The sequence below is a fragment of the Pseudomonas sp. BP01 genome (assembly GCF_022760795.1).
GTDB classification, from domain to species: domain Bacteria; phylum Pseudomonadota; class Gammaproteobacteria; order Pseudomonadales; family Pseudomonadaceae; genus Aquipseudomonas; species Aquipseudomonas putida_Q.
In genome coordinates, this window is record NZ_JAFBKA010000017.1 from 1 (window position 1) to 115,343 (window position 115,343).

The window sequence follows — 115,343 nt, forward strand, 5'->3', positions numbered from 1 at the left end:
TGGACTGCCCCCGAAAAGTTGGACAGCTTCAGCTAGCAGCCTCAGCAGCATGGGCCCTGTATTTCACAGGGCTCATGCCATTGAGCTTTAGCTTGATACGGTCATGGTTGTAGTAGTGGATGTACTCGTCCAGACCGGCTTTCAGTTCTTCAACGCTCTCGAAACGGTTCAGGTAGAAAAACTCGGACTTAAGCGTACCAAAAAAGCTCTCCATTGCCGCATTGTCCAGGCAGTTTCCTTTGCGTGACATGCTCTGGTTCAGTCCTCGCTCTGCCAGCTTGTGGCGGTACTGGGAGTGCTGGTAGTGCCAGCCTTGATCCGAGTGAAGCACCAGCTTCGGCTTGTTTCCCAGGCGATCGAAGGCCTTGTCCAGCATGTTGGTAACCAGCCCGAGGCAGGGCCTGCTGGCCACTTCGTATGCCACGATTTCGGCGTTGTACAAGTCCATCACGGGAGAGAGATAGACCTTTTTCTGAGCCACTTTAAACTCGGTCACATCGGTCACCCACTTCTGATTCGGGCGCTGCGCCAGGAAGTTTCGCTCCAGCAGGTTAGGCGCGATGGTGCCGACGACGCCCTTGTACGACCGGTACTTTTTGGGCCGTACGAGCGAGCGAAGATCAAGCGCGACCATCAAGCGTTCTACGACTTTCTTGTTAACCAAGGTGCCGGCGTTGCGGATCACCGCCGTCACACGCCGGTAACCGTAAAGCCCCTTTTCCTCGTGATAGACACGCTGAATCAGCTGTTTCAGGACAGCATGCTTGTCAGGTTTGGCCTGCGCCTGAAGTTGGTAATAGAACGTGCTGCGAGGCAAGTCAGCCAGTTGCAGAACGGCGGCCAAGGGAAACCTGTCCTTGAGCGCCGACACGATCAGGGCTTTTTGGGCTGACTTCGCTCCTGCTTCTTCAGTTCTTCCAGCTTTTTTAGGTAAGCGTTCTCCATACGCAGCCACTCAAGCTCAGCCAGCAACTGGTCGCGGCTTTTATCGGTGTCATCGGACGTCGTAGGTTTTATGGGGTAAGGTTTTTTCGACATGGCAGCGGGTTTTCTTCTCTTGGAAGCAGACAAATCCAGACTCCCACTGTAGTGCTGCCGCGCCCAAATGCCTATCTGCGAGGACTGACCAAGACCGAAATGGGCAGCGGTCTGGCGCAAGGAAAGCTGATGCTTGTGCATGTACTCAAGGACTGAGCGCTTATAGGCCGTACTGTACCGCTGGCCGGTTTTGCGCAGGCTGAACTGACCATGCTTCTGGAAAGCGGAGAACCAGCGCCGCAGCAGGCTGAAGTCCACTGCAAATCGCCGAGCTACTGTTCTAAATCCTTCACCACCCTCCAGATAAGCCTGGACGGCGGTGAGCTTGAATTGATCTGAATACTTGCTCATGTGAACACCCCAAGAAATTGGATTGGTGTCCAACTTCATGGGGGCAGTCCAGTGATCGCGCCAGCTTTCAGGTGTTGTGCAAGACAGTTGCCCCCACAGGTACTGCATATGCCTGAAGCCTGCTCGGTAACTGTGGGAGCGGGCGTGCCCGCGAAGAATCCAACACGGTGAATGGCACCGGCTGCGCCGGTGTTCGCGGCTAAAGCCGCTCCCACAGTGATCGCGCCAGCTTTCAGGTGTTGTGCAAGAAAGTTGCCCCCACAGGTACTGCATAAGCCTGATGCCTGCGCAGCCCCTGTGGGAGCGGGTTTACCCGCGAAGAATCCAGCGCGGTGGATGGCACCGGCTTTGCCGGTGTTCGCGGGCGGGCCCGCTCCCACAATGATCGCGCTAGCTTTTAGATGCTGTGCAAGACAGTTGCCCCCACAGGTACTGCATATGCCTGAAGCCTGCCCGACTACCCGTGGGAGCGGGCATGCCCGCGAAGAATCCAGCGCGGAGGATGGCACCGGCTTCGCCGGTGTTTGCGGGCATCAGGACCTGATCTTCACAAAAACAAGCTCCGGGTCACCTTCATCCAGGTTTTCAACCTGGCCACTCCCAATAAAGCCGCACCTCGCAAGCAGCGCCTGCATCGGCAGGTTCGACGCGTTGGTCGAGGTGAACAGCTTGCCCCCCTGGGCCCGGAATTCCAGCCCACGAAGAATGGCTACGCCTACGCCACGGCGCCGTGCCGAATCCCGCACCACGATGAGCGGGATGAAATCCTGCCCGAAAAATGAGGTGTCCAGTACGCCATAGCCCAACAGCAGCGCAGGATCGTCAGCATCCGTTGCCACCCAGCACTGGCCGCAAGCTACCGCGTGGGCAATGCATTCCCGCCGGTGCTCTTCGCGCTGCGCGATGACATCAAGATCAAAGAGCGCATTGAGGTCGGCTTGCCGGGCGAGCCGCATGTGTGATTCCAGAGCCATTTCTTCCTCGTATCAAAAGCAACTCAGTGGGTTTGCTATCAGAACGTATCACGCATGCCTGCCGGCCTTCACACAAGCGATGACACAATGCTTGCAAATGACACAAAGTGTCACTAAGATCGCCATGTGTCCTGGCAACGCCACTACGACGACCAGCCAGCGCCAGCCCTTTCCCATGCAGGTACCGCCCATGACGACCACCATGCACATCCCCAAGGACCAGCTCGTCAAACTCGCCCAGCAGCAGATGCTGACGGCCCTGGCCGACAACACCTACACCGCCCGGCAAAAGCTTGCCCTCACCTGCCGCATCCTGTTCGACGGCGGCCACGACTCTGGCCTGGCCGGGCAGATCACCGCACGTGCGCAGGAGCCTGGCACCTACTACACCCAGCAACTGGGCTTGGGCTTCGACGAAATCGCCGCCTCCAACCTGTTGGTGGTAGACGAAGACCTCACCGTGCTGCAAGGCCGCGGCATGGCCAACCCGGCCAACCGCTTCCACAGCTGGCTGTACCGCGCCCGCCCCGACGTCAACTGCATCATCCACACCCACCCGCTGCACAGCGCCGCCCTGTCGATGCTGGAAGTGCCGTTGGCCATTTCGCACATGGACCTGTGCCCGCTGTTCGATGACTGCGCATTCCTCAAGGAATGGCCAGGCGTGCCGGTGGGCAACGAGGAAGGTGAAATCATCGCAAAGGCGATTGGCGACAAGCGTGCAATCCTGCTTTCCCACCACGGCCTGCTGATTGCCGGTGGCTCGATCGAGGAAGCCTGTGTGCTCGCCCTGCTGTTCGAGCGCGCAGCGAAGATGCAGCTGCTGGCCATGGGGGCCGGTGATATCCGCCCCATCCCCGAAGCACTGGGCAAAGAAGCCCACGACTGGATCTCCACCCCCAAACGTCACGGCGCCGCGTTCAGCTACTACGCACGCCGGGCCTTGCGCGCCCACGGCGACTGCCTGGGCTGATCGAAGCTGTACTCTTTCCTCAACAACGGCAGAGGTGCCTGGTCATGTCTACACCTGTAATTCGCGGCGTTATCGGTTACACCATCACTCCCTTCACGGCTGACGGCACGCTCGACCTGGATGCCCTGGGTACATCCATCGACAGCCTGATCGCAGACGGCGTGCACGCCATCGCACCGCTGGGCAGCACCGGCGAAGGGGCCTACCTGTCCGACAGCGAATGGGAAACCGTGGTGCGCTTCAGCCAGGCACGCATTGCCGGCCGCGTGCCCAGCGTGGTCAGCGTTTCCGACCTGACCACCGCCCGTACCGTGCAGCGCGCCCGCCTGGCGCAGGCCTGCGGCGCGACGGCTGTGATGGTGCTGCCCATTTCCTACTGGAAGCTCACCGAAGCCGAAGTGATCGCCCACTACAAGGCCGTCGGCGCGGCCATCGACATCCCGATCATGCTCTACAACAACCCGGGCACCAGCGGCACCGACCTGTCAGTGGAGCTGATCCTGCGCATCCTCGGCGAAGTGCCCAATGTGACCATGGTCAAGGAAAGCACCGGCGACATTCAGCGCATGCACCGCCTGTTCAAGGCCACCGATGGCCAAGTGGCTTTCTATAACGGTTGCAACCCGCTGACCCTGGAAGCCCTGGTGGCCGGTGCCACCGGCTGGTGCACCGCCGCACCCAACCTGATCCCGGCACTTAACCTGGCGCTGTGGGACGCCGTGCAGCAAGGCGACCTGGCCGCAGCCCGCGCACTGTTCTACCGCCAGTACGAGCTGCTGGAATACATCACCCGCCGCGGCCTGCCCACCACCATCAAGGCCGGCCTGAAAATGCTCGGCCAGGATGTCGGCGCACCGCGCCTTCCCCTGCAGCCGCTGGATGCGCAAGGCAGCAACTACCTGAAAAGCCTGCTGACCGAACTGGCCAACTGACCTTGAAACCTGCCCGGCGGCATCTCGCCGCCGGGCCTTGCTGCACCCGACCTTTACCAGAGGCAACCATGGACGCGCCTGCACAAAGCTCTTCAACCCCGTTTCGGCTTACAGACATCCTTCACCCCGTGATAGCCGGGCTGGTTTCGGTCATCGTCAACTACGGCGGCACCTTCATCCTGGTGTTCCAGGCCGCCAAGGTTGCCGGGTTGAGCCCGGAGCTGACTTCATCCTGGGTCTGGGCCGTGTCGATCGGTGTCGGCCTCAGCGGCCTGTTGCTGTCCTGGTACAGCCGCGAGCCGGTCATCACGGCCTGGTCCACGCCAGCCGCAGCGTTCCTGGTCACCGCCTTGGCCAGCGTGCCCTACAGCGAAGCCATCGGTGCCTACCTGCTGTCGGCCGCCGGCTTCGTGGTGCTGGGGCTGAGCGGGTACTTCGAGCGCCTGGTGCGGGTTGTCCCTGGCGGCATTGCCGCCGGGCTGCTGGCGGGCATCCTCCTGCAGTTCGGTATCGGTGCCTTTGCCAGCCTGTCGCTCGACCCTGTTCTGGCCGGGCTGCTGATTGCAGCCTATGTGGCATTCAAACGTTTCACCGCCCGTTACGCGGTAGTCGGCATTCTGCTACTGGGCCTTGGCTACCTGCTGCTGCAGGGGCAAGTAGGCCTGACGGCATTGCAGCTGGAATTCGCCTCACCGGTGTTCACCGCGCCCACCTTCACCCTCAACGCCGCTCTCAGCGTGGCCCTGCCCTTGTTCCTGATCACACTCACCGGCCAGTACATGCCCGGCATGCTGGTGCTGCGCAACGACGGCTTCAAGACCAGCGCCAACCCGATTGTCGCGGTCACCGGCCTGGGTTCGTTGCTGATGGCGCCATTCGGTTCACACGCCTTCAACATCGCCGCCATCACCGCGGCCATCTGCACCGGCAAGGAAGCCCATGAAGACCCGGGCAAGCGCTGGGTGGCGGGGATTGCTGCCGGTGTCTGCTACATCCTTGTCGGGGTGTTCGGGGTCACCCTGGCGAGTGTATTCATGGCCCTGCCGGGTACCTTCATCACTACCCTGGCCGGCCTTGCCCTGCTGGGCACCATCGGAGGCAGCCTGGCCAGCGCAATGGCCGATGCCCGCTCGCGTGAAGCAGCGCTGATCACCTTCCTGGCGGCGGCGGCCAACATCAGCTTGTTCGGCATTGGCGGGGCGTTCTGGGGGCTGGTCATTGGCCTGCTGGCCTATACCGTGCTGAACGGCCGCCTGCCTCGCGTCAAACGCTCCCGCCGGTAAAAGGCTTGCCTCCCCCCCGACCCTGCGCCATGTGCCCACCCGTTCGACAGGTACCGACATGCCCCACGCTGGCCCCAAGCTGCTTACCCAAATTGCTGCCGTGCACTTCGTCAGCCATGTGCACATCATGCTGATCCCGGCATTGCTGCCCGTCCTCCCCGGCCTGCTGGGCGTGGGGTTCGTCGAGCTTGGCGTGGCCTTGGCGGTGTTCAACATCGTCTCTGCGTTGGTGCAGGCACCGCTGGGCTATGCCGTCGACCACTACGGTGCGCGCAGGGTGCTCAAGGCCGGCTTGCTGTTGGGCAGCCTCAGTTTCCTGCTGCTGGCGGCCAGCCCCGGCTATGCGATGTTGCTGGTGGCGATGGCCATGGCCGGGCTGGCCAATGGCGTTTACCACCCTGCCGATTACGCGTTACTGGCCAAGGGCATCGAGCGAGGCCGCCTGGGGCGTTCGTTCTCGATCCATACGTTTGCCGGTTTCCTCGGTTCGGCAGTAACGCCAGCGGTGTTTCTCGGCATTGCCGCCGTGTTTGGTACACGGGCAGCCCTGGCAGCGGGTGCGGTGGTGGGTGTAGCCGCGCTGCTGCTGATCTCGGTGCCAGGCAGCGGTATCTATCAGATTTGCGGGCATGGCAACAAAAGTGACACCGGCCTTGGTGCAGCGCCGGGCCGGGTGCGTTTGTTCACGCCGATGATCGGTGTGTTGACGGTGTTGTTCATCCTGCTGAACCTGAGCACCAGTGCCATCGAGAAATTCTCCGTCGCCGCCCTGGTCCAGGGCCAAGGCCTGACCCTGGCCTGGGCCAACACGGCGCTCACGGCGTTTTTGCTCAGCAGTGCGGTGGGCGTTTTGTGCGGCGGGGCCCTGGCTGACCGCACCCGGCGCCATGGCCTGGTGGCAGCCCTGGCCTTTGCCCTCGCGGCGGCGCTGACCACGCTGGTGGCGCTGGGGCTGGTGCGGGACTGGGCCTTGGTGGTGGTGCTGGGGGCCATCGGCTTGCTGACCGGGGTCATCGCGCCATCGCGGGACATGCTGGTCAAGGCGGCGGCGCCCCGTGGCGCCGAGGGCAAAACCTTCGGGCTGGTCTCGACCGGCTTCAACATCGGCGGCGCCATCGGGCCCGTTGCGTTCGGCTGGATGCTCGACCAGCGCCTGCCTGAAGGCATCTTCATCGCTTCGGTGGTGTTCATGCTGCTGACCGTGCTGCTGACCCTGGCGCAGGAGGCATATTTATCCAGAAAGCCTCGCCAGCTGGCTTAGACCCTAGGGCTGCTTTGCAGCCCTTTCGCCGGCAAGCCAGCTCCCCCAGGACTCCACTCTTCTTGAGTGCGGCGCGATCCGTGTGGGAGCCGGCTTGCCGGCGATGAGGCCGGTTCAGGTTGATAAAGCTACCGGGTTCGCATGCACCACTCGCCCGCCTGCCGCTGGCCGATTGATGAACAACATATCCAGCACACTGTTGCGTAACCCCTTCAGCGCATTCCAGTTCGCCGAGGCATGCACATACCTGTCACGCAACAGCCGCTGCTCATCCTCGGTCAGCCCAGGCTGTTCACATTCACCCAAGGCAAACGCATGCAACTTGCGGCTGATCTCCAGCAATTCAGCCGGCAACACATGCTCCGCCTGCCCGCCCAACGGCGCAAACGGCACCGCCGCCTGCACCGCCAGCTCACGCATGACACTCAGGTATACACGGGAAAGCTGCCCCGCCACCTCCCGCTCCCGGTACACCGCCGCATACACCTGCTTTTGCGCCTCGGCTGGCCGCCCGCCGGCAATCGGTTCCTCCCAGGTAATCACCCTTGCACCCAGGTCACCAACCGCTGCGCCCAACAGGTCACTCACCTTGGCATGCACACACGTCCGGTCGGTGCGCATAGCCGATGGCACACGTTGTGACTGAGGTTTGCACAACAGCACCTGTTCCTGCGTGAAGTCCGGATAACCACCGCCGATGTTCGAATGCACACCCGGCAACACGATGTCGTGACCGCTGCTCACCAACGGGAAGTTGTGCCGCTGCTCATCCCCGGCCACCAATTGCACCACGTGCCGGGCAATACCCTCACCCAGGCCCAGGCGCAAGCCGCCATGACGGTCGTCGGCAGGGTCGAAATCGCCCTGCAACGGCGCAACGATCGCCGCCACGGTGTCGAACAGGCCTATGAAATTGATCGTGATGTCGCAAGTGACGGCCAGCACCCCGCCCCCGTCAGCGTGCAGCAGATTTGCCAAGTGACGCACCGCCGCGGCACCGCGGCTGAAGCCGAACAGGTCGAACTCGGCCCCCTCGAGTCTTGCGAGAGGATGGGCGTGCGCCCAATCCCGCAGCTGCCCGGCGATACCCTCCAATGCCTCGGTGACTCGTGACTCGACGCCGGTGCGCCCGCGTCCGGTGGCCGAGGCATACGCATGATCCTCAGCGCCCTCCAGGGTGCCCACCCCCTGGACATAACGGCTTAGAAACGCCATTGCGCCGTCGCCGCTCGCCCCGTCTGCCGGATAAAGCGCGTGCAACAGGGCCACATTGCTCAAGGCGTTGGTATAACTGGCGCCCTTGCCGCCGTTCGACTCTGTGGGCATCACATTGTGCTGGTTATTACCGGTGCCATCGAAAAACACGCCAAATCTCAAGATCATCGTTGTGCGCCTGCTTGCGTCAAAAACACAAGCAGGCGCCAGGGCGCCGCCGCTGAACATCAGCCTATGGCCAGCCATTTGCAGGACATTTCTGTACGTGCATGGCCCAGGGCCGGATAAATTTCCAAGCCGCCATTGGTCGCCACCCCCCCGGATGGATTAAAGTATCACCCCTCGCCAGGGCAGCTGCCTCCAGCCCGCCTGCGGCCCCATACCAGGAACCGTCACCGATGGAACACCGTGAAGCGCTGACCGCGCTGCGCACCTTTCTTTCTTCGCAGATCCTAGGCCAGGAAAAACTGGTCGAACGGCTGTTGATCGTGCTGCTGGCCGACGGCCACATGCTGGTCGAAGGTGCCCCGGGCCTGGCCAAGACCAAGGCCATCAAAGAACTCGCCGAAGGCATCGAGGCGCAGTTCCATCGCATCCAGTTCACCCCCGACCTGCTCCCGGCCGACATCACCGGTACCGAAATCTACCGCCCGGAAACCGGCAGCTTCGTGTTCCAGCAGGGGCCGATCTTCCACAACCTGGTGCTGGCCGACGAAATCAACCGGGCCCCGGCCAAGGTGCAGTCTGCACTGCTCGAAGCCATGGCCGAGCGCCAGGTCAGCGTGGGCCGCAGCACCTACGACCTGTCGCCGCTGTTCCTGGTCATGGCCACGCAGAACCCGATCGAGCAGGAAGGTACCTACCCGCTGCCCGAAGCCCAGCTCGACCGCTTCCTGATGCACGTAAAAATCGGCTTCCCCGACGCTGCGGTGGAGCGGCGCATCCTGGCGCAAGCCCGTGGCGAAGCGCTGGGCGGCGAAACCAAGCCCGAGCGCCGGGTCAGCCAGCAGGCCATCTTTGCCGCGCGCAAGGAAATCCTCGGCCTGTACATGGCCGACGCGGTGGAGGAATACCTGGTGCAGCTGGTAATGGCCACCCGCACCCCGGCCAAGTTCGACACCGAGCTGGCCGACTGGATCGCCTACGGCGCCAGCCCACGCGGCTCCATCTCGCTGGACCGCTGTGCGCGTGCCCACGCCTGGCTGGCCGGGCGCGACTTCGTCAGCCCCGAAGACATCCAGGCCGTGCTGTTCGACGTGCTGCGCCACCGCATCATCCTCTCGTTCGAGGCCGAGGCGGCGGGGATCGACCAGGACCGAGTGGTCCAGCGCATCCTCGACGTCGTCGCCGTTGCCTGAGCCCATGCCCACCGCGCAGCAGGCCGAACCCGGCATCCGCATCGGCCTTGCCGAGCTGATCGACATGCGCCACCGCGTGCGCGAAATCCAGCTGTTTTCCAAGCCCGGCCAGCGCAGCCCGCTGGTGGGCCTGCACCATTCCAAGCTGCGCGGGCGCGGGGTGGACTTCGATCAGGTGCGCGTGTACCAGGCCGGCGACGATGTGCGCAACATCGACTGGCGGGTCACCGCACGCACCCAGGAACCGCACACCAAGCTGTTCCACGAAGAGCGCGAGCGGCCGATCTTCATCCTCGTCGAGCAAAGCCAGCGGCTGTTCTTCGGTTCGGGCCTGCTGTTCAAGTCAGTGTTGGCGGCCCAGGCCGCAGCCCTGTTCGGCTGGGCCGCACTGGGGCACAACGACCGCATCGGCGGGCTGGTGTTCGGCGACAACGACCCACACGAAATCAAGCCCCGGCGCAGCAAGCAGAGCCTGCTGCAATTGCTAAACCGCCTGGCCAAGGTCAACCAGTCGCTGCACACCGAAGCCGTGCCACAAGCCGACAGCCTTGGCCTGGCCTTGCGCCGGGCCCGCGAAGTACTGCGCCCAGGCAGCCTGGCCATTGTCATCTGTGACGAGCGTTCGCTGACCGCTCAGTGCGAACAGCACCTGGCCATGCTCTCGCGCCACTGCGACCTGCTGCTCTTGCCAGTATCCGACCCGCTCGACCACGCCCTGCCCGCCGCCGGCCTGTTACGCTTTGCCCAGCGCAGCGCGCAGCTGGAGCTCGACACCCTGGACGCCAACCTGCGCCAGGCCTATCGCAAGCAGGCCGAAGCACGCATCGAGCGCTGGGAACTGATGGCCCAGAAGCTGCGCGTCGTGCTGATGCCACTTAGCACCCAAAGCGACATGATCGAGCAGTTGCGCGAATACCTGAACGCCCAGCGGCCAAGGAGCGCGTCATGAACCCGCTCGACCAGTTGCACCCGCTGATCGACCCGACGCCTGTCGGCCTGTGGCCGCCGGCACCCGGCTGGTGGCTGCTGCTGGCTGTGCTGCCATTGCTGTGTTGGGGGCTGTGGCGGCTGCGCCGCTGGCGCCCGGCCAAACGCCGCATCGTGCGCGCCGAACAGCCCTTGGACCCGGTGCGTGTGGAAGCCCTGGCCGAGCTGGCACGCCTGCCGCGCCCGTACGACGGCGCCCCGGCCGGCGCCTGGCTGCAACAGATCAATGCCCTGCTCAAGCGCCTGTGCCGCAGCCATTATCCGGGCGCCAACAGCCACACCCTCAACGGCCGCCAGTGGCTGGCATTTCTCGACAACCGCTGCCCAGCCGCCGGCCTGACCCGCTGGATGGTGCTGGTCGAAGGCGCCTACAAGCCCGAGTGCAAGCTCGACGACAAGGCCATTGTCGGGCTCAGCCAGGCCGTCGAAACCTGGATCCGCAAGCATGTTTGAACTGGCCTGGCCGTGGGTCTTCGCCCTGTTGCCGCTGCCGTGGCTGATGCGCCTGCTGCTGCCGGCCGCCGACAGCGGTGAGCCGGTACTCAAGGTAGGCTTCCTCAGCGAACTGGAAGGCCTGGCCGGGCGCCGCGCACGGCTCAACCTGCCCACCTGGCGCCAGCAGGCGCCGTTCGTGGTCATCTGGCTGTTGCTGCTGTGCGCCGCCGCCCGCCCGCAGTGGTTGGGTGAACCGGTACCGGTGGCCGCCAGCGGCCGCGACCTGCTGGTGGCGGTAGACGTGTCCGGGTCGATGGATTTTCCCGACATGCAGTGGCAAAACGAAGACATCAGCCGCCTCGACCTGGTCAAGGCGCTGATGGGCGACTTCCTGCAAGACCGTGAAGGCGACCGCGTGGGCCTGATCCTGTTCGGCAGCCAGGCGTACTTGCAGGCGCCGCTCACCTTCGACCGGCGCACCGTGCGCACATTCCTGATCGAGGCGCAGATCGGCATCGCCGGTAAAAACACCGCCATCGGTGACGCCATTGGCCTGGCGGTCAAGCGCCTGCGCCAACGGCCGGCACAAAGCCGGGTGCTGGTGCTGATCACCGACGGCGCCAACAACGGTGGGCAAATCCACCCGCTGACCGCTGCTCGCCTGGCTGCCCAGGAAGGGGTGCGCATCTACACCATCGGCATCGGCGCCAACCCCGAAGCCAGTGGCACCCCTGGCCTGCTTGGCCTTAACCCGAGCCTGGACCTGGATGAAGCCTCACTCAAGGAAATCGCCGACATCACCCACGGTGCCTATTTCCGTGCCCATGACGGTGCCGAACTGGACGCCATCGGCGACGCCCTCGACCAGTTGGAGCCGGTAGCCCAGCAACCGACCCAGGCCCGCACGGCCCAGGCCCTGTACGCCTGGCCCCTGGCCCTGGCGCTGCTGCTCAGCGCGCTGCTGGTGGTGGCCGTGCAATGGCCCGACAACCTGCTGCAACGCCTGCTGCGCAAGCCGCGTTTCCTGCAGCCGCACCCGGAATGGCGCCAGCGTCTGAAGCGCCTGCGCCTGCGGAGGCGGCGATGATCGAACTGTGGCCCCAATGGCTTCGCCCGCTGTGGCTGCTGGCCGTGCCCCTGCTCGGCTGGCTGCTGTACAAGCTGTGGCACCGGCGCAAGCGCGCCGGGCGCTGGCAGATGATTTTGCCGCCCGCCTTCCATGGTGTGCTGTTGGGCGGTGGCAGCGGCAGCACCAGCAAGCTGCCGTGGATAGCACTGGGCCTGGCCTGGGCGCTGGTGATCCTGGCCCTGCTTGGGCCCAGCTGGCAGCGCGTGGAAGAAAGCCGCCAACGCCCGGCCGACCCGCTGGTAATCCTGTTGGAGCTGACCCCGCAGATGCTCGCCGAAGACAGCCCGCCCAATCGCCTGGAACAGGCCCGGCGCAAGGTTCTCGACCTGCTCGAACACCGCCGCGACAGCCAGACCGCGCTGGTGGTATATGCCGGTTCGGCGCATACCTTGGTGCCGCTGTCCGATGACCTGGCCACCACCCGCAACCTGCTGGAGGCCATCGACCCGTCGATCATGCCAAAACCTGGCCAACGGGCCGACCTGGCCGTACAAAAGGGCCTGGCCTTGCTGGCCCAGAGTGGCCTGGGCCAAGGCCGTTTGCTGCTGATCGGCTCGTCGCTGAGCGCCCCGGAACGCCAAGGCATCAGCCAGGCCCTCGGCCGTCAGGGCCCGAGCCTGCTGATGCTGGGCATCGGCAGCCGCGAAGGCGCCCCGGTGCGCCAGGCCAGCGGCGAATACCTCAAGGACGACCAGGGCGGTATCCTGCTGCCACGGCTGGACAGCGCCAGCCTCAAGGGCTTTATCAGCGGCACGGGCGGACGCTACCGGCATGCCCGCATCGACGACCTCGACCTGCGCGGCCTGGGCCTGTTCGACAACCCGCGCACCGCGCGCAATGACGGCCAAACCCTGCAGCTGGACAGCTGGGCCGACCAAGGGTACTGGCTGCTGATCCCGTTGCTGTTGCTGGCCGCTTGCGCCGGCCGTCGTGGCTGGCTGTTCTGCCTACCTCTGCTGCTGGCCCTGCCACAGCCCAGCCAGGCCTTCGAGTTCAACGACCTGTGGCTGCGCCCCGACCAGCAAGGCCAGCGCCTGCTGGAGCAAAACCGCCCGGCCAGCGCCGCACGCCACTTCCAGAACCCGCAGTGGCGCGGCATGGCGCTGTACCAGGCCGGCGACTATGCGGGTGCCGCCGAGGCGTTTGCCCAAGGCGATACGGCCGCCGCCCACTACAATCGAGGCAATGCCCTGGCCCGCAGCGGCGAACTGGAGGCCGCCCTGGACGCCTACGAGCAAGCCCTGGAGCGCCAGCCAGACCTGCAACCCGCGCTGGACAACCAGGCGCTGGTGCAACAACTGCTGCAACAGCGCGAGGCCAAGGCCGAGGAGCAGCCGGCCAGCAGCGAAGCCCAAGGTACACCCGGCAGCGAAACCGACGGCAACAGCAGCTCGGCCAGCAGCCCGGCCCAGGGCACGCCCGGCAGCGACGAACAAGCCAACGCCGAACAGCCCGGTGAAAGCAGCAATAACAGCCAGGCCGCGCCCGGCAACCAGGCGGGTGCTGACGACAATGTCATCCAGCCGCCACAGCGCCCGGTATCGACCAACCTCGACACCGAACAGCGCCAGGCCCTGGAACAATGGCTGCGGGAGATCCCCGATAACCCGGCGGAGCTGCTGCGGCGCAAATTCTGGTATGAACAGCAATTGCATCAGGAAACCCCACGATGAGTCGCTTCGGCGTCTTTCTGCTCACCCTGCTATGGGCCGTGCTGGCCCAGGCCGAGCCGCTGCTGCAAGCCAGCGTTGACCGCACACGCCTGGAAGCCGGCGAGAGCCTGGAGCTGACCCTGGAAAGCCAGGACGTCACCCAGTTCGGCAAGCCCGACCTGCGCGCCCTGGAAGGTGACTTCGACGTGCGCGGCACGCGCCAGCTGAACAGCCTGCACACCCTCGACGGCGAAACCCGCGCCAGTACCCGCTGGATCATCACCCTGCTACCAAGGCGCAGCGGCAGCCTGCGCATTCCCGAACTGCAACTGGGCCAGTCGCATAGCCAGGCCATCGAACTGCAAGTGCTGCAGGCCGATGCCAGTCGCCAGGACAGCGTCTCCCAGGTCTTCATCGAGGCAACGCTCGACAGCACCGACGTCTATGTTCAGGCCCAGGCCGTGCTGACCCTGCGCATCTATCACTCGGTAGCGCTGTACGACGACAGCAGCCTGAGCCCGCTGCAACTGGAAAACGCCAAGGTCGAGCCACTGGGCGAATCGCGCACGTATGAAAAGGAAATCAACGGCGTGCGTCATGGCGTGATCGAAACCCGCTATGCGGTGTACGCCCAGCAAAGTGGCAGCCTCGACATTCCATCATTGACCTTTACCGCCACTGCCGCCGCCAGCAACGACGAAGCGTCACAAGCCAATGGCACGGCCCGCGCCGGCCGCCAGGTGCAGGTCAGCTCGCTGCCCTTGCACCTCAACGTGCGGCCTATTCCCGCGGCCTGGCCCGCTGGCGTGCCGTGGTTGCCAGCCCGCAACCTGACCCTGGAAGAGCACTGGAACCCCGACCCGGGCAGCCAGCAGGTGCAGATTGGCGACTCGCTGACGCGCAACATCACCTTGCGTGCCGAGGGCTTGTCCAGCCCCCAACTGCCGCCGCTGCCCGCCACAGAGATCATCGGCCTGCGCCGCTACCCCGACCAGCCGCTGCTGCGCAACGAAATCAGCGAGCGCGGCATGACCGCCAACCGCGAAGAGCGCGAAGCCCTGGTGCCGACCCACGCAGGTGCGCTGACCTTGCCGGCGCTGGAAGTGGCCTGGTGGAACACCCGCGAAGACCATCTGGAACACAGCAGCCTGCCAGCGCGCACATTGAACGTGCAAGACAACCCGGCGTTGAGCGCCGACACCCCGGTGGGCGACAACAGCAGCGCCAGCACCCTGCTGTGGCCTTGGCAACTGGCCACACTGGTGTTCGCCCTGACCACCCTGCTGGGCTTCGCCCTGTGGTGGCGCGCCCGCTCGCGGCCGGCGGTGCTGCGCGCGGCGCAGACCGGGCCAAGCCCGCGCACCCTGCTGGACGACCTCAAGCGTGCGTGCCAGGCCAACGACCCCCAGGCCACGCGCCAGGCGCTGGATGCGTGGGCCCGGCAACAACCGGAAACCCTGGCCGAGATGGCTGCGCGCTTCGTGCCGTTGTCGGATGCGCTGGATGGGTTGAACGGGGCGCTGTACAGCGAAACCGGGCAGTATTGGCAGGGTGAGGACTTGTGGCGGGCGATTGGTACCATTCCGACGGCTGAGCAGGTGTTACTGCCCGCTGGGGAGAACGGCAGCTTGCCGCCGCTGTATCCCAAGTAGGCCACTGCCTGCACGTCCCCACAGATACAGCACATGTATTGAGCCTTGAGCAGTACCTGTGGGAGCTGGCTTGCCGGCGAAAGGGCCGCAAAGCGGCCCCTGCGGTTTTGCGGCGATGCGAAGATTCTGGGGGCGCTACGCACCCCTTTCGCGACACAAGGCCGCTCCTACAGTTACCATACCGCCCTTTCCCCGCTTGTCCGACTCGACACCAACAGGTCATCCATGCGTCTGTTTCATACCTCCGACTGGCACCTGGGCCAAAGCCTGCACGGCCAGGAACGCGACTTCGAACACGCCTGCTTCCTCGACTGGCTGCTCGGCCAGCTGCGCCTGCGCCAGCCCGATGCGCTGCTGATTGCCGGCGACATCTTCGACACGGTCAACCCGCCGGTCAAAGCCCAGGAGCGCCTCTACGACTTCATCGTCCAGGCCCATGAGCAACAGCCCAAGCTGGACATCGTGATGATCGCCGGCAACCACGACTCCGGCTCGCGCATCGAGCTGCCCGCCGCATTGATGCGGCGCCTGCGCACCCATGCCCTGGGCCGGGTGCACTGGCTGGACGAAGGCCAGCTGGATGCCGAGCGCCTGTTGATCCCACTGACCAACGGCCGCGGCAAGGTCGCCGCCTGGTGCCTGGCCCTGCCCTTCCTGCGCCCGGCCGAGGTCACAGGCCCGAACCTGGGCGACGACTACCTGCAAGGCATCACCCAGGTGCACCAGCAACTGATCGCCGCCGCGCAGAAAAAGCGCAAGAAAGACCAGGCGCTGATCGCCATCAGCCATGCGCACATGGCCGGTGGCTCGGTGTCGGAGGACTCGGAGCGCAGCCTGATCATCGGCAACGCCGAGGCACTGCCGGCCAAGCTGTTCGACAAGGCCATCAGCTACGTCGCCCTGGGCCACCTGCACAAACCGCAGAAGGTCAACCGCGAAGAACGCATCCGCTACAGCGGCTCGCCGATCCCGCTGTCGTTCGCCGAAATCAACTACCCGCACCAGGTGCTGGAAGTGGAGCTGGACGGCACCGACCTGGTCAGCGTAGAACCGCGCCCGGTGCCGCGCGCGGTGGCTCTGCAACGGGTCGGCCCGGCGCCGCTGGGCGAACTGCTGCAGCAACTGGCCGACCTGCCCGTGATCGACCTGCTCGAAGACCCCAACCGCCAGCCCTGGCTGGAAGTGCGGGTGATACTGGACGAGCCGCAACCCGACCTGCGCCAGCAGATTGAAACTGCACTGGAAGGCAAGGCCGTGCGGCTGATCCGCATCAGCGCCGAATACGCCGGCCGCAATAACGCCGAAGACGATGACCTGGCCTTTGTCGAGCTCTCCCAGATGACCCCGCAAGACTTGTTCAGCCGCGCCTGGGAACAGGCTTACGGCAACCCCGCAGATGAGCAGGCGCTGGCCGACTTTGCCCTGCTGTTGCAGGACGTGCAGCAGGAAGAGGAGCAGCCATGAAGATTCTCGCCATTCGCCTGAAGAACCTGGCATCGCTGGCCGGCCCGGTCGAAATCGACTTCACCGCGGAGCCCTTGGCCAGCGCTGGCCTGTTCGCCATCACCGGGCCTACCGGGGCCGGCAAGAGCACCCTGCTCGACGCCCTGTGCCTGGCGTTGTTTGGCACGGTGCCACGCCTGAACGACATCGGCCGCGAGGCCAAGGTGCCCGACGCCGACGGCGAAATCCCCACCTACGACCCGCGCAACCTGCTGCGCCGGGGCACCGGCAGTGGCTTTGCCGAAGTCGACTTCATCGGCATCGACGGCCGCCGCTACCGCGCCCGCTGGGAAGCCAACCGCGCCCGCGACAAGGCCAATGGCAAGCTGCAGCACAGCCGCCAGAGCTTCTACGACCTGGACAGCGAACAGGTGCTGGGCAGCGGCAAGAACGAATACAAGCAACTGGTCGAAGCCCGCCTTGGCCTGAACTTCGAGCAGTTCACCCGTGCGGTGATGCTGGCCCAGAGCGAGTTCGGCGCTTTCCTCAAGGCGGACGACAAAGAGCGCAGCGAGCTGCTGGAAAAGCTCACCAACACCGCCATCTACACCCGTCTGGGCCAGCGCGCTTTCAGCAAGGCCCGTGAAGCCGGCGAGGCGCACAACGCCCTGAAGGACCGCGCCAGCCACCTGCTGCCGATGGCCGCCGAAGCCCGCACCGACCTTGACCAGCGCCTGGAGCAGGCGCAGCAGCAGTTCAAGGCCGATCAGGCCGGCGAGCGCCAACTGGAACAACAACGCAACTGGCTGAATGAGCAACGCCAGTTGCAGGCCCAACATGCCGAAGCCGGCACCGCGCTACAGGCCGCCGAACACAGCTGGCAGCAACTGGCCGAACCCCGCCTGGACCTCGTTCGCCTGGAGCGTCTGGCCCCGCAGCGCCACCAGTTCCACCGCCAGCAGGCGCTGACTGCGCAACTGGCACCCGTGGCCGCGAAAATCGCAGAACAACAGCAGCAGCAAACCGAGCTGCAGGTGCGCACGCTCGAGCTCGAACAGGTGCTGAGCGCCGCACGCCAGGCGCTTGCCGACAGCCAGGCCCGGCACAGCGAAAACGCACCGCGCCTGCGTCAGGCCTTTGCCGCCCAAGACAACCTGGCCCGCCTGGACCAGGAGCTGGCCGCGCAGCGCAGCAACAGCCAACAGGTTGAACAGCAAGTCGCCGACGGCCAGCAGCAATTGCAGCAGCTGGAAGACAACCAGCAGCGCAGCCTGCAGCAGCTGGCCCAGATCGACACCGCGCTGGCCGACAGCCAGCACCTGGCAGGCCTGGCCAATGCCTGGCACGCCTACCTGCCGCAGCTCAAGCAGGTGATGCTGATTGGCGGCCGCCTGGCCAAAGGCCGTGAAGAACTGCCCGGCCTGCAGGCCCAGGCCAGCCAGGCCAATGCACACTTGCAGGCCGAGCGCGACGCCTACGACCTGCTGTTCCGCGAGGCCAAGGCCGAACCCCAGGCGCTTGCCGAACAAATCGACCTGCTCGGTGGCATGCTGCAGGACAACCGCAAGCAGCAACGCGCCGTCGAGGAGCTGTCGCGCCTGCATGGCCGTGAACAAGAGCTGCGCCAGCAGCTGGATGCCGTGCGTGAACGGCAGCAGCAGGCGATGCAGCAACGCCAGCAACTGATTACCGAAGGCACCGCCGCCAAAACCGAGCTGGAGGCCGCCGAACAAGCGCTGACCCTCACCCGCCAGCTGCTGCAGCGCCAGCGCCTGGCGCGTAATACCAGCGTCGAAGAACTGCGCGGCCAACTGCGCGACGGCGAACCCTGCCCCGTGTGCGGCAGCGCCGAGCACCCGTTCCATCAGCCCGAAGCCCTGCTGCAAAGCCTGGGTCGCCATGACCAGGCCGAAGAAGACGCCGCGCAGAAGCAGGTCGAAAGCCTCAACACCAAGCTGGTGGAACTGCGTACCCAGCTGGGTGTGGTCAACGCACAGCTCAAGGACTACCAACAGCAACTGCAACAACTGGGTGAACAGCTGCAACCGCTGGTGGCCCAGCTACAGGCTCACAGCCTGTGGCCGGCCCTCGCTCCGCAGGACGACAAGGCCCGTAGCACCTGGCTCGACGGCCAGTTGCGGCGCCTGGACGAAGAAATCGGCCAGGACGAGAAGCGCCAGAGCGCCCTGCTCGCCCTGCAAAAAGACGCCGCCCGCCTCAACCAGCAACTGCAGGCTGCCCACGACGCCCAGCAGCAGGCCCAGCGTCACCTGGAGCAACAGCACCAAGCCCTGGCCAACGATGAGCAGCAGTTGCAGCAGGGGCTGAGCGACCTCGCAGGCGTATTGCCCGAGGAAGCGCTCAAGGCCCTCAACGAAGACCCGGCGAATGCCTTCCTCGCCCTCGACCAGCAGATTGCCCAGCGCCTGCAGCAACTCGAGCAGCGCAAGGACGAACTGGAAGAACAACAAGCCCGACAGGCACAGCTGGACAAGTTGCGCGACCAGCAACAGGCGCGCGTGCAAGGCCAGCAGCAGTTGCAGCAGCAACTGACCGCCCTCGACGAACAACGCCTGCAAGCCCAGGCTTCGCTCGGCGAACTGCTGGGTGAACACTCCAGTGCAGAAGCCTGGCAGCAGCACATGGACACCTCGCTGGAGCAAGCCCGCGCCCTGGACGCCGACACCGCCCAGCGCCTGCAAGACCTGCGCACCCAGGGGGTGCAACTGGCCAGTGAGCTCAAGGCCAACGTCCAGCAGCAACAGGCGCTGGACGCCGAGTGCAAGCAGTTGCAGGGCCAGATCGCCCAATGGCGCAGCGAGCACCCGGAACTGGATGACGCAGGCCTGGATCGCTTGCTGGCCATGGACGATGCGCAAGTCAGTGAACTGCGCCAGCACCTGCAAAACGCCGAGAAAGCCATCGAACAAGGCCGCGTATTGCTGCAGGAACGTGAACAACGCCTGCAACAACACGCCGCACAAATGACCGTGGACACCTCGGCCGAAGCCCTGGAGCAAGCCCTGAGCGGGCTGCGCGAGCGCCTGGCCGGCCACGAGCAGCAGTGCGCCGAACTGCGTGCACAGCAGGCCGACGACCAGCGTCGCCAGCAGGCACACCAGGCGTTGGCGGCAGAAATCGAACAGGCCCATCAGCAATGGCAACGATGGGCCCGCTTGAACGCCCTGATCGGTTCGGCCTCGGGGGATGTGTTCCGCAAGATCGCCCAGGGCTACAACCTCGACCTGCTGCTGCACCACGCCAACACCCAGCTGCGCCAGCTGGCCCGCCGCTACCGCCTCAAGCGCGGCGGTAGTGCGCTGGGCCTGCTGGTGCTGGACACCGAAATGGGCGACGAACTGCGCTCGGTGCACTCGCTGTCGGGCGGGGAAACCTTCCTGGTCTCGCTGGCCCTGGCCCTGGGCCTGGCCTCGATGGCCTCCAGCACCCTGCGCATCGAATCGCTGTTCATCGACGAAGGCTTCGGCAGCCTCGACCCCGAGTCGCTGCAACTGGCCATGGACGCCCTCGACGGCTTGCAGGCTCAGGGCCGAAAAGTGGCGGTGATTTCCCACGTGCAGGAAATGCACGAGCGCATCCCGGTGCAGATCCAGGTGCGTCGCCAAGGCAATGGCCTGAGTGACGTGGAGGTGTGCGGGTGATCCTCTACTCGTTCCGCCGCTGCCCCTGGGCCATGCGCGCGCGCCTGGCCTTGCGTTATGCAGGGTGCGAGGTGGAAATCTGTGAGGTGGCGATGAAGAACAAGCCGGCAGCACTGCTGGCCTTGTCGCCCAAGGGCACGGTGCCGGTGCTGGATACCGGTGCCGGGGTACTGGAAGAAAGCCTGGACATCATGCGCTGGGCGCTGACGCAAAACGACCCGCAGGACTGGCGACTACAGGCCGACCCTGCGGCGGCGCAGCAGGCTGAAGCGCTGATTGCGCGCAACGACGGCACGTTCAAGGCCCAAGTGAACCTGTACAAGTATGCCGAGCGTTACCCGCAGCATTCCCGCGAGCATTACCGCCAGCAGGCTGAAACCTGGCTGGCGGAGCTCGAAGGCCTGCTGGCAGGACGACCCTACCTGCTGGCCGACCACCCGAGCATTGCCGATGCCGCGTTGCTACCCCTGATGCGCCAGTTTGCCGGGGTCGAACCGCAGTGGTTCGCCGAGGCAGCTTATCCGCGAGTGCGGAGCTGGCTGGAGGGGTGGTTGGCGTCGGAGCTGTTCAGGTCAGTCATGGCCAAATGAGTTCACACGATCCCTCGTAGGAGACCGCACAAGGCTCAGTGCTGCTGTTTGCCACTCAGGGCGGCATGGAAGTGGGCGCTCTGGCGCAGGTATTGCTCGGTGTAGCTGTGGGTGGCAGAAGCCTTGCTGCTGTCGGCATGGGCATGCGCAGGCAGTACGACCGATGCGGAAATGGCGGATGCGGCAATAACCGGGAAGAGATTGAAGTTCATCTGGGCTGACCTCGACGGCGGTGGTTTGACGGTGGCCCGTTTGGGCCTTGGGTCAAACTTACGCCGCCAAGGCCGCACGCAAAAATTCATTGCGGCAGTACCGATTATCACGCTGATCGATATCACTCGATGAACTTGAGGTCCGAGGGTGCATCCTGCTTCAGCGTCTGCACCGTCTCCAGCAGCTTGCCACTGCGTGGGTCGCGGCGTATCACCACGATCTGGTTGCTCTTCTGGTTGGCCACCAGCAGGAAGTTGTCACTCGGGGCCAGGGCGAATTCCCGGGGATGATCGCCTTCCACCGAACGACGCTGCAGGAACGTCAACTGACCGTTTTCCTTCCCCACGCCAAACACGACAATCTCGTTGGCCGTGCCGCGGTTGCTCACGTACAGGAAACGCCCGTCCGCCGACAGGTGCAAGCCACCTGCCGCCCTCGCTGCTACCTCCTGGCGCTCGGTCAGGGGTAAGCGCTGGCGTTCCACCAGGTTGCCGTCCTGCACATCGAACACCACCACCTCGGCGTTCATCTCCAGGGTGAGGTAGGCGTGCCGGCCCTTGGCGTCGAACAGCAGGTGTCGCGGCCCGCTGCCCGGCGGCAAGGCCACGGACGCAGGTATCGCCGCTGTCAGCGGGTGGTCCGCACTGGCACCGTCGTAGCGGTAGATGAACACCTTGTCGGCACCCAGGTCGCTGGCGTACAGGTGCTGGCCGTCCGGTGACAGCACCAGCGAATGCACGTGGGCACCGGCCTGGCGCTCAGCGTTGACCCCGCTCGCCTTGTGCCGGGCCTGTTGCACCGGGGGCTTGAGCTTGCCGTCCTTGGCCACCGGGATCACCACCAGGCTGCCACCGGGGGCGGGGTTGACCGCGTAGTTGGCCACGAACAGGAAGCGCTGGTCACGGCTGAGGCTGGCGTGGGTGGGCTCGTCGCCCTGGGTGGCCACCTGGTTGAGCGGCTTGATTTCGCCTTTGCTGCTGATGCTGAAACTGCTGGCGTGGCCCTGCGGGGTCTCATTCACCGCGAACAGCTGACGCTGGTCGGCGGACAACACCAGCCACGAAGGGCTGACGCTCTTCACCACCTGCAAGGGCGTGGGGTCGATATGGCCGGCCTTGTCGTCGAACTGATAGCGGTAGATGCCCTGGCTGGCACCATCGGTGTAGCTGCCCACCAGCAAGGTAGCGGCGTAGGAATTGATTGTGAGGCTCATCAGGCTAGCGGTCAGCAGGCTCGTCCAGATCCGGTTCATCTTGGTCATCATCCGGGGCGCGAAAGGCACTCATACAGACTAGCCGATGCTCGCCGTTGGCATCGTTGAGTTGCCACTCATCACCAGTGGCGACAGCGGCGGTGACTTGTTCGGGGGTGAAGGACCAGCGGCGCAGCTGGCGACCGTCCATGCATTCGACGGTGAGGCCGGATGCGTCGGCGGTGAAATCGAAGGCGTGCAGGCCGTCGATCAGGAGCATGTCGCAGGACTGCAGGGCGGTGGCGAGGGGGGACATGGGGGTACCAATCTGAAATAAGTTGGCATTATAACCCTGGGGCTGCTTCGCAGCCCAATCGCGACACAAGGCCGCTCCTACAATGGAACGCGAACCTCCTGTAGGAGCGGCCTTGTGTCGCGATGGGCCGCAAAGCGGCCCCCTTGCGATTCAATGGGCGAAAATGGACCCACCTTCCTTGCCCACCATCTTCTCCGGCTTTATCAGGAACCGTGCCAGCGCCGGCAGCAGCCACAGCGCGCCAAACATGTTCCACAGCAGCATGAAGGTCAGCATCAGCCCCATATCAGCCTGGAACTTGATCGCCGAGAAGATCCAGGTGCACACGCCGATGGCCAGGCACAAGCCAGTAAACAACACGGCTTTACCCGTGGAGCGCAGGGTCTGGTAATAGGCCTCCTGCAACGGCAACCCGGCACGCAGGAAGCTTTCCAGCCGGCTGTAGATGTAGATGCCGTAATCCACGCCAATCCCCACGCCCAGCGCCACCACCGGCAAGGTCGCCACCTTCACCCCAATGCCCATGTAGGCCATCAGCGCATTGCCCAGCACCGAGGTCAGTACCAGCGGCAGGACGATGCACAGGGTGGCGGCGAACGAGCGGAAGGTGATCAGGCACATCACCGCCACGCAGATGTACACCAGTATCAGGATGGTCAGCTCGGCCGACTTGATCACTTCGTTGGTCGCCGCCTCGATCCCGGCGTTGCCCGCTGCCAGCAGGAACTGCAGGCCTTCCTTGTTGTGGCTGTCGGCAAACGCCTTGGCCACGGCGGTAACCCGCTCCAGGGTCTCGGCCTTGTGGTCGTTGAGGAACACCAGCACCGGCGCCAGCGAGCAGTCACCGTTGTACAGGCCGTCGGCACGGGCGATGGAGTTGTTGAGGATGTCCGGGTTACGCGACAGGGTTTCCCATTTCAGGCTGCCCTCGTTCATGCCCTTGATCACCTGCTTGGACACGGTCACCAGGGAAATCGCCGACTGCACACCCGGGGTGTTCTGCATGGTCCACATCAGCTCGTCGATCGGCGCCATGGTCGAGTGGACCGAGCACTGCTCCGGCGGGGTCTTGACCATGATCACCAGCACGTCGGAACTGGTCGAGTAGTTGCTGATGATGAAGCTGTTGTCCTGGTTGTAGCGCGAGTCGGGGCGCAGCTCCGGCGCGCCCTGGTCGAGGTCGCCGATCTTCAGGTTCTGGCTGTACCAAAGGCCACCTGCGAAGGCGACCAGCGCCAGGGTGACAGACACCGGCGCCACTTTGGCACTGGCAAAGTTCGACAGCAGGCGCCAGAACGGGTGCTCGCGGGTGGCGTCCTTCTTGCTGCGCTCGATGGCCTTCTTGCTGATGCCGACATAGGAAATGGCCACCGGCAGCAGGATCAGGTTGGTGAACACGATCACCGCTACGCCGATGGAGGCGCCGATGGCCAGTTCGCGAATCACCCCGATGTCGATGATCAGCAGGGTAATGAAGCCCACCGCGTCGGCGAGGATGGCGATCATGCCCGGCAGGAACAGCTGGCGGAAGGTGCGCCTGGCCGCCGTGAGGGCGTTGTCGGCATCACTCGACTGCAAGGCGATGCCGTTGATCTTCTGCACCCCGTGGGAAATGCCGATGGCGAAGATCAGGAACGGCACCAGCATCGAGTAAGGGTCCAGGCCAAAGCCCACCGCATGCATCAGCCCCAGCTGCCAGACCACCGCCACCAGGGTGGTGATGAGCACGGCGATGGTGCTGCGGATGCACCAGGTGAACCAGTACAACAGCACCCAGGTAATGGCCAGGGCGACGCCGAAGAACATCGCCACCATCACCAGGCCGTCGATCAGGTCACCGACCTTCTTGGCGAACCCGACAATGTGGATTTTCACATTGGGGTTCTGCGCCTGGAACTTGTCGCGGATCTTCTCTTCCAGCAGGTGCGAGAACTGCTGGTAGTCCAGCTTCACCTGCTTGCCTGGGTCCTGCGGGTCGGGGTAGCTCTCCAGCAGCGGCACGTCGACGATGCTGGACTTGAAATTGTTACCCACCAGGCGCCCCACCTGCCCGGACTTGAGCACATTGTCGCGCAGGGTGTCGAGGCTATCCTGTGAGCCGTTGTAAGTGTTAGGGATCACCTCGCCACCGGAAAAGCCCTCTTCGGTCACCTCGCTCCAGCGCACGCTGGGGCTCCACAGCGACTTCAGCCCGGCACGGTCGACGCCGGGGATGTAGAACACCTCGTCATGAACCTGGCGCAGGGTCTCCATGTAGTCCTTGTCGAAGATGTCGCCATTCACCGCTTCCACCGAAATGCGCACGGTGTTGCCCAGGTTGGCCAGGTCGTTGCGGTGTTCCATCATCTGCTCGATGAACGGGTGCTGCAGCGGGATCATTTTTTCAAAGCTGGTAGACGGGCGAATCTGCGTGGCCTGCCAGAACAGGAAAATGCTCACCAGCACGCACAGCGCGATGACCACGGGGCGGTTGTTGAAGATCAGGCGCTCGAGCAGCGTGGGCTTGTCCTGGTGGTGCGGGTGCATGGTAATGCTCTCCCTGCTGGTCATCGGCTCGCCCCCTCGGCACCCTGGGCATCCGCCAGGTGTACACCGCCCTGCCCTACCAGCAGCAGGCCGCCATTGGCCAGGCCGCTGACGCCAGCCAGAGCGATGCGGTCGGCGCGGTTGTACACGGTGAAGGTCTGGCCGCCATCGGCACTGCGCAGCACGCTGCCGCCGTTGCCGACCAGCACCAGGGTGCCATCATCCAGAAGCGTAGCGCTTGCCAGGCCGAATTCGAGGTTGCCGCGCGCGACCTTGAGTTCGATCGGCTGCCAGCTGTCGCCAAAATCGGTGGAACGGAACAGGTTGCCGCGCAGGCCGTAGGCCAGCAAGGCGTGTGACTGGGCGGTGCCGATCACGCCGAACAGCGAGCCCTCGTACGGGCCCTGGACCTTGGCCCAGGTCTGGCCGTTGTCGGCGGAGCGGAACATGCCACCCTGCTCGCCTACGATGAACAGGCCGGCGTCACGCACCCGCGCGATACCGTTCAGGTGCAACTGGTCAGGGTTGTCCAGGCGTTCGGCCACGTCTTGCCAGTGCTGCCCGCCGTCTGTGGTTTCCAGCAAGGCGCCGTAGGCACCCACGGCAAAGCCGTGCTGGGCGTCGAGGAAGGCGACATCGAGCAATGGGGCTTCACGGGCAAGGTCTTCGTACTGCTTGGTCCAGGTGGCCCCGCCGTCGCTGCTGACGAGGATCTGCGCATCATGGCCCACCGCCCAGCCGCGCTTGTCGTCGAGGAAGAACACGGCGGTGAGCAGCTGCCGGGTGGGTACCCGGGCCTGGGTCCAGGTACTGCCCTGGTCGTCGGAGAACAGGATGTGGCCGCGATCACCCACCACCACCAGGCGCTTGCCAGCATGGGTGGCACCGATCAGCAGGCTTTGGCTGGCCTTGGCCGATTCGGTGGAGTATTCGTCGGCGGCGGCGGCCTGGGCGCTGTCGGCCCACACCCCCAATGCCAGTGCCAGCACTGCGCTGGCCGCCCATGGCCAGGCACCACGCCTGGCTGGCGCCCGTAGCTGTTCCCTCATGACTGCCCCCTTGTTGTGTTCTTGTTGGTGGGTCAATGCATTGCAGGTACTGCGAAAAGCCTGATCTAGAGGCCTGCAATAGCTTGAGGGGATCGTAGGGGGATGTTGGCGGGGATACAACGGGCGGGGTGTTATGTTTTGTTGTCGGCCCAAAAAGCTTCGCGGGTAAACCCGCTCCCACAGGTGCTACACCATCCATGAAAGCGGTGAAGTACCTGTGGGAGCGGGTTTACCCGCGAAGAGGCCGGCACTGACTACAGAAAACTCAAGCCAGGCTCTTGCTCACCACTTCATACACATCACTGGACAGCTCACCCGAAGCCAGAATCCGCTCCAGCTCTCCCTTCATCAGTGCCTGACGCGCATCGTCATACTTGCGCCAGCGGGTCAGCGGCGCCAGTTGCCGCGAGGCAATCTGCGGGTTCAGCGCATTCAGCTCGATGACCAAGTCCGCCAGGAAACGGTAGCCCGAACCATCCGCCGCATGGAAGTTGACCAGGTTCTGCCCGGCAAAGGCACCAATCAGCGCACGTACCTTGTTCGGGTTCTTCAGGGTGAATGCCGGGTGCTGCATCAACGCCTTGACCCGCGCCAGCCCGCCCGGCAGCGCGCTGGCCGCCTGCACGCTGAACCACTGGTCCATGACCAGCGGGTTGTCCTTGAAGTGCTCGGCAAAAGCTTCCAGGGCCTTGGCCCTCTCGGCTTCGAACTGCGAATTCACCAGCACCGCCAGGGCCGTGAGGCGTTCGGTCATGTTGTCGCACTGATCGAACTGCTCCAGGGTCGCTTCCAGCACCTGCGGCTTGCCGCTCTGCATCAGGTAGGACAGCGCGATGTTCTGCAGGCTACGGCGGGCGAAGTGCTCGGCAGAGGCCACATAAGCGGTGCTGCGCGACACGTCACGGTTGGCCTGGTAGCGCGCCCACAGGGCGTCGAACAGCTGTGCGGCGATCTGCTGGCGGGCGAACTCACGGGCAGCGTGGATGGCGTCGACGTCGGCCACCTGGCTGATTTCGGTGAGGTAGGCCTCTCCCGGCAGCGAAAGCATTTCGGCAACCATGGCGGCGTCCAGCGACTCGTTGCCCAGCACGGTGCCCAGGGCCGTGATCAGGCGCTGGTCGAGTTTAAGGGCTTCGCCGCGTTGATGCTGGCCGATCAGTTCTTGCAGTACCTGCACCGACAGCTGCTGGCCCGCTTCCCAGCGGTTGAAGCCGTCGCTGTCGTGCTGCATCAGGAACATCAGCTGGTCGCGGTCGTAAGGGAAGCTGAGCTTCACCGGCGCACTGAAGCCACGCAGCAGCGAGGGCAACGGCTTGGCCTGGATACCTTCGAAGGTGAAGGTCTGCTCGGCCTCGGTCACCGACAGCACGCGGCTGGTGCCGCCAGCAGCGGCTTCACCGGCCAGGCGCAGCGGCAGGTCATTGCCTTCGGCGTCCAGCAGGCCCAGCTCGACCGGGATCACGAACGGCAGCTTCTCGGCCTTGTCCGGGGTTTGCGGGCAGCTCTGGCGGAAGGTCAGGCTGTAGGTCTGCGCTGCAGCGTCATAAGCCTCGCCCACTTCCAGGCGCGGAGTGCCGGCCTGGTTGTACCAGCGCTTGAACTGGGTGAAGTCGACACCGTTGGCGTCTTCCATGGCCTTGATGAAGTCGTCGGTGGTCACCGCCTGGCCATCATGGCGTTCAAAGTACAGGTCGCTGCCTTTGCGGAAGCCTTCGTTACCCAGCAGGGTACGGACCATGCGCACCACTTCGGCGCCCTTCTCGTACACGGTCAGGGTGTAGAAGTTGGAGATTTCGATGAAGCTGTCCGGGCGCACGGGGTGGGCCATGGGGCCGGCGTCTTCGGCGAACTGGTGGGTGCGCAGGTAGGCGACGTCTTCGATGCGCTTGACCGTGCGCGAGTTCATGTCGGCGCTGAACTCGGCATCGCGGAACACCGTGAAGCCTTCCTTGAGCGACAGCTGGAACCAGTCACGGCAGGTGACACGGTTACCCGACCAGTTGTGGAAGTACTCGTGGGCGACCACGCCTTCGACGCGCTGGTGCGCAGCATCGGTGGCGGTTTCGGCACGGGCCAGCACACAGCTGGAGTTGAAGATGTTCAGGCCCTTGTTTTCCATGGCGCCCATGTTGAAGTCGTTGACCGCAACGATCATGAAGATGTCCAGGTCGTACTCGCGGCCATAGACTTCTTCGTCCCAGCGCATGGACTTCTTCAGGCTGACCATGGCGTGGTCGCACTTGTCGAGGTTCTCGGGCTCGACATAGATGCGCAGCATCACATCACGGCCAGACTGGCGCGTGAAGGTGTCCTCGACGCACCACAGGTCACCGGCCACCAGCGCGAACAGGTAGGCCGGCTTCTTGAACGGGTCTTCCCAGGTGGCCCAGTGGCGGCCATCCTCGGCCGGCCCGCTGCCCGTCGGGTTGCCGTTCGACAACAACACCGGGTAGCGATGCTGCTCGGCGATCACCGTGGTGGTGAAGGCGCTCATCACGTCCGGGCGGTCGAGGTAGTAGGTGATCTTGCGGAAGCCCTCGGCCTCGCACTGGGTGCAGAACATCTTGCCCGACTTGTACAGGCCTTCCAGCGCGGTGTTGCTCTCGGGGTGGATTTTCACGCTGGTGTCGAGGGTGAACTGCTCGGCCTTGGGGTGCAGCGTCAGGCTGTCGGCTTCGAGCTGGTAATCGCCCGCCTGCAATTGCTGGTCGTCCAGCGCAGCGCGCAGCAGTTCCAGCTGCTGGCCGTCGAGCACCAAAGGCGGCAAGCCGGCACCGCGTGCCGGGTTGCGGCGCATCACCAGTTGCGCGTGAACCAGGGTGTGGTCCTCGAACAGCTCGAAGGTCAGGTGCGTCTCGTCGATCAGGTACTCGGGCGCCTGGTAATCCTTCAGGTAGATCACTTGCGGTTGTTCGGTACGCATGTGCAGGTCCTTTTTACTGGAGCACGGCCAACTGGTAGGCCGTGTACTTGCGAATATTGATCACACCGGTGTCGAAGATCAGGTACTGGCCCTTGATGCCCAGCAGCGTGCCTTCGGCCACCGGGTCCTTGTCGAGGTTGAAGCTGACGATCTTTTTCGGGTAGGCCTCGACCGGGTACTTCATCTGCACCACTTCAGCGTCGGGCAGCGGCTGGATCGCCTGCAGGCCAAAGCGCCCGTGCAGCTCGCGCAAGCCGTCGGCGCAGGCGTCGAAGATCTGCTCACGAATGGCGGGCAGGTCGAGCACCTCGGCATCGCCTTTTAGCAGCGCGCGCCAGTTGGTGCGGTCTGGCACCTGGCTGCGCAGCACATCTTCGACCAGGCCTGATTGCTGGCGGGTAGACACGCGCATGATCGGCAGGGCCTGGCTGGCGCCCTGGTCGAGCCAGCGGGTGGGCAGCTGGGTGGCGCGGGTGATGCCGACCTTGATCCCCGACGAGTTGGCGAGGTAGACCACGTGGTCGGTCATGCAGAACTGTTCACCCCACGACGGCTCGCGGCAGGTGCCGGCGTCGTAGTGGCATTTTTCCGGGGCCATGATGCACACATCGCACTGGGCCAGCTTGGTCATGCACGGGTAGCAGTACCCCTGGCTGAAGCTGGTCTTGGTGCGCTTGCCGCAGTGGTTGCAGTGAATGGCGCCGAGGTATTCCAGGCGCAGGCGCTGGCCGATCAGCGGGTTGACCGGCACCTGCGTGTCATCCAGGCGGAAGCTGTATTGCACCACCGGTGCCTGCAGGCTTACCGCCATTTTGCTCAACGAGCCACGAGCGAGTTCGATCAATGTACCGAGTCCGATTTGAACAGAATGTTGGCGATCGGCGCAGACTTCGATGCGCATTCCTGCGGGCCCATGTAGCCGGTGCGCTGGTCTTCGGGCAGGTTCTGGATCTCCCAGGCGATCACGGCTTGGAGCGACAGCTCTTTTTGCTCGGCGGTGAGCTTGCGGCCATCGGACCATTTGCCGATTTCCACGGCCAGTTTCAGGCTCTCGTAGATTTCCGGTGTGATGTTTTCAATCATTTGCGCGAAAGTGGACATAGTGTCTCCTGATTCAAGCCGACAGTTTACGCCGGGCCAGCGCCCCACCCAAGAGCCCGGTCAGGCATCCGATGAGCAACCCGCCAACATGGGCGGCGTTGGCGATCTGGCCGAGGCCCAGCGTGCCGACCACACCGGTCAGGCATACCACCAGCCAGATCAGCATCATCACCAGCACGCCCTTGGGCAGGTTGAAGTAACGGTTGGGCGCCAGCCACTGATACAGCCAGATATGCCCGAGCAAGCCGTACAGCACGCCGGACAGGCCGCCGAACAGGCTCGGCCCGCTGGTGTAGTGCTGGGCCAGGTTGGACACCAGGCTGAATAGCAGGGTCAGGCCCAGCAGCATCCAGGGGCCCTGGCGCAGTTCGATACGCTTGCCCAGCTCCCAGTACCACAGGCTGTTCATGGCCAGGTGCAGCACACCGAAGTGCAGCAGCATGGGCGATACCAGGCGCCACCACTGGCCTTCGTTCAGAACTTGCGCCAGCGAACTGAAGTACAGGTAGTCGCCCTGGACGCGGAAGTCGAGGAAGGTGAACCAGCTGATGGTGGTGAAGTTGTCGCCCAGGCTGGTGAGGCCGGCGACGATGAAACACAGCAGCAGGGTGAGGGTGGTGATTTTGCAGGCTTTGGCCTGTTCTACCAGGGAGGGTTGTGTGGGGCTATTCGCGGGCCCCGCTCCCTCAGGTTGCTCTACCGCCTGGGTATCGGCATTGCCGTCCGGGTAGCGCTGGTAGAGTTGCAGTACGTCCTCGACCAGCGTGTCGGGGGCCCAAAGTACCTGGACATCGCCCTCCTCGCTTACCCGGTGCGGCACCTGCAGGCGCTGCAGCAAGTGGACGAAGCCGCTGAGGTCGACCGACAGCGGCAGGCGCATCACTTCGATAATGTTCATTGGTTGGCCTGTGGGCGGTCGACGTCGACCCAGACGAACTTGTGCGGGTCGATACGGGTTTCATCATCCAGCCGGTAAGCCGCCAGCTTGCCGTAGAGCACGGCACTGTAGTCCAGGCAGGCCAGGTTGGCGCGGATCGGCGCAGGCCGGCCGCTGCGCCAGTAGTGGCCAACGAACAGCAGGGGCTCGTCTTCGGCATAGCGCAGCAATGCGTTTTTCTGGCTGTGGCTGAGCGGTGTGCTGGCCACCTCCTCGGGCAGGGCATCGGGCTGGAACACGATGTCGCCGTAGGTTTGCGGGTCTTCTTCCCAGAACTTGGTGCGGAAAAACGCGCGGGTCAGGCCGTCGCCGCCGGTCAACGTCAGGCCGTCCGGCAGGCGCATGTCGGTGCCGCGCAACAGGCGGTTGCACACCGTGTCGGCAAAACTGCCACTTACCGCCGAGGCCTGGATGAAGTGTTCATCGATGCGCCCGTCGGGGTATTGCTGGCGCAACGGCTCGATCAACCGCGGGTCCCAGCAGGCGTGCACCAGGCGAAAGCGCCCGGCGTCGATGAACAGCGGCAGTTGGTAGAACCAGTTGACGAAGTCGTGCCAGTCGCCGGGGTGGTGGGCGAACTGCGTCAGGGTTTCGTCGATCAGCCGGGCATGGCGCGGCGTGTGCTCGCGCACAAAGGCCTTGCCGCTGCCGGGCAGCGCCGGGGTGACCCAGCCCAGGGCGTTGTACTCGTGGTTGCCCATGATGCAGAACGCCTGGCCGGCCTCGACCATGTCATGGACGATATGCAGCGCTTCGCGAATGCGTGGCCCGCGGTCGACGATATCGCCCAGGAACAGCGCCAGGCGCCGCGGGTGGCGCCACACGCCGGCCACACGCTTGTAACCGAGGGCGTCGAGCAGGCGTTCAAGGGTCAGTGCACAGCCGTGCACGTCGCCGATGATGTCGAAACTTCGCGCCGGATCGAGCATCAGTCGTCCCTGCTCCCCAAACGGCTGCCCCAACCCAGTTTGGTGCGGCAGACCTCGTAGTAATTGTGGTCCAGCGGGTGGATCAGGCGCAGCTTCTGCGGCTTCTTGCTCACCGTGATGGTGTCGCCGGGGGCGCAGGTGAAGTGGTTCTGGCCGTCACAGGACACTTGCGGGTAGATCTGCAGGTCCTTGGACACCACGATCTTCAGTTCGCTGTTGCCGTCGACCACGATCGGCCGGCCCGACAAGGTGTGCGGGTACATCGGCACGATAACGATGGCATCGAGCTTGGGGTGCATGATCGGGCCACCGGCCGACAGCGCGTAGGCGGTGGAACCGGTGGGGGTGGCGACGATCAGGCCGTCAGCCTTCTGGCTGCAGACGAACTGGCCGTCGATGTAGATCTCGAACTCGATCATGCGCGTGGACTTGCCTGGGTGCAGCACCACGTCGTTCAACGCATCCCCCTGGCCGATGGCTTCGTGGTGGCGACGCACCTCAGCCTGCAGCAGGAAGCGGTTTTCCACCAGATAATGGCCGTCGAGCACTTCGGCAACTTTCTCTTCCAGCTCGTCGGGGCGGATGTCGGTGAGGAAACCCAGGTTGCCACGGTTGATGCCCAACACCGGAATGTTGTGCCGGGCCAGGGCGCGTGCAGCGCCCAGCAGGCTGCCGTCGCCGCCGACCACGATGACCAGGTCACAGACCTCGCCCAGCAGCTTGCGGGTGGAGGTTTGCAGGCCATGGCCGGGTAGCACTTCGGCAATGGTGTCCTCGAGAATCACATGCAAGTGGCGATCGAGGAGGAATTTTTTCAGTCGGCGAATGGTGTCGAGCACCTGCGAGCTGCCAAGGCGGCCGATGATACCGATATTGCGAAATTGCTCCATGGGGCTCCTGCGGGGCTCTGCGACGGGTGACGATGAACCGATTATGGGCGAAACCACCGGGCAGCGGCAAACCGGCTATGCTCGCTGGATGATGCCATTCGCCCTGCTCAACGATCTGCCCCGGCAGCTACGCCGCCCCGCCGTGCGCGACCTGGCCTGGGCCTTGCTGTCGCCGCCCCTGCTCAGCACCCCGCCCTGCCCCCAGCGCCACCCGCTGACGGGCAGCCTCTGGGCGCAGCAGCCGCAGCGTCTCGAAGGCTGGTTGCGAGCGCTGGATGCCGACGATGGCCCGTTGCGCGAGTGGCTGGCAAAGCTCGGCAGCCGGCGGCTGGGGCTTTACTACGAACGGCTGTGGCAATTTGCCCTGGGCCAGGCACCCGGCATCGAGCTGCTGGCGGCCAACCTGGCAATCCGTGACGGTGGCCACACCCTGGGCGAACTGGACGTAGTGCTGCGCGACCGCGACGGTGTGCACCACCTGGAACTGGCGATCAAGTTGTACCTGGGGCCGCAAGACGCCGGGCACGACCCGCATGCCTGGCTGGGGCCTGGGTGCCATGACCGCCTGGGGAGCAAACTTGCGCACCTGAAGGGGCACCAGTTGCCGATGTCTGACGGGGCGCACAGCCGCGAGGTGCTGGCCCGGTTGGGGGTTGAGCAGGTGCAGGCACACGTGTGGCTGGGTGGCTATCTGTTCTATCCCTGGCCTGGGCATGCCGAGCCACCCGCAGCCGCCAACCCGCAGCACTTGCGTGGGCGCTGGGTGCGGCGGCGGGAATGGGTCATGGCAGAGGGTGAGCATTGGCAGCCCTTGCAGCGTCATGCCTGGCTGGCACCTGCGCGGATCGAGGCAGGCGAAGGCTGGACCGTGGAGCAGTTTGCGGCCTGGTTGCATGTGCTGGAGCGGCAGGCGCCGGCGCAGCTGCTGGTGAGGTTGGAGCCTGATGCTGAGGGTGCCTGGCAGGAGGCAGAGCGGGTGTTCCTCGTGGCTGATGACTGGCCGCACGTACCCGGTGCCTGATGTTACCTGTACCGGCCCTATCGCCGGCAAGCCAGATCCCACAGGTACTGCACAGGCCCCAGGCTCATCGTCGTACCTGTGGGAGCTGGCTTGCCGGCGATAGGGCCGGTGCTGGCAACACAATTTTCACAGACCCAGCGCAAAGATTTGTTTCTGGTAACCATTACAGTGGTACCTGAGCGCCAGCAAGAGCGCCTTTCCGACCTGATGACGAGGACCGATCATGGCTTCATCCAACCCCGCGACCCATTACGCGCGCCTGTCTATCGCCCTGCATTGGCTGATGCTGGTGCTACTGGCCGCTGTCTATGCGCTGATCGAACTGCGTGGCCTGTTTCCCAAGGACAGTGCCGAACGCAACCTGATGAAAGACCTGCACTTCATGCTCGGGCTCAGCGTGTTCGTGCTGGTCTGGCTGCGCCTGGCCATGCGCCTGAGCCGCCCTACCCCGCCCATCGTGCCCAAACCGCCGGCCTGGCAGACCGGGCTTGCGCACCTGATGCACCTGGCGCTGTACCTGCTGATGATCGGCATGCCACTGGCCGGCTGGCTGATCCTCAGCGCCGCCGACAAACCCGTGCCGTTCTTCGGCCTGGAGCTGCCGCACCTGATCGGCCCGGACCCGGACCAGGCCAAGTTCATCAAAGGCTGGCATGAACGCGTGGGCAGCTGGGGCTACTGGTTAATCGGCCTGCACGCGGTGGCCGGTCTGTATCACCACTATGTGCAGCGCGACAACACGCTGCTGCGCATGCTGCCCTTCAAGTAACCGCGCCGGCCCTGCAGGCCACCGGTATGCACAACGATCAGGCGGGTGCCGGGCGCAAACAGCCCGGCCTCGACCTGACCACGCAGGGCGAGCAGGGCCTTGCCGGTGTAAAGGGCCTCGAGCGGTACACCGCTGTGCTGCTCGCACTCGGCGATGAAAGCCAGCAGATCATCGTCAAACTTGCCAAACCCACCACGGCATGCGTCGTGTAGCTGGTAGCCGTGCGCACCGGCCAATGCTGCCACCGTCTCCGGCACACCATGATCCCTGGGCACAGCCAGTGCGCCATGTACGGCATGTGCACCCGCCTCTGCCAGCACCAGGCCAGCCAAGGTAGTCCCCGTTCCAGCAGCCAGCCACCAGGCATCGTAGCCCGACCAGCCCAGTGCCGAGATCTGCGACCGCGCCTGCTGCATGATAAGGGCACAGCCCTGTGCACCGGCCGGCCCGCCGCCGCCTTCGGGGATGCAATGCCAGCCGGGGTAGCGTGCCTGCCAAGGCTCCCAGAACCCTGGTTGGTTGCGCTCGCGGTAGCCGCCATAGCCCAGCCAATGCAATTGCATGCCCAGCGCCTGCAGGTCACGCACGGTTGGCGTGTCCTGGGGGTGGCCGCGCAGCAGGCCTGCCGTGGCAAAGCCGAAGCGTCTGCCAGCGGCGGCCAGGGCGTGGAGGTGGTTGGAATGGTTGCCGCCGAGGCTGATCAGGCCCGGGGCGTGACTGGCGCTGGCATGCTGCAGGTGATAGCGAAGCTTGAACCACTTGTTGCCGCTGATCAGCGGGTCGATCAGGTCCAGCCGCAGGATAGCGGCCTCGACATTGGCAGTTGCCAGCCAAGGCAGGTTCAGGGGTTGCAGGGGCGCTTGAGGGAAGTCGAAAAGCATCGTGCGAGTTTACCAGCGAAATCCTGGGGCCGCTGTGCGGCCGTTCGCTGGCTTCAGGCGTGCGCTATCCCTGTGGGAGCGGGCAAGCCCGCGAAGGGCTGCAAAGCAGCCCCAGCAATCTCAGAGCTCAGCCGCCAACCTTGACCCTTGGTTGATCGCCCGCTTGGCATCCAGCTCGGCCGCCACATCGGCCCCGCCAATCAGGTGCACCGACTGCCCCGCCGCCACCAGGCCGTCTTGCAGCTCACGCAGCGGGTCCTGCCCGGCGCAGATCACCACGTTGTCCACCGGCAGCACCTGCGGCTCGCCATCCGCCACACGAATGTGCAAACCGGCATCGTCGATACCCAGGTACTCGACGCTGTTCAGCATCTGCACCCGCTTGTTCTTCAACCCGGTGCGGTGAATCCAGCCGGTTGTCTTGCCCAGGCCATCACCCACCTTGGACTGCTTGCGCTGCAACAGGTACACCTGGCGCGCCGGGGCATGCGGCTCGGCCTTGACCCCGGCCACGCCACCACGCGCCTCAAGACGGGTATCGATGCCCCACTCCTTCCAGAACGCCTCACGGTCCTGGCTGGTGGCCACGCCCTCGTGCACCAGGTACTCGGACACATCGAAACCGATGCCACCCGCACCAATCACCGCAACCGCCTTGCCCACCGGCTTGCGCTCAAGCAGCACGTCCAGGTAGCTGAGCACCTTGGCATGCTCGACACCTGGGATGGCCGGGGTACGCGGTGCGATGCCGGTGGCCAGGATGATTTCGTCGTAGCCGCCGCTCACCAGCGCCTGTACGTCGACACGGGTATTCAGGCGCAGGTCCACGCCCGTGCTTTTCACCTTGTTGCGGAAGTAGCGCAGGGTTTCAAAGAACTCTTCCTTGCCCGGCACCCGCTTGGCCACGTTGAACTGGCCACCGATTTCGCTGGCGGCATCAAACAGGGTCACCGCGTGGCCCCGCTCGGCCGCCACGGTGGCCGCAGCCAGGCCAGCCGGGCCGGCGCCGACCACGGCAATGCGCTTTACTGCCCGCACGGGCAGGTAGTTGAGCTCGGTTTCGTGGCAGGCTCGCGGGTTGACCAGGCAACTGGTCAGTTTGCCGCCGAAGGTGTGGTCCAGGCAGGCCTGGTTGCAGCCAATGCAGGTGTTGATCTCGTCGGCACGGCCAGCCGCTGCCTTGTTGACGAAGTCCGGGTCGGCCAGGAACGGCCGGGCCATCGACACCATGTCGGCATCACCTTCGGCCAGTACCGCTTCGGCCACTTCCGGCGTATTGATACGGTTGGTGGTGATCAACGGAATGCTCACCACGCCACGCAGCTTGGCGGTGACTTTGGTAAACGCCGCACGCGGCACCTTGGTGGCGATGGTCGGGATACGCGCTTCGTGCCAGCCGATGCCGGTGTTGATCAAGGTCGCGCCGGCCTGCTCGATGGCCTTGGCCAGCAGCTCGATCTCGTCCCAGGTGCTGCCACCCTCGACCAGGTCGAGCATCGACAGGCGGAAGATGATGATGAAGTTCGGCCCTACCGCGCCGCGCACCCGGCTGACGATTTCCACCGCCAGGCGCATGCGGTTTTCATAACTGCCGCCCCACCGGTCGGTACGGTGATTGGTGTGGGCGGCAAGGAACTGGTTGATGAAGTAACCTTCCGAACCCATGATCTCGACGCCGTCGTAGCCGGCGCGCTGGGCCAGTGCCGCGCAATTGACGAAGTCGGCGATCTGTTTCTCGATGCCCTCCTCGTCCAGCTCTTTGGGCTTGAACGGGTTGATCGGCGCCTGGATTGCGCTAGGTGCCACCTGCCGTGGGCTGTAGGCGTAGCGCCCGGCATGCAGGATCTGCAGGCACACCTTGCCACCGGCGGCGTGCACCGCTTCGGTGACGATGCGGTGCTTGTCGGCTTCTTCCTCGGTGCTGAGCTTGGCCGCGCCGGAATACACCCCGCCTTCATCGTTGGGCGCAATGCCGCCAGTGACCATCAGGCCGACGCCGCCCCGGGCGCGCTCGGCAAAGTACGCAGCCATGCGCTCGAACCCGCCGGGGCGCTCTTCGAGGCCGGTGTGCATCGAGCCCATCAGGGTGCGGTTGCGCAAGGTGGTAAAGCCCAGGTCCAGCGGGGCAAGCAGGTGCGGGTAGCGGTCGGCGGCCATTGAAAGGTCCCCTGGTGGCGTGGTCACGGTATGCGGGCACCTCATTGGTCGGCGGGGCCCGTCGTTTGTCTGTCAGCGAGATTAAACAGCCGTTTGAATTGGCTCAATGATCGAAACTGACAAGTTATTGATCCTGCCGTACAGCGGGACTACCCTAGGGAACCCCGTTTCTCAAGGCGTCGTGCTGTTTCATGCGAAAACTCCTGGCAAGCGCCCTGGCGCTGGTGATGATCGCCTCCCTGTGCGGCTACGGCTTCTGGACCCAACAGCGCCCGGAAGGCCACTACCTGTCCGACCTGCGCATCCAGCTGGCACTCAACCATGGCGTGCCGGGCGAGCACGGCAACCTGCTGGGCGTCGAGCCGCTGCTGTACCCGAGTGACTACCAGAACCTGAAACGCCTGCACCGCAAGCTTGCAGCCTACCTGGAGCAGGCCCGTGCCCAGGGGCTGGTGAGCCCGCGCACAGTGGTCATACTGCCGGAGCACATCGGTACCTGGCTGTGGGCCCGCGGCGAAAAGAACGAGTTTTATCAGGTCACGCAAAGCCGCGAGGCCTTGCAATGGCTCGAGCTGAGCAACCCGCTGCGCTACGGTCTGGCCATGCTTGGCGCCGACGGCGACGACCGGCGCGCTGACGCGCACCTGCGCATGAAGGCCGAGCAAATGGCTGCGGACTACCAGCAGCTGTTCGGCGGCTTGGCCAAGGAATTCGGCGTCACCCTGGTGGCCGGCTCCATCGTGCTGCCCGCACCCTACGTAAAACAGGGCGTGCTGCATGCCGGCAGTGGCCCGCTGTTCAACGCCAGCATGGTGTTTGCCGGCGATGGCTCACTGCTCGGCCAGCCACAGCGCCAACAGTTTCCCGACAGTGAAATCCGCCGCTACGTGCACAATGGCCACCAACAACCCCTGCAAGTGGTGCAAACCCCTGCCGGGCGCCTGGGTGTGCTGGTGGGCAGTGACAGCTGGTACCCGGAGAACCACCAGCAACTGGCACAACAAGCGGTACAGCTGATCGCCAACCCGGTGTTCCTCAGCGGCAAGGGCAGTTGGGAAGCGCCATGGCGCGGCAATCGCCACCAGCAGGCCAGCGCCGGGCTGCCCCTGCAACGTGGTGAAGTCAGCGAACAGAGCGCCTGGCAACGCCTGACCGAGGCCGCAGGGGCCAGCGTCAGCAGCATGAGCGTGTTCATGCGCGGGCAGTTTTGGGAACAGGCCAGCGACGGCCAGGGCTTTGCTCGCCAGTCAGGTGAATTGCTGGCGGGTACCCCCAGCCATGGCGCCCGCCTGCTGAACCTGTGGCTGTAGGCCCATGGCCCGCCCCCGCATACGCCTGGGCGAGCTTTCGGTAGGCTTTGTCCAGCCGCTGACAGAGGCCCTGCGCGAACTGGGGCACGACCCCCAACCGCTGCTGCGCCGCTATGGCCTGGATACGCCCCGCCTTGCCGAGGCTGGCGCGCGCTTGTCGATCCCGCGCTACATGCACCTGGGCCACGCAGCCATCGAGCTGAGTGGCGAGGCCGCATTGGGCCTGCACATGGGGCGCCTGAGCCGCCTGGCGCATGCCGGCCTGGCCGGGGTCACCGCCGCCCAGGCGCCGACCCTGGGCGAGGCGGCACGCACCCTGTTGCGCTTCGAGCCACTGTACGCAGCCAACTACCGTGGCCACTCCAGCTTTGAGGAAGATGCCCAGGGTGCCTGGTTGCGCTTCTACTCCATCAGCCCCTACAACACCTACAACCGCTTCGTGGTCGATTCACTGCTTGCCGGCTGGCTGGCGCAGCTTGCCGATCTGGCTGGCACAGCGGTGCAGGCCGAGCGCCTGGACATCGAATTTTCCGCGCCCCCCTATGCGGCGCGCTATCAGGCGCTGTGCAGCGCACCCGTGCAGTTCGAGGCCGAGGGCAACCAGTTGCGGCTAAGCCGCGCAACCCTGCAACTGGCCAACCCCAGGCATTGCCCGAGCACCTGGCAGCACCTGCTGCAACTGTGCGAGGCAGAACTGCTGCAACTCACACGGGTGCGCAGCCTGGGTGAGCGCATCACCCACTTGCTGGGCCCGCTGCTCAACGGCGGCCGTGAACCGGACCTGGAAGAAGTGGCGCTGCGCCTGCAACTGCCCACCTGGACGTTGCGCCGCAAACTCGCCGAGGAAGGCACGCGCTTTCGCGACCTGCTCAACGAAACACGGCGCGACCTGGCCGAGACCTACATCCGGGATACGGAGCTGGCCTTCGGCGAGATTGCCTATCTGTTGGGGTTTGCTTCGGCCGAGGCCTTCCAGCGCGCGTTCAAGCGCTGGACAGGCCTTACACCGGGGGAGTTCCGCCGCAGCCAGCGACGGGCGGGCTAAAGCTCGGTAGCGTCTTCAGCCGGTTCCGGGGTGTCCAGTTCATAAGCCTGGGTTTCGAGTAGTTCTTCCTGGTATTCGTCCATTGCCCTGCGTCCTCTTTGCTCATTTTGTCTTCGTAGGTATCACCTTCAGCCTAAGCAGGTGGGATGAAGAGATGATGACAAGCTTATGAGTGGTAAACGTAGCAGGTGTTCAGGAAGTTATCGCGGGGTGTCTGTAACAGGGAATGTTTACAGCCTGCACCGGCCTCTTCGCGGGTAAACCCGCTCCCACAGGTACTGCACAGATCTCAAATTCTGTGCAGTACCTGTGGGAGCGGGTTTACCCGCGAAGAGGCCGGTGCAGGCAAACAGTCAAAGGGAAGGCGACGCGGCCTCGGCAGGCTGGGCTTCCTGCTGCACCTGAATCGGCGCTGCCTCGGCCGGCGGCGCGACAGGCTGCGAACCCTGGCTGTCATTCACCACCGGTGCCGCTGCTGCTTCACTGGCCGGGGCAACGGCCGCAGCCGCGGGTGCAACTTGCGCCACAGGTACGGCTTCCGGAGCCGGGGCAGGTGCCACCGGGTTCGCAGCTGCCTGCTCCGGCAGCCCCAGTTCCACCGCGGGTTTCTGCACCTTGGGCGCCTCGACCTTGGCCTCTTCGACCTTCTTCGGTTTCGGCTTGGGCAGGTAGCTCTCTACCAGGGCGAAATACCGGTCATAGAACTGCGCCGCCGTCACCGTTTCGCTGGCCACCTTGACCATCGAGTCGTCGCTGGAGCCGATCGGCATCGACACCGACCCCAGCACGCCCACACCCAGGCTGGCGGAGGTGTTGGACTTTTTCAGCGCATAACGGTCCTGCAGGGCGTTGGCGAACATGGTCGAACGCTGTTCGTCGCTCACATCCGGCGCACAGGTTACGTTGAAGCTGATCTGCAGGTGGTTCTCGCTGTTCTGCTGGAAGCTCTTGTTGCCCACCACCTGGTTGGCGCCGCTGTTGGTAATGATGTAGCCCTGGCTGAGCAAGGCACGCCGGGCGGCCTCGCAAGAGCCGGCATCGCTCACCGGAAAGCTGCGCGAGAAGGTACCCGAGTCATCGAAGTTCTCGTGCTCGTACACGGCGGTTTTTTTCGAGGAACAACCGGCCACCCCCGCCAGCACCAGGGCCAGCCCGAGCGCACCAAAGACGGAAGATCTGGTCATTGCGAATTCCGGGTAAGTCGACAAGGTGCCTATTGTGCAACACAGCAGGCAGGCACAGGAACCATTGGTCGGTGAAGAGTCTGTCAGGTTGGTGTAAATCTGGGTAAAGGCGGGGGTTTCAGCCCTAGAAACAAAAAAAGCGACCCGAAGGTCGCTTTTTTTGTGCTTCAAGGCGTTCAAAGGGGCCTTGAGACGAAGATGGCGCAGCGGACGGGACTCGAACCCGCGACCCCCGGCGTGACAGGCCGGTATTCTAACCGACTGAACTACCGCTGCGTATCATTCAGGCTTTCGCCCGATTGAAACCTGGGTCTACCCTCCCGGCGCAATGGCCTCAGGGCAGGCACAAAAAAAGCGATAACAAGATCGCTTCTTTTGTGTTTGCCTCAAGGTGTTCTAGGGACCTTGAAGCGAAGATGGCGCAGCGGACGGGACTCGAACCCGCGACCCCCGGCGTGACAGGCCGGTATTCTAACCGACTGAACTACCGCTGCGTATCGTTCAGGCTTGCGCCCGATTGAAACTGGGATCAGCCAAAGGCAATTTGCCTTGTGGCTTCAGACCGGTGCAAAGCACCCATCTGTTACTGAAAAATGGCGCAGCGGACGGGACTCGAACCCGCGACCCCCGGCGTGACAGGCCGGTATTCTAACCGACTGAACTACCGCTGCGCAGTGCGTTCCTCTCTGGCGTTCGGCTTCTTGCGAAACCTTGTGCACCAGGAACTTCTCAGGAAGTGGTGGGTGATGACGGGATCGAACCGCCGACCCTCTGCTTGTAAGGCAGATGCTCTCCCGGCTGAGCTAATCACCCTCGCGATGTTGCTTGTTGCGTTTGCTTCGCTGAGGCCGCGAAATTTACGCAGGTGGCGAAGCTAAGTCAATAGCCCCATTGAATTTTTTTCAAAAAAGGCAAAAACAGAAAAGGGACCTTTTCGGTCCCCTTCCCTTACAGCGTCAAACTCAGGTGTAGATCATCTTGCGGGTCATGCCGCCATCGACCACAAACTCCTGGCCGGTGACAAACGCCGCCTGGCGAGACAGCAGCCAGGCAACCATCGCCGCCACATCCTCTACGGTGCCTACCCTGCCCGTCGGGTGCTGAGCATGGTCGGCCTCGGTCAACGGCTCGGCGCGGCGCTGCGACGGGTCACGGGCATCGATCCAGCCCGGGCTCACCGCATTGACACGAATCTCCGGGCCCAGGCTCATGGCCAGGGCATGGGTCAAGGCCACCAGGCCGCCCTTGCTCGCCGCGTAGGCCTCGGTATCTGGCTCGGACTGCCGCGCCCGGGTAGAGGTGAGGTTGACGATCGCCCCGTTGTGCGCGCGCAGGTACGGTGCACAATGCTTGGCCAGCAGCATCGGGCCGTTGAGGTTGACCGCCAGCACCCGGTTCCATTGCGCCAGGCTCAGGCTTTCCAGGGTCTGGTTATGCGGGTTGGCGATAGCCGCATTGCACACCAACGCATCCAGCCGACCGAACTGACCGAGCACTTCGGACACCCCGGCACTGACCTGGGCCTCGTCGGCAACGTCCATAGTGATGAACCAGGCGTTGTCACCCAAGGCCTTGGCCACTTTGCTGCCACGCTGCCGGTCCAGGTCGCTCAGCACCACCTGCCAGCCTTCACAGATCAGCCATGCGGCAATACCCAGGCCGATGCCGCGCGCGGCACCGGTGACCAAGGCTACCCGGCCATTGTGGCCCGGGGTACTGCCGCGGATTTCGATCACAGCGCGGCCAGCCCGCGTGCAAGGTCGGCCTGCAGGTCAGCCACGTCTTCCAGGCCCACGGCAACGCGGATCAGGCTGTCGCGGATACCGGCGGCTTCACGCTCCTGCGCCGACAGGCGGCCGTGGGAGGTGGTGGCCGGGTGGGCGATGGTGGTCTTGCTGTCACCCAGGTTGGTGGTGATGGAAATCACCCGGGTGGCGTCGATGAAGCGCCAGGCGCCCTCTTTGCCGCCCTTGACCTCAAAGCTGACCACCGCACCAAAGCCACTCATCTGGCGCTTGGCCAGCGCGTGCTGCGGGTGGCTAGGCAGGCCGGCGTAGTGCACCTTCTCCACACCGTCCTGCTGCTCCAGCCATTCGGCCAGGGCCTGGGCGCTTTCGCAGTGCGCACGCATGCGCAGGCGCAGGGTTTCCAGGCCCTTGGTGAAGATCCAGGCATTGAACGGGCTGAGCGTCGGGCCTGCGGTACGCAGGAAGCCCACCACTTCTTTCATCTGTTCGGCACGGCCGGCAACCACACCACCCATGCAACGGCCCTGGCCGTCGATGAACTTGGTGGCCGAGTGGAACACGATATCGGCACCCAGCTTCAGTGGCTGCTGCAGCGCCGGGGTGCTGAAGCAGTTGTCCACCACCAGCATGGCACCGCGGGCATGGGCAATTTCACTGAGCGCGGTGATATCGACCAGCTCGGCCAGCGGGTTGGACGGCGACTCGACGATCAGCAGTTTGGTATTGGCCTTGATGGCCTTTTCCCAGCCGCCGAGGTCGACCAGTGGCACGTAGTCCACCTGCACGCCAAAGCGCTTGAAGTACTTCTCGAACAGGCTGATGGTCGAGCCGAACACGCTCTGCGACACCAGCACGTGGTCACCGGCACTGCACAGCGACATCACCACGGCCAGGATCGCCGCCATGCCGGTGGATGTACCCACGGCCTGCTCGGCGCCTTCCATGGCCGCCAGGCGCTCCTCGAAGGCACGCACCGACGGGTTGGTGTAACGCGAATAGACGTTGCCCGGCGTTTCACCGGCAAAGCGCGCGGCCGCGTCGGCGGCCGTGCGGAACACGTAGCTGGAGGTCAGGAACAGCGCTTCGCTGTGCTCGCCCTCGGGTGTACGGTGTTGACCGGCACGCACCGCCAGGGTGTCGAAACCGACACCCTCGAGGTCGCTGTCCAGTCGCCCGGCATCCCATTGATCCGTCATGCCGTCGCTCCCTGAATCAGTTGTTGTAGAGGTCGATGATCGCGCTGACGGCCTGGTTCTTGACCTTGGCCAGGTCATTACGGGCCTGCTCGATACGCTCGAGGTAGGCATCGTCGATATCGCCGGTGACGTACTCACCGTTGAACACCGCGCAATCGAAGTGGTCGATCTTGATCTTGCCGCCACCGACCGAGTCGATCAGGTCTGGCAGGTCCTGATAGATCAGCCAATCGGCGCCAATCAACTCGGCCACCTGTTCGGTGGTACGGTTGTGGGCGATCAGTTCGTGAACACTCGGCATGTCGATGCCGTAGACGTTGGGGTAGCGCACCGCAGGGGCTGCGGAGCAGAAGTAGACATTCTTGGCACCGGCTTCGCGGGCCATCTGGATGATCTGCTTGCAGGTGGTGCCGCGCACGATCGAGTCGTCCACCAGCATCACGTTCTTGCCGCGGAATTCCAGTTCGATGGCGTTGAGCTTCTGGCGTACCGATTTCTTGCGCGCGGCCTGGCCGGGCATGATGAAGGTACGGCCGATGTAGCGGTTCTTGACGAAGCCTTCGCGGAACTTGACGCCCAGGCGGTTGGCCAGCTCCAGCGCGGCAGTACGGCTGGTGTCCGGGATCGGGATGACCACGTCGATATCGTGCTCTGGGCGCTCGCGCATGATCTTGTCGGCCAGCTTCTCACCCATGCGCAGACGGGCCTTGTACACCGAAATACCGTCGATGATCGAGTCCGGGCGGGCCAGGTAGACGTGCTCGAAGATGCACGGCTGCAGTTTTGGCGCTTCGGCGCACTGCTTGGTGAACAGTTGGCCTTCCTCGGTGATGTACACCGCTTCGCCCGGCGCCAGATCGCGGATCAGGGTGAAGCCGAGCACGTCCAGGGCCACGCTTTCCGAGGCGATCATGTATTCCACGCCTTCGTCGGTGTGACGCTGGCCGAACACCACCGGGCGAATGCCGTGGGGGTCGCGGAAGCCGACGATGCCGTAACCGGTGACCATCGCCACCACAGCGTAACCGCCGACGCAGCGGCTGTGCACGTGGGAAACAGCGGCGAACACGTCTTCTTCGGTCGGCTGCAGCTTGCCACGCACCGCCAGCTCATGGGCGAACACGTTCAGCAGCACTTCCGAGTCGGAGTTGGTGTTGACGTGACGCAGGTCCGACTCGTAGATCTCCTTGGCCAACTGCTCGACGTTGGTCAGGTTGCCGTTGTGGGCCAGGGTGATGCCATACGGCGAGTTGACGTAGAACGGCTGGGCCTCGGCCGAGGTCGAGCTGCCCGCCGTCGGGTAGCGCACGTGGCCAATGCCCATGCTGCCCACCAGGCGCTGCATGTGGCGCTGCTGGAAGACGTCGCGCACCAGGCCATTATCCTTGCGCAGGAACAACCGGCCGTCATGGCTGGTCACGATACCGGCAGCGTCCTGGCCGCGGTGCTGGAGGACCGTAAGCGCGTCATACAGCGCCTGATTGACGTTCGACTTACCGACGATACCGACGATGCCACACATGCGACGCAACCCCTACTTTGACGAAACTTGAGTGAATAGCGCTCAGGGCCGGGACGGCCCGAGCAACTGTTCCTTGAACGGAAGATCAGCCGGAGCGCTGATCAACCCACTGGGCGACCACTGGCCGGTGAAACCCAAAATCAGGTTTTTCGACCAGTCGGCGACCAAGAGAAATTGTGGTATCAGGCGCGATTCCTGCCACCAGGTGTCTTGTTGAACCGGCCCCAGGCTGATCAGGCCTATGGCCACCACTACCAGCAAGGCCCCGCGCGCAGCGCCAAAGGCCATGCCCAGGAAACGATCGGTGCCGGACAGCCCGGTTACACGGATCAGCTCGCCGACCAGGAAGTTGACCATGGCCCCCACCAGCAAGGTGGCGACGAAAAGAATGGCGCAGCCGGCGATGACGCGCATCGATGGCGCCTGGATATAGCTCTCAAGATACACCGAGAGTGAACCGCCGAACATCCACGCAACCGCACCGGCAATGATCCAGATGAGCAACGACAAGGCTTCCTTGACGAAGCCGCGCTTGAGACTGATCAGTGTGGAGACGGCGATGATCGCGATGATCGCCCAATCAACCAAGGTAAATGCCACGGTGCTGCCTGCAGACGTTTGAGGCGGCGCATTTTACCAGAGCGACGGGCTAGGAGTAAGCGGAATGTCGGGTGGATTGGTGTTGGCTTTATCGCCGGCAAACCAGCTCCCGTAGAGAGAGCACAGCCCTTGAGGTCAATGCGATCGCGGTGGGGACTGGCTTGCCGGCGATGGCCGGCAAAGCCGCCCTGGTGATTTCAGCTGCGTTCTGGCTGGAAACGCACCACAAAGCCCTTGAGGCTGTTCTGGCGGTTGATGGCGTCGCGCGTGCGCTCGGCCTCGGCCCGCTCGATCAGCGGCCCGACATACACCCGGTTCATCCCGCCCGCCGAGCGGATATAGGCGTTGTAGCCCTGACTGCGCAGCGTTTGCTGCAGCTTCTCGGCACCGGCACGGTTGGACAGGCTGGCCAACTGGATGGACCAGCTGACAGGCAAACCATTGACGTCGATCTTCGAGGGGGCAGCTGGCTTGGCCACTGCCGTGGCAGGTGCCGGGGTGGCCGCCGGTTTGGGCTCGACCTTGGCTGCCGGGGCCTGCGGCTTGGCCGGCTGAACCTGCGCCTGGGTCTGCGGCGATGGCGTGATTGGCTGGCTGGGCGTAGCGGCCGGCGCAGTGGACTCGTCGACCACCACCGGTGGCTGCTGCGGCTCTTCAGGAATGACCTGCGGCTCCGGCACGGCGACCGGGTCCACTTTCACTTCCGGCAGGCTTGGCATGGCCGGTGCCTGCGGGGCTTCGACGTGCACCTGGCGCATCTCGTCCTCGCGGGTGAACAGCATCGGCAGGAAAATCACCGCCAGCGCCACCAGCACCAGCGCACCCACCATGCGCTGTTTCATCCCTTTATCCAGCACTGCCATCTACTCCACCCTCCTGGGCGTGCCGCTCCAGCCACTCCAGCGCTTGGGCAACACAGAAAAACGAACCGAACAGCAGGACCTGATCATCTGCCGTCGCCTGAGCGCACTGCCCGTCAAGGGCGGCGTCGACGCTGGCATAAGACTTCACCGCAGCACCGAGGTTCGTCAAGGCCGTGGCCAGTTCTGCAGCCGGGCGGCTGCGGGGAGTATCCAGCGGCGCCACGGCCCAGTCGTCGACCAGGCCCTGCAGCGGCGCGACAACGCCATCCAGGTCCTTGTCGGCGAGCAGGCCGAACACCACCAGGCGACGCCCCTTGAGCGGCCGGGCCGCCAGGCGCCGGGCCAGGTACTCCGCTGCATGGGGATTGTGCCCCACGTCCAGCAGCAGCTCCACCGGCTTGCCCTGCCAGTTCACCATGCGGCGATCGAGGCGGCCGGTGATGCGGGTAGCCAGCAGCGCCTCGCGCACCTGCGCGGCATCCCACGGCAGACCCATCAGCAGGTAAGCCTGCAGGGCCAGCGTGGCGTTTTCCATGGGCAGGTCAAGCAAAGGCAGCTCGCGCAGCGCTACCTGCGTACCGTCAGCCGCCGTACCGCGCCAGTGCCAGCTGCCAGCGGCAATGGCCAGGTCGAAGTCACGGCCGCGCAGGAACAGCGGGACTGCCAGTTCGGCGGCCTTGTCCAGCAACGGCTGCGGCGGGTCCGGGTCCCCGCACAGGGCCGGTTTGCCCGGGCGGAAGATGCCGGCCTTCTCGAAGGCCACAAGCTCGCGAGTATCGCCCAGGTAATCGACATGGTCGACGCCGATACTGGTCACCAGGGCCAGGTCGGCGTCCACCACGTTCACGGTGTCCAGGCGGCCACCAAGCCCCACTTCCAGCACCACGGCATCCAGCTGCGACTGGTAGAACAACCAGAACGCGGCCAGCGTGCCCATCTCGAAGTAGGTCAGGGAAATTTCGCCCCGCGCCGCCTCGACGGCAGCGAAGGCTTCGCACAGGCGCTCATCGCTGGCTTCTTGGCCATCGATCACTACCCGCTCGTTGTAACGCAACAGGTGCGGCGAGCTGTACACGCCGACCTTGAGCCCCTGGGCGCGCAGCAGCGAGGCCACGAACGCGCAGGTCGAACCCTTGCCGTTGGTGCCGGTTACCGTCACCACGCGTGGTGCCAGCTTGCCCAGGGCCAGCCGGGCAAGCACCTTCTGCGACCGCTCCAGGCCCATGTCGATGGCCGAGGGGTGCAACTGCTCGAGGTAGGCGAGCCATTCGCCCAGGGATCGTTGTGTCATCACGCGACAGCAGCCGCCTCACGCGCTTGCTCCGGTGTTTCCTGGCCAGTCATCTGCGCCAGCAGGCGGGCCAGACGCGGGCGCAGTTCGCCACGGGAGATGATCAGGTCGATAGCACCGTGCTCCAGCAGGAACTCGCTGCGCTGGAAGCCTTCTGGCAGCTTCTCGCGGACGGTCTGCTCGATCACACGCGGGCCGGCAAAGCCGATCAGGGCCTTTGGCTCACCGACGATCACGTCGCCGAGCATCGCCAGGCTGGCAGAAACGCCGCCATACACCGGGTCGGTCAGCACCGAGATGAACGGGATGCCTTCTTCGCGCAGGCGCGCCAGCACGGCCGAAGTCTTGGCCATCTGCATCAGCGAGATCAGCGCTTCCTGCATGCGCGCACCGCCCGAGGCGGAGAAACAGACCATCGGGCAGCGGTGTTCCAGGGCGTAGTTGGCCGCGCGCACGAAGCGCTCGCCGACGATGGCCCCCATGGAGCCGCCCATGAACGAGAACTCGAAGGCGCTGACCACGATCGGCATGCCCATGAGGGTGCCGCTCATGGAGATCAGCGCGTCTTTTTCGCCGGTCTGCTTCTGGGCGCCGGTCAGGCGGTCCTTGTACTTCTTGCCGTCACGGAACTTCAGGCGGTCGACCGGCTCCAGGTCGGCACCCAGTTCGGCACGGCCTTCGGCATCCAGGAAGATATCGATGCGTGCACGTGCGCCGATGCGCATGTGGTGGTTGCACTTGGGGCAGACATCCAGGGTTTTTTCCAGCTCCGGACGATACAGCACGGCCTCGCAGGACGGGCACTTGTGCCACAGGCCCTCAGGCACCGAGCTCTTCTTCACCTCGGAACGCATGATCGAAGGGATCAGTTTGTCGACTAACCAGTTGCTCATGCTTTCTTTCTCCAGTATCGGCAGGCGGGGGTCGGCGTCACCGGCCCTGCCCTGCCCTTGAGCTCAAAATCTTGTATGAAACGATGATGGACCGGCCACCGGGGCTTCCAGCGTGCCACTCCACCGCTAATGTGTTGTTGTGCCGCCACCGGCGGCTGCCCCGCAGGGCTGCGAAAGCTATGGACGATGGCGCGCAGCCAGCCGTCACATCTGCCATCACGCCTGTTTCACCGCCTGCATGAAGGCCTCGATTTTCACCGCGTCCTTGATGCCCTTGGCCTGTTCGACGCCACCGCTGACATCCACCGCATAAGGCCGCACCTGGGCAATGGCCTGGCCGACGTTATCGGCCGACAGCCCGCCCGCCAGGATGATGGGCTTGCTCAGGTGTGCCGGCACCAGTGACCAGTCGAACGCCTCACCGGTTCCCCCGGGTACGCCTGCCACGTAGGTGTCGAGCAATATGCCGCGGGCCCCTGCGTAAAGCTGGCAGGCTGCCTCCAGGTCATCGCCCGGGCGCACGCGCAGGGCCTTGATCCAGGGCCGGTGATAGCCTTCGCAGTCTTGCGGGGTTTCGTCGCCGTGGAACTGTAGCAGGTCCAGTGGAACCACTTCGAGGATCTCGTTCAGCTCGCAACGCGAGGCATTGACGAACAGCCCGACCGTGGTCACGAACGGTGGCAACTCGGCAATGATCGCCCGCGCCTGGCGCACGTCAACGGCTCGCGGGCTCTTGGCATAGAAGACAAAGCCGATGGCATCGGCACCCGCTTCGGCAGCGGCCAGTGCGTCTTCGATACGGGTAATCCCGCAGATCTTGCTGCGAACATTGCTCATGGACAGCGAACCCTGATTGTTACGGTGAAAGGCCGGATGTTAGCAAATGGCTTTTCGTCCGTCAGTCTGCCAACGCCTCGTAGCCCGTCAAAAAGTGTGGGCCGATGTAACGCTGGGGCAGCGCATATTCCTCGGGGTACTCCACCTGGACCAGGTAAAGCCCGTACGGATGGGCCGTGACCCCACCTTCCCGGCGGTTGCGCCCTTCCAGCACTTCACGCGCCCAGGTGACCGGGCGCTCGCCGGCACCGATGGCCGTCAGCACACCGACAATGTTGCGCACCATGTGGTGCAGGAAGGCAGTGGCGCGTACGTCCAGCACGATCATCTGGCCATGGCGGGTAACGCGCAGGTGGTAGATGTGCTTGATCGGCGACTTGGCCTGGCACTGGCTGGCGCGGAAGGCGCTGAAGTCGTGGGTGCCGAGCAGGAACTGCGCCGCTTGGGCCATGCGTTCGACATCCAGCGGGCGGTGGTTCCAGGTCACTTCCTCGGCCAGGTGTGCCGGGCGGATAGGGTCGTTGTAGATGACATAGCGGTAGCGCCGCGCACACGCCTTGAAGCGGGCATGGAAGTCGGCCGGCATCGGCCGCGACCAGACCACGCTGATGTCGTGCGGCAGGTTGAAATTGGTGCCCAGGGTCCAGGCGCGTTCGTCGCGCACGGCGCGAGTATCGAAGTGCACGACCTGGCCGCAGCCATGCACGCCGGCATCGGTGCGCCCGGCACAGATAACCGAAATCGGTTCGTTGGCGACCTTGGACAACGCTTGTTCCAGCGCTTGCTGGACACTGGGTACACCGCTGGCCTGGCGCTGCCAGCCGCGGTAGCGGGCGCCCTTGTATTCCACGCCCAGGGCGATTCGGGAGTAGCCTTCGGCCGCGGATTCGGCAGTAGCGGTGTCGATGATGTCCAAGCGCATGAAACCTGTGGGGTGTACGGAATGGCGGGGATTATAACGACAACGGCAGCCTTGTAGGGCTGCCGTTGGAGGTGTGTCGCGCTTGCGGGCCTCTTCGCGGGCTTGCCCGCTCCCACAGGTTACTCACAAGGTCGAAGACTTGTGGAGACCCTGTGGGAGCGGGCAAGCCCGCGAAGAGGCCTGCCCTGCTTGCATCAGACCAGGCGAGAGAGCATGTCCTCGGCTTCCTGGCGCTGGCTGTCGTCGCCGTCCTTGACCACTTCATCAAGGATGTCGCGCGCGCCCTGGTTGTCGCCCATGTCGATGTAGGCGCGGGCCAGGTCGAGCTTGGTGGCCACTTCGTCGCTGCCGGAGAAGAAGTCGAAGTCCAGGTCGTCCAAAGGCTCGGGCTCAGGCTGCGCAGCCGCATCCTCGCTGGTGAAGTGTGGCTCCAGCGATGGCGATTCGAGGCTTTGCGACAGCTTGTCCAGTTCGGCGTTGACGTCGTCCAGCTCCGAGGCAAAGCTCTTGGCGGCAGGCGAATCGTCCTCCAGAGACAGCGACAAGTCGAAGTCCGATGGCATGTCGAAATCGGAGACTGGGTCAAACTCCGGCACGCTGTCGAAGGCAGCCAGTTCGGCGGCGACGTCCACCGGGGCCTCTTGCGCTGCAGCCGGGGCGGCCGGGGCAACCGCTTCACTGACATCGAGGTCGAAATCGGACAGGTCCACGGCAGGCTGCGGCTCGGCCTGGGCCAGCATGGCTTCGAAATCGGCATCGGCGTCGGCTTGCAGATCGGCATCCACGGCAAACGGCTGCTCTTCTGGCTGAACCTCTTCAAGCACAGGCTCATCCAGCACAGGCTCGGCAATCACCAGCTCGTCGGGTACAGCCTCCTGGGGCGCCGGCTCGTCCAGCAACGGCGCTGCCAGCGGGTCTTGCTCCGCCAGGTCTTCACCCAGGCTCAGGTCGAAGGCGCTGTCCAGGCCCTGCTCATCGAGGCTCGATGCATCCAGGGTCGACACCTCTTCGAAGGCATCCAGCTCTGCTTCAGGCTCTGCTTGCGCCACTACCTCTGGCTCAGCCTCTACCTGTGGCTCGAACTCAGGCACCTCGTCAGGCACCACATCGGCAACCACCGGCGCCTCAGGCTCGTCGTGCAGCAACTCCTGCACGTACTGCTCATCCATCTCGGCAGCCAGCGCTGCCGCACCCAGGCCGGCAGCGGCCAGGCCAAGCATGGCCGGGTAACGCTCTTTCAGCCCGGCAACCTGGGCAGTATTGTGCTCACTGGCTTGCAGCTTGCGCTCCTGTTCGGCGAACGCGCTCTGGTCACCCTGGCGGGCATACACGTCCATCAGTTTCAGGCGCAGGTCGTCACGCTCCGGCGCAGCGTCCACAGCGGGCTCCAGCAGTTCGGTGGCGCGGTTCAGGCGGCCCTCGGCCAGGCATTGATCAACTTCGGCCAACAGCGCGGCGTGCGGGTCTGCGTACGGCTCGGCCTCGAGTTCTGCCTCGGCGGCTGGCGCTGCCAGTTTCTCCGCAGCAACGGCAGCGGCAGCCGAAGCTGCGACCACGGCTGGCGACAAGGTCACGCTCGGCTCCGAGACTTCGACGCCGTCGAGGCTCTCGGTATCATTGTCGAAACCCGTGCCCTGCTCTTCTTCCAGCGCCCGCGCCATGCGCAGGTGCTTTTCAGCTTCTTGCTGGGCCTTGCGCTTGCGCGCCAGCAGCCAAAGCAACAAGGCCAGCACCAGGATGCTGGAGCCGGCAATCAGCCAAAGCAGCCACGGATTGCCCAGGATCTGGTCGAGTGCACCGCCCGGCTGGCTGGCGGGCGCTGGATTGGCGGCTGGCTCCGGCTTGGGCGCGGTATCGACCGCAGCTGGTGCAGGCTCGAGCGCGGGCTGAGCGGCTGCCGCCGGCTGGGCCGGAGCAGCAGCAGCCACTGCCGGAGCGGCTGCGCCCTGGCCTTCAAGGCGCGCCAGCTGGTCGTTCTTCAGCTCGATCAGACGCTGCAGCTTGTCCAGCTGGCTTTGCAGGTCGGTCATGCGGCTTTTGAGTTCGTCGTTGTCGCGGCGACTGGTGTCCAGGCTTTCCTGGGCCACAGCCAGCTTGTCGCTGAGTGCCTTGGCCTGGCCGGCACCGGCTTGGTTGCCCGGGCTGACCAGGCGCAGGTTGTCGCCCTGGGCGATACGCGACGGGGCGGCCTCGGCGGCGCCACGGCGGGTAGCGTCGAGCTGGCGGGCACGCGGGCCCAGGCGGCGGCCTTCACGCCAGGCGGCATACTGTTCGGCCACCTCGCTGTTTGCCTCGCCCTGGGCAATGTTCTGGATCTGCTGCTGGTCGGGCAGGCGCAGCACCTGGCCAACCTTCAGCTGGTTGATGTTGTTGCCGATGAAGGCGTCGGGGTTCAGCGCCTGGATCGCGATCATGGTCTGCTGGATCGAGCCACCCTGGGTGTTGCGCGCAGCAATTTGCCACAGGGTGTCGCGGCGCTGGGTGGTGTAGCTGCTGGCACCGGTTGTGGCCGGTGTGACATTGCCTGCTGCTGGCTTGTCGCCCTGGGCCTTGGCCTGGTCCAGCAACACGCTGTAGTCACGCAGCAGGCGGCCCTGCGGCCACATCACCTGGACCAGGAACTTGACCACTGGCCCCGGCAGCGGCTGGCTGGAGGTAACCCGCAGCACGCTCTTGCCGTTGGGGTTGATAACCGGTGTGAAGGTCAGGTCTTCGAGGTACGTGGGAAACGCCACCCCGGCCTTGCTGAACTCTTCCGGTGGCGCCAGGCTCGGCGCCACTTCGGCGGCTTTGAGGTCGCGCACGTCGAGCAATTCGATCTCGGCGTCCAGCGGCTGATTCTGTGCCGACTTCAGGGTCAGCTCCCCCAGGCCCAGCGCATTCGCCATGCCAGACGACAGCGCGGATGCTGCAGCCATGGCCAGAACCAGTTTGCGAATTCGAAGCATGACCTCTTCCCTTGTATGAATCGTCCCGAAACCTGCAAGCAGAGCAGGACAAAAGTGCTCGCCAGTATCTTTTACAGCATGTGTTTAATCAACAATTGCGCCACTTGCACGGCATTGAGCGCGGCGCCTTTGCGCACGTTGTCGGTGGTCAGCCAGAGGTTGAGCTGCTGGTCTTCATCAATACCGTGACGTACACGACCAACATAGACCACGTCTTGGCCGACTGCGTCACCGACTGGGGTCGGATAATCATCACGCTCCACCAGCTCGACACTCTCGGCTGCCTCCAGCGCCTGGTTGACCGCTGCCAGGTCGACCGGGCGACGGCTTTGCACGGCCACACTGAAGCTATCGCCGAAAAACACCGGGACTTGAACGCAGCTCACCGAAATCTTCAATTCAGGCATACCCAGCAGTACGCGCAACTCGCTGACCAGGCGGCGCTCCAGCGCCGTATGGCCTTGCTCATCGGCGGCCCCCACCTGGGCCAGCAGGTTGAATGCCACCTGGCGGTCGAAGAAACGCGGCTCCAGTGGCCGGGCATTGAGCAGTTCGGCCGTTTGCCGGGCCAGTTCGCTGACCGCTTCGCGGCCTTGCGCGGACACCGCCAGCGACGCCATCACCTGCACCCGCTCGATGTCCAGCAGGCCCTTGAGCGGTGCCAGCGCCACCGCCACGGCAACCGCGGCCGAGCACGGGCTGACGATGCGTGCCGGCAGCGCCAGGCCGGCCAGGCGCTCTGCGTTGGCCTCAGGCACCAGGGCCAGGGCGTCGTCCAGGCCACCAGACAGGTCGATGACCGTGCAGCCCGCCTGCAGCGCCTTGCTGGCAAAGCTGCGGCTGACTGCGGCGCCAGTGGCAAAGAAGGCCAGCTTGACCTGGGCAAAGTCGAAGCTGTCGACTTCACGCACCTTGAGCTTCTTGCCAGCGAACATCACGCTGCTGCCCGCCGATTCCATGCTGGCCAGCAGGTGCAAGGTGGCGACCGGGAACGCCAGTTCTTCGAGGATCTGCACCAGGGCTTCACCGACGCTGCCGGTGGCGCCGACGACGGCGATGTCCATAGGATGTGTCACGGTAGGGATCCTCTTGCAGAAAACGGCGGGGGCGGCACTTTACTCGGATTGTAGGGTTTTGTCTGTGCTGGCCGTATCTTCGTCGCTGTGGGTTGCGTGAGGGCTAGCGGGGATGGCTTGGGATTTGCGGCGCTCGATCTCACCGGCACTAAAAATGCTGTGGCGAACACTCAAAAAAACCCGCGCTGTCGCCAGCGCGGGTTTTTTAGTCAACGCAGAACGATCAACGCTCCAGCAGGATCCGCAGCATGCGGCGCAGCGGTTCGGCGGCGCCCCACAGCAGCTGGTCACCCACGGTGAACGCGCCCAGGTACTGCGAGCCCATGTTCAGCTTGCGCAGGCGGCCAACCGGGATGTTCAGGGTGCCGGTGACCTTGGTTGGGGTCAGTTCCTGCATGCTGATTTCACGCTGGTTCGGCACCAGCTTCACCCACGGATTGTGCTGGCTGATCATGCCTTCGATGTCGGCGATCGGCACGTCCTTGTTCAGCTTGATGGTCAGCGCCTGGCTGTGGCAACGCATGGCGCCGATGCGCACGCAGATACCATCAACCGGGATCGGGCTCTTGAAGCGGCCGAGGATCTTGTTGGTCTCGGCCTGGGCCTTCCACTCTTCACGGCTCTGGCCGTTCGGCAGTTCCTTGTCGATCCACGGGATCAGGCTGCCGGCGAGTGGCACACCAAAGTTCTCGGTCGGGAACGCTTCGCTGCGCATGGCCTCGGCAACCTTGCGGTCGATGTCGAGGATGGCGCTGGCCGGGTTGGCCAGGTCATCGGCAACGGCAGCGTGAGTAGCCCCCATCTGCTTGATCAGCTCGCGCATGTTCTGCGCGCCGGCACCGGAGGCTGCCTGGTAGGTCATGGCGCTCATCCATTCGACCAGGCCCGCTTCGAACAGGCCACCCAGGCCCATCAGCATCAGGCTGACGGTGCAGTTGCCGCCGATGTAGTTCTTGGTACCGGCGTCCAGCTGCTGGTCGATGACCTTGCGGTTGACCGGGTCGAGGACGATCACCGCATCATCCTGCATGCGCAGGGACGAGGCAGCATCGATCCAGTAACCCTGCCAGCCGGCTTCACGCAGCTTTGGGAAGACCTCGTTGGTGTAGTCGCCGCCCTGGCAAGTCAGGATCACGTCGAGGGTCTTGAGCTCTTCAATCGAATACGCGTCCTTGAGCGGCGCTGTATCCTTGCCCACGTTCGGGCCTTGGCCGCCAACATTGGAGGTAGTGAAGAACACCGGCTCGATAAGGTCGAAATCCTGCTCCTCCAGCATCCGCTGCATGAGCACGGAACCGACCATACCGCGCCAACCGATCAGACCTACACGTTTCATCGCAACTACACCTTTGCTAAAAGTGGGCCGCCACCGGGAATTGTGGGTGGCGGGCCAGAGAGATTACAGATTCCGCAGCGCTGCGACTACAGCGTCGCCCATTTCCTGCGTACCAACTTTGCGGCAGCCTTCAGAGAAGATGTCGCCGGTGCGCAGGCCCTGGTCCAGAACCAGGCTGACGGCCTTCTCGATCGCCTCGGCGGCAGCCGACTGATTGAAGCTGTAACGCAGCATCATCGATACCGACAGGATGGTCGCCAGCGGGTTGGCGATGCCAAGGCCAGCGATGTCCGGCGCCGAGCCGTGGCACGGCTCGTACATGCCCTTGTTGTCGGCATCCAGCGACGCAGAAGGCAGCATGCCGATGGAACCGGTCAGCATGGAAGCTTCATCCGACAGAATGTCACCGAACATGTTGTCGGTCACCATCACATCGAACTGCTTGGGTGCACGTACCAGCTGCATGGCAGCGTTGTCGACGTACATGTGGCTCAGTTCGACATCCGGGTAGCCCTTGGCCACGTCTTCGACCACTTCACGCCACAACTGGCTGGACGCCAGGACGTTGGCCTTGTCCACCGAGCACAGCTTCTTGCCACGCACACGGGCCATGTCGAAGCCGACCCGGGCAATGCGACGCACTTCGCTTTCGCTGTACGGCAGGGTGTCGTAAGCCTGGCGCTCGCCGCCTTCCAGCTCGCGCTGGCCACGCGGGGCACCGAAATAGATGCCACCGGTCAGCTCACGGACGATGAGGATGTCGAGGCCCGAAACGATTTCCGGCTTCAGGGAAGAGGCATCGGCCAGTTGCGGGTAGAGGATGGCCGGGCGCAGGTTGGCGAACAGGCCCAGCTGCGAACGAATTTTAAGCAGGCCGCGCTCCGGGCGGATGTCACGCTCGATCTTGTCCCACTTCGGGCCACCCACGGCGCCCAGCAGCACGGCATCGGCCTTGCGCGCGCGCTCTAGGGTTTCGTCGGCCAGCGGCACGCCGTGCTTGTCGATGGCCGCGCCACCGATCACGTCGTGCTCCAGGCTGAAGCCGAGCTGGAACTTGTCGTTGGCCAGTTCCAGCACCTTGACCGCTTCGGCCATGATTTCCGGGCCGATACCGTCACCTGGGAGAATCAGAATCTGCTTGCTCATGCTTTCCTCTATCCATTCACGCGGTGCGGCCAGACGGGCCCCACCGAAAAGTGCTTAACGCTCGGCCCACAACACCAGCACATCGGTGCTGAACGAGCCATCGGCCTCGATCTGGTAATACTGCCGTACTTCTTCACCCATGGCTTGCTGCAATTGGCGTATGGCCACACGCATCGGCTCGGGGGTACGCATACGCTCGACCCAGCTGCTGAACTCCAGGCGCAGTGGCTGGCGCGTGTGGCTGCGCACATGCAGGCCGGCTTCGCTGACCTGGCGCTGCCATTGGGCGGCGGAGTAGTCGCGCACATGGCTGGTGTCGCGCAGCACTTCGACCGTTTGCAGGTAGGTGTCGAGCAGCGGGCTGCCGGGCGACATCACGTCGATGAACGCCGCCACGCCACCTGGCTTGAGCACCCGGCGCACTTCGCGCAGGGCCAGGCCCAGGTCGCTCCAGTGGTGGGCCGAGTAGCGGCTGAAGACGAAGTCGAACGAGGCATCGGCGAACGGCAGGTGTTCGGCCGCGCCACGTTCGGTGGTGATATTGGCCAGGCCGCGCTCGGCGGCGGCGCTGGCGACCACGTCGAGCATGGATTGCGAGAGGTCGTAGGCGACCACCTCGGCAACCAGCGGGGCGACGTGGAAGCTGACATGACCGGCACCGCAGCCCAGGTCCAGCACGCGAGCATGGGCCTGCCCCGCCAGCTTGGCCTGCAGCAGGGCGAACTCACTGCCCTGGGCGTGCACGGCGCTGCTGAGGTAGGCGCTGGCCTGTTCGCCGAACTGGCGCTGGACCACATCGGTGTGTTGGGTGCTGGTCATGTCTCGATCCTTTAGGTTTTGGGTTAGCTCTACTGGCCCTATCGCCGGCAAGCCAGCTCCTACAGGAAACCCACAGTATTCAGACGTGTGGTGATCCTGTGGGAGCTGGCTTGCCGGCGATGAGGCCAGCAAACTCACCTACATCACTCAGGCATCACGGAACAGCCAAGGCTGCCCGGCGCGGTGCTTGCCTTCGAAGGCCTTGATCGCATCGCTGTCCTGCAGGGTCAGGCCGATATCGTCCAGGCCGTTGAGCAGGCAGTGCTTGCGGAATGCATCGATCTCGAAGTGCAGCACCTTGCCATCCGGGCGGGTCACCGCCTGCGCCTGCAAGTCGATGGTCAGCTGGTAACCCGGGTTGGCTTCGACCTGCTTGAACAATTCGTCCACTTCCTCATCGCTGAGGATGATCGGCAGCAAGCCGTTCTTGAAGCTGTTGTTGAAGAAGATGTCGGCAAAGCTCGGCGCGATCACGCTGCGGAAGCCGTACTCGTCCAACGCCCACGGGGCGTGCTCACGGCTGGAGCCGCAACCGAAGTTTTCCCGCGCCAGCAACACGCTGGCCCCCTGGTAGCGTTCGTGGTTGAGCACAAACTCGGTGTTCAGCGGGCGCTTGCTGTTGTCCTGGTAGGGCTGGCCCACGTCCAGGTAACGCCATTCGTCGAACAGGTTAGGGCCAAAGCCGGTGCGTTTGATCGACTTCAGAAACTGCTTGGGGATGATCTGGTCGGTGTCGACGTTGGCACGGTCCAACGGCGCGACGAGGCCAGTGTGCTGGGTAAAGGCTTTCATGCTGCGCTCCCTTGGATCAACTCGCGAACATCGATGAAGTGGCCGGTCACCGCGGCAGCGGCAGCCATGGCCGGGCTGACCAGGTGGGTACGGCCACCGGCGCCCTGACGGCCTTCGAAGTTGCGGTTGGAGGTGGACGCGCAATGCTCGCCACTCTCCAGGCGGTCCGGGTTCATCGCCAGGCACATCGAGCAGCCTGGCTCACGCCATTCAAAACCGGCTTCGACGAAGATCTTGTCCAGGCCTTCGCGCTCGGCCTGGGCCTTGACCAGGCCCGAACCCGGCACGACGATGGCTTGCTTGACGGTAGCGGCTACCTTGCGGCCCTTGGCGATTTCGGCTGCGGCGCGCAGGTCTTCGATACGCGAGTTGGTGCACGAGCCGATGAACACGCGGTCCAGTTTGATATCGGTAATCGCCTGGTTGGCGGTCAGGCCCATGTACTTCAAGGCACGCTCGATCGAACCACGCTTGACCAGGTCGGCTTCGGCAGCCGGGTCCGGCACGCGCTGGTCGACGGCCAACACCATCTCGGGCGAGGTGCCCCAGCTGACCTGTGGCTTGATCTGGCTGGCATCCAGCTCCACTACGGTGTCGAACACGGCATCGTCATCCGACACCAGGTCTTTCCACGACTCGACCGCTTGTTCCCACTGCTCGCCCTTCGGCGCATACGGGCGGCCTTCAACGTAGGCAACGGTGGTGGCGTCAGTGGCCACCAGGCCCACACGGGCGCCAGCCTCGATGGACATGTTGCAGATGGTCATGCGGCCTTCCATCGACAATTCGCGGATGGCGCTGCCGGCGAACTCCATGGCGTGGCCGTTGCCACCGGCGGTGCCGATCTTGCCGATCACGGCCAGGACGATGTCCTTGGCGGTAACGCCGGTAGGCAACTGGCCTTCCACGCGCACCAGCATGTTCTTCATCTTCTTGGCGACCAGGCACTGGGTGGCGAGCACGTGCTCGACCTCGGAGGTGCCAATGCCGTGGGCCAGGGCACCGAAGGCGCCGTGGGTGGAGGTGTGCGAGTCACCGCAGACCACGGTCATGCCAGGCAAGGTGGCACCCTGCTCCGGGCTGATGACGTGGACGATGCCCTGGCGTTCGTCATTCATCTTGAATTCGACGATGCCGTATTCGTCACAGTTTTCGTCAAGGGTCTGCACCTGCAGGCGCGACACCTGGTCGACGATGGCCTCGATACCGCCCTTGCGCTCTGGCGTGGTCGGCACGTTGTGGTCGGGGGTGGCGATGTTGGTGTCGATGCGCCACGGTTTGCGGTTGGCCAGGCGCAGGCCTTCGAAGGCCTGGGGCGACGTCACTTCGTGGATGATGTGGCGGTCGATGTAGATCAAGGACGAGCCGTCATCACGGCGCTTGACCTCATGGGCTTCCCAGAGTTTGTCGTAGAGCGTTTTGCCAGCCATCAGACTGTTCCTCATCAGCGTCTTTCTATGCCAAAGACCCCTTGGCTTGTACGGACGATGCTATGGGGTTAGATTGAATAACTCAAATTCATAATTTTTATGCTTTGGATAACCCAAAGGAATACAGCACCATGGACCTGGCCAACCTCAGTGCCTTTATAGCCATTGCCGAAACCGGCAGCTTTTCCGGGGCTGCCGAGCGGCTGTTCCTGACCCAGCCGGCCATCAGCAAACGCATCGCCGGGCTGGAGCAGCAACTGGGGGTGCGCCTGTTCGACCGCCTGGGCCGCGAGGTGACCCTGACCGAGGCCGGGCGCGCCCTGCTGCCACGGGCCTACCAGATTCTCAATGTGCTAGATGATACCCGACGGGCGCTGACCAACCTGACCGGGGCCGTGAGCGGTCGTCTGACCCTTGCCACCAGCCATCACATCGGCCTGCACCGCCTGCCTCCATTGTTGCGGGCTTTCACCCGCCAGTACCCGGCCGTGGCGCTGGATATTCAGTTTCTCGATTCAGAACAGGCCTACGACGAAATTCTGCATGGCCGTGCCGAGATTGCAGTGATCACCCTGGCGCCCGACCCGCACCACCTGGTCAAGGCCGTGCCGGTGTGGGACGACGCCCTGGACTTTGTCGCCGCCCCCGAGCACCCGCTGGCCAACAACCATGCGGTCAGCCTGGCTGATGTCGCCCGCCACCCGGCGGTCTTCCCTGGCGGCAACACCTTTACCCACCATATTGTCCAGCGCCTGTTCGAAAGCCAGGGCCTGACGCCGAACATCGCCATGAGCACCAACTACCTGGAAACCATCAAGATGATGGTATCGATCGGCCTGGCCTGGAGCGTATTGCCACGCACCATGCTCGACGAACAGGTTGCACCCATCGCATTGCCCGGCATACAGCTGTCGCGCCAGCTAGGCTACATCTTGCACACGGAGCGTACGCTATCGAACGCGGCCAGGGCATTCATGGCTCTGCTCGACAGCCACGCAGGGCCCGCCTGACCGGCCGTCAGCCCGGTACTTCCAATTCAAGGACGCGTCATACGCCAAAGGTCTGGTACCGATGCCCAAATCAGCAAACCGCTTTTTGCGCCTGCCGCGTATTCCTGCGGCCGATCCCCAAGAGTCGGAACAGGCCTGGCAGAACGCCCCGCAACTGCTGGCGGCGCTCAACGGCGCACGCCTGGGGGCCTGGCTGTGGGATATCGAAAGCGGCCGGGTCAGCTGGTCCCGGGGCACCCAGGCGCTGTTCGGCTTCGACCCGCAGCGGCCGCTGCCCGCCGATGTCGACTACCTCGACTTGCTGCCCGAGGAAGACCGCGCGCGCACGCGTCAGGTATTTCAGGCCGTGTTCAACGGCGAGCCGGTGGAGCAGGCCATGCGCCACCGCATTCGCTGGCCGGACGGTAGCCTGCACTGGCTGGAGATCAACGGCAGCCTGACTCACGACCAGCATGGCCGGCCCCAGATGATCGGGGTGATCCGCGAAATTACCCGCCAGCGCGAGCGGGAGACAGCGCTGATCAATTCGGAAAAGCGCTTCGCCACCCTGTTTCACCTCAGCCCCAACGCCATTTTGCTGACCCGCCGCCACGACGGCATGATCTTCGAGGTCAACCAGCATTTCGAAGACATGTTCGGCTGGCCCGGCAGCCAAGTGATCGGCAAGACCAGCCTGGAGCTGGGCCTGTGGGTCAACCCCGAACAGCGTCACCAGGTCATGGAGTCGACCCGCGCCAGTGGCGGCCCGCTCATCATGGAGGTGCAGTTCCGTGCCTCCAGCGGCAAGGTGCACGATGGCATCCTCTGCACCCAGGGCATCGAACTGGAGGGCGTCACCTTCTTGATCAGCACGTTCGTCGACACCACCGAACGCAAGCGCGCCGAGCAGGCCCTGAAGGACAGCCAGGAACGCCTGGACCTGGCCCTGGACTCGGCGCAGCTGGGCACCTGGGACTGGCACATCCCAAGCGGCATGCTCTACGGCTCGGCCCGCGCCGCGCAGCTGCACGGCCTGCCGCCCACCCCTTTTCACGAATCGTTCGATGCGTTTTTCGAAGGGGTGCCGGAACAGGAACGCAACTCGATGCGCCAGGCTTACCGCAGCCTGCGCGAAGGGCCCGCCGGGAACTACCAGATCACCTACCGGGTGCAACTGGAAAACGGCATCTCGCGCTATATCGAAAGCCGCGCACGGCTTTACCGCGACGAGCAGGGTAACCCGCTGCGCATGGCCGGCACCTTGCTCGACATTACCGACCAGGTGGAGCGTGAGCAGCGCCTGAGCGCCTCGGAAGAGAAGTTCGCCAGCCTTTTCCAGGTCAGCCCCGACCCGATCTGCGTCACCCGCCAGGACACCGGCCAGTTCATCGAGATCAACCCGGCATTCAGCCAGACCTTCGGCTGGGCCAGCGACCAGGTGATTGGCCGCACCGCCGAGGAAATCGGCCTGTGGGCCGAGTCCATCGAACGTGCGCAACGTATCGAGCGGGTCATCCGCGATCGGGCCTTGAGCAACGTCGCCGTGGTGGTCAACCACCGCGACGGCGCGCCATTGACCTGTGTAATCTCCAGCCGCCTGATCACCGTCGACGACCAACCCTGCAGTGTCACCACCCTGCGCGATATTACCCAGCAGCAACGCGCCGAGGCGGCGCTGCAGTCCAGCGAGGAGAAGTTCGCCAAGGCCTTCCACTCCAGCCCAGACGCCATCACCATCACCGAACGCCACAGCGGCCGCTACCTGGAAATCAACGATGGCTTCTGCCGCCTCACCGGCTACAGCGCCGCCGATGTGGTGGGCCACACGGTATACGAGATCGGTATCTGGGCCGACGACAAGCAGCGCAGCGCATTGCTGGCCGAGTTGCGCGACCGCGGCCGGGTGCATCACCGGGAAATGCTCGGGCGTAACAAGCGCGGCGATATCCTCACCGTGGAAGTCTCTGTTGAGCCGATCACCCTCAACGAAGTCGACTGCCTGCTGCTGACCGCCCGCGATGTCAGCCAACTGAAGAATGCCCAGGCGCAGATACGCCATCTGGCCTACCACGACCCGCTGACCAACCTGCCCAACCGCGCCTTGCTGATGGACCGGCTGAGCCAGCAGATCGCCCTGCTCAAGCGCCACAACCTGCGCGGTGCCCTGCTGTTCCTCGACCTGGACCACTTCAAGCACATCAACGACTCGCTGGGCCACCCGGTGGGCGACACGGTGCTGAAGATCATCACCGCACGCCTGGAAGCCAGTGTGCGCTTTGAAGACACCGTGGCCCGGCTGGGTGGCGACGAGTTCGTGGTACTGCTCAGCGGCCTGGAGGGCAGCCGTGAGGTGGTGGAGGAAAAAGTGCGCGAACTGGCCGACACGCTGCGTGAGCTGCTGGCCGAACCGATGTCGCTGGATGGCCAGCGCCTGCAGGTAACGCCCAGCATCGGCGTGGCGCTGATCCCCGACCACGGCACCACCCCGGCCGATCTGCTCAAGCGTGCCGATATCGCCCTTTACCGGGCAAAAGACTCCGGGCGCAACACCACCCAGCTGTTCCATACCACCATGCAGAAGGCCGCCAGCGAACGGCTGCGCATGGAAAACGACCTGCGCCTGGCCTTGGCCCGTGGCGAGCTGGCGCTGCATTTTCAGCCGCAGGTGGACGCCCGCGACAACCGTATCGTCGGCGCTGAGGTGCTGCTGCGCTGGCACCACCCGCAACTGGGCCAGCAACCACCCGCGCAGTTCATCCAGGTACTGGAAGAAAGCGGCCTGATCCTGGAAGTTGGCAGCTGGATCCTTGACGAAGCCTGCGATGCCTGCGCCCGCATGCTCACCGACGGGCTGATTGATGCCGATGACTTCAGCCTGTGCGTAAACATCAGCCCGCGGCAGTTCCGCCAGAACAACTTTGTCGAGCGCGTGCTGCGCAGCCTGGATGATTACCGGCTGCCTCGGCACATGCTCAAGCTGGAGATCACCGAAGGCATCGTTATCCAGAACCTGGAAGACACCATCAGCAAGATGCGCGAACTGAAGCGCTACGGGGTGAGTTTTGCCATGGATGACTTTGGCACTGGCTATTCGTCGCTGACCTACCTCAAGCGCCTGCCGGTCGATGCGCTGAAGATCGACCAGACCTTCGTGCGCGATGCACCGAACGACCCCAACGACGCCGAAATCGTCCGCGCCATCGTCGCCATGGCCCGCAGCCTGGACCTGGCTGTGATTGCCGAGGGGGTGGAACTGACCGAACAGCTGGAGTTTCTGGAACGGCTGGGCTGCCACCTGTACCAGGGCTACCTGCACAGCCGGCCGTTGCCGTTGCCTGAGTTTCGCAAGCTGTTGCTGGAGGCGCCGGCAGACTACTGAAGCAGATGCAGGCACCCACGAAGAAGGGCACCCGAGGGTGCCCTTCTTCATTGCAGCGTGATCAGTTCAGCGCTGGCTTGTCGCCATTGATCGGGATGCGCTTGGCCTTGGCTTCTTCAGGCACGATGCGCAGCAGGTCGATGCTGAGCAGGCCGTTGGCCAGGCCGGCGGCCTTCACTTCGATATGATCGGCCAGGCGGAACGACAGCTTGAAGGCGCGTTGCGCGATACCCTGATGCAGGTAAGTCACTTCAGCGGCACCATTGTCGCGCTTGCCACCGGTCACGGTCAGGACACCTTTCTCGACCTGCAGGTCGAGGTCCTGCTCCTGGAAACCAGCTGCGGCAACCACGATGCGGTAGTGGTCCTCGCCATGCTTTTCCACGTTGTAGGGCGGGTAGCTGCTACCGGCCTCATTACGTGCCGCGGACTCGAACAGGTCGTTGAAACGGTCGAAACCAACGGAATGGCGGAACAGTGGAGCAAGAGAGAAAGCGGTAGTCATGGTCATAAACTCCTGAGATTCAGCAAGTAAGTCACTACGCGACCCGACTTCGGCATCGCGTACTCAAAAGATATGGCCAGGGGAAAAGCTTTCAAGGGGAGCGTTAAAAAAATCTTCTTTTTTGCACTGGGTCTGATGGCCTCTTCGCGGGTAAACCCGCTCCTACAGGGCTGTGCATTACCTGTGGGAGCGGGTTTACCCGCGAAGAGGTCGGTTCAGGCAACACAAGCCTCGAAAGCAGCCGCCTCAACCCCCAGCAACCGGCTGATCCGCGCGCAGTCATCTTCCCGGCGCAACTCGGCAAACAACACCACCGCTTCGGGGTAACTGCGGGTCAGCATCGCCAACCACTGTTTCATCCGCCCCGGCGCATAGCGCGGTGACAGTTTGGCCTGGGCCTGACGCCAGAACTCGCGCAACAACGGCAGCAGGTCGTCCCAACTCATCGGCTGATAGTCCCGCCCGTCGCGCGCCGCAGCAATCTGCAGGCCCAGGTCTGGGCGCGATACCAGGCCACGGCCCAACATGATGTCTTCGGCCCCGCTGACCTCACGGCACCGCTGCCAGTCATCGACGGTCCAGATCTCGCCGTTGGCGAACACCGGTACCTTGACCACATCCTGCACCCGCGCCACCCACTCCCAGTGCGCCGGCGGCTTGTAGCCCTCGACCTTGGTCCGCGCATGCACCACCAGATGCGCCGAGCCCCCCTCTGCCAGGGCCGTGGCACAGTCCAGGGCGCCGTCGGGGCTGTCGAAGCCCAGGCGCATCTTCGAAGTGACCGGGATATGCGCCGGCACCGCGCGGCGCACCTCACGTACGATGGCGTGCAGCAACTCCGGCTCTTTGAGCAGCACGGCACCGCCACGTGACTTGTTCACAGTCTTGGCCGGGCAGCCGAAGTTCAGGTCGATCACGGGCGCACCCAGCTCACAGGCCAGCGCCGCGTTTTCCGCCAGGCACCCCGGGTCCGAACCCAGCAACTGCACGCGCATGGGCACCCCGGAAGCCGTGCGCGCACCCTGGCGCAACTCGGGCGCCAGCTTGTGGAACGAGGACGCCGGCAGCAGGCGGTCGCACACGCGGATGAACTCGGTGACGCACCAGTCGATACCGCCCACACGGGTCAATACGTCGCGCAGGATGTTGTCAACCAGCCCCTCCATGGGGGCCAGGGCAATTTGCATGTCGGGGTCTCGGATGGAAAAGCCGGCAGTCTAACAAAAATTGCCGGCGATTCAGGCGCCGATCAGCGCCGGGCCGTAACCATCGACAAATTCCGCCGGCATGCGCCTGGGCTTGCCGGTGGACAGCTCGATGCAGGCAAAGGTGGTTTGTGCGCGCAGCAAGGTTACGCCGTCACGCGGGCGCTTGAGCTGGAAGCGCCGGGTCATGCGCAGGCGCTGATCCCAGTCGATGATCCAGGTGGCCAGTTGCAGTTCGTCGTCCTCGTAAGCGGCGGCGAGGTAGTCGATTTCGTGGCGCACCACAGCCATCGCCCGATCCAGGCGCCGATACTCGGCCAGGTCCAGCCCCAGGCGCTGGGAGTGGCGCCAGGCGCAGCGCTCCAGCCAGGTGACATAGACTGCGTTATTGGCGTGGCCGAGGCCATCGATGTCCTCGCTACCGACGCGCAGGTCGATGACGAAGGGTGTTGCCAGGTCCCAGCCCATGTTCGCTTCCTTGGCACAAAAGTCGATTTAGCAGCGACCTGCGGGGCAATGTCCAGCCCCTGCGCAAGATTTACCGGCCTCATCGCCGGCAAGCCAGCTCCCACAGGTTCGGCGTAGGACTCCAGGTTTGCGCCGAGCCTGTGGGAGCTGGCTTGCCGGCGATGAGGTCAGCACAGGCAACACCATCAGGCAGTTTGTCGCGCTGGCACGTCAGCCCGGGCCAGCAATTCGAGCACAGCCTCACCCAGTCGCGGGTCGGACAGCACTCGCTGGTGGCCACCCTCCTCCAGCAGCATCAGCCGGCTGTCGAACCAGGCCTTGTGGATTACCTGGGCTTCATCGGCGGCCACCAGAGCATCATCGGCGGCATGCACCACCAACCCCGGAAGCTCCAGCTGGTAACCGGTCACATCCAGCCGCGCAATCTGCATGCCTACCTCCCGCTCCACCTGGCGAATGAAGGCCGCCCGCGCGCGCGCCGGCATCCCCAGACGATGGGCAAAACCGCGCAGCACGCCCAGCAGCCGCGCCGGGGCTGCAATGCTGACCGCTGCCTGTGCGCGCAGCCCCATCTGCAAGGCCAGCAGCACACTGGCACCGCCCATGGAGTGGCCAATGACCGCACGCAGCGGCGGCAGTTCGGCAGCGGCCTCCAGCAGCGCCCGGGCAAACAGCACCACATTTGCCTGCTCACCAGGCGAACGGCCATGGCCCGGCCCTTCCAGCGACACCACCGTGTGGCCGGCCTGGACCAAGGTCTCGATCAACGCGGCAAACTGGGTCGGGCGCCCTTCCCAACCGTGCATCAGCAGCACGGTCGGGCCTTTGCCCCAGCGCAACGCAGACAAGCCGAAGCGCAGGGTGATGCGCTCGGCGCTAGCCAGCACGGGCAGCTCCCAATCCCGAGGCGGCAGATTGCGTGGGGTCATGAAGGCACGGCGCATCTTGCCCGCGACATGCTCGGGGGCCAGGCGGCCCAGGGTGCCATTGACACCACGAATCCAGCTCAGGGTAGTCATCGCCATGCTCCAGGGTTAAAGCACCGCCGACTTGGCGGCGCGCAGAATACGGTCAGAAAGCTCACTGGTACCCAAGGCACGGGCCAGGGCCAGGCCGCCGACCATGAGCGCCAGGTCGGCCAATGCCTTGTCGGCATCTTCGGGGCGGTCAACCATGGCGGCGGTCATCAGCTCGATGTGCTCGGCCAATACTTCGCGGAACACCTCCGGCAGGCGCTGCATCTCGCCCAGCGAGTTGGGCAGCGGGCAGGCGTGCACTTCGGCATCCCGGTGTTTGCGCGACAGGTAGAAGGCACTGGCCAGCGCCCGCCGCCCTGCACCATCCAGGTTGGGGTCGATCTGGGCGAGCAAGGCGCGGCGTTCGCCTAACAGCTGGCGGAACGCTTCGAGCATCAGCTCGTCCTTGCTGTCAAAGTGGGCATAGAAACCGCCGACGGTAAGGCCTGCTGCCCCCATCACCTGGCTAACGCTGGGCTCGGCGGGGCCATGCTGGATCAGCGCACTGCGTGCAGCTTCCAGAATGCGTTCGCGGGTTCTGCTCTTCTTGTCGCTCATCAGGGACTCGCCAGGAGGAATATGATGATGGAAATATTATACGCATCATATTTTTTGGCAAGCAGAACTTCCCGCCGCTTGTCAGCCGCGAATTTTACGAAGGGAAAAAAAACAAAAGGCCCATTCAATAAGCGAATGAGCCTTTAAAGTCCCGCAAAACGCGGGTAAACATGGCGTCCCCTAGGGGACTCGAACCCCTGTTACCGCCGTGAAAGGGCGGTGTCCTAGGCCACTAGACGAAGGGGACGTAACCTTCGCGAAGACTCACTTGCGTGAACCCTGGCAGAAATGGTGGAGCTAAGCGGGATCGAACCGCTGACCTCCTGCATGCCATGCAGGCGCTCTCCCAGCTGAGCTATAGCCCCGAAACAAAAGGCTCATCAATAATCGACGAGCCTTTTTAAGCCCTGCAAAACGCAGGAAAAAGTGGCGTCCCCTAGGGGACTCGAACCCCTGTTACCGCCGTGAAAGGGCGGTGTCCTAGGCCACTAGACGAAGGGGACGTAACCTTCGTGCCGATCCGCTTACGCGAACCGCGGCAAAATTGGTGGAGCTAAGCGGGATCGAACCGCTGACCTCCTGCATGCCATGCAGGCGCTCTCCCAGCTGAGCTATAGCCCCGGATTTTTAGCCTCGCGGCCCAGCGACATAATGAAACATCGCTTGTGTAAAACTGGCGTCCCCTAGGGGACTCGAACCCCTGTTACCGCCGTGAAAGGGCGGTGTCCTAGGCCACTAGACGAAGGGGACGAACCTTCTTACCTTCAAGACCCGGTTGCTGGACCCGGTCTTGTTTGCCAGCCGTGGCTGACAAACGGAATTTGGTGGAGCTAAGCGGGATCGAACCGCTGACCTCCTGCATGCCATGCAGGCGCTCTCCCAGCTGAGCTATAGCCCCACAATGTCGCTTTGAACCGAATCGCTGGCTGGGTGCCTGGCGTTTCGTTTTCGTTCATCGCTGTGGACGGGGCGCATATTAAGATCGGATTGCAGGGCTGTCAAACGAAATTTTGAAAATATTCAAAAGTTTTTTCACAGATAACAATCACTTACCGCCCTGCCCTGGTTTTCGGGCTTCAGCTGGACCTGTGGGAGCGGGCGTGCCCGCGAATGCGATGGTAAATCAAACACCGCATTAGCGGGCACGCCCGCTCCCACAGGTTAGGTGTAACGCTGAATCAGGCGATGGAAGCCAGCAGCTTTTCCCACTCTTTGTTTTCTTTCTTCGAAACGCCACCCAGCAGGTCCAGGGCCTGGCGCAGGCGATAGCGGGTCAGGTCGGGGCCGAGGATTTCCATGGCGTCCAGTACCGACACCGAACTGGCCTGGCCGGTAATGGCGGCAAACATCAGCGGCATAGCATCACGCAACTTCAGTTCCAGCGCCTCGACCACGGCCTGGATGCAGCCGGTGATGCGCTCTTTTTCCCACTGGCGCAGGCTTTCGAGCTTCCACAGGATCAGCTGGATCACCTGGCGCACCTGGTCGGCCGACAGTTTCTTGCTTTCGAACAGCTTGGCATCCAGCTTCAGCGCGCCTTCGAAGAAGAACCCGCCCAGCGGGGCAACCTGGCTGAACGTCTCGACCCGGCCCTGCACATGCGGGGCAATCTTCATCATGTAGTCGCTGTTGAATGCCCACTTCTGCAGGCGTGTGGCGAATTCCTCGACCGGCAGTTCGCGCAGCCACTGGCCGTTGAGCCAGGACAGCTTCTCGATGTCGAAGATCGGCCCACCCAGCGAAATACGCGACAGGTCGAAGTGCTCGACCATCTCGTCCAGCGAGAATTTTTCGCGCTCGTCCGGCATCGACCAGCCCATGCGGCCCAGGTAGTTGAGCATCGCCTCAGGCATGAAGCCCATGCGCTCGTAGAAGGTCACCGAGGTGGGGTTCTTGCGCTTGGACAGCTTGGACTTGTCAGGGTTACGCAGCAGCGGCATGTAGCACAGCTTGGGCTGTTCCCAGCCGAAGTATTCGTACAGCTTGATCAGCTTGGGCGCCGACGGCAGCCACTCTTCGCCACGCAGGACGTGGGTGATGCCCATCAGGTGGTCGTCGACCACGTTGGCCAGGAAGTACGTCGGCAGGCCGTCGTTCTTCATCAGCACCTGCATGTCCATGCGGTCCCACGGGATTTCGACATCGCCACGCAGCATGTCCGGCACCACGCACACACCTTCGCTCGGCACCTTCATGCGGATCACATGGGGCTCGCCAGCGCCCAGGCGGCGCTGCACTTCCTCGGCGCTCAGCAGCAGTGCGCGGCCGTCGTAGCGCGGGGTTTCGCCGCGGGCCTGTTGCTCGGCACGCATCTGCTCCAGCTCTTCGGCGGTGCAGAAGCAATAGAAGGCGTGGCCGGCGTCAACCAGCTCCTTGGCATACTTCGCGTAGATCTCGCCACGCTCGCTCTGCCGGTACGGGCCGTGCGGGCCGCCCACATCCGGGCCTTCGTTCCATTCGATGCCGAGCCAGCGCAGGGCGTCGAAGATCTGCTGTTCCGACTCGCGCGTGGAACGCAGCTGGTCGGTGTCTTCGATGCGCAGGATGAACTCACCGCCATGCTGCTTGGCAAAGCAGTAGTTGAACAGGGCGATGTAGGCAGTGCCGACATGGGGGTCGCCGGTAGGCGATGGCGCGATACGCGTGCGTACGGTGGTCATTGAAGGTCTCGAACTGAAGATGAAACAAAGGCGGGATGTTAGCAGGAGGCAGGCACCCGGCTCCAGCAATGGCGCGAACGTCTTAACCAAGGTGATGCAGCGCATCCCGATCGAACTCACCTTCAGTGCCGACACCCCGCCGCACGGGCGTCTTCGCCCCGGCATGTCGGTGACCGCCACCGTAGAGTTGAAAGACATCCCGGGCGCATTGTCAGCGACGCTGTAGGAAGGTTCATGGATTTCCACCTCGTACCTGGTGGCGGAAATCATCATGATCCCGCTGACCGCCTGGCTGAAATCCTAGGGCCGCTGCGCGGCCCTTTCGCGACACAAGGCCGCTCCCACAGAGGCCGCTTCAGGGATCAGCTGGTAATCAACCGCTCGCGCAGCTGGGTAATCTCGTCGCGCAGCTGCGCCGCGGCTTCGAACTCCAGGTCGCGGGCGAACTGCATCATCTTCTCTTCAAGCTGCTTGATACGCTTGGTGATCTCGCCCGGCGTACGCAGCTCGGCCTCGTAACGAGCGCTCTCTTCTGCCGCCTTGGCCATGCCCTTGCGCTTTTTGCTGCGCGCGCCAGGCACGGTGGCGCCTTCCAAGATGTCGGTGATGTCCTTGACCACCCCCTTGGGCACGATACCGTTGGCTTCGTTGAAGGCGATCTGCTTTTCACGGCGTCGCTCGGTTTCGTCAATCGCCCGCTGCATCGAGCCGGTAATATTGTCGGCGTACAGAATCGCCCGGCCATTGAGGTTACGCGCAGCGCGGCCAATGGTCTGAATCAGGGACCGCTCGGAACGCAGGAAGCCTTCCTTGTCCGCATCGAGAATCGCCACCAGCGACACTTCCGGCATGTCCAGGCCTTCGCGCAGCAGGTTGATGCCCACCAGTACGTCGAAGGTGCCCAGGCGCAGGTCGCGGATGATCTCCACCCGCTCCACCGTGTCGATGTCCGAGTGCAGGTAGCGCACCCGCACATCGTGGTCGGCGAGGTAATCAGAAAGGTCCTCGGCCATGCGCTTGGTCAGTGTAGTGGCCAGCACCCGCTCGCCCAGCGCCACGCGCTTGCGGATTTCCGACAGCAGGTCGTCAACCTGGGTCAGTGCCGGGCGTATTTCGACTTGCGGGTCGACCAGGCCGGTCGGGCGCACTACCTGCTCCACCACGCGCCCGGCATGCTCGGCTTCATAGGGGCCCGGGGTAGCGGACACGAAGATGGTCTGCGGGCTGACATCCTCCCACTCGTCGAAGCGCATCGGCCGGTTGTCCAGCGCCGAGGGCATGCGGAAGCCGTATTCGACCAGGGTTTCCTTGCGCGAACGGTCGCCCTTGTACATGGCACCGACCTGCGGAACGCTGACGTGTGATTCGTCGATCACTAGCAGTGCATCGGCTGGCAGGTAGTCGTACAGGGTGGGCGGTGGCGCACCGGCCGGGCGCCCGGACAGGTAGCGCGAGTAGTTCTCGATGCCATTGCAGTAACCCAGCTCCATGATCATTTCCAGATCGAAACGGGTGCGCTGCTCCAGGCGCTGCGCTTCCACCAGCTTGTTGGCCTTGTGCAGGTACTCCAGGCGCTCCTTCAACTCTTCCTTGATGCCCTCCACGGCCGCCAGCAGGGTTTCCCGCGGGGTAACGTAGTGGCTCTTGGGGTAGAAGGTGAAACGCGGCAACTTGCGAAAGACTTCGCCGGTGAGCGGGTCGAAGGCGGCGATGTTCTCCACCTCGTCATCGAACAGTTCGATGCGGATGGCTTCAAGGTCCGACTCGGCCGGGAAGATGTCGATCACATCACCGCGCACGCGGAAGGTGGCACGGGCAAAGTCCATTTCGTTGCGGGTGTACTGCAGGTCGGCCAGCCGGCGCAGCAGTGCGCGCTGGTCGAGCTTGTCGCCGCGGTCCACATGCAGGACCATTTTCAGGTAAGACTCCGGGCTACCCAGGCCATAGATGCACGACACGGTAGTGACGATAATCGCATCGCGCCGCTCAAGCAGCGCCTTGGTCGCCGACAGGCGCATCTGCTCGATGTGGTCGTTGATCGAGGCGTCCTTCTCGATGAAGGTGTCCGACGACGGCACGTAGGCCTCGGGCTGGTAGTAGTCGTAGTAGGAAACGAAATACTCCACCGCGTTGTTGGGGAAGAAGGCCTTGAACTCGCCGTACAACTGCGCGGCCAGGGTCTTGTTCGGCGCCAGCACCAGCGTCGGGCGCTGCACCTGGGCGATGACGTTGGCAATGCTGAAGGTCTTGCCCGAACCGGTCACGCCGAGCAGCGTCTGGTGCGACAGCCCCGCCTCGATGCCTTCGACCATCTGGCGGATGGCCTCGGGCTGGTCGCCGGCCGGCTGAAAACGGGTGACGAGCTGGAACTCGGACATGTTTGACCTCGCGGTGTTGCAGCAACTGTAAATTTAGCCAGTAGTCTATACCCAAATGCGGCTATCCGGGGGCGCTTTCAAGGCCAGGCTGTGAGCGCCTGTTACAGTGGACCCGGCAATTAGACCAATGGTCGAAAAATATTTGCGCAAATAGCCGGAAAAGCTGTGCCAGAGTGTCGCAGTGACCGGGCGGTATCACTATACTGACTCCCCGTTTGTGCACCGCTTCAGTGCATTCGGCTGGAGCGTGTACGCCCTATCACTCTCCAATCAGAGCCAAGGTAACAATGAGCCTGTTTTCCGCTGTCGAGCTGGCACCCCGCGACCCTATTCTGGGCCTCAACGAAGCATTCAACGCCGACCCACGTACCGACAAGGTCAACCTGGGCGTTGGCGTGTACTGCAATGAGGAAGGCCGCATTCCGCTGCTGCGCGCCGTGATCGAAGCCGAAACCCAGCGTGCCGCCCAGCACGCCTCGCGCGGCTATCTGCCGATCGACGGCATCGCCACTTACGACCAGGCCGTGCAAAAACTGATCTTCGGCGCTGAGTCGCCACTGCTGGCCGCTGGCCGCGTGGTCACCGTGCAGGCCGTTGGCGGCACCGGCGCGCTGAAGATCGGCGCCGACTTCCTCAAGCGCCTGTCGCCCAATGCCGTGGTTGCCATCAGCGACCCGAGCTGGGAAAACCACCGCGCACTGTTCGAAACCGCCGGTTTCCCGGTACAGAACTACCGCTACTACGACGCGCCGAGCAACGACGTCAACCGTGCCGGCATGCTCGAAGACCTGAACAACCTGCCGGCCGGCTCGATCGTCGTGCTGCATGCCTGCTGCCACAACCCGACTGGCGTCGACCTGGGCCTGGACGACTGGAAAAACGTCCTGGAAGTGGTCAAGGCCAAGGGCCATGTGCCGTTCCTCGACATGGCCTACCAGGGCTTTGGTGACGGTATCGCCGAAGACGCCTTCGCCGTGCGCCTGTTCGCCGAGTCGGGCCTGGAGTTCTTCGTTTCCAGCTCGTTCTCCAAGTCGTTCTCGCTGTACGGCGAGCGCGTTGGCGCACTGTCGATCGTCACCGCCTCGAAGGACGAGAGCACGCGCGTGCTGTCGCAGGTCAAGCGTGTGATCCGCACCACCTACTCCAACCCGCCGACCCACGGCGCGACCATCGTCGCTACCGTGCTGAACAGCGATGAACTGCGCCAGATGTGGGAAGCCGAGCTGGGCGAGATGCGCCAGCGCATCCACGGCATGCGCCAGCAAATGGTCAGCCTGCTGGCCGAATATGGTGCGAAGCGCGACTTCAGCTTCGTTGGCCGCCAGGCGGGCATGTTCTCCTACTCCGGCCTGACCGTTGAACAGGTGGCACGCCTGAAGAACGAATTTGGCATCTACGCGCTGGACACCGGCCGTATTGCGGTTGCCGCGCTGAACCAGAGCAACATCCACGTGGTCACCAAGGCCATCGTCGAAGTGCTGTAACCTGTTGATTTGCCTGGGAGAGGCTTGACTTCTTCCAGGCAGTCAGTAAGATACGCGCAGATTCCGCGATAGCTCAGTCGGTAGAGCAAATGACTGTTAATCATTGGGTCCCTGGTTCGAGTCCAGGTCGCGGAGCCAAACACTGAAAAAGCCCCCAGTTGCGCAAGCAACCGGGGGCTTTTTCGTTGCATCGAATTTACCGACCCAGTGGCTCGGTCACAGGCTTGCCCTCGTCCACCAGGCTCCAGACCAGCAGCTTGGCTGGCTGGGTCTTGCTGGCGTTGCGCGACACGCTGTGCACGGTACCTGGCGCTTCGTACCAATACTCACCGGCCTGGTAAGTCTTTTCCTGGTCGTTGTTAAGCTTCGACACCACCGCCCCCTGCAGAACGTAGGCCATCACTGCACCAGGATGCTGATGGGCGGGCGATGCCTCGCCAGGGGCGTAGCTCACGGTAAGCATGACAGCCGTTTTGCCCGGGGCATTCGAAGGTTGTTGTTGCTGCAGGACTTTGACCTGTTCGGCAACGTCGCCGTGGGCCCAGGCGGGGGTTTGGGCGGCGAGCAGGGCAAAAAAGACGATGGCCAAGGGTTTCATGGTGGGCTTCTCCTGGATGGCTAATGCCAGCAGGTTAGGGCTTCGTTGGCTGAACACAAATGGCCAATTCGAGGTAAAAGCAGGGGGCCGATTTTACCTGTGCTGCCCTCTTCGCGGGCACGCCCGCTCCCACAAGTTCGTTCGCCACAGGTTTTAAGGACTGCGCTGTACCTGTGGGAGCGGGCATGCCCGCGAAGAGGCCGTTACAGGCAACCAAGAGCTCAGCTGCTACGCCCAATCGGGTAGAACACGCCCTGGCTCCACACCACCAGCCATTCCTCGCCCTCGATCTCACGCGGCACCGCCAGCTCGACCAACTGGTAGAACACATTGCGGTGAATCAGCGCCTCAAGGTTGCTGCGCACCAGCACATAGGGCGATGGCTCTTGCGTCACCGGGTCGATGACCACCCGCAGTGGGTTGTCCGGCCCGGCGTCAACCTGGTCCTCGACATTGCTGGTGAAGCGCAGCACTTGCTGTTCACCCTCCCCCAGCACCTCCAGCGCCACAGCCACGAATGGGGCATCGTCGACGCGGATGCCAACCTTTTCTACCGGGGTAATCAGGAAGTAGTCATCGCCATCGCGGCGAATGATCGTGGAAAACAACCGCACCATCGGCTTGCGCCCGATCGGCGTACCCAGGTAATACCAGGTGCCATCGCGGGCGATGCGCATGTCAATGTCACCGCAGAAATCCGGGTTCCACAGGTGCACCGGCGGCAGGCCCTTGGCCTTGGGAATTTGTGCCAGAAGATCATTGGCCTTGCCGGAATCACTCATCACGCCTGCCTCATTCGCTCATACCCAGAAGGCTACGAGCGTACTCGCGCATAGGCGCACCAAGCAAATCCTCCGGGGTGTTGTCGTGGAACGTCAACAAACCGCCACGGCTCTTGATGCGTGCGGTGTCGATCAGGTAACGGGTATTGGTTTCGATCAACATCATCTGCACCACGCCAGTGTCCCAGCCCAGCCGGTCGACGGCCTGTTCGTCATACCACTCATCGCCATTGCCGATGCGGTCGTCGGTACGGGCGAAGCGGGTGTACAGGACGTAGTCGGCACCCACCGAACGCGCCTGGGCAATGGCGTCTTCCAGGCCCAGCGGGCCTTGGGCGCGGCGCACCATCGGGAAATACTCGACAAAGCTCTTGAATGCCTCGTCAGCCACCGCGTTCTGCCGTGGCACCGGCCCCTTGCCCGGCGGCACGAATGCACCCTGGCCGATGAAGATGAACGAGTCGGGCTGCAGGCGGATCGACAGGGTGCGGCGGGTATCGCTGTGATCCAGCAGACCGGCATCGCTCATGTGGTATCGGACGCCTTCGCCCATATCGCTGACATTCATGCAGCCGCCCAGCGCCATCAGCGCCAGCAGCAAGACCAGGCTACGCATCTTTCCTCCAGTGGCCGGCGACGAAAAACCGGCGAATAGCCGGCGGATGCAGCTTTTGCGCCAGCTTCAGCCGCCAATCACCTTCATCACCATCACATCCCCGGAAAACGCCAGGTCCTGCTTGTCTGCCAGCGCCTTGACCAGGAGGCGCTGCAGGGCCGGCAGGGCCTGATGACGCGGCTTTTCCAGCAGGTCACCGACGAAGTGGCGATTGCCCGAAGACAGGCAGCCATGCAACCAGCCCGTGGAGGACAGGCGCAAGCGCGAGCAGGTACGGCAAAACGGTACGCTCTCGTTGGCGATGATGCCAAAGTGGCCAACACCCGGGATCTGATAACGCAAGGCCGTGGCGTCCAGCGGCGAATCTACCTGAACGTAGGCATGCTTGCTGCCGATTAGCGTGAGCAGTTGGTCGAGGCCGATAAACTGCTGCACAAACGCATTGTGCTCGCGGGCCAGGTGGCCCATGCGCATGAGCTCGATGAAGCGCAACTCGAAACCCCGCTCCAGGCAGTAATCCAGCAGCGGCAACACCTGGTCAAGGTTGTGCCCGCGCATCGGCACCATGTTCACCTTGATTCGCATGCCCAGTGCACTGGCCTGCTCCATCCCCGCCAGCACACTGGCCAGGTCGCCGCCCCGGGCAATGCGGCGGAAGGCCTGGGGGTCGAGCGTGTCGAGGGAAACATTCAGGCGGCGGATACCCGCTGCCTGCAGCTGGGGCAACTTGCGCGCCAACAGCTGACCATTGGTGGTCAGCGAGATATCGTCGAGGTCGAGCTTGGCCACGGCAGCCAGAAAGGCCTCCAGGCGTGGACTGACCAGTGGCTCACCGCCGGTGATGCGCAGGCGCTCGATACCGGCCGCTTCGATCAGGTACGCCACGCCGCGGGCCAGCGCATCCGCCGACAGTTCGTCCTGCGCCGCCACGAGGCGCTTGCCGTCTGGCACGCAGTAGGTACAGGCGTAATTGCAAGCAGCCGTCAGGCTGACACGCAGGTTGCGAAAGCGCCTGCCTTGACGATCGACGATCATGAATGACTCCGGCATGGATGATAAGGGGCTGGCGAAACCTGACTCATAAATCAGGTTTTTGCAAGCCCCCGCACCCTGTCGGCTTCAGCGTGAGGTAAACGACCGCTTCAGTTGGCCGGTTCCGGGTCGCGCTTGCGCTTGTTGCCCATGCGCACACCAATGTCCATCAGGAACTGGAAGAAGCCTTCCTGATCCTCCAGCACATTGCTCCAGAACGGCGAGTGATAGAGCGCCACGGCGCCGTGCACCAGCGCCCAGGCAGCGCAGTAGTGGAAATACGGCGGTACGTCTTCGAGCTTGCCTTCGCTGATGCGGCCTTTGATCAACTGCGTCAAGCGGTCGAAGTTGGAGGCACGGATGCTGTGCAGTTGCTCGACCATTTCCGGCACCTGGTTGCCTTTGACCACCTTCTCTTCCAGGCGGTCAAACAGCCGGTAACGTTGCGGGTCGCGCATGCGGAACTCGAAGTAGGCGCGCGACAGGGCTTCCTTGTCACGGTCGACATCGGCCGAGTGCAACAGCTCGTTCAGGTCGCGCTCATAGTCGAGCATCAGGCGCAGGTAGATTTCTGCCTTGGACTTGAAATGCTTGTAGATCGTGCCTTTGCCGATACCCACGGCGTCGGCGATCATTTCGACGGTGACGCTGTCCTCACCCTGTTCGAGAAACAGCTTGAGCGCGGTGTCGAGGATTTCCTGTTCGCGACGGCGAAACTCACGGACCTTACGAGGTTCTTTCTGCATGGGAAGGACTGGATGACAATCGAAGCGGTTTATTATGCCTAACTTGCGAGAAATTGCACGGATCATCCACGCATGTCTGTGTTTCATGATGCTTACGGCCATACGCAGCGGGATGAACGAGGCGCCGCCGTATTCCAAATTTGTTTAAAAAACGATCAATATAGGCTGGCACTGCGCCAAACCTGACCAATACTTGAATTGTTGGCGCGGCGCATCCCCCCCAAGTGGCGCGCCGATAAAGGTGCTCAGGGACCGCGTACCTTTGTTTTACTCCTAATGGTCTTAACCCGGATTCCCCCCCCAGAACCCGGGTTTTTTTTGCTTGCGCGACGGGTCGCACAGCGACCCGCACTCCCCGCTCGGAGTATGTGCTGTACCGTGCCTGTGATCTTGATCTTGATCTTGATCTTGATCTTGATCTTGATCTTGCTTTTGATCTTCGCGACTTCAGGAGGCCGAACGCAGGCCTTGCGGAGGGAGGTGACGGGCATGGATGCCCGTCAAGCGCTGGGCCCCAGGATGGGGCCTGCAGCGCGGTCCTCCCGGGAGCGAGGCCGGAGTGAGGGAACCCCGGAGCGCAGCGCAGGGGCCGGATGATCGGAGCGCAGCGTTTTTTGGTTACTTTTTGTCGCGTTTGACAAAAAGTGACTCGCCGTAAGGGCGAAAAGGTGAGTCAGCGTCGCCATCGCAAACGGACTGTTCGCTGCACCAAAACAGCCATATCCGCTTTTTAGCTTCTTGCGAGGTGGGCCTTAACACAGTGTAGACATTCGTTCGCGCAGGTGGCGCTGAGTCACCTTTCCGCCCTTCCGGCGGGTTACTTTGGTCTTGGCCAAAGTAACCAAAGCCGTCCGCTCCCATCATCCGGCCCCTGCGCTTCGCTCCGGGGTCCCCTCGCTCCGGGCTTGCTCCCGGGAGGACCGCGCTGCAGGCCCCATCCTGGGGCCCAGCGCTTGACGGGCATCCATGCCCGTCACCTCCCTTCGCAAGCCCTGCGCTCGGCCTCCTGAAGTCGCAATCTGTGTCGCCTGAGCTACCGCGCGCTTAGAAGCCAAAGCCAAAGCAAGTGCAAGTGCACTCAGGCTCATGCGCCATCAAGCCACCCGCGCCAACGGGAACAACCGCTTGAAGTTGGCAGTAGTCTGCTCAGCCAGTTGCTCATAACTGGCGCCCCGCAACGAAGCCACATACTCCGCCACTTCCCGCACATACTGCGGCAAATTCGGCTTGCCACGGTGCGGAATGGGCGCCAGGTACGGCGAATCGGTCTCGACCAGCAAACGATCGACCGGCACCTGCCGGGCCACTTCGCGCAAGGCATCGGCATTGCGGAAGGTAACGATGCCAGACAGCGAGATGTAATACCCCAGGTCCAGCGCGGCCTTGGCCATCTCCCAGTCTTCGGTAAAGCAATGCAGCACGCCAGCCTGCGGCAGGTTGGCCTCACGCAGCAGTGCCAGGGTATCGGCACGTGCCGCCCGGGTGTGCACGATGACCGGTTTGCCGGTCTGCCGCGAGGCCTCCAGGTGCAGGCGGAACGAAGCCTGCTGCAGCTCGGCAGCTTCCGGCTCATAGTGGTAATCCAGCCCGGTTTCGCCTATCGCCACCACATGGGGGTGGGCCAGCTCGTGCAGCAACCATTCCAGCGCAGGGGTTTCTCCCGGCGCCAGGTCAAGCGGGTGTATGCCCACCGAGCAATCGACATCGGCGTACTGCTCGCTCAACGCCTTCACTGCACCGGCGTTTTCGGCACTGACGCCAATACACAGAAAATGACCAACCCCGCGCTCACGCGCCGCCTGCAAGGCAGCATCGAGGGAACCCTGGTGGGCGCTGAGGTCAAGACGGTCGAGGTGGCAATGGGAATCTACGAGCATGGGATAACGGCACACATGAAAAAATGAAAATCAGCGGGTACCCGGCAGTTGCAGCCAGTGAGCCAGCAGCGATTCGAGCAGCAGGGCACGGTTGAGGTTGGCCTTGCCCAGCACCTTCTGGCGCTGCTCCAGGGTCCAGGCCTGCACCTCCAGCACTTTGCCCTGACGGCTCTTCTGCGCCAGGTACTGCACAACCTTGCGCATATCGGCCAAGCCTAACCCCTCCTCGTCCTGGGTCAACTGGTAGCGCAGGATCAGGTGCGCCCAATCGCAGAACCAGTCGAACAGCAGCAGCAGTGGCACGCCGTTCCAGGCATCGGCCAACTGGCTGGGGGATTGCTGCTGCTTGATCAGCTTCTTCACCCCATCTGTGACCAGCGCGCGCTGCTCGCGCACACCTTGCGCCTGCAAACTGACCGCCATCAAAGGCGAGCCGGCGGCCAGCGTCAGCAGTTCGTCACGCTCGGCCTCGTCACTGTCGGGCAACGCGCCGGCCAGCCAAGCCTGGCTCTGGGCCAGGCTTGGCTGCGGGCAAGCGACCTGCTGGCAGCGGCTCTTGATGGTCGGCAACAAGCGGCTGGGCTGGTGCGTGACCAGCAGCAGCACCGTATTGCCAGAAGGCTCCTCGAGGCTTTTGAGCAGCGCGTTGGAGGCGTTGACGTTCATCGCCTCGACAGGCTCGATCAACACCACCTTGCGCCCACCCAATTGCGCGGTTTGCACCACGAACGCCACCAGCTCGCGCACCTGGTCGACCTTGATCGGCTTGTCGGCCTCTTCAGGCTCAAGCACGAAGTTGTCCGGGTGGCTGCCGGCCTTGAGCAACAGGCAGGACTTGCACCCGCCGCAGGCATCCAGCCCTTGGGGCTGCTGGCACAGCAGGCGGGCCATCAGCCGCTCGGCCATGGCCCGCTTGCCGATACCCTGCGGCCCGTGCAGCAGGTAGGCGTGCGCGTGCTGGCTGCGGCCGGCCAGTTGCTGCCAAAGGGCCTGCTGCCAGGGGTAGGCGTCAGCCACGGCAACGCTCCACAATCGCCGGTACCAGCACATCGATGGCGCACTGCACAGCCTCCAGCGATTGTGCGGCATCGAGCAAGCTGTAGCGCTGAGGCTCGCGCTGGGCGCGCTGCAGGTATGCCTGGCGCACCGCTTCAAAGAACGCCTGGCCCTCCTGCTCGAAACGGTCCAGACGACCGCGGGCGGCAGCACGGGCCAGGCCCACTTCCACCGGCAGGTCGAAGACCAAGGTCAGGTCCGGGCGCAGGTCACCCTGGACAAATTGCTCCAGGGTGGCGATACGCTCGACCGACAAACCGCGCCCCCCCCCCTGATAGGCATAGGTGGCGTCGGTAAAACGGTCACACAGCACCACGGCCCCGCGGGCCAGCGCCGGGCGGATCACCTGCGCCAGGTGCTGGGCGCGCGCAGCGAACACCAGCAACAGCTCGGTGTCGGCCGCCATGCTTTCATCGCTGGGTGCCAGCAGCAGCTCGCGGACCTTTTCGGCCAGCGGCGTACCGCCAGGTTCACGGGTCAGCACTACATCCAGGCCCTGCTCGCGCAAGCGCGCAGCCAGGTAGTCGCGGTTGGTGCTCTTGCCCGCGCCTTCGGGGCCTTCCAGCGTAATAAACAAGCCGCTCACAGGCAGTCCTTAATGTTGTTCGTCAGGCTTCGGCCGTTCGGCCGCTTGCGCGCCGCCAGCAGGGGCGTCCTGCACAGGCGGCTCTTCGGGTAAGGGCTGTGCAGCCGGCGCTTCGGGCAAGGGCTCTGCAGCCGGCTCGTCCGCTGCAGGCACCTGGGGCTGGGCGTCGTCAGCACCCGGCTCTACCTCTTGCTGCGGCGCGGGGCTGGAGCGGTAGCCTGCACGCCGCTTGAGCTGGAACTCGCGCACCGCCGAGTTATGGTCGTCGAGGTCGTCGGAGAACACATGGCTGCCATCGCCGCGGGCGACGAAGTACAGGCTGGTGCCATTGGACGGGTTGAGCGCCGCGTGAATCGCTTCGCGCCCGACCATGGCAATCGGCGTGGGCGGCAGCCCCGTCATGGTATAGGTGTTGTAGGGCGTCGGTTCGCGCAAGTCGGCGCGGGTGATCTTGCCGTTGTAGCGCTCACCCATGCCGTAGATCACCGTCGGGTCGGTCTGCAGCATCATGCCCAGGCGCAGGCGCCGTACAAATACGCCGGCAATCTGCCCACGCTCCTGGGGGATACCGGTTTCCTTTTCCACCAGCGACGCCATGATCAACGCCTGGTACGGGTCGCGATATGGCAGGTCGGTGGTGCGCACGGCCCATTCCTTTGCCAGCACTTCGTCCAGACGCATGTAGGCTTGCTGCAGCAACTCGACATCGCTCATGCCGCGCACAAAGCGGTAGGTGTCCGGGAAAAACCGCCCTTCGGGGAATACGCCAGTATGGCCGAGCTTGTCCATCACTTCGGAATCCGACAGGCCGTCCAGGGTGTGCTTGATCTTTTCATGCTTGGCCACAGCCGAGCGCACCTGACGGAAGGTCCAGCCTTCGACCAGGGTGAGGTTGTACTGCACCACGTCGGCCCGGCGCCAGGCGTCGAACAACTGCTCGACCGTCATGCCTGGGGTAAGGCGGTACTCACCGGTATGCAGGGCAGTGCCAGCCATGTTGAAGCGCCAGTACAAGCGCAACCAGACGGCGTCGTCGAGCAACCCTTCTTGTTCCATGCGATAGAACATGCGGTTCGGGTTGGTGCCATTGGGCACGTCGAGCAGGCGCTCCTGCGTCACGTGCAAGGGCTGCTCCAGGACCGAGTTGACCTTCCAGGCCGACCAGCCAAGCGCCAACCCGGCAAGGATCAAGCCCAGTTCCAGCAGTAGCAGGAATTTACGTCTCACGAATTCAGGTTTCCAGTAACGTACGGGCAACGGCCTGCAGTTTACGGGTGAGCGGGCCAGGCGACCAGTTTAGCGCGGCTACGCCCCGCACGGGCCAGATGCCGTAAACGCTATTGCAAACAAATACTTCATCTGCCTGCTCCAGCGCGTCGAACGGCAGGTCACCGACCTGCGCCGGGATGCCCAGCAGCGCGGCCTGTTCCAGCAATGCAGCACGCATCACCCCGGCCACCCCACAACGGCTGAGGTCGGCAGTGAACAACACGCCATCGCGCACCAGGAACAGATTGCTGTACACCCCTTCGATCACCCTGCCCTGCCCGTCACGCATCAGGCCTTCGGCATGGTCGCTGTCCTGCCATTCGGCACGGGCCAGCACCTGCTCCAGGCGGTTGAGGTGTTTGAGGCCAGCCAGCAGCGGTTGTTCCCCAAGCCGGGTCTGGCACAGGAACAAGCGCACACCTTGCTCGGCATGCTCGACAGGATAGCTGGGTAACGGGCTACCCTGCAGGATTCGCCGTGGCGCAGCACCGGCAAGCGGCGCATAGCCACGCTGGCTGTCACCACGGGTAAGAATAAGTTTGGATACACCTTCACCGAGCAGGCTGGCATAGCGCAGAAGCTCGTCGCGCACCAGCGCCAGGTCGGCGCTGATCGCCAGGCGCTGACAACCCAGCGCCAGGCGTGCCAGGTGACCGTCCAGCAAGCTGGGCCGGCCGCCACGCACAGCGATGGTTTCGAACAGGCCATCGCCGTAGGCCAAGCCGCGGTTTTGCAGGTTGACTGCAACCGCGGGCTGGCCATCAACCCAGCAGTGCATCAACCGGCGAACCGGCGGAACACCAGCGAGCCGTTGGTGCCGCCAAAGCCGAACGAGTTGGACAGCACCACGTCGATCGGCATGCTGCGCGCCTGGTGCGGTACGAAGTCGAGGTCGCAACCTTCGTCCGGTTCGTCCAGGTTGATGGTAGGCGGAGCCATCTGGCTGTTGATCGCCAGCACGCTGAAGATCGCTTCCACCGCACCCGCAGCGCCCAGCAGGTGGCCGGTCATCGACTTGGTCGAACTGACAGCCAGCTTGTAGGCATGCTCACCGAACACGCGCTTGATCGCGGCCACCTCGGCCACGTCACCCGCAGGGGTCGAGGTACCGTGGGCGTTGATGTAGCTGACCTCTTCTGGCTGTATGCCGGCATCGCGCAAGGCGTTGGCCATGCAGCGGGCGGCGCCTTCGCCGGTGTCAGGTGGCGAAGTCATGTGATAGGCGTCGCCGCTCATGCCAAAGCCAACCAGCTCGGCATAGATGGTCGCACCACGGGCCTTGGCGTGTTCCAGCTCTTCGAGTACCAGGGCACCGGCACCGTCGGACAATACAAAGCCGTCACGGCCCTTGTCCCACGGGCGGCTGGCCCGGCTTGGCTCGTCGTTGCGGGTGGACAGCGCACGCGAGGCACCGAAACCGCCCATGCCCAGGCCGCAGGCTGCCATCTCGGCGCCACCCGCGATCATCACGTCAGCTTCACCGTAGGCGATATTGCGCGCGGCCATGCCGATGCAATGAGTGCCAGTGGTGCAGGCGGTGGCAATGGCGTAGTTAGGCCCCTGCAGGCCCAGATGGATCGACAGGAACCCGGAGATCATGTTGATGATCGAGCCCGGCACGAAGAACGGCGAAATGCGACGCGGCCCCGAATCGTGCAGCGTACGGCTGGTTTCCTCGATATTGGTCAGGCCGCCGATTCCCGAGCCCATGGCCACGCCAATGCGCTCACGGTTGGCGTCGGTGACCTCCAGGCCGGCATTACGCACCGCCTGGAAACCGGCCGCCAGGCCGTACTGGATGAACAGGTCAAGCTTGCGAGCCTCTTTGGCCGACAGGTATTGCTCGACCTCAAAGCCTTTCACCGAGCCGCCAAAACGGGTGGAGTAAGCAGACAGGTCCGTGTGTTCGATCGGACCAATGCCACTGCGGCCAGCCAGAATGCCCTGCCAGGTGCTCGGTACATCGGTACCCAGTGGCGACAGCATACCCATACCGGTGACCACGACGCGTCTACGCGACACAGTACTCTCCTTTTCTAATAACAGAGTCTCTTGCGATTACATTCAAGCGCTGGAATGGAATGGCAACAGGCTCTTGGTGCGCGGTGAGCGAAGCCGGCTCGCCAAAAAGCAGCACGTTCGCAAAGAAAAAACCGCACGCCGGCAAAGGCAGTGCGGTTTTTCTCGTCAAGAAGCGACGACTACAGCGTCTTAGGCCTTGTGGCTGTTGACGTAGTCGATAGCGGCTTGAACGGTAGTGATTTTCTCGGCTTCTTCGTCAGGGATTTCGGTCTCGAATTCCTCTTCCAGAGCCATCACCAGCTCAACGGTGTCAAGCGAATCGGCACCCAGGTCATCGACGAAGGACTTCTCGTTGGTCACTTCATCTTCCTTCACGCCCAGTTGCTCGGCGACGATTTTCTTGACGCGTTCTTCGATGGTGCTCATACCTAGTTTTCACTCCTAATGGATATATGTCAGGCAGCTGGCCGGTGGCTAATTTTATAGAAAGACGTTCGCTTTTCAAGCGAAACACACCTTCAGGCAGTCACCGCACCCGCTGCCTGGAATCTGATTGCAGCTTTATAACGGATTTTAGGCTCGCAGTATGACTCTTTTTTTACGAAATCCGTCACATTGAGTTGCAGTGTTACATGTACATCCCGCCGTTGACCGGCACGGTAGCGCCGGTCACGTAGGCTGCACCGTCGGATGCCAGGAACGAAACCACCTTGGCAATTTCGTCGGCCTGGCCCAGGCGGCCCAGCGGAATCTGGGTTTGCAGGGCTTCACGCTGCGCTTCTGGGAGCTCGCGGGTCATGTCGGTGTCGATAAAGCCCGGGGTCACCGAGTTGACGGTGATACCACGCGAGCCCACTTCACGCGCCAGGGCGCGGCTGAAGCCTTCAAGGCCAGCCTTGGCGGCGGCGTAGTTGGCCTGGCCAGCGTTACCCATGGCACCGACAACCGAGCCGATGCTGATGATACGACCCCAACGTGCCTTGGTCATGCCACGCAGCACGCCCTTGGACAGACGGTAGAGGCTGTTCAGGTTGGTGTCGATCACGTCGAACCACTCGTCATCCTTCATGCGCAGCATGAGGTTGTCGCGGGTGATACCGGCGTTGTTGACCAGGATGGCCGGCGCGCCAAACTGTTCGGCGATGGCACCCAGAACAGCTTCAACGGATTCGGCGCTGGTCACGTTCAGCTCCATGCCGGTGCCGGTGATACCGTGCTCTTTCAGGGTGGCAGCAATGCGCTCGGCGCCGGAGGCGGAAGTGGCGGTGCCGATCACGGTCGCGCCCTGGCGGCCCAGTTCGAGGGCGATGGCCTGGCCAATGCCACGGCTGGCGCCGGTGACCAGTGCAACTTTACCTTGCAGGCTCATGCAAGCTTCTCCAAATCAGGCCAGTGCCGCGCGGGTGGCGGCAACGGCGTCAGGGGTATTGAGGTTATAGGTGGTCACGCCGTCGGCGCAACGCTTGTTCAGGCCAGCCAGGACCTTGCCCGGGCCGCACTCGACCAGGTTGACTGCACCGTTGGCAGCCAGGGTCTGCACGCACTCGACCCAGCGCACAGGCTGGTACAGCTGTGCCAGCAGGTCATGCTTGAGGGCATCGAGGTCGGCGGCAATGGCAGCGGTGACGTTCTGCACCACCGGAATTTGCGGCGCCTTCCATTCGATGGCATTGACCGATTCGGCAAAGCGCTCGGCGGCCGGCTTCATCAGGGCACAGTGCGACGGCACGCTGACCGCCAGCGGCAGGGCGCGCTTGGCACCTTTGGCCTTGCACAGCTCCATGGCGCGATCTACCGCAGCCTTGTTACCGGCGATGACCACCTGGCCTGGCGAGTTGAAGTTGACGGCGCTGACCACCTGGTCTTCTGCCGCTTGGGCGCAGATTTCTACGACCACGGCGTCGTCCAGGCCAAGGATTGCAGCCATGGCACCGTGACCTGCCGGCACGGCCTCCTGCATCAACTGACCACGGCGCTCGACCAGGCGAACGGCGTCTTTCAGGCTGATACTGCCAGCGGCAACCAAGGCGCTGTATTCACCCAGGCTGTGACCGGAAACGAAGGCCGGCTTGGCGCCACCCTCCTCCAGCCACAGGCGCCATAGCGCGATGGACGCGGTGAGGATGGCCGGCTGGGTCTTGTCGGTCTGGTTGAGTTGCTCTTCCGGGCCTTCCTGGATCAGCTTCCACAGGTCGTAACCGAGCGCTTCGGAAGCTTCCTTGAAAGTTTCGATGATCACTGGCTTCTCGGCGCCGAGCTCGGCGAGCATGCCCAGCGACTGGGAACCTTGACCGGGAAAGACGAATGCGAGGGATGCAGACATTGAACAAGCCCTTATGATCTTGTCGTCGGATAGGGTGCGCCAGGCCCTGGGCCAGGCGCGGAATCTGAAAACTTGGATGGAAACGCAGACCAAGCGGTCACATTTAAGCACTTCATCGCCGAAATGCCTAAGGCAACAGGTCTTCAAGGCGGCCATGCAGGCGCTGCGGCAGGTTTTCCTGAATCTCGATCAACGCCCGCTGGATAGCACTCTGGAAGCCCTGCACGCCCGCCGAGCCATGGCTCTTGATGACGATACCCTGCAACCCCAGAAAGCTCGCCCCGTTGTGCCGCGCCGGCGCCAGGTCGGCCTGCAGGCGCTTGAGCAGCGGCATGGCCACGGCCCCGGCAACGCGGGCAAAAGCACCGCCCGTGAACAGCTTTTCGATGCGCGCACCGATCATCGTTGCCAAACCCTCGCTGGATTTGAGCAGGATGTTGCCGACGAAACCGTCGCACACCACCACGTCCGCCTCCCCCCTGTACAGGCCATCCCCTTCGACAAACCCCACATAGTTAAGGCCGCGAGCGTTCTGCAACAGCGTGGCCGCCAGCTTGACCTGCTGGTTGCCCTTGATGTCCTCGGTGCCGATGTTAAGCAACGCCACACGCGGCCGATGCACACCCAGGGCCTGGGCGGCCACCGAGCCCATTACCGCGAACTGGTAGAGGTTTTCTGCGCTGCAATCGACATTGGCCCCCAGGTCGAGCAGCTGGCAATAACCCGCCTGAGTCGGGATCGCCGCCACCATGGCTGGCCGATCAATACCCGGCAAGGTTTTGAGCACGAAGCGTGACAGCGCCATCAGCGCCCCGGTGTTGCCAGCACTGACGCAGGCCTGGGCCTTGCCGTCGCGCACCAGTTCGAGGGCGATGCGCATCGACGAGTCCGGCTTGCCGCGTAGCGCCTGGGAGGGCCGCTCGTCCATACCGATCACCTCACTGGCGGCGACAATTTGCAGGCGCGCGCGATCCGCAGCTGCAAGGCCGCTGACAAGATCTTCTAGGAGGGAGGGTTGACCGACGAGGGTCAGGTGCAGCGAGGGGGTAGCCGAAAGGCAGGCAATGCTAGCCTGGACAATGCTGCGGGGACCGAAGTCCCCGCCCATTGCGTCGATTGCGATGATCTGAGCGGACAAGGATTACTCGTCAGCGCCCTTATCGATCACTTTACGACCACGGTATACGCCTTCTGGCGATACGTGGTGACGCAGGTGAATTTCACCGGTGGTCTTTTCTACCGACAGCGCGTTTTCCGACAGGGCGTCGTGCGAACGGCGCATGTCACGGGCAGAGCGGGATTTTTTGTTCTGCTGAACAGCCATAATTGATTAACTCCTAAACGTTTGGGTCACGCTTTAACTGCGCCAAAACACTGAACGGGTTGGACCGCGATACCTCGTCCTTGCTCGATTCGGGCTCGTCTGCGCCCGCCGGCTGCTGGCATTCTTCCGGATGGTGAGCAGGCACGATTGGCAAGGCGAGCAGAAGCTCCTCCTCGACCAATGCCTGCAGATCCAAAGGATCTTCGCCCAGTTCCAGCACGTCATAGCCTTTCGGCAACGACTGGGTATTCGCACCCTCCTTCACCACAGCGTATGTACATTCGCTGTAGATCGGCAGGGTGACCAGCTCAAGACAACGCTGGCAAACCATCTTGACCTCGACGTTCAGCTCGGTGTGGATAACCACCACGTGCTGTTCATCTCGTTCAAAATCGAACTTCGCCTGCACCGTACCGACATTGTCGGAAAGCGGGTCGCAGAGTCTTTCCAAATCAGCGAGTTGCAGCGAACCGTTAAGGGTTACGCCACGATCGGCTAATTTGCGCGGGTCAACGTGAGGTGGAATCGGGTCATTCAACATAGGCGCAGCATTCTAGGGATGCCCCCCGTCCCTGTCAAAGGAAATTCGGCGGCATCGTGCATGATAGGATTGGTTCAACCGAACACGGAGTCTACCATGCTTCCTTTGTTACTGGCTTCCAGCTCTGCCTATCGCCGCGAACTGCTGACACGCCTGCGGCTGCCCTTTACCTGGGCGAGCCCCGATATAGACGAACAGCGACGGGATGACGAGCCCGCCGTGGACCTGGTGCGCCGACTGGCCAGGCAAAAGGCCGAGGCATTGGCGGGCAGCCACCCCGGGCATCTGATCATCGGCTCGGACCAGGTTGCGGTGCTGGGCGAACAAGTGCTGGGCAAGCCGCACACCTTCGAGCGGGCCTGCGAGCAACTGCTGGAGTGCAGCGGGCAGCAGGTGAGTTTTCTGACCGGGCTGGCACTGCTCAACAGCACGACCGGGCACTGCCAGGTGGACTGCGTGCCGTTTACGGTGACGCTGCGTGAGTTGAGCAGGGAGCGGGTAGAGCGTTACGTGACGGCGGAACAGCCGCTGGATTGCGCAGGGAGCTTCAAGGCGGAGGGGCTGGGGGTGAGTTTGTTTCAGAGCACCCACGGGTGCGATGCGACCAGCCTGATCGGCCTGCCGCTGATTCGGTTGGTGGATATGCTGACCAAGGAAGGGGTTGTCATCCCTTGATATTTGGGGGCCGCGTTGCGGCCCATCGCGACACAAGGCCGCTCCTACAGGGATCGCGCCGCGCCAAGCCACACACGCCCCCGTAGGAGCGGCCTTGTGCCGCGACTGGGGCGCAAAGCGCCCCCGAGCAGTTTCAGCGTAATTGAGGCCCCTGGAACCCCATCCACATCGCCAGGTGCTCAGCCACGCTGGCACCCACGCGCTTGGAGAAGCGGTCAAATGGCGATTCCTGAACGGTGAAGTCCACCAACTCCTTCTCGCCAACAATCTCACGCGCCACATAGCTGGCACTGCCCAGCCCATCTACCAACCCCAACGCCTTGGCCTGCTCGCCTGACCAGACCAGGCCGCTGAACAACTCCGGGTGCTCCTTGTCCTTCAGGCGGTCACCCCGCCCCTGCTTGACCATGGCGATGAACTGCTGGTGCGTGGTATCCAGCACACCCTGCCAGAACCGGGTTTCTTCGGGCTTTTCAGGCGAGAACGGATCAAGGAAGGCCTTGTGCTCACCCGAGGTGTAGGCACGCCGCTCCACACCCAGCTTCTCCATGGTGCCGACAAAGCCATAACCGGCTGCCGTCACGCCAATGGAACCCACCAGGCTGGCTTTGTCGGCATAGATCTCGTCCGCCGCACTGGCAATGTAATAGGCACCAGAAGCACCGAGATCGGCGATGACCGCATACAACTTGATCGCCGGGTACTCAGCCCGCAGGCGGCGAATTTCGTCGTACACGTAACCCGCCTGCACCGGGCTGCCACCCGGGCTGTTGATGCGCATTACCACAGCCTTGGTCTTGCTGTCCTTGAAGGCCTCGCGCAGGCTCTTGACGATATTGTCCGCGCTGGCGGCCTCCTGGTCGGCAATCACCCCGCGCACCTCGACCAGCGCGGTATGGCTGGCGCTGCGTGAAGCTGCCTTGTCCATGTCCATCAGCGGCGTGAACAACACCAGCAAGCCGAACAGGTAGGCGAACGTCAGCAGCTTGAAGAAGATCCCCCAGCGCCGCGCCCGGCGCTGTTCCTGCACACTGGCCAGCAAGGTCTTTTCAAGCAGCTGCCAGCTCTTGCGCTCTTCGCGCTCATCGGGCTCGGCCTCGGGGGCTTTCCATTCGTCTGCCATGCTTACCTACCTTGGAAATGGAATTGCGGAACCATCCAGCCACTCGCGCAACTGGGAAAAATGATCGATGCACACCTGCGGACCAAATTCGGCCAGCGCCTGCAGCGGCATGGCACCATAGCCCACTGCCACCGAATGCATGCCGGCATTGCTGGCCATCTGCAGGTCGAATGCCGAATCTCCGACCATCAGCGCACGCCCTGGTTCGACGCCGCAATGGCCGAGGATTTCTTCGAGCATAAGCGGGTGAGGCTTGCCACGGGTTTCGTCGGCTGCGCGGGTGATGTCGAAGAACTGCTCCCAACCATTGGCCTTGAGCACCCGATCCAGCCCCCGACGCGCCTTGCCCGTGGCCACCGCCAGGCGGTAACCCTTGGCACGGAAGGCATCCAGCGACTCAACCACGCCCTCGAACAGCGGCGAAGGCTGCTGGTCCAGCGCCATGTAGATATCGGCATAGTGCTGACGGAAGGTTTCGACCTGCGCAGGCGCCAGGTGCGGGTACAGGGTATGGATCGCCTCACCCAGGGCCAAACCGATGATGCCCTTGACCGCGTCGTCGTGGCTGGGCGCCTCGCCGGCGCGCTCGGCGGCAGCATTCATGGCCTCGACAATACGCCCGATGGAATCGGCCAGGGTACCGTCCCAGTCGAAGATCAGTAGCTCATAGCCTTTATTCATGGATCAGGACGCACTCAAACGTTCAATGGTTTTCGCCCAGACTTCATCCACAGGCGCTTCAAGCTTGAGCTCACCACCATCCGGCAGCGGCACGGTCAGGGCGTAGGCATGCAGGAACAGCCGCTTGCCCCCCAGCTCACGAATTTCACGCGTGAAGTCTTCGTCACCGTACTTGCTGTCACCGGCAATCATGTGCCCGGCATGCAGGGTGTGCACGCGGATCTGGTGGGTACGCCCAGTGATGGGGCGGGCCTCGACAATGGTGGCGAACTCGCCAAAGCGGCGCAGCACGCGGAACAGGGTCAACGCTTCCTTGCCCTCCTCGTTCACTTCGACCATGCGCTCGCCAGAGCGCAGGTTGCTTTTGAGCAACGGGGCGTTCACCTGCTTCTTCGAGGTCGGCCAATGGCCGCGCACCAGCGCCATGTAGCGCTTGTCGACACCATCGCCGCGCAGGGCAGCGTGCAAGTGGCGCAGCATGCTGCGCTTCTTGGCGATCATCAGCAGGCCGGAGGTGTCGCGGTCCAGGCGGTGCACCAGCTCCAGCTCCTTGGCGTCCGGGCGCAGCTGGCGCAGCGCCTCGATCACACCAAAGCTCAGGCCGCTACCGCCATGCACGGCAATGCCGGACGGCTTGTTCATCACGATCAGCGCCTTGTCTTCGTAGACAATGGCCGCCTCAAGGCGCTGCAGCAGGCCCTGGGCTACCGGTGCCGGCTCGTCACGCTCCGGCAGGCGGACGGGCGGTACCCGCACGATGTCGCCGGCCTGGATCTTGTACTCAGGCTTTACCCGCCCTTTGTTCACCCGCACTTCACCCTTGCGCAGGATGCGGTAGACCAAAGTCTTGGGCACGCCCTTGAGGGCCGTGATGAGGAAATTATCAATGCGTTGGCCGGCAAGCTCCGGCGCGACTTCGATCAGCTGAACGCCGGAAGTCGGAGGGGTATTGGTCGTCATTGCGGGATCATAACAATTTTTTATGGAATTGAAGCACTTAATCATTGCTGCTATAGTCGCGAACGCCGCCAAAAGCGGCAGGCCAGCGGCACCAGGCTTTGAGCCGGCCCTGACCAACGCAATTCTCCAGGACGCGAGGCCGTCCTACGGGGTTTTCGCCAGTTTACCGAATTGCCTGGAATCGCCACCAGCGCCGTGTAGAGAAGACCGAAAAAAAACGACAAGCGCGGTGTTTCACCTGCTTACCCGATTCTTTTCGCAGCACCTCTGCCCGCCAGTCGCTTCCACGCAACGCACGGCGAATGCTTCGGAAATACCTGCCTTGGACATGAATGGCGCCAGTGCAGTACCTGCAGTGGCGAAAAATGCAACCCGTTGCGGATTCAGCGCGCGGCAGCACCCGAATTATCAGGGATACGTGCAGGGTGGAGATGCACAGCCCTCGGACCGTGTAGCACCGCGTCCGGCCACCAGCCCACTGACGGCTGGCGAGCGGATAAGGTCCTGAACAGATGCCCCCGGGCGTCCACGGCTGAAGGTTGATTCCTCCTCCTGACTGAGTGCACAAGGCCCGCTTGGTTGATTCGATCTCCATTCGAAGCCACCGGGGCCTTGTTGGCACCGCAGCAAACAGGACGCGTCGTCGCGACAACGGCAGGCTGGGCAACCGGCTGGTGCCGAACGTCGCTCGACACGGGGGTGGCCCGGCCACCCTTTGCGCACCTTGGCACCGACCATGAGACGTCGTGTGTGCCGAACGCCGTTTCCGGCAGCCCGGAAACCGACGGTACAACATGAAAAGAATGCTGATTAACGCAACTCAACCCGAAGAGTTGCGTGTAGCCCTGGTGGACGGCCAACGTCTCTACGACCTGGACATCGAGTCTGGTGCGCGAGAGCAGAAAAAGGCCAACATCTACAAAGGCAAGATCACCCGCATCGAACCTAGCCTCGAAGCCGCCTTCGTCGACTTCGGTTCCGAACGTCACGGCTTCCTGCCGCTGAAAGAAATCTCCCGCGAATACTTCAAGAAAGCCCCCGAAGGCCGGGTGAACATCAAGGAAGTGCTCAGCGAAGGCCAGGAAGTCATTGTCCAGGTCGAGAAGGAAGAGCGCGGCAACAAAGGCGCCGCCCTCACCACCTTCATCAGCCTGGCCGGCCGCTACCTGGTGCTGATGCCTAACAACCCGCGTGCTGGCGGCATCTCCCGCCGCATCGAAGGCGAAGAGCGCAACGAACTGCGCGAAGCCCTGAACGGCCTGACCGTGCCGGGCGACATGGGTTTGATCGTGCGCACTGCCGGCCTTGGCCGCAGCAGCGAAGAAATGCAGTGGGACCTCGACTACCTGCTGCAGCTGTGGACCGCCATCAAGGAAGCGTCCCTGGACCGCGCTGCGCCCTTCCTGATCTACCAGGAAAGCAACGTCATCATCCGCGCTATCCGTGACTACCTGCGCCAGGACATCGGCGAAGTGCTGATCGACAGCATCGATGCCCAGGAAGAAGCCCTGACCTTCATCCGCCAGGTAATGCCGCAGTACGCCAGCAAGGTAAAGCTGTACGAAGACAGCGTACCGCTGTTCAACCGTTTCCAGATCGAAAGCCAGATCGAAACCGCCTTCCAGCGCGTGGTCGACCTGCCGTCCGGTGGTTCGATCGTGATCGACCCGACCGAAGCCCTGGTGTCCATCGACATCAACTCGGCGCGCGCCACCAAAGGCAGCGACATCGAAGAAACCGCCCTGCAGACCAACCTGGAAGCGGCCGAGGAAATCGCCCGCCAGCTGCGCCTGCGTGACATCGGCGGCCTGATCGTCATCGACTTCATCGACATGACCCCGGCGAAAAACCAGCGTGCCGTGGAAGAACGCGTACGCGAGTGCCTGGAAGCTGACCGCGCCCGCGTTCAGGTTGGCCGCATTTCGCGCTTCGGCCTGCTGGAAATGTCCCGTCAGCGCCTGCGCCCGTCGCTGGGCGAAAGCAGCGGCATCGTCTGCCCACGCTGCTCCGGCACCGGCATCATCCGTGACGTCGAGTCGCTGTCGCTGGCCATTTTGCGCCTGATCGAAGAAGAAGCCCTGAAGGACCGCACCGCCGAAGTCCGTGCACAAGTGCCAATCCCGGTGGCCGCGTTCCTGCTCAACGAGAAACGCAACTCGATTACCAAGATCGAACTGCGCACCCGTGCACGCATCATCATCCTGCCGAACGATCACCTGGAAACCCCGCACTTCGAAGTCCAGCGCCTGCGCGACGACAACCCGGAAGTGCTGAACAACCAGTCCAGCTACGAGATCGCCGCCACCGAGACCGAAGAGGCACCACAGCAGGCCGCCACCCGCACCCTGGTTCGCCAGGAAGCGGCGGTCAAGACCGCACCGCCCCGTACCAACGCGCCAGTACCGGTTGCTGAAGAGCCACAGCCTGTCGCCCCGGCCGCCCCTGCCCCGAGCGCCCCGGAGCCAAGCCTGTTCAAAGGCCTGGTGAAGTCGCTGGTGAGCCTGTTCGCCGGCAAGGACGAACCTGCTGCTGCGCCGGTCGTCGCCGAAAAGCCAGCTGCCGAGCGCAGCCCGCGCAACGAAGAGCGCCGCAACGGCCGTCAGCAGACCCGCAACCGTAACGGCCGCCGTGACGAAGAGCGCAAGCCGCGTGAAGAACGTGCCCCGCGCGAAGAACGCCAGCCGCGCGAGGAGCGTGCGCCACGTGAAGAACGCGCCCCTCGCGAAGAGCGTGCACCACGTGAAGAACGCGCCCCGCGCGAGGAGCGTGCACCACGTGAAGAACGCGCCCCACGCCAGCCTCGCGAAGACCGCCGCAGCAACCGCGGCGAAGAGCGCGTGCGTGAGCTGCGCGAGCCGCTGGATGCCACCCCGCCAGCCGAACGCGAAGAGCGTCAGCCACGCGAAGAGCGCGTAGCCCGCGAAGAACGTGCTCCACGTGAAGAGCGCGCACCTCGCGAAGAACGTGCCCCACGTGAAGAGCGCACACCTCGCGAAGAACGTGCTCCGCGTGAAGAGCGCGCCCCACGTGAAGAACGCGCACCTCGTGAAGAGCGCGCTCCGCGCGAAGAACGTGCCCCGCGCCCACCTCGCGAAGAGCGCCAGCCACGTGTAGCTGAAGAAGCGGCCGAGCAGGCTGCCGAACTGGCCGAAGAGCAACTGCCGAACGAAGAGTCGCTGCAAGACGATCAGGAAGGCACCGATGGCGAGCGCCCGCGCCGCCGCTCCCGTGGTCAGCGTCGTCGCAGCAACCGTCGTGAGCGCCAGCGCAACGCCAATGGCGAGCTGATCGACGGTGGCGAAGAGGACGAAGGCAGCGAAGAGCAGCCACAACAGCACCAGGCCACTGAGCTGGGTGCCGAACTGGCCGCAGGCCTGGCCGTGACTGCCGCTGTCGCCAGCAGCAATATCAGCGCCGACGCCGAAGCCCAGGCCAACCAGCAAGCCGAGCGTGCCACCGCCGACGTCGCCACCGTTGCAGAGACCGACAACAGCGAAGCCGCCCAGCCGGTCGAGCAAGCTGAAAAGGCCGAGCAGGTCGAAGCCGTCGCCAAGGCTGAAGAAGTGGCCGCGGCCCCAGTGGTCGAGCAGCCTGTCAGCCAGCCGGTAGTCGTGGCCGAGGCAACTGCCGAGCCAGTGGTCGAAGTCGCTCCGCAGCCAGTGGCTGAAGAAGTGCCTGCTGCGCAACCTTCGATCGTCGCCGAGGCACCTGTTGAAGCGCCTGCCGTCGAAGCAGGTGAAATCGAACAGGCTCCGGCTGCGGCTGATACCGCTCCGGTCGCCGAGCAGCCAGCACCGGTTGTCCAAGCCCAGCCAGAAGTGGTAGCAGAGCCTGCACCAGTAGTAGTCGAGCCTGCGCAGGTTGAAGCCCCGGTTGAGGTAGAGCCTGCGACTGTCATCCTGGCCAACGGCCGCGCGCCGAACGACCCGCGTGAAGTGCGCCGCCGCAAGCGTGAGGCCGAGGCCGCCGCCAAAGCTGCGCAGCAAGCTGCTGCAACCTCCGAGGAGCCCGCCCTGGAAGCCGCCGATGAGCACAAACCTCATCACGGTTGATAGCCAAGGCTGAATGAAAAAGCCCCGCCAGTGCGAACTGGCGGGGCTTTTTCTTGGCTTGACGCTTATTGTAGGAGCGGCATCTGCATCGCCTCAGTAGAGGTTAGGCTCCATCTCCAGCTCCACCCCAAACCGCTCCAGGATATCCGCCTGGATCTGCCGCGCCAGCGCATGCATCTGCGCCCCGCTCGCCTGGCCGTAGTTGACCAGCACCAGCGACTGCAAGCGGTGCACACCCGCATCACCGTCACGATGGCCCTTCCACCCCGCCTGCTCGATCAGCCAACCCGCCGCCAGCTTCGCCTGGCCACCGGCCTGAGGATAAGCCACCACGGCCGGGTAGTTCGCACGAATACGCTCGAACTGCTCAGCCGACACCACCGGGTTCTTGAAAAAGCTTCCGGCATTGCCCAGTTCCAGCGGGTCTGGCAGTTTTTCGCGGCGAATGCTGCAAATGGCATCGCTGATCGCCTGCGCGGTCGGTGCGGTTACGCCCTGCTCCGCAAGGCGCTGACGCACCGGACCATAGTCCAGGTGGGCCTGCAGGGTGCGGCTCAAGGCAAAACGCACGCGCAGGATCAGCCAGCGCCCTGGGTTGCGCTTGAACAGGCTGTCGCGATAACCGAAGGCACATTCTGCCAAACCGAAGTCATGCAATTCGCCAGTCTCACGGTCCAGGGCAGTCAGGCCGGCAAACACGTCCTTGATCTCTACCCCGTAGGCGCCCACGTTCTGCATCGGCGCGGCGCCCACGGTGCCGGGGATCAGGCTGAGGTTTTCCAGCCCGCAATAGCCCTGCGCCAGTGTCCACTGCACAAATCCATGCCACGGTTCACCGGCCTCGGCCTCGACCACGATGTGCTCACCATCGTCGCTGAGCACGCGGCGGCCACGGCTGGCCATGTGCAGCACCAGCGCATCAATATCGCGGGTCAGCAACAGGTTGCTGCCGCCACCGATCACCAGCACCGGCACCCCTTGCTGCTGCGCCTGACCCAGCGCCAGGCGCACCTGCTGATCATCGTGCGCCTGGCTGAAAAAACGCGCCTTCACGTCGATGCCGAAGGTGTTGTACGGTTTGAGCGATACCTGCTCCTGCCACGGCCCTGTCATAGCCGCCCCTTGATTTCCAGCACCAGTGCCTGGCACGCCGCCTCGACCAGGTCGAGCACCTGCTCGAAGCCGTCGGCGCCACCGTAGTAAGGGTCGGGCACTTCATCCAGCTCTGCGCCATAGCGGCGCAGGAACAGGTCGAGTTCGCTCACGGCGGTGTGCGGGCGCAGGGCGCGCAGATCGCGCAGGTTGCTCTCGTCCATGGCCAGGATAAGGTCATAGTCGGCAAAATGCGCCGCCTTGACCTGCTGGGCACGCTGGGGCGACAGGTCGTAACCGCGCGCCAGCGCCGCCTTGCAGGTGCGGCTGTCTGGCGCCTTGCCGACATGCCAGTCGCCGGTGCCGGCAGAAGCCACATGCACCCGGTCGGCAAGCCCGGCAGCCTGCAATTGATGGCGCAGCACGCCTTCGGCGGTGGGCGAGCGGCAGATGTTGCCCAGGCAGACGAACAGGACGCGCATCAAGCCTCCAGCAAGCGCCGCACGCGCTCAAGGTCTTCAGGGGTATCAACGCCCACGGCCGGCGCCTCGATGGCGTCCTCGACGTGAATGCGCACGCCGTGCCACAAGGCACGTAGTTGCTCCAGCGCTTCGGTCTGTTCAAGCCAGCATGGGCCCCAACCGACGAAGTCATGCAGGAAGCCGACGCGGTAGGCGTACATGCCGATGTGGCGGCGATACGGCACGCATTCCGGCAGCACGTTGCGGTCCTTGGCAAAGCCATCGCGGGCCCAAGGCAGCGGCGCACGGCTGAACGTCAGGGCCAGGCCGCTCTTGTCGCTCACCACCTTGACCGCATTGGGGTTGAACACGGTTTCCGGCTCATGGATCGGCTCGGCCAAGGTAGCGATGCCGGCCTCTGGATGCGCAGCCAGGTTGGCCGCCACCTGGTCGATGATCACCGGCGGGATCAGCGGCTCGTCGCCCTGCACGTTGACCACGATGGCATCAGCCGGCAAGCCCAGATGCGCAGCCACTTCGGCCAGGCGGTCGGTGCCTGACTCATGGTCGGCGCGGGTCATCAGCACTTCGGCGCCGAACGCCTGGCAGACCTCGAGGATACTGGTATCGTCGGTGGCGATGACCACACGGCTGGCAGCACTTTTGCGCGCCTGCTCCCACACATGCTGCACCATCGGCTTGCCGGCAATTGCCAGCAGCGGCTTGCCTGGCAGCCGCGTGGAGCGCAGCCGGGCGGGGATCACCACAGTGAAGTCCAGGCTCATTTGTCCAGACGCTCGTCGTCGGTCAGGGTGCGCGCCTCGCTTTCCAGCATGACCGGGATGCCGTCGCGGATCGGGTAGGCCAGGCCGGCGCCCTTGCTGATCAGCTCGGTCTTGTCGGCACTGAGCTTAAGCGGGCCCTTGGTGATCGGGCAGGCCAGGATATCGAGCAGTTTGGTGTCCATTGGAGGCTTCCTTTAGGCCAGGTGGCCGGAAATTGAAAACGGGCTCAGGGCTTGCGCAGCAGGCGTTGCAGCTGGTTGTCGAACCAGGTGCTGAAAGCCGGGGTGGGCTGCGCCTCGACGGCCAGGTACCACCAGTCGTCAGCGGCGAAGGCCCGGCATTTCACCGCATCCTTCTCGGTCATCACCAGCGGCAGCGGCGGGCTGAAGGCCAGGTTACGGGCGCTGAACTGTGCATGGTCGGCGAAGGGATGCGGCACCGGCTGCCAGTTTAGCCCCAGCAGGGTATTGAAGAAACGTTGCGGGTTGCCGATACCGGCCACCGCGTGCAGGCGCTGGCCTGCTGGGAAATGGTCGAGGGCTCGACGCTGGCCGCTGCGCAGGTTGACCAGCGCGGAAGGTTGCAGGCAAAAACCAAAACCATCGGCGCGGTCGGCACTGGCACCGTTGAACAGCACCGCGTCAGCGCCTTGCAGGCGTTCGGCCGGCTCGCGCAAAGGGCCGGCCGGCAGGCAGCGGCCATTGCCCAGGCCCCGGGCGGCATCAATCAACACCAGTTCCAGGTCGCGCGCCAGGCGATAGTGCTGCATGCCGTCGTCGCACAGGATCAGGTCAAGCGGTTCGCTGGCCAGCAACGCCTGCACGGCGCGGGAGCGGTCAGGGTCGATCATCAGCGGCACACCGGTACGCTGCACGATCAGCAGCGGTTCGTCGCCAGCCTGATCGGCCGGCTGGTCGGCCTGAACCCGCCAAGGCAGCTGTGGCGGCTTGGCACCATAGCCACGGCTGACCACGCCCACCTTCAGCCCCTGCTGGCGGCAGTGTTCGATCAGCCAGAGGATCATCGGCGTCTTGCCGGTGCCGCCCACGGTGATGTTGCCCACCACGACAACCGGCACTGGCGCCCGGTAGCTGGCACTCTCACCACTGAGAAAACGTGCCCGCTTGCGCGTGACCACGCGACGGTACAACGCCTCCAGCGGGCGCAATAGCGCCAGGGCGGGGTGCCCGGCGTACCAGGCGGCGAGCAAACGGTCGGCGAAGGCCATCAAGGCGTGCCCTGGGCCGCCTCGACGGTGGTCATGCGCAACTGGCTGAAACCGAGCTTGCCGGCGGCGTCCATTGCGGTGACCACAGCCTGGTGCGGGGTCTTGCCGTCGGCGCTGATGGCCAGCGGCAGCTTGTTGTCACCGCCCGACTCACGCTCGATGGCCTCGCTCAAGGTGGCCAGGTCGCTCTTGGGCAGCAGGTGGTTGTTCACCGAATACACGCCTTCGGCGCTGATGGTGATTTCCACCAGCTTGCCCTGATCGGCCGGCGCCTGTTCGGCGCTGGCAGCTTCGGGCAGCTCGACGCGCAGCTGGGTCTCGCGGGTGAAGGTGGTGGTGACCACGAAGAACAGCAGCAGGACGAACACCACGTCGATCAACGACGCCAGGTTGATGTCGACGTTCTCCCGCTGGCGATTGCGCCGGAACTTCACGCCTTGCCTCCGGCCACTTCCACTTCACGGTCGCCCTGGATCACTTCCACCAGTTTGATCGCCTCTTGCTCCATGCCCACCACCAGCTCATCGATGCGACGTAACAGGAAGCGGTGGAAGAACACTGCCGGGATACCGACCATCAGGCCGGCCGCAGTGGTGACCAGGGCCTTGGAGATACCACCAGCCAGCACGGACGCATTGGCAGTCATCTGCGAGCCCATGAAGGCGCTGAAGATGTCGATCATGCCCAGCACGGTGCCCAGCAGGCCCAGCAGCGGCGCCATGGCGGCGATGGTGCCGAGCGTGCTGATGTACCGCTCCAGTTCGTGAATGACGCGCGAGGCGGCTTCCTCGATGCACTCTTTCATGATTTCGCGGCCATGGCGCGAGTTGGCCAGGCCTGCCGCAAGGATTTCGCCCAATGGCGAATCTGCGCGCAAGGCCTTGAGCTTGTCACTGGTCAGTTGCTTGTCCTTGATCCACATCCACACCTGGCCCATCAGGTGCGGCGGGGTGACGCGACTGGCGCGCAGGGTCCACAGGCGTTCGATGACGATAGCCATGGCAGCGATGGAACTCAGAATGATCGGCAGCATCATCCAACCACCGGACTTGACCAATTCCCACACAGTAAACGCCCCTTCGCAAAAAGGCCGCCACTCTACCATAGGCGCGCCGAGGGCTCATCTGCCGGAGGTCAGGGAATTGGCGTATGCACCTGCCTGCCTCCCCCTCACTCCGCTCGAACCCGCCAAAACCGCCGCTGCCCCCTCATACCCTCAACCTCTCCCTGCCGCCCCAACACCAACCGCAACGCCCCCTCCACCGCCGTGTCATGCACCGCCAGCCCATGCCGCTGATAACGCTCCATCACCTGAACATGCGGGTGCCCGAAGCTGTTGTTGCGCCCTCGCGAAATCAATACCCCACGCGGCGCAGTAGCCCGGATGAACGCCTCGGTGGACGAACTGCGGCTGCCATGGTGCGGTGCCTGCAACCAGTCGATACGCGGCGTTTCATGGGCCGCCAGCCAGGCCCGTTCGGCAGCAGCTTCCATATCCCCCGCCAGCAGCAAGCGCTCGCCCTGGGCCTCTACCAACAGCACACAGGAACGGTCATTGCTGCTCTGCCCTGCCGCCCAGCGCCACAGCGAAAAGCGCACGCCATCCCAGTCCCATTGTTCGCCACTGGTACAAGGCTGCAATGGCACTTCTTCCAGCGCCTCCCCGCCGATCAGCCGCCTGACCGGCAGACCAGGCTGTATGGCCGCAGCACCGCCCGCATGGTCGGCATGCGCATGGCTGATCACCATCAGATCAAGGCTGCCCACCCCCAGCTTGCGCAAAGTCGGCAGCACCACCCGCTCCCCCAGGTCGCTTTCGCCCCTGGCCGGCCCGGCGTCGTACAACAGGTTGTGGTGCCGAGTACGCAACAGCACCGCCAGCCCCTGGCCGACATCCAGCTGCCAGACCTCGACCTGGCCGAACGGCACTGGCTCCCTGGGCACCCACAGCGCCAGTAACATGACCCCACCCAACCCGCGCAAAGGCACGCCGCGGGGCAGCAGCACCAGCAGCGCACCCAGCAATACCAGCAGCCAGGCCCACAATGGCAGAGCCGGCGCCACCCACGCCGGGCGCTGCTGCGCCACCAGCGCCAGCAGCCGGAACAGCCCGTCCAACAGGCCACCCGCCAGCCATAGCAGCGCCTCCCCCACCCCGCCCAGTGGCAGCAGCAACGTACCTAGCAGTGCCAAAGGCAGCACCGCCAGGCTCACCCAAGGCACTGCGACAAGATTGGCCAGCGGCGCGCTCAGGCTCACCGGCAAACCCGTGGCCAACAACACCGGCAACAAGCCGATGGCGATCACCCATTGGGCGCGTGTCCAGGCTTGCCAGGGCCGCCAGCCCCCTAGCCGGGCACTGAAGCAAAAAATGAGCGTGGCCACGGCCGTAAATGACAGCCAGAACCCAGGCAGCAGCGCCGCGAGCGGTTCGACCAGCAGCACCGCGACCACCGCCAGCAACAGCGGCAGCATTGCACCGAGGTGGCGAAAGCGCAGGCGCCAGAGCAACACTACCGCCAGCATCAGGCAGGCGCGCTGCACCGGCACACCGGCACCGGCCAGCCAGCCGTAGGCCAGCGCCGCCGCCATGGCCAGGCCACACGCCCAGGGCAGCCACGGTAACCGAGCGGGCCACAGCCCCCAACGCGCCAGTCCGGCGACCAGGCCGTACAGCAAACCGGCCACCAGGCCGATATGCTGGCCAGAGATCACCAGCAGGTGCACCGTGCCGGTGGCCTGCAACATCTGCCAGTCCTCCCGGGCCAGGCCTGTGCCGTCGCCAAGCACCAGTGCCACCAACGCTGCCTGCCGGCCATTGGCTTCAACCGCCAGCAAGCGCTGGCGCAGCACATCGCGCCAACCACCGGTTACCGGCGCCAGCAGCTGCCCAGCCTTTACCGTACCGGTGGCGCCCACCCGCCGCGCCAGCAGCTGCGCCTCACGGTCGGGCCCATGTGGGTTGAGCAGCCCGGCCGGGCGCTGCAAGGTCACGGCCAGCCGCCACTGCTCACCGGCCCGCAGCGGCGGCCCGTCGAACCAGCTCAGTTGCAACCGTTGCGGCAGTTCGGCCCGCCGCGAGCGTGCCGCCTCCAGCTCAAAGCGCACGCCTTGCGCCGTGCGGGCCGGCAAACCGACCACCCGCCCCTCCAGCCACAAGGTGCGGCCATCCAGGCTAGCGGCCAGGCGATCATCCAGGGCCTGCTGAGCAGACCAACATGCCCAACACAGGCCCAGCAAAAAACAGCCCAACGGCCAAACGCGGGTAAACAGAGTGACGACAGCGCACGCAGCAAGCGCTAGCAGCCATCCGACCGATGGCAATACGGGGAGAAAGCCCAGGCACAGCAGCCCGAGCGCGAGCGCAAACATCCCTGTGCGCATGAGGTAGAGCTCCAGAAGGTAAATCACCCCCTGAGGCATAGCTCAATTGCCGACAAAGCTTGCTCAACAATTGTCACAAACTCTAAACGAGACAGCGCAGGATTAAGGGCATACTGCCCGGATCAACGCTCCGGGAGCCTACATGCCGCGCCGACTTTTCAAACGCTACATGCCGGACCCGACCAGCATTCGGGAACACAAGTCCTTACGCTTTTTCGGCAAGCTGCTGCACGACCCCAACCTCTGGCACCTGAACCGCCATTCGGTGGCACGGGCCATGGGCGTGGGCCTGTTCGCGGCGTTGATTCCCATCCCCATGCAGATGCTGCTGGCGGCGGCGCTGGCAATCCCGGTACGTGGCAACTTGCCGATCGCGGTCAGCCTAGTGTGGCTGACCAACCCGCTGACCATGCCGCCGGTGTTCTTCGTCACCTACATGACCGGCGCCTGGCTGATGCAGGTGCCGCCGCGCACATTGCCCGACGAACTGACCTTCGACTGGATCACCGACCAGCTTGCCACCGTGTGGCAGCCGTTCCTTTTGGGGTCGGTGGTGTGCGGGGTGGTGCTGGGCATTGCCGCCTACTTCACCACCCTGCTGTACTGGCGCTGGTGGATTGGCCGGCAGTGGCGCCGGCGCAAGCTCAGATGTTCACAACAGGGCTCATGCACGCATGCCGCGGCCGCTGACCAGCAGGCGGATGCACAACGTGTAGAGCACCGCAGTGGCGACCAGCATGAAGGTGATCGCCGTGCCAATGCTGATATCCGACACCCCTAGGATGCCGTAGCGGAACGAGTTGACCATGTGCAGCACCGGGTTGGCCAGCGACACGGTCTGCCAGAACGGCGGCAACAGGTTGATCGAATAGAACACCCCGCCCAGGTAGGTCAGCGGCGTCAGCACAAAGGTGGGGATGATCGAGATATCGTCGAAATTGCGTGCAAACACGGCGTTGACGAAGCCCAGCAGCGAGAAGATGGTGGCCGTCAGCAGTACCACGACCACGGTCACACCCAGGTGGTGCACCTGCAGGTCGGTGAAGAACATCGACAGGATGGTTACGATCACCCCCACCGCCAAACCGCGCAGCACGCCGCCCAGCACATAGCCGACAAGAATGGTGTGCGGTGACACCGGTGACACCATCAGTTCTTCGATCGAGCGCTGGAACTTGCTGCCGAAGAAGCTCGACACCACGTTGCCGTAGGAGTTGGTGATCACCGACATCATGATCAGCCCCGGCACGATGTACTGCATGTAGGTGAAGCCACCCATGTCGCCAATCTGTCGGCCGATCAGGTTACCGAAGATGACAAAGTACAAAACCATGGTGATCGCAGGCGGCAACAACGTCTGCGGCCAGATGCGCAAGAAGCGCCGCACTTCGCGGTAGACGATGGTGTTCAGGGCGACCCAGTTGGTGCGCAGTTCCACACTCATACGGCCACCTTCGACAGGTTTTTTTCCACCAGGGACACAAACAGCTCCTCGAGTCGGTTGGTCTTGTTGCGCAGGCTCTGCACCTCGATGTTCTGCAGCGCCAGCTGGCCAAACAGCGCGGTGATGCCGATGTCCTTGTCCACCTGCACCTCAAGGGTGTGCGGGGTCAGCAGCCGGCACGGGTAGCCTTGCAGCACCGGCGCACTGGCCAGGTCCTGCTTGATGTCGAGCACAAAGGTTTCCACATGCAGCTTGCCCAGCAACTGGCGCATGCTGGTGTTCTCGACGATGGTGCCGTGGTCGATGATGCCGATGTTGCGGCACAGCTGCTCAGCCTCTTCCAGGTAGTGGGTGGTGAGGATGATGGTGATGCCCTTCTGATTCAGCTCGGTGAGAAAGCTCCACATCGAGCGGCGCAATTCGATGTCCACACCTGCGGTGGGCTCGTCGAGGATCAGCAGGCGCGGCTCGTGGATCAGCGCGCGGGCAATCATCAAACGGCGCTTCATGCCGCCAGACAACGAACGCGACTGCACATCACGCTTGTCCCACAGGCCCAGCTGGGTCAGGTACTGCTCGGCGCGCTCCTTGGCAAGCTTCGGCGGGATGCCGTAGTAACCGGCCTGGGTCACGACGATGTCGAAGGTTTTCTCGAACTGGTTGAAGTTGAATTCCTGCGGCACCACGCCCAGGCAGCGCTTGAGTGCCGAGGGCTCACGGTCCAGGTCATGGCCGAACACGTTCACCGTGCCACTGGTCTTGTTCACCAGGGTGGAGAGAATGCCGATGGTGGTGGATTTGCCGGCGCCGTTGGGGCCGAGCAAGGCGAAGAAGTCGCCTTCGGCAACATCGAGGTCGATGCCTTTAAGGGCCTGGAAGCCGTTGCCGTAGGTCTTGGTCAGCTGTCGGATGGACAGGGCGGAACTCATAGCGGGTCATTTACCGAAAAAAAGGTGCAGGACACGCCAGGTAAAGTCACTGGCGCAGTGAGTGCGGCCAATGGTGCAAGGCCAGGCCGCACAAGTACAGTCACATCTATTGATAATGACTATCGAAGCAGGTTCAAGTGAGCGCGGTCATCACCGCGGCCTGGTAGGCCGGGCGTTGCTTCAGGCGTTCATACCAGGCTTCCAGGTTGTACATGGCCGGGCGTTCGATGGGCATTTCGAACCAGGCATAGATGAAGCTACCCAGTGGGATGTCGCCCATGCCGATCTGGTCACCAGACAGGTAGGGCTGTTTGGCCAAGGTCTCATCGGCAATGGCCAGCAATTGGGCGCACTGCTTGTGGGCGGCATTGATCGCCACCCAGTCGCGCTGGTCTTCCGGGGTGCGCAGCAAGCCCCAGAACAGCGGGCGGAAGGGAGTGGCGAAGGACGAGGTGGTCCAGTCCATCCATTTGTCGGCCAGGGCGCGTTGGCGCGGGTCTTCCAGGTACCAGCCCTGCTCTGCGCCGTACTCGGCGCACAGGTAGCGGACGATGGTGTTGGACTCCCACAGGGTCAAGTCGCCGTCTTCGAGCATGGGGACCAGGCCGTTGGGGTTACGGGCGCGGTAGTGCGGCTCGTTGACCACGCCGAAGGCGCCGCCGGCGTCGATGGACTCGAAATCCAGGCCCAGCTCATGGGCCATCCATAGCGCCTTTCGCACATTACTCGAGTTCTTGCGGCCCCAGATCTTCAGCATGGCAACGTCCTTATGAAATGCGGTGGTGGTGCAGTCTACTCCAGACCCTCGCCGCCTGTACCGGCCTCTTCGCGGGTAAACCCGCTCCCACAGGGATCACCACCGACCTGTAGGAGCGGGTTTACCCGCGAAGAGGCCGGTACAGACGAACAAATGAACTGAAACTCCCGCTGCCACACCCTGTCACTGTTCTGAAGCTGCCGTTCACAGCATTGCGTCTAAGCTGTCTGGGACGGCTCAAGCCCCCTGGTTCCAAGGAGGACCGATTATGTTGCTGTTGTGGTTGGTGGTGCTGGTGATCGGCGCGGCGTACCTCACGCACCGGCGCCTGGCGCCCTTGCAGATTCTCGGCATCATGGCGGCCTATGTGCTGCTCATGGGCATTTTCAGCAGTGCGCCCGGCTGGTTGCTGGCCCTGATCTGGATCGTCCTGGCCCTCAAGATCGCCCTGGTGGCACTCCCTGAATGGCGCCGCAAGGTGTTTACCGGCCCGGTGTTCAGCTGGTTCCAGCGCACCCTGCCGCCCATGTCGCAAACCGAGCGCGAAGCAATCGATGCAGGCACAGTGTGGTGGGATGGCGAACTGTTCAGCGGTCGCCCCGACTGGCGCACCTTGCTGGCCTACCCGGCACCGAAGCTGACCGAAGAAGAACAGGCCTTCATCGACGGCCCCACGGAAGACCTGTGTGCCATGGTCAGCGACTGGCAGATCGGCCAGGACCTGGATCTGCCGCCCGAAGCCTGGGATCACATCAAGCAGCATGGCTTCTTTGCGCTGATCATTCCCAAGGAATACGGCGGCAAAGGCTTCTCTGCCTACGCCCATTCGCAGGTTGCGATGAAACTGGCCACACGCAGCGGTGACCTGGCTTCCACCGTAATGGTGCCTAACTCTTTGGGCCCGGCTGAACTGCTGCTGCATTACGGCACCGATGAACAACGCAACCACTACCTGCCACGCCTGGCCCGCGGCGACGAGATCCCCTGCTTCGCCCTGACCGGCCCGCTGGCCGGCTCCGACGCCGGCGCCATGCCCGACACCGGCATCATCTGCAAGGGCCAGTGGAATGGCGAAGAAGTGCTGGGCCTGCGCCTGAACTGGGAAAAACGCTACATCACCCTGGGCCCGGTCGCGACCTTACTGGGCCTGGCCTTCAAGGCCTACGACCCTGACCACCTGCTGGGCGAAGAGGAAGAACTGGGCATCAGCCTGGCGCTGATCCCCACCGACACCCCCGGTGTCGAAATCGGCAAACGCCACCTGCCGCTGGGCGCGGCCTTCATGAACGGCCCCAACAGCGGCAAGGACGTGTTCGTGCCGCTGGACTTCCTGATCGGCGGGCAGGCCATGCTGGGCAAGGGCTGGATGATGCTGATGAACTGCCTGTCGGTAGGCCGTTCCATTTCACTGCCCGCCGTGGGCACTGGCGCTGCCAAGTACACCAGCCTTGTGACCGGCCAGTACGCCAACATACGCGAGCAGTTCAACGTGCCGCTGGCCGCCTTCGAAGGTATCCAGGAGTCGCTGGCACGCATCGGCGGCAACGCCTGGCTGATGGACAGCGCTCGCCTGCTGACTGCCAAGGCCGTGGACCTGGGCGAAAAGCCTTCGGTGCTGTCGGCAATCCTCAAGTACCACCTGACCGAGCGCGGCCGTGAATGTATCCAGCACGCCATGGACGTGCACGGCGGCAAGGGCATCATCATGGGCCCGAACAACTATCTGGGCCGCAACTGGCAGGGTGCACCGATCTTCATCACCGTCGAAGGCGCGAACATTCTCTCGCGCAATCTGATGATCTTTGGCCAGGGCGCCATCCGCTGCCATCCGTTCGTCCTCAAGGAAATGGCCGCGGCTGGGCACGAAGACCGTGAGCAGGGGCTGAGGACGTTCGATGATCTGCTGCTCAAGCACATCTCGTTCGCCGTCAGCAACGCGGCCAGCACCTTTGTTCTGGGCATTGGCCTGGGTCATTTCGAGCGGGCGCCGGGCGATGCCTTGAGCCAGGGCTACTTCCGCGCCTTGAACCGCCAGGCCGCAGCCTTTGCCCTGCTCGCCGACCTGTCGATGATGCTGCTGGGCGGCGCGCTCAAGCGGCGCGAACGGCTGAGCGCCCGGCTGGGTGATGTCCTGAGCTACCTGTACCTGTCCAGCGCCGGGCTCAAGCGTTACCACGACCTTGGTTCACCCGAATACATGCAACCCCTGCTGCGCTGGGCCATGGAAGAAAGCCTGGGCCAGGCAGAAAAAGCTCTGGATCGTCTGCTTGACAACTTCCCCAACCGCTTCGTCGGCTGCGCACTACGGCTGTTGGTGTTCCCGTTCGGGCGCCAACATACCGGGCCGAGCGACGAACTGGACGCGGAGGTGGCCGAGTTGATTGGGCGTCACAAGGGTGATCCGGCGCTCGAAGAATTACTGGCGGGCTGCTACCGGCCTCAGGCCGACGGTGATCCAGTTGCGGCACTGCAACGCGCCAGCGACCTCTTGGACGAGACGACGCCACTGCACACGCTGCTGCGTCAGGCAATCAAGGACGGCAAACTGCAGCCAGCCCCTGGCCAGTCGCAGATCGACGCCGGCGTAGCGGCCGGGGTGCTGCAAGCTGGCCAAGGTGAGCGCTTGCACGCAGCCGAGAAAGCGCGGCGAGCGGTAATTGACGTCGATGCCTTCGATAAGGAGGCTCTGCTCATTGAGGAAGGCAAGGTTCGCTGAAAACCGCTCCCCGGTGGCGGACTGACCAAGGGCCGCCACCTTTGGACAATCGATCCGCCGCCAGGGCGCAGCCTGTCACCCGACAGGCGCCCCTTGCTGCCCTCAGCGACGAATCAGGCGTATACTCCGCGGCCGTTTTCAGCTACCCCGAGGACCCTTCCATGGCCAACGCCCACCTGGAATACCACCTGCACCTGCTGCACCACCTGCGTACCATCCTGGTGGCCCTAGGTGAAGCAGAGCAAGTACCGGAAGAAAACCACGCGCTGTTTCTCGAACGCTTTGACGAACTGCTCACGCTGTTGCCACAAGCGCCATTGGAAAGTCAGTACCTCGGTCAGGACCTGCTCTGCCAGGTGATTCAACGTTATCCACAGATCGTCCACCTGGTGCCACGTGACCTGCTGTGGTTCTTCGGTGGCGATTGTCTGCACTTCATGCCCGATGACGAACTCGACCTCTATCAGGAACTCGAAGAGCGCCGGTTTGCCGCCGAGCAGGATGACGAGCCGTTCGACTGGAACCAGGAAAAACAGCTGCTCAGCGCTAATCAGGGTGATCGCCAGCACTGAGCCCCAGTTCAGACCTGTTGCAAGCGCAGCAGGTCAGGGACCGTGAACAACGGTAGCGGGACGATGATCACGCCGAAGCGCCACTCAGTTCTATCCTGCAAATCCTCCGCCATCAGTATTGTGACGGCACTCGGACTACGCGATGCTGGGCTGAACACGCCCTGTGCGGATACCGCACCGTTGCCCGCCAATACGTGCCACTTGACCATGTTGGCCGGCACCTGCTTCTCGCCGGTTCTGGTCATCCAGCACAGGTTCAGTTGCAGATTACCTGAAGCACTGGAAAACCTTATGAAGTGGGTGGGCTTCACGAACGTGGTCACAAACGTTGCCGTGGCGCGCTGTGAGGCGTTAGCGGCCTGCACTGCATCGACGGCCAGCGGAAGCCCATCGATACTGGTTCGATAAGCGGCAGCAATCACCATGTCGCTGGAGGTGTTGAATGACGCTGCCGGTGCAAGCACCAAGGGGGGCACATAGAAGTAATCGTTGCCTTCTTTCTCGAGACGCCCGCGGGCTTCGCCAGCCAAAGTCCAGGTGGCTCCGCTCACAGGCGTGCCGACAAACTCCAGCCGCTCCTTGGTAGCGCCCGCCGAAACAATCCGTGCCAGAGGAGAGAGGGAATCGACATTGGCAATCACGCTCGGCGCGGGATCGTCTTCAACGGCAAGGGTGCCGGTTCCATAATGAGTAATCCAACCTCCTGCATCTCTTTCGCCACCGACCACTCTGGTCAGCCAGCGAGGCGCGACCAGTTGCTGTAGCCACTGCGCTTCCGCGGGTTGGCGGCCAGCAGCCGCTTCCGGGAAATAGGAAGAAGGAAACAGCGCGGTCACGTAGCTCTTAGATTGCGCCTCATTGCCGCTGGCCTCGTACGAAGCGGGCACAATATCCGCATAGACAAGAGGTTGCCGGCTGACCGAAAAGTGCACTGGCCATTCCGTTGATTCAAATACTGTTACGTAGATATACAGTTGCTGAAGAAGCTCATTGTTCACGGGCGGAAAAAAACCGATGGCGAGTTTTTTGACTTGTTCGAAGTACGCTTCGTAGCCCGGAGGGGTTACGGTATAACCAGGATCATAAAAGGCATAAGAGGCCGACCCGGCCCACTCGAGTGTGAGATCACCGCCGGTCGCCGCATTGTAACGAAGCCAACTTTTTTCATGTTCCACGGAGACCCTGAGTTTACCCGTGAGCGGCTGTACACCATTAACCGTCACGATCTGTTTCGCCTCAATGCCTGCGCTCGTCAGCACACGTACCAGAGTCTCATCGCGTCGATATATGTAAGCCTCGCTCCTACGAACACCCGTACGAATCAACTCGATCTTATCAAATCGGGTCAATTTGGTTTCCCATACACCGTCGGCCAGTTGCTCGGGAAGGTACATTGACTGAACAGAGGGAGGGATAGTACGCCACAGACTGTTAAGATCCTCTATCCTGCTCCAGAGCGTGACGACCACGGCGGTTTCGTGATTCGCAGTACTTTCGGTATTCTCAATGCTCATTTCGTAATCCCCATGTAGGATTGGTTACGCTGTACATAAAGCGTCAAATGCACAGAGCGTTCAACTGACATTTTTGCCAGTAGACACCCCCTTTACTGCCTGCCATGCTCCTTGCTGTGCATTCAAAATTGGCCTGCTCAATGCGCCCTGTAGAATCGAACAGCGGGTGAATGTTGTACCGCAGACATGTTAGTCCCGGGATGTTTGTTATCGGTAAGCCACCTTCGACTACCATCCGCTGACGGCGGCAATCAACGATGCCACCAATGCGCAGGGTACCCGCAGCTACCTCTACACCGACCAGGGCTACCTGGAACAGGCGGTATGGGACGACAGCATCACCGGCGAGCATTACAGCTGCGACTACAGCCACTCTCTGCAAGGCCTGCCATTGCGCATCACCACCAGCGACGGCGAAAGCGTTTCGCATACCTATGACACGCTGGGCAGGCTGGAAACGACACGCCAGGGCGACTTGCTGGCGACCTTCAGCTATGACTCGGCAGGGCGACTGCACAGCACCGAGACCGAGGACGCTGCCAATCAGCAGCAGGTAGTGTGCAAGCAGTACTACGATGACCTGGGCAGGCAAACATCACGCACCCAGACCCTGACGCGTACCGACGGCACAACGCTCACCCATGCGCTGGAACTGGCGTGGCGTTCGGACGACCAACTGCATAGCCGCACCCTGAGCCGCTTCATGACGGTTAAAACAGCGACCAGTGAAGTAGCCACTCGCAGTGTGGCGACACAAACGGATGATGTGGTTGGCTCTGTTACAAAAAACATTGATTTAACTCAGCCGCGCTCCATCTTCGGGCCCACTTCCAACTTACCGAGCCGTCGATTCAATAACTACGTCCGCAAGTTCACAACCGGCAACGGGCAGACAAAGTTTTCTGAACTGGACAGTCTGGATTCGATTCCATTGACAGGCGATAGAAACAACATAAGAAACCCTATATTCAAACCCGACAAAAACGCCGCACCTAGAATCGTTGCGGCTAATGAAGTTATCACTGAAGGTGCAACAACGTTAACCGTTACACCCCCTTCACCTACTTTGGCTGAATGGACGCCCGCAGCAGGGATCGCAGGGTGGGGGCGCAGAGTGGTGGATGGCATTGTCAAGTATGAATCAGGTATGTTCCTGCCAGACTACCGGCCACCTGGAATTTAACGGTGCATAACCCGAAGGCGGTCCAGGACGGACCGCCTCTATCACGACATTGGAAAACATTTCTGTAGTTTTTTTCCACTCTAAAATACGATTTTTCCTACATCGGAGTTCCTGTGGTAGCCGTATTATCGCGTCAAATTTGCCGCTGACAAATCGATACTTGTAGAGGTGGGCTAAAGCCCCACGCTCTCGTTCACAAGCGGCGCGAAAAAGGTGCCCATCCATGCGATTTATTTACCTGCGTCGGCAGTTATTGGGGAGTGTCCGCTCATCTCTTGAGTGGCGAGCAACCCGTTGCGGCCTATTGCTGTTAATTGCCGCGCCCGCCGCACTCGCCGATGAGCAACTGCTGCAATTCAACCCGAACTTCATGCGTATTGCGCCCGGGCAGTCGACTGACGCAAGCGCCTCGGCCCTGCGCTCGCTGGCCGCGCAAACATCGCTGGCCCCGGGGCGTTATCAGGTCGAAGTGCTGGTCAACCTGGCTGCGGCGGGCCGCCGTGAAATCGATTTTCGCGAACGCACCGACGGTAAAGGGTTGGAGCCTTGCCTGAGCGCTGCGCTACTGCGCGAACTTGGCCTGCGCGAAGAGGCACTGGACACGCCACTGCCTAGCGATGACCAATGCGTCAACCTGCCCGACCTGATACCCCATGCCGCCGTCGAACTGGACCCGGGCAAGTTGCAACTGGCGCTGTCGATTCCACAGATCGCCCTGCGCCGCGACGTTGCCGGCAGTGTCGCGCCAGAGCGCTGGGATTCGGGCATCACCGCAGCCTTCGTCAATTACCAGGCCTCGGCGCAACACTACAGCGGCAACGCTGGCGCTTCGCGCAGCAGCCAGGACCTGTACCTGAACAGCGGGCTGAATGTGGGCGGCTGGCGCCTGCGCAGCAGCCAGAGCTGGCGCGATGATGGGCAACAGGAGCGGCGCTGGACCCACATCAATACCTACGCCCAGCATGACCTGCCAGGCAAATGGGGCACTGCAACCGTGGGTGAAACCTTCACCAATGGCGACGTGTTTCGCAGCGTGCCCTTCAAAGGCGTCCAGCTGGCAACCGATATGGACATGCTACCCGATGTGATGCAGAGCTATGCCCCGGTGATCCGTGGCGTAGCGCAAACCCGCGCCAAACTCGAGGTGCTGCAGAACGGCTATCCGATCTACTCGACCTACGTGGCTCCAGGGCCCTATGAAATCAACGACCTGGGCATCGGCGGCAGCAGCGGTGACCTGGAAATCGTCCTGACCGAGGCGGACGGCCAGGTGCGCCGGTTCATCCAGCCCTATTCCACACTGAGCAATCTGTTGCGTGACGGGGTATGGCGCTACAACATCGCCGCCGGGCGCTACGACGGTGCTGATGACCTGGACGACCCCACTTTGTGGCAGGCCACCTTGGCGCGTGGCGGTAGCTGGAGCACGACCCTGTACGGTGGTTTGCTGGGCAGTGAGTACTACAATGCCGCCACCCTGGGTGCCGCGAAGGATTTCGGCGAACTTGGCGCGGTGTCCCTCGATGCCACCCAAGCCCGCACAGACCTGGGCGAACAGGGCCAGGTGCAAGGGCAA

The 115,343-nt window shown here is 63.5% G+C and carries 98 protein-coding genes, 11 tRNA genes and 2 pseudogenes (1 of these 111 running past the window's edge); 29 read left to right on the forward strand and 82 right to left on the reverse strand.

Going from position 1 to position 115,343, the window contains the following annotated elements; all coding sequences use genetic code 11:
• Nucleotides 1–28: 28 nt before the first annotated feature.
• Nucleotides 29–1,389, reverse strand: a protein-coding gene (locus JOY50_RS16365; RefSeq protein ID WP_405045991.1) for an IS3 family transposase whose coding sequence is annotated in 2 segments (ribosomal slippage) — nt 29–909 and nt 909–1,389 — 1,362 coding nt in all. Because the reading frame shifts where the segments join, the coding sequence is not laid out codon by codon here.
• Between the two features lie 533 nt (nt 1,390–1,922).
• Nucleotides 1,923–2,363, reverse strand: coding sequence for a GNAT family N-acetyltransferase (locus JOY50_RS16370; RefSeq protein ID WP_238342546.1), 441 nt, complete (start codon nt 2,361–2,363; stop codon nt 1,923–1,925).
• A 190-nt stretch (nt 2,364–2,553) separates the two neighbouring features.
• Between JOY50_RS16370 and JOY50_RS16375 the strand changes: the two genes are divergently transcribed.
• The 4 genes from JOY50_RS16375 (at nt 2,554) to JOY50_RS16390 (ending at nt 6,812) form a co-directional block, all read left to right on the forward strand.
• A complete protein-coding gene (locus JOY50_RS16375) occupies nt 2,554–3,336 on the forward strand; it encodes an aldolase (RefSeq protein ID WP_016485560.1) in 783 nt (260 codons plus the stop codon).
• 44 nt (nt 3,337–3,380) lie between these two features.
• Complete coding sequence (locus JOY50_RS16380; protein ID WP_132846592.1) at nt 3,381–4,268, forward strand: dihydrodipicolinate synthase family protein; 888 nt, start codon at nt 3,381–3,383, stop codon at nt 4,266–4,268.
• A 68-nt stretch (nt 4,269–4,336) separates the two neighbouring features.
• Nucleotides 4,337–5,551, forward strand: a complete 1,215-nt coding sequence (locus JOY50_RS16385) for a benzoate/H(+) symporter BenE family transporter (protein ID WP_132846593.1) — start codon at nt 4,337–4,339, stop codon at nt 5,549–5,551.
• A gap of 58 nt (nt 5,552–5,609) precedes the next feature.
• Entirely contained in the window at nt 5,610–6,812 is a 1,203-nt protein-coding gene (locus JOY50_RS16390; RefSeq protein ID WP_243055538.1) for an MFS transporter, read from the forward strand.
• Between the two features lie 114 nt (nt 6,813–6,926).
• On the opposite strand, the gene JOY50_RS16395 is transcribed toward JOY50_RS16390, so the two are convergent.
• On the reverse strand, nt 6,927–8,195 hold the full coding sequence (locus JOY50_RS16395) for a DUF2235 domain-containing protein (RefSeq protein WP_243055539.1): 1,269 nt from the start codon (nt 8,193–8,195) through the stop codon (nt 6,927–6,929).
• 230 nt (nt 8,196–8,425) lie between these two features.
• On the opposite strand from JOY50_RS16395, the gene JOY50_RS16400 reads away from it, so the two are divergent.
• The 9 genes from JOY50_RS16400 to JOY50_RS16440 all read left to right on the forward strand — a co-directional run bounded on the left by JOY50_RS16400 (nt 8,426) and on the right by JOY50_RS16440 (nt 20,935).
• Entirely contained in the window at nt 8,426–9,385 is a 960-nt protein-coding gene (locus tag JOY50_RS16400) for a MoxR family ATPase (protein ID WP_016500830.1), read from the forward strand.
• 4 nt (nt 9,386–9,389) lie between these two features.
• Entirely contained in the window at nt 9,390–10,334 is a 945-nt protein-coding gene (locus JOY50_RS16405) for a DUF58 domain-containing protein (RefSeq protein WP_132846596.1), read from the forward strand.
• Nucleotides 10,331–10,825 carry a DUF4381 domain-containing protein gene (locus JOY50_RS16410; RefSeq protein WP_132846597.1) on the forward strand — a complete coding sequence of 165 codons (495 nt, stop codon included), beginning with the start codon at nt 10,331–10,333 and terminating at the stop codon, nt 10,823–10,825. The genes JOY50_RS16405 and JOY50_RS16410 overlap by 4 nt, the downstream gene beginning before the upstream one ends.
• Nucleotides 10,818–11,894 (forward strand): VWA domain-containing protein, encoded by a 1,077-nt coding sequence (locus tag JOY50_RS16415; protein ID WP_138737382.1) that lies wholly within the window; start codon nt 10,818–10,820, stop codon nt 11,892–11,894. The genes JOY50_RS16410 and JOY50_RS16415 overlap by 8 nt, the downstream gene beginning before the upstream one ends.
• Complete coding sequence (locus JOY50_RS16420) at nt 11,891–13,609, forward strand: tetratricopeptide repeat protein (protein ID WP_138737383.1); 1,719 nt, start codon at nt 11,891–11,893, stop codon at nt 13,607–13,609. The genes JOY50_RS16415 and JOY50_RS16420 overlap by 4 nt, the downstream gene beginning before the upstream one ends.
• The gene (locus tag JOY50_RS16425; protein WP_243055540.1) at nt 13,606–15,240 is read left to right on the forward strand and encodes a BatD family protein; all 1,635 of its coding nucleotides are present in this window, start codon (nt 13,606–13,608) and stop codon (nt 15,238–15,240) included. The genes JOY50_RS16420 and JOY50_RS16425 overlap by 4 nt, the downstream gene beginning before the upstream one ends.
• Nucleotides 15,241–15,465: 225 nt before the next feature.
• On the forward strand, nt 15,466–16,704 hold the full coding sequence (locus tag JOY50_RS16430; RefSeq protein ID WP_132846601.1) for an exonuclease SbcCD subunit D C-terminal domain-containing protein: 1,239 nt from the start codon (nt 15,466–15,468) through the stop codon (nt 16,702–16,704).
• Nucleotides 16,701–20,345, forward strand: a complete 3,645-nt coding sequence (locus JOY50_RS16435) for an AAA family ATPase (protein WP_243055541.1) — start codon at nt 16,701–16,703, stop codon at nt 20,343–20,345. Before JOY50_RS16430 ends, JOY50_RS16435 begins: the two co-directional genes overlap by 4 nt.
• On the forward strand, nt 20,342–20,935 hold the full coding sequence (locus tag JOY50_RS16440) for a glutathione S-transferase (RefSeq protein ID WP_138737385.1): 594 nt from the start codon (nt 20,342–20,344) through the stop codon (nt 20,933–20,935). The genes JOY50_RS16435 and JOY50_RS16440 overlap by 4 nt, the downstream gene beginning before the upstream one ends.
• A 35-nt stretch (nt 20,936–20,970) precedes the next feature.
• Here JOY50_RS16440 and JOY50_RS16445 read toward each other — a convergent pair whose 3' ends face one another.
• From JOY50_RS16445 to JOY50_RS16495, 11 genes are all read right to left on the reverse strand, one after another.
• Nucleotides 20,971–21,147 carry a hypothetical protein gene (locus JOY50_RS16445; RefSeq protein WP_192902540.1) on the reverse strand — a complete coding sequence of 59 codons (177 nt, stop codon included), beginning with the start codon at nt 21,145–21,147 and terminating at the stop codon, nt 20,971–20,973.
• A 122-nt stretch (nt 21,148–21,269) separates the two neighbouring features.
• Nucleotides 21,270–22,400 (reverse strand): lactonase family protein, encoded by a 1,131-nt coding sequence (locus JOY50_RS16450; protein ID WP_243055542.1) that lies wholly within the window; start codon nt 22,398–22,400, stop codon nt 21,270–21,272.
• Nucleotides 22,366–22,656: a DUF5629 family protein gene (locus JOY50_RS16455; RefSeq protein ID WP_132846605.1), complete on the reverse strand. Its 291-nt coding sequence runs from the start codon at nt 22,654–22,656 to the stop codon at nt 22,366–22,368. Before JOY50_RS16455 ends, JOY50_RS16450 begins: the two co-directional genes overlap by 35 nt.
• A gap of 150 nt (nt 22,657–22,806) precedes the next feature.
• Nucleotides 22,807–25,182, reverse strand: a complete 2,376-nt coding sequence (locus JOY50_RS16460) for an RND family transporter (RefSeq protein ID WP_132846619.1) — start codon at nt 25,180–25,182, stop codon at nt 22,807–22,809.
• 20 nt (nt 25,183–25,202) lie between these two features.
• Entirely contained in the window at nt 25,203–26,231 is a 1,029-nt protein-coding gene (locus JOY50_RS16465; protein WP_132846606.1) for a YCF48-related protein, read from the reverse strand.
• A 265-nt stretch (nt 26,232–26,496) separates the two neighbouring features.
• A complete protein-coding gene (gene pepN / locus JOY50_RS16470; RefSeq protein ID WP_138737387.1) occupies nt 26,497–29,154 on the reverse strand; it encodes an aminopeptidase N in 2,658 nt (885 codons plus the stop codon).
• A gap of 13 nt (nt 29,155–29,167) precedes the next feature.
• Nucleotides 29,168–29,998 (reverse strand): DUF2797 domain-containing protein, encoded by an 831-nt coding sequence (locus JOY50_RS16475; protein ID WP_138737388.1) that lies wholly within the window; start codon nt 29,996–29,998, stop codon nt 29,168–29,170.
• Nucleotides 29,995–30,255, reverse strand: a complete 261-nt coding sequence (locus JOY50_RS16480) for a YeaC family protein (RefSeq protein WP_016500845.1) — start codon at nt 30,253–30,255, stop codon at nt 29,995–29,997. Before JOY50_RS16480 ends, JOY50_RS16475 begins: the two co-directional genes overlap by 4 nt.
• Before the next feature lie 13 nt (nt 30,256–30,268).
• Nucleotides 30,269–31,153, reverse strand: coding sequence for a rhomboid family intramembrane serine protease (locus JOY50_RS16485; RefSeq protein WP_243055543.1), 885 nt, complete (start codon nt 31,151–31,153; stop codon nt 30,269–30,271).
• Nucleotides 31,150–32,121: a metallophosphoesterase gene (locus JOY50_RS16490; protein WP_132846610.1), complete on the reverse strand. Its 972-nt coding sequence runs from the start codon at nt 32,119–32,121 to the stop codon at nt 31,150–31,152. The genes JOY50_RS16485 and JOY50_RS16490 overlap by 4 nt, the downstream gene beginning before the upstream one ends.
• The gene (locus JOY50_RS16495; RefSeq protein WP_016485536.1) at nt 32,121–33,011 is read right to left on the reverse strand and encodes an NAD(+) kinase; all 891 of its coding nucleotides are present in this window, start codon (nt 33,009–33,011) and stop codon (nt 32,121–32,123) included. Before JOY50_RS16495 ends, JOY50_RS16490 begins: the two co-directional genes overlap by 1 nt.
• Nucleotides 33,012–33,054: 43 nt before the next feature.
• Between JOY50_RS16495 and JOY50_RS16500 the strand changes: the two genes are divergently transcribed.
• Nucleotides 33,055–34,032 carry a DUF1853 family protein gene (locus JOY50_RS16500; RefSeq protein WP_192902541.1) on the forward strand — a complete coding sequence of 326 codons (978 nt, stop codon included), beginning with the start codon at nt 33,055–33,057 and terminating at the stop codon, nt 34,030–34,032.
• A 223-nt stretch (nt 34,033–34,255) separates the two neighbouring features.
• On the forward strand, nt 34,256–34,801 hold the full coding sequence (locus tag JOY50_RS16505) for a cytochrome b (protein ID WP_132846612.1): 546 nt from the start codon (nt 34,256–34,258) through the stop codon (nt 34,799–34,801).
• On the opposite strand, the gene JOY50_RS16510 is transcribed toward JOY50_RS16505, so the two are convergent.
• Both JOY50_RS16510 and JOY50_RS16515 read right to left on the reverse strand, forming a co-directional pair.
• Nucleotides 34,753–35,682: a 1-aminocyclopropane-1-carboxylate deaminase/D-cysteine desulfhydrase gene (locus JOY50_RS16510; protein ID WP_138737881.1), complete on the reverse strand. Its 930-nt coding sequence runs from the start codon at nt 35,680–35,682 to the stop codon at nt 34,753–34,755. The two genes, JOY50_RS16505 and JOY50_RS16510, sit on opposite strands and share 49 nt — an antisense overlap.
• Before the next feature lie 120 nt (nt 35,683–35,802).
• Entirely contained in the window at nt 35,803–37,839 is a 2,037-nt protein-coding gene (locus tag JOY50_RS16515; protein WP_138737882.1) for an NADPH-dependent 2,4-dienoyl-CoA reductase, read from the reverse strand.
• Nucleotides 37,840–38,030: 191 nt separating this feature from the next.
• On the opposite strand from JOY50_RS16515, the gene JOY50_RS16520 reads away from it, so the two are divergent.
• A complete protein-coding gene (locus tag JOY50_RS16520) occupies nt 38,031–39,149 on the forward strand; it encodes a nitrilase-related carbon-nitrogen hydrolase (protein WP_132846615.1) in 1,119 nt (372 codons plus the stop codon).
• Nucleotides 39,150–39,153: 4 nt separating this feature from the next.
• Nucleotides 39,154–40,194: an AraC family transcriptional regulator gene (locus JOY50_RS16525; RefSeq protein WP_138737883.1), complete on the forward strand. Its 1,041-nt coding sequence runs from the start codon at nt 39,154–39,156 to the stop codon at nt 40,192–40,194.
• Between the two features lie 353 nt (nt 40,195–40,547).
• Here JOY50_RS16525 and JOY50_RS16530 read toward each other — a convergent pair whose 3' ends face one another.
• The 21 genes from JOY50_RS16530 to leuC form a co-directional block, all read right to left on the reverse strand.
• Nucleotides 40,548–41,378: a DUF2242 domain-containing protein gene (locus JOY50_RS16530; RefSeq protein ID WP_063425035.1), complete on the reverse strand. Its 831-nt coding sequence runs from the start codon at nt 41,376–41,378 to the stop codon at nt 40,548–40,550.
• Nucleotides 41,379–41,577: 199 nt separating this feature from the next.
• Nucleotides 41,578–41,654: transfer RNA gene (locus tag JOY50_RS16535), tRNA-Asp, on the reverse strand.
• Between the two features lie 141 nt (nt 41,655–41,795).
• Nucleotides 41,796–41,872, reverse strand: a tRNA-Asp gene (locus JOY50_RS16540).
• 100 nt (nt 41,873–41,972) lie between these two features.
• A tRNA-Asp gene (locus tag JOY50_RS16545) sits at nt 41,973–42,049 on the reverse strand.
• A gap of 66 nt (nt 42,050–42,115) precedes the next feature.
• Nucleotides 42,116–42,191 (reverse strand) — tRNA-Val (locus tag JOY50_RS16550).
• Nucleotides 42,192–42,340: 149 nt separating this feature from the next.
• On the reverse strand, nt 42,341–43,114 hold the full coding sequence (locus JOY50_RS16555) for an SDR family oxidoreductase (RefSeq protein WP_019473029.1): 774 nt from the start codon (nt 43,112–43,114) through the stop codon (nt 42,341–42,343).
• Entirely contained in the window at nt 43,111–44,322 is a 1,212-nt protein-coding gene (locus tag JOY50_RS16560) for an O-succinylhomoserine sulfhydrylase (RefSeq protein WP_019473028.1), read from the reverse strand. Before JOY50_RS16560 ends, JOY50_RS16555 begins: the two co-directional genes overlap by 4 nt.
• Before the next feature lie 16 nt (nt 44,323–44,338).
• Nucleotides 44,339–45,844, reverse strand: a complete 1,506-nt coding sequence (purF, locus tag JOY50_RS16565; RefSeq protein ID WP_019473027.1) for an amidophosphoribosyltransferase — start codon at nt 45,842–45,844, stop codon at nt 44,339–44,341.
• Between the two features lie 42 nt (nt 45,845–45,886).
• The gene (locus JOY50_RS16570; protein ID WP_243055544.1) at nt 45,887–46,444 is read right to left on the reverse strand and encodes a CvpA family protein; all 558 of its coding nucleotides are present in this window, start codon (nt 46,442–46,444) and stop codon (nt 45,887–45,889) included.
• Nucleotides 46,445–46,641: 197 nt separating this feature from the next.
• A complete protein-coding gene (locus tag JOY50_RS16575; protein ID WP_132847032.1) occupies nt 46,642–47,307 on the reverse strand; it encodes an SPOR domain-containing protein in 666 nt (221 codons plus the stop codon).
• Nucleotides 47,291–48,598, reverse strand: coding sequence for a bifunctional tetrahydrofolate synthase/dihydrofolate synthase (folC, locus tag JOY50_RS16580; RefSeq protein ID WP_243055545.1), 1,308 nt, complete (start codon nt 48,596–48,598; stop codon nt 47,291–47,293). The genes JOY50_RS16575 and folC overlap by 17 nt, the downstream gene beginning before the upstream one ends.
• A complete protein-coding gene (accD, locus tag JOY50_RS16585; RefSeq protein WP_009686024.1) occupies nt 48,598–49,491 on the reverse strand; it encodes an acetyl-CoA carboxylase, carboxyltransferase subunit beta in 894 nt (297 codons plus the stop codon). The genes folC and accD overlap by 1 nt, the downstream gene beginning before the upstream one ends.
• Before the next feature lie 216 nt (nt 49,492–49,707).
• Nucleotides 49,708–50,328 carry a phosphoribosylanthranilate isomerase gene (locus tag JOY50_RS16590; protein ID WP_132847034.1) on the reverse strand — a complete coding sequence of 207 codons (621 nt, stop codon included), beginning with the start codon at nt 50,326–50,328 and terminating at the stop codon, nt 49,708–49,710.
• Between the two features lie 61 nt (nt 50,329–50,389).
• Nucleotides 50,390–51,250 carry a tRNA pseudouridine(38-40) synthase TruA gene (truA, locus tag JOY50_RS16595; protein WP_132847035.1) on the reverse strand — a complete coding sequence of 287 codons (861 nt, stop codon included), beginning with the start codon at nt 51,248–51,250 and terminating at the stop codon, nt 50,390–50,392.
• A gap of 194 nt (nt 51,251–51,444) precedes the next feature.
• Nucleotides 51,445–54,198 carry a FimV/HubP family polar landmark protein gene (locus JOY50_RS16600; RefSeq protein ID WP_243055546.1) on the reverse strand — a complete coding sequence of 918 codons (2,754 nt, stop codon included), beginning with the start codon at nt 54,196–54,198 and terminating at the stop codon, nt 51,445–51,447.
• Between the two features lie 71 nt (nt 54,199–54,269).
• Complete coding sequence (locus JOY50_RS16605) at nt 54,270–55,274, reverse strand: aspartate-semialdehyde dehydrogenase (RefSeq protein WP_138737742.1); 1,005 nt, start codon at nt 55,272–55,274, stop codon at nt 54,270–54,272.
• Nucleotides 55,275–55,497: 223 nt separating this feature from the next.
• The gene (asd, locus tag JOY50_RS16610; protein WP_019473016.1) at nt 55,498–56,610 is read right to left on the reverse strand and encodes an aspartate-semialdehyde dehydrogenase; all 1,113 of its coding nucleotides are present in this window, start codon (nt 56,608–56,610) and stop codon (nt 55,498–55,500) included.
• Between the two features lie 63 nt (nt 56,611–56,673).
• Nucleotides 56,674–57,756: a 3-isopropylmalate dehydrogenase gene (leuB, locus tag JOY50_RS16615; RefSeq protein WP_019473015.1), complete on the reverse strand. Its 1,083-nt coding sequence runs from the start codon at nt 57,754–57,756 to the stop codon at nt 56,674–56,676.
• 54 nt (nt 57,757–57,810) lie between these two features.
• Nucleotides 57,811–58,575, reverse strand: a complete 765-nt coding sequence (locus tag JOY50_RS16620; RefSeq protein WP_243055547.1) for a class I SAM-dependent methyltransferase — start codon at nt 58,573–58,575, stop codon at nt 57,811–57,813.
• A gap of 147 nt (nt 58,576–58,722) precedes the next feature.
• The gene (gene leuD, locus JOY50_RS16625) at nt 58,723–59,367 is read right to left on the reverse strand and encodes a 3-isopropylmalate dehydratase small subunit (protein ID WP_019473800.1); all 645 of its coding nucleotides are present in this window, start codon (nt 59,365–59,367) and stop codon (nt 58,723–58,725) included.
• Nucleotides 59,364–60,797 (reverse strand): 3-isopropylmalate dehydratase large subunit, encoded by a 1,434-nt coding sequence (gene leuC / locus JOY50_RS16630; protein ID WP_132847040.1) that lies wholly within the window; start codon nt 60,795–60,797, stop codon nt 59,364–59,366. Before leuC ends, leuD begins: the two co-directional genes overlap by 4 nt.
• Nucleotides 60,798–60,928: 131 nt before the next feature.
• Here leuC and JOY50_RS16635 point away from each other — a divergent pair, with 131 nt between their 5' ends.
• Together JOY50_RS16635 and JOY50_RS16640 are read left to right on the forward strand one after the other, a co-directional pair.
• Nucleotides 60,929–61,807: a LysR family transcriptional regulator gene (locus JOY50_RS16635; RefSeq protein ID WP_019473802.1), complete on the forward strand. Its 879-nt coding sequence runs from the start codon at nt 60,929–60,931 to the stop codon at nt 61,805–61,807.
• A 61-nt stretch (nt 61,808–61,868) separates the two neighbouring features.
• Complete coding sequence (locus JOY50_RS16640) at nt 61,869–65,165, forward strand: PAS domain S-box protein (protein WP_132847041.1); 3,297 nt, start codon at nt 61,869–61,871, stop codon at nt 65,163–65,165.
• 61 nt (nt 65,166–65,226) lie between these two features.
• Here JOY50_RS16640 and JOY50_RS16645 read toward each other — a convergent pair whose 3' ends face one another.
• The 12 genes from JOY50_RS16645 to gltX form a co-directional block, all read right to left on the reverse strand.
• Nucleotides 65,227–65,670 carry an Hsp20 family protein gene (locus tag JOY50_RS16645; protein ID WP_019473804.1) on the reverse strand — a complete coding sequence of 148 codons (444 nt, stop codon included), beginning with the start codon at nt 65,668–65,670 and terminating at the stop codon, nt 65,227–65,229.
• A gap of 215 nt (nt 65,671–65,885) precedes the next feature.
• Complete coding sequence (locus tag JOY50_RS16650; protein ID WP_132847042.1) at nt 65,886–66,857, reverse strand: tRNA-dihydrouridine synthase; 972 nt, start codon at nt 66,855–66,857, stop codon at nt 65,886–65,888.
• A gap of 51 nt (nt 66,858–66,908) precedes the next feature.
• The gene (locus JOY50_RS16655; protein WP_132847043.1) at nt 66,909–67,343 is read right to left on the reverse strand and encodes a thioesterase family protein; all 435 of its coding nucleotides are present in this window, start codon (nt 67,341–67,343) and stop codon (nt 66,909–66,911) included.
• Nucleotides 67,344–67,528: 185 nt separating this feature from the next.
• A complete protein-coding gene (locus JOY50_RS16660; RefSeq protein ID WP_132847044.1) occupies nt 67,529–68,362 on the reverse strand; it encodes an alpha/beta fold hydrolase in 834 nt (277 codons plus the stop codon).
• A gap of 15 nt (nt 68,363–68,377) precedes the next feature.
• Nucleotides 68,378–68,917 (reverse strand): TetR/AcrR family transcriptional regulator, encoded by a 540-nt coding sequence (locus JOY50_RS16665; protein ID WP_049274396.1) that lies wholly within the window; start codon nt 68,915–68,917, stop codon nt 68,378–68,380.
• Nucleotides 68,918–69,088: 171 nt separating this feature from the next.
• Nucleotides 69,089–69,164: transfer RNA gene (locus JOY50_RS16670), tRNA-Glu, on the reverse strand.
• Nucleotides 69,165–69,206: 42 nt separating this feature from the next.
• Nucleotides 69,207–69,282: transfer RNA gene (locus JOY50_RS16675), tRNA-Ala, on the reverse strand.
• Between the two features lie 62 nt (nt 69,283–69,344).
• Nucleotides 69,345–69,420, reverse strand: a tRNA-Glu gene (locus JOY50_RS16680).
• 42 nt (nt 69,421–69,462) lie between these two features.
• A tRNA-Ala gene (locus JOY50_RS16685) sits at nt 69,463–69,538 on the reverse strand.
• A gap of 53 nt (nt 69,539–69,591) precedes the next feature.
• Nucleotides 69,592–69,667, reverse strand: a tRNA-Glu gene (locus tag JOY50_RS16690).
• A gap of 72 nt (nt 69,668–69,739) precedes the next feature.
• Nucleotides 69,740–69,815: transfer RNA gene (locus JOY50_RS16695), tRNA-Ala, on the reverse strand.
• A 280-nt stretch (nt 69,816–70,095) separates the two neighbouring features.
• Nucleotides 70,096–71,577 (reverse strand): glutamate--tRNA ligase, encoded by a 1,482-nt coding sequence (gene gltX, locus JOY50_RS16700; protein ID WP_132847045.1) that lies wholly within the window; start codon nt 71,575–71,577, stop codon nt 70,096–70,098.
• Between the two features lie 163 nt (nt 71,578–71,740).
• On the opposite strand from gltX, the pseudogene JOY50_RS16710 reads away from it, so the two are divergent.
• A pseudogene (locus JOY50_RS16710) lies at nt 71,741–71,872 on the forward strand (hypothetical protein); the annotation flags it as partial.
• Between the two features lie 67 nt (nt 71,873–71,939).
• Here the strand turns inward: JOY50_RS16710 and uvrB are convergent.
• On the reverse strand, nt 71,940–73,955 hold the full coding sequence (gene uvrB, locus JOY50_RS16715) for an excinuclease ABC subunit UvrB (RefSeq protein WP_019473290.1): 2,016 nt from the start codon (nt 73,953–73,955) through the stop codon (nt 71,940–71,942).
• Nucleotides 73,956–74,242: 287 nt separating this feature from the next.
• Here uvrB and JOY50_RS16720 point away from each other — a divergent pair, with 287 nt between their 5' ends.
• Entirely contained in the window at nt 74,243–75,439 is a 1,197-nt protein-coding gene (locus JOY50_RS16720) for an amino acid aminotransferase (protein WP_016485500.1), read from the forward strand.
• A 62-nt stretch (nt 75,440–75,501) separates the two neighbouring features.
• A tRNA-Asn gene (locus JOY50_RS16725) sits at nt 75,502–75,577 on the forward strand.
• 58 nt (nt 75,578–75,635) lie between these two features.
• Here the strand turns inward: JOY50_RS16725 and JOY50_RS16730 are convergent.
• From JOY50_RS16730 to JOY50_RS16810, 17 genes are all read right to left on the reverse strand, one after another.
• Nucleotides 75,636–76,037, reverse strand: coding sequence for a cupin domain-containing protein (locus JOY50_RS16730; protein WP_243055548.1), 402 nt, complete (start codon nt 76,035–76,037; stop codon nt 75,636–75,638).
• A gap of 221 nt (nt 76,038–76,258) precedes the next feature.
• Nucleotides 76,259–76,819 (reverse strand): DUF1285 domain-containing protein, encoded by a 561-nt coding sequence (locus tag JOY50_RS16735; RefSeq protein ID WP_243055549.1) that lies wholly within the window; start codon nt 76,817–76,819, stop codon nt 76,259–76,261.
• Between the two features lie 10 nt (nt 76,820–76,829).
• On the reverse strand, nt 76,830–77,435 hold the full coding sequence (locus JOY50_RS16740) for a DUF4823 domain-containing protein (protein ID WP_132847048.1): 606 nt from the start codon (nt 77,433–77,435) through the stop codon (nt 76,830–76,832).
• Nucleotides 77,436–77,501: 66 nt separating this feature from the next.
• Nucleotides 77,502–78,470 (reverse strand): GTP 3',8-cyclase MoaA, encoded by a 969-nt coding sequence (locus JOY50_RS16745; RefSeq protein ID WP_243055550.1) that lies wholly within the window; start codon nt 78,468–78,470, stop codon nt 77,502–77,504.
• Nucleotides 78,471–78,577: 107 nt separating this feature from the next.
• Nucleotides 78,578–79,213, reverse strand: coding sequence for a TetR/AcrR family transcriptional regulator (locus JOY50_RS16750; protein WP_019473685.1), 636 nt, complete (start codon nt 79,211–79,213; stop codon nt 78,578–78,580).
• Nucleotides 79,214–80,307: 1,094 nt separating this feature from the next.
• Nucleotides 80,308–81,090, reverse strand: coding sequence for a TatD family hydrolase (locus JOY50_RS16755; RefSeq protein WP_132846980.1), 783 nt, complete (start codon nt 81,088–81,090; stop codon nt 80,308–80,310).
• 30 nt (nt 81,091–81,120) lie between these two features.
• A complete protein-coding gene (locus JOY50_RS16760; protein WP_019472787.1) occupies nt 81,121–82,107 on the reverse strand; it encodes a DNA polymerase III subunit delta' in 987 nt (328 codons plus the stop codon).
• Complete coding sequence (gene tmk / locus JOY50_RS16765; protein WP_019472788.1) at nt 82,100–82,732, reverse strand: dTMP kinase; 633 nt, start codon at nt 82,730–82,732, stop codon at nt 82,100–82,102. The genes JOY50_RS16760 and tmk overlap by 8 nt, the downstream gene beginning before the upstream one ends.
• A 9-nt stretch (nt 82,733–82,741) precedes the next feature.
• On the reverse strand, nt 82,742–83,959 hold the full coding sequence (mltG, locus tag JOY50_RS16770) for an endolytic transglycosylase MltG (protein ID WP_138736917.1): 1,218 nt from the start codon (nt 83,957–83,959) through the stop codon (nt 82,742–82,744).
• Nucleotides 83,960–83,963: 4 nt separating this feature from the next.
• A complete protein-coding gene (pabC, locus tag JOY50_RS16775; RefSeq protein ID WP_243055551.1) occupies nt 83,964–84,779 on the reverse strand; it encodes an aminodeoxychorismate lyase in 816 nt (271 codons plus the stop codon).
• Nucleotides 84,779–86,023, reverse strand: a complete 1,245-nt coding sequence (gene fabF, locus JOY50_RS16780) for a beta-ketoacyl-ACP synthase II (protein ID WP_012271164.1) — start codon at nt 86,021–86,023, stop codon at nt 84,779–84,781. The genes pabC and fabF overlap by 1 nt, the downstream gene beginning before the upstream one ends.
• Nucleotides 86,024–86,212: 189 nt before the next feature.
• Nucleotides 86,213–86,449: an acyl carrier protein gene (gene acpP / locus JOY50_RS16785; RefSeq protein ID WP_012271163.1), complete on the reverse strand. Its 237-nt coding sequence runs from the start codon at nt 86,447–86,449 to the stop codon at nt 86,213–86,215.
• 202 nt (nt 86,450–86,651) lie between these two features.
• Nucleotides 86,652–87,392: a 3-oxoacyl-ACP reductase FabG gene (gene fabG / locus JOY50_RS16790; protein ID WP_016500893.1), complete on the reverse strand. Its 741-nt coding sequence runs from the start codon at nt 87,390–87,392 to the stop codon at nt 86,652–86,654.
• A gap of 15 nt (nt 87,393–87,407) precedes the next feature.
• A complete protein-coding gene (gene fabD / locus JOY50_RS16795) occupies nt 87,408–88,346 on the reverse strand; it encodes an ACP S-malonyltransferase (RefSeq protein WP_132846977.1) in 939 nt (312 codons plus the stop codon).
• A 127-nt stretch (nt 88,347–88,473) separates the two neighbouring features.
• Nucleotides 88,474–89,484, reverse strand: coding sequence for a phosphate acyltransferase PlsX (gene plsX, locus JOY50_RS16800; RefSeq protein ID WP_132846976.1), 1,011 nt, complete (start codon nt 89,482–89,484; stop codon nt 88,474–88,476).
• Between the two features lie 3 nt (nt 89,485–89,487).
• A complete protein-coding gene (gene rpmF / locus JOY50_RS16805; protein WP_016485486.1) occupies nt 89,488–89,670 on the reverse strand; it encodes a 50S ribosomal protein L32 in 183 nt (60 codons plus the stop codon).
• Between the two features lie 13 nt (nt 89,671–89,683).
• A complete protein-coding gene (locus tag JOY50_RS16810; RefSeq protein ID WP_016500896.1) occupies nt 89,684–90,211 on the reverse strand; it encodes a YceD family protein in 528 nt (175 codons plus the stop codon).
• A gap of 96 nt (nt 90,212–90,307) precedes the next feature.
• On the opposite strand from JOY50_RS16810, the gene JOY50_RS16815 reads away from it, so the two are divergent.
• The gene (locus JOY50_RS16815; RefSeq protein ID WP_132846975.1) at nt 90,308–90,886 is read left to right on the forward strand and encodes a nucleoside triphosphate pyrophosphatase; all 579 of its coding nucleotides are present in this window, start codon (nt 90,308–90,310) and stop codon (nt 90,884–90,886) included.
• 133 nt (nt 90,887–91,019) lie between these two features.
• On the opposite strand, the gene JOY50_RS16820 is transcribed toward JOY50_RS16815, so the two are convergent.
• From JOY50_RS16820 to rluC, 3 genes are read right to left on the reverse strand one after another with little or no spacing between them, the layout of a single operon-like run.
• Nucleotides 91,020–92,009, reverse strand: a complete 990-nt coding sequence (locus JOY50_RS16820; RefSeq protein WP_132846974.1) for a S49 family peptidase — start codon at nt 92,007–92,009, stop codon at nt 91,020–91,022.
• Between the two features lie 6 nt (nt 92,010–92,015).
• Entirely contained in the window at nt 92,016–92,690 is a 675-nt protein-coding gene (locus tag JOY50_RS16825; RefSeq protein WP_138736918.1) for an HAD family hydrolase, read from the reverse strand.
• A 3-nt stretch (nt 92,691–92,693) separates the two neighbouring features.
• Nucleotides 92,694–93,650, reverse strand: a complete 957-nt coding sequence (gene rluC / locus JOY50_RS16830; protein WP_026034610.1) for a 23S rRNA pseudouridine(955/2504/2580) synthase RluC — start codon at nt 93,648–93,650, stop codon at nt 92,694–92,696.
• A gap of 794 nt (nt 93,651–94,444) precedes the next feature.
• On the opposite strand from rluC, the gene rne reads away from it, so the two are divergent.
• Nucleotides 94,445–97,702, forward strand: coding sequence for a ribonuclease E (gene rne, locus JOY50_RS16835; protein WP_192904211.1), 3,258 nt, complete (start codon nt 94,445–94,447; stop codon nt 97,700–97,702).
• 93 nt (nt 97,703–97,795) lie between these two features.
• Here rne and murB read toward each other — a convergent pair whose 3' ends face one another.
• From murB to JOY50_RS16875, 8 genes are all read right to left on the reverse strand, one after another.
• The gene (murB, locus tag JOY50_RS16840; protein WP_243055552.1) at nt 97,796–98,815 is read right to left on the reverse strand and encodes a UDP-N-acetylmuramate dehydrogenase; all 1,020 of its coding nucleotides are present in this window, start codon (nt 98,813–98,815) and stop codon (nt 97,796–97,798) included.
• Nucleotides 98,812–99,276: a low molecular weight protein-tyrosine-phosphatase gene (locus tag JOY50_RS16845; protein ID WP_028614017.1), complete on the reverse strand. Its 465-nt coding sequence runs from the start codon at nt 99,274–99,276 to the stop codon at nt 98,812–98,814. Before JOY50_RS16845 ends, murB begins: the two co-directional genes overlap by 4 nt.
• Nucleotides 99,276–100,040: a 3-deoxy-manno-octulosonate cytidylyltransferase gene (gene kdsB, locus JOY50_RS16850; protein WP_132846970.1), complete on the reverse strand. Its 765-nt coding sequence runs from the start codon at nt 100,038–100,040 to the stop codon at nt 99,276–99,278. Before kdsB ends, JOY50_RS16845 begins: the two co-directional genes overlap by 1 nt.
• A complete protein-coding gene (locus JOY50_RS16855; RefSeq protein WP_003247142.1) occupies nt 100,037–100,222 on the reverse strand; it encodes a Trm112 family protein in 186 nt (61 codons plus the stop codon). Before JOY50_RS16855 ends, kdsB begins: the two co-directional genes overlap by 4 nt.
• A gap of 44 nt (nt 100,223–100,266) precedes the next feature.
• Nucleotides 100,267–101,268 (reverse strand): tetraacyldisaccharide 4'-kinase, encoded by a 1,002-nt coding sequence (gene lpxK / locus JOY50_RS16860; RefSeq protein ID WP_243055553.1) that lies wholly within the window; start codon nt 101,266–101,268, stop codon nt 100,267–100,269.
• Nucleotides 101,268–101,702 carry a biopolymer transporter ExbD gene (locus JOY50_RS16865; protein WP_012271149.1) on the reverse strand — a complete coding sequence of 145 codons (435 nt, stop codon included), beginning with the start codon at nt 101,700–101,702 and terminating at the stop codon, nt 101,268–101,270. The genes lpxK and JOY50_RS16865 overlap by 1 nt, the downstream gene beginning before the upstream one ends.
• Nucleotides 101,699–102,334 (reverse strand): MotA/TolQ/ExbB proton channel family protein, encoded by a 636-nt coding sequence (locus tag JOY50_RS16870; RefSeq protein ID WP_243055554.1) that lies wholly within the window; start codon nt 102,332–102,334, stop codon nt 101,699–101,701. Before JOY50_RS16870 ends, JOY50_RS16865 begins: the two co-directional genes overlap by 4 nt.
• A gap of 104 nt (nt 102,335–102,438) precedes the next feature.
• Nucleotides 102,439–104,652: a DNA internalization-related competence protein ComEC/Rec2 gene (locus JOY50_RS16875; RefSeq protein WP_243055555.1), complete on the reverse strand. Its 2,214-nt coding sequence runs from the start codon at nt 104,650–104,652 to the stop codon at nt 102,439–102,441.
• 142 nt (nt 104,653–104,794) lie between these two features.
• Here JOY50_RS16875 and JOY50_RS16880 point away from each other — a divergent pair, with 142 nt between their 5' ends.
• Complete coding sequence (locus JOY50_RS16880) at nt 104,795–105,433, forward strand: DUF2062 domain-containing protein (RefSeq protein ID WP_132846967.1); 639 nt, start codon at nt 104,795–104,797, stop codon at nt 105,431–105,433.
• On the opposite strand, the gene JOY50_RS16885 is transcribed toward JOY50_RS16880, so the two are convergent.
• From JOY50_RS16885 to JOY50_RS16895, 3 genes are all read right to left on the reverse strand, one after another.
• On the reverse strand, nt 105,317–106,096 hold the full coding sequence (locus JOY50_RS16885; protein ID WP_016500910.1) for an ABC transporter permease: 780 nt from the start codon (nt 106,094–106,096) through the stop codon (nt 105,317–105,319). The genes JOY50_RS16880 and JOY50_RS16885 overlap by 117 nt on opposite strands.
• Nucleotides 106,093–107,025, reverse strand: a complete 933-nt coding sequence (locus JOY50_RS16890; RefSeq protein WP_016500911.1) for an ABC transporter ATP-binding protein — start codon at nt 107,023–107,025, stop codon at nt 106,093–106,095. The genes JOY50_RS16885 and JOY50_RS16890 overlap by 4 nt, the downstream gene beginning before the upstream one ends.
• A gap of 133 nt (nt 107,026–107,158) precedes the next feature.
• Nucleotides 107,159–107,782, reverse strand: coding sequence for a glutathione S-transferase (locus JOY50_RS16895; protein ID WP_132846966.1), 624 nt, complete (start codon nt 107,780–107,782; stop codon nt 107,159–107,161).
• 268 nt (nt 107,783–108,050) lie between these two features.
• Here JOY50_RS16895 and JOY50_RS16900 point away from each other — a divergent pair, with 268 nt between their 5' ends.
• Complete coding sequence (locus JOY50_RS16900) at nt 108,051–110,498, forward strand: acyl-CoA dehydrogenase (RefSeq protein WP_138736923.1); 2,448 nt, start codon at nt 108,051–108,053, stop codon at nt 110,496–110,498.
• A gap of 161 nt (nt 110,499–110,659) precedes the next feature.
• A complete protein-coding gene (locus JOY50_RS16905) occupies nt 110,660–111,070 on the forward strand; it encodes a PA2817 family protein (protein ID WP_016715121.1) in 411 nt (136 codons plus the stop codon).
• 8 nt (nt 111,071–111,078) lie between these two features.
• On the opposite strand, the gene JOY50_RS16910 is transcribed toward JOY50_RS16905, so the two are convergent.
• A complete protein-coding gene (locus JOY50_RS16910) occupies nt 111,079–112,584 on the reverse strand; it encodes a hypothetical protein (RefSeq protein WP_243055556.1) in 1,506 nt (501 codons plus the stop codon).
• A gap of 391 nt (nt 112,585–112,975) precedes the next feature.
• Here JOY50_RS16910 and JOY50_RS16915 point away from each other — a divergent pair, with 391 nt between their 5' ends.
• Nucleotides 112,976–113,767 carry a hypothetical protein gene (locus JOY50_RS16915; RefSeq protein ID WP_243055557.1) on the forward strand — a complete coding sequence of 264 codons (792 nt, stop codon included), beginning with the start codon at nt 112,976–112,978 and terminating at the stop codon, nt 113,765–113,767.
• 370 nt (nt 113,768–114,137) lie between these two features.
• Nucleotides 114,138–115,343, forward strand: a pseudogene (locus JOY50_RS16920) (fimbria/pilus outer membrane usher protein); its annotated part runs 261 nt beyond the window's last position; the annotation flags it as partial.

Bases quoted from the DNA above. Each gene is read 5' to 3' on its own strand.
- JOY50_RS16370 (WP_238342546.1), bottom strand. From the start codon at position 2,363: ATGGCTCTGGAATCACACATGCGGCTCGCCCGGCAAGCCGACCTCAAT.
- JOY50_RS16375 (WP_016485560.1), top strand. From the start codon at position 2,554: ATGACGACCACCATGCACATCCCCAAGGACCAGCTCGTCAAACTCGCC.
- JOY50_RS16380 (WP_132846592.1), top strand. From the start codon at position 3,381: ATGTCTACACCTGTAATTCGCGGCGTTATCGGTTACACCATCACTCCC.
- JOY50_RS16385 (WP_132846593.1), top strand. From the start codon at position 4,337: ATGGACGCGCCTGCACAAAGCTCTTCAACCCCGTTTCGGCTTACAGAC.
- JOY50_RS16390 (WP_243055538.1), top strand. From the start codon at position 5,610: ATGCCCCACGCTGGCCCCAAGCTGCTTACCCAAATTGCTGCCGTGCAC.
- JOY50_RS16395 (WP_243055539.1), bottom strand. From the start codon at position 8,195: ATGATCTTGAGATTTGGCGTGTTTTTCGATGGCACCGGTAATAACCAG.
- JOY50_RS16400 (WP_016500830.1), top strand. From the start codon at position 8,426: ATGGAACACCGTGAAGCGCTGACCGCGCTGCGCACCTTTCTTTCTTCG.
- JOY50_RS16405 (WP_132846596.1), top strand. From the start codon at position 9,390: ATGCCCACCGCGCAGCAGGCCGAACCCGGCATCCGCATCGGCCTTGCC.
- JOY50_RS16410 (WP_132846597.1), top strand. From the start codon at position 10,331: ATGAACCCGCTCGACCAGTTGCACCCGCTGATCGACCCGACGCCTGTC.
- JOY50_RS16415 (WP_138737382.1), top strand. From the start codon at position 10,818: ATGTTTGAACTGGCCTGGCCGTGGGTCTTCGCCCTGTTGCCGCTGCCG.
- JOY50_RS16420 (WP_138737383.1), top strand. From the start codon at position 11,891: ATGATCGAACTGTGGCCCCAATGGCTTCGCCCGCTGTGGCTGCTGGCC.
- JOY50_RS16425 (WP_243055540.1), top strand. From the start codon at position 13,606: ATGAGTCGCTTCGGCGTCTTTCTGCTCACCCTGCTATGGGCCGTGCTG.
- JOY50_RS16430 (WP_132846601.1), top strand. From the start codon at position 15,466: ATGCGTCTGTTTCATACCTCCGACTGGCACCTGGGCCAAAGCCTGCAC.
- JOY50_RS16435 (WP_243055541.1), top strand. From the start codon at position 16,701: ATGAAGATTCTCGCCATTCGCCTGAAGAACCTGGCATCGCTGGCCGGC.
- JOY50_RS16445 (WP_192902540.1), bottom strand. From the start codon at position 21,147: ATGAACTTCAATCTCTTCCCGGTTATTGCCGCATCCGCCATTTCCGCA.
- JOY50_RS16450 (WP_243055542.1), bottom strand. From the start codon at position 22,400: ATGAACCGGATCTGGACGAGCCTGCTGACCGCTAGCCTGATGAGCCTC.
- JOY50_RS16455 (WP_132846605.1), bottom strand. From the start codon at position 22,656: ATGTCCCCCCTCGCCACCGCCCTGCAGTCCTGCGACATGCTCCTGATC.
- JOY50_RS16460 (WP_132846619.1), bottom strand. From the start codon at position 25,182: ATGCACCCGCACCACCAGGACAAGCCCACGCTGCTCGAGCGCCTGATC.
- JOY50_RS16465 (WP_132846606.1), bottom strand. From the start codon at position 26,231: ATGAGGGAACAGCTACGGGCGCCAGCCAGGCGTGGTGCCTGGCCATGG.
- pepN (WP_138737387.1), bottom strand. From the start codon at position 29,154: ATGCGTACCGAACAACCGCAAGTGATCTACCTGAAGGATTACCAGGCG.
- JOY50_RS16480 (WP_016500845.1), bottom strand. From the start codon at position 30,255: ATGTCCACTTTCGCGCAAATGATTGAAAACATCACACCGGAAATCTAC.
- JOY50_RS16485 (WP_243055543.1), bottom strand. From the start codon at position 31,153: ATGAACATTATCGAAGTGATGCGCCTGCCGCTGTCGGTCGACCTCAGC.
- JOY50_RS16490 (WP_132846610.1), bottom strand. From the start codon at position 32,121: ATGCTCGATCCGGCGCGAAGTTTCGACATCATCGGCGACGTGCACGGC.
- JOY50_RS16495 (WP_016485536.1), bottom strand. From the start codon at position 33,011: ATGGAGCAATTTCGCAATATCGGTATCATCGGCCGCCTTGGCAGCTCG.
- JOY50_RS16500 (WP_192902541.1), top strand. From the start codon at position 33,055: ATGGGCGAAACCACCGGGCAGCGGCAAACCGGCTATGCTCGCTGGATG.
- JOY50_RS16505 (WP_132846612.1), top strand. From the start codon at position 34,256: ATGGCTTCATCCAACCCCGCGACCCATTACGCGCGCCTGTCTATCGCC.
- JOY50_RS16510 (WP_138737881.1), bottom strand. From the start codon at position 35,682: ATGCTTTTCGACTTCCCTCAAGCGCCCCTGCAACCCCTGAACCTGCCT.
- JOY50_RS16515 (WP_138737882.1), bottom strand. From the start codon at position 37,839: ATGGCCGCCGACCGCTACCCGCACCTGCTTGCCCCGCTGGACCTGGGC.
- JOY50_RS16520 (WP_132846615.1), top strand. From the start codon at position 38,031: ATGCGAAAACTCCTGGCAAGCGCCCTGGCGCTGGTGATGATCGCCTCC.
- JOY50_RS16525 (WP_138737883.1), top strand. From the start codon at position 39,154: ATGGCCCGCCCCCGCATACGCCTGGGCGAGCTTTCGGTAGGCTTTGTC.
- JOY50_RS16530 (WP_063425035.1), bottom strand. From the start codon at position 41,378: ATGACCAGATCTTCCGTCTTTGGTGCGCTCGGGCTGGCCCTGGTGCTG.
- JOY50_RS16560 (WP_019473028.1), bottom strand. From the start codon at position 44,322: ATGACGGATCAATGGGATGCCGGGCGACTGGACAGCGACCTCGAGGGT.
- purF (WP_019473027.1), bottom strand. From the start codon at position 45,844: ATGTGTGGCATCGTCGGTATCGTCGGTAAGTCGAACGTCAATCAGGCG.
- JOY50_RS16575 (WP_132847032.1), bottom strand. From the start codon at position 47,307: ATGGCAGTGCTGGATAAAGGGATGAAACAGCGCATGGTGGGTGCGCTG.
- folC (WP_243055545.1), bottom strand. From the start codon at position 48,598: ATGACACAACGATCCCTGGGCGAATGGCTCGCCTACCTCGAGCAGTTG.
- accD (WP_009686024.1), bottom strand. From the start codon at position 49,491: ATGAGCAACTGGTTAGTCGACAAACTGATCCCTTCGATCATGCGTTCC.
- JOY50_RS16590 (WP_132847034.1), bottom strand. From the start codon at position 50,328: ATGAGCAATGTTCGCAGCAAGATCTGCGGGATTACCCGTATCGAAGAC.
- truA (WP_132847035.1), bottom strand. From the start codon at position 51,250: ATGCGCTTGGACATCATCGACACCGCTACTGCCGAATCCGCGGCCGAA.
- JOY50_RS16600 (WP_243055546.1), bottom strand. From the start codon at position 54,198: ATGCTTCGAATTCGCAAACTGGTTCTGGCCATGGCTGCAGCATCCGCG.
- asd (WP_019473016.1), bottom strand. From the start codon at position 56,610: ATGAAACGTGTAGGTCTGATCGGTTGGCGCGGTATGGTCGGTTCCGTG.
- leuB (WP_019473015.1), bottom strand. From the start codon at position 57,756: ATGAGCAAGCAGATTCTGATTCTCCCAGGTGACGGTATCGGCCCGGAA.
- JOY50_RS16620 (WP_243055547.1), bottom strand. From the start codon at position 58,575: ATGACCAGCACCCAACACACCGATGTGGTCCAGCGCCAGTTCGGCGAA.
- leuD (WP_019473800.1), bottom strand. From the start codon at position 59,367: ATGAAAGCCTTTACCCAGCACACTGGCCTCGTCGCGCCGTTGGACCGT.
- leuC (WP_132847040.1), bottom strand. From the start codon at position 60,797: ATGGCTGGCAAAACGCTCTACGACAAACTCTGGGAAGCCCATGAGGTC.
- JOY50_RS16635 (WP_019473802.1), top strand. From the start codon at position 60,929: ATGGACCTGGCCAACCTCAGTGCCTTTATAGCCATTGCCGAAACCGGC.
- JOY50_RS16640 (WP_132847041.1), top strand. From the start codon at position 61,869: ATGCCCAAATCAGCAAACCGCTTTTTGCGCCTGCCGCGTATTCCTGCG.
- JOY50_RS16645 (WP_019473804.1), bottom strand. From the start codon at position 65,670: ATGACTACCGCTTTCTCTCTTGCTCCACTGTTCCGCCATTCCGTTGGT.
- JOY50_RS16650 (WP_132847042.1), bottom strand. From the start codon at position 66,857: ATGCAAATTGCCCTGGCCCCCATGGAGGGGCTGGTTGACAACATCCTG.
- JOY50_RS16655 (WP_132847043.1), bottom strand. From the start codon at position 67,343: ATGGGCTGGGACCTGGCAACACCCTTCGTCATCGACCTGCGCGTCGGT.
- JOY50_RS16660 (WP_132847044.1), bottom strand. From the start codon at position 68,362: ATGACTACCCTGAGCTGGATTCGTGGTGTCAATGGCACCCTGGGCCGC.
- JOY50_RS16665 (WP_049274396.1), bottom strand. From the start codon at position 68,917: ATGAGCGACAAGAAGAGCAGAACCCGCGAACGCATTCTGGAAGCTGCA.
- gltX (WP_132847045.1), bottom strand. From the start codon at position 71,577: ATGACCACCGTACGCACGCGTATCGCGCCATCGCCTACCGGCGACCCC.
- uvrB (WP_019473290.1), bottom strand. From the start codon at position 73,955: ATGTCCGAGTTCCAGCTCGTCACCCGTTTTCAGCCGGCCGGCGACCAG.
- JOY50_RS16720 (WP_016485500.1), top strand. From the start codon at position 74,243: ATGAGCCTGTTTTCCGCTGTCGAGCTGGCACCCCGCGACCCTATTCTG.
- JOY50_RS16730 (WP_243055548.1), bottom strand. From the start codon at position 76,037: ATGAAACCCTTGGCCATCGTCTTTTTTGCCCTGCTCGCCGCCCAAACC.
- JOY50_RS16735 (WP_243055549.1), bottom strand. From the start codon at position 76,819: ATGAGTGATTCCGGCAAGGCCAATGATCTTCTGGCACAAATTCCCAAG.
- JOY50_RS16740 (WP_132847048.1), bottom strand. From the start codon at position 77,435: ATGCGTAGCCTGGTCTTGCTGCTGGCGCTGATGGCGCTGGGCGGCTGC.
- JOY50_RS16745 (WP_243055550.1), bottom strand. From the start codon at position 78,470: ATGATCGTCGATCGTCAAGGCAGGCGCTTTCGCAACCTGCGTGTCAGC.
- JOY50_RS16750 (WP_019473685.1), bottom strand. From the start codon at position 79,213: ATGCAGAAAGAACCTCGTAAGGTCCGTGAGTTTCGCCGTCGCGAACAG.
- JOY50_RS16755 (WP_132846980.1), bottom strand. From the start codon at position 81,090: ATGCTCGTAGATTCCCATTGCCACCTCGACCGTCTTGACCTCAGCGCC.
- pabC (WP_243055551.1), bottom strand. From the start codon at position 84,779: ATGCACTGCTGGGTTGATGGCCAGCCCGCGGTTGCAGTCAACCTGCAA.
- acpP (WP_012271163.1), bottom strand. From the start codon at position 86,449: ATGAGCACCATCGAAGAACGCGTCAAGAAAATCGTCGCCGAGCAACTG.
- fabG (WP_016500893.1), bottom strand. From the start codon at position 87,392: ATGAGCCTGCAAGGTAAAGTTGCACTGGTCACCGGCGCCAGCCGTGGC.
- fabD (WP_132846977.1), bottom strand. From the start codon at position 88,346: ATGTCTGCATCCCTCGCATTCGTCTTTCCCGGTCAAGGTTCCCAGTCG.
- rpmF (WP_016485486.1), bottom strand. From the start codon at position 89,670: ATGGCTGTTCAGCAGAACAAAAAATCCCGCTCTGCCCGTGACATGCGC.
- JOY50_RS16810 (WP_016500896.1), bottom strand. From the start codon at position 90,211: ATGTTGAATGACCCGATTCCACCTCACGTTGACCCGCGCAAATTAGCC.
- JOY50_RS16815 (WP_132846975.1), top strand. From the start codon at position 90,308: ATGCTTCCTTTGTTACTGGCTTCCAGCTCTGCCTATCGCCGCGAACTG.
- JOY50_RS16820 (WP_132846974.1), bottom strand. From the start codon at position 92,009: ATGGCAGACGAATGGAAAGCCCCCGAGGCCGAGCCCGATGAGCGCGAA.
- JOY50_RS16825 (WP_138736918.1), bottom strand. From the start codon at position 92,690: ATGAATAAAGGCTATGAGCTACTGATCTTCGACTGGGACGGTACCCTG.
- rluC (WP_026034610.1), bottom strand. From the start codon at position 93,650: ATGACGACCAATACCCCTCCGACTTCCGGCGTTCAGCTGATCGAAGTC.
- rne (WP_192904211.1), top strand. From the start codon at position 94,445: ATGAAAAGAATGCTGATTAACGCAACTCAACCCGAAGAGTTGCGTGTA.
- murB (WP_243055552.1), bottom strand. From the start codon at position 98,815: ATGACAGGGCCGTGGCAGGAGCAGGTATCGCTCAAACCGTACAACACC.
- JOY50_RS16845 (WP_028614017.1), bottom strand. From the start codon at position 99,276: ATGCGCGTCCTGTTCGTCTGCCTGGGCAACATCTGCCGCTCGCCCACC.
- kdsB (WP_132846970.1), bottom strand. From the start codon at position 100,040: ATGAGCCTGGACTTCACTGTGGTGATCCCCGCCCGGCTGCGCTCCACG.
- JOY50_RS16855 (WP_003247142.1), bottom strand. From the start codon at position 100,222: ATGGACACCAAACTGCTCGATATCCTGGCCTGCCCGATCACCAAGGGC.
- lpxK (WP_243055553.1), bottom strand. From the start codon at position 101,268: ATGGCCTTCGCCGACCGTTTGCTCGCCGCCTGGTACGCCGGGCACCCC.
- JOY50_RS16875 (WP_243055555.1), bottom strand. From the start codon at position 104,652: ATGCGCACAGGGATGTTTGCGCTCGCGCTCGGGCTGCTGTGCCTGGGC.
- JOY50_RS16880 (WP_132846967.1), top strand. From the start codon at position 104,795: ATGCCGCGCCGACTTTTCAAACGCTACATGCCGGACCCGACCAGCATT.
- JOY50_RS16885 (WP_016500910.1), bottom strand. From the start codon at position 106,096: ATGAGTGTGGAACTGCGCACCAACTGGGTCGCCCTGAACACCATCGTC.
- JOY50_RS16890 (WP_016500911.1), bottom strand. From the start codon at position 107,025: ATGAGTTCCGCCCTGTCCATCCGACAGCTGACCAAGACCTACGGCAAC.
- JOY50_RS16895 (WP_132846966.1), bottom strand. From the start codon at position 107,782: ATGCTGAAGATCTGGGGCCGCAAGAACTCGAGTAATGTGCGAAAGGCG.
- JOY50_RS16900 (WP_138736923.1), top strand. From the start codon at position 108,051: ATGTTGCTGTTGTGGTTGGTGGTGCTGGTGATCGGCGCGGCGTACCTC.
- JOY50_RS16905 (WP_016715121.1), top strand. From the start codon at position 110,660: ATGGCCAACGCCCACCTGGAATACCACCTGCACCTGCTGCACCACCTG.
- JOY50_RS16910 (WP_243055556.1), bottom strand. From the start codon at position 112,584: ATGAGCATTGAGAATACCGAAAGTACTGCGAATCACGAAACCGCCGTG.